At 73.4% G+C, this 82,584-nt stretch carries 79 protein-coding genes, 2 tRNA genes, 2 pseudogenes and 1 riboswitch; of the genes and pseudogenes, 61 read left to right on the top strand and 22 right to left on the bottom strand.

Annotated elements, in window-relative coordinates; translation table 11 throughout:
• The first annotated feature begins 71 nt into the window (after positions 1 to 71).
• From gltX to RB146_07050, 4 genes are all read left to right on the top strand, one after another.
• Positions 72 to 1,535, top strand: a complete 1,464-nt coding sequence (gltX, locus tag RB146_07065) for a glutamate--tRNA ligase (protein MDQ7828737.1) — start codon at positions 72 to 74, stop codon at positions 1,533 to 1,535.
• Between the two features lie 31 nt (positions 1,536 to 1,566).
• Positions 1,567 to 2,790: a hypothetical protein gene (locus RB146_07060; protein ID MDQ7828736.1), complete on the top strand. Its 1,224-nt coding sequence runs from the start codon at positions 1,567 to 1,569 to the stop codon at positions 2,788 to 2,790.
• 9 nt (positions 2,791 to 2,799) lie between these two features.
• Complete coding sequence (locus RB146_07055; GenBank protein ID MDQ7828735.1) at positions 2,800 to 3,957, top strand: hypothetical protein; 1,158 nt, start codon at positions 2,800 to 2,802, stop codon at positions 3,955 to 3,957.
• 65 nt (positions 3,958 to 4,022) lie between these two features.
• Positions 4,023 to 4,096, top strand: a tRNA-Gln gene (locus RB146_07050).
• Between the two features lie 218 nt (positions 4,097 to 4,314).
• Here RB146_07050 and RB146_07045 read toward each other — a convergent pair.
• Positions 4,315 to 5,466 (bottom strand): hypothetical protein, encoded by a 1,152-nt coding sequence (locus tag RB146_07045; GenBank protein MDQ7828734.1) that lies wholly within the window; start codon positions 5,464 to 5,466, stop codon positions 4,315 to 4,317.
• A gap of 194 nt (positions 5,467 to 5,660) precedes the next feature.
• On the opposite strand from RB146_07045, the gene RB146_07040 reads away from it, so the two are divergent.
• From RB146_07040 to RB146_07030, 3 genes are read left to right on the top strand one after another with little or no spacing between them, the layout of a single operon-like run.
• The gene (locus RB146_07040; protein ID MDQ7828733.1) at positions 5,661 to 5,813 is read left to right on the top strand and encodes a DUF1059 domain-containing protein; all 153 of its coding nucleotides are present in this window, start codon (positions 5,661 to 5,663) and stop codon (positions 5,811 to 5,813) included.
• A 9-nt stretch (positions 5,814 to 5,822) separates the two neighbouring features.
• Positions 5,823 to 7,058 (top strand): cytochrome P450, encoded by a 1,236-nt coding sequence (locus tag RB146_07035; protein ID MDQ7828732.1) that lies wholly within the window; start codon positions 5,823 to 5,825, stop codon positions 7,056 to 7,058.
• Positions 7,059 to 7,070: 12 nt separating this feature from the next.
• Positions 7,071 to 7,760 (top strand): N-acetylmuramoyl-L-alanine amidase, encoded by a 690-nt coding sequence (locus RB146_07030; GenBank protein ID MDQ7828731.1) that lies wholly within the window; start codon positions 7,071 to 7,073, stop codon positions 7,758 to 7,760.
• A gap of 18 nt (positions 7,761 to 7,778) precedes the next feature.
• Here the strand turns inward: RB146_07030 and RB146_07025 are convergent, their stop codons facing one another.
• From RB146_07025 to RB146_07015, 3 genes are all read right to left on the bottom strand, one after another.
• Entirely contained in the window at positions 7,779 to 8,129 is a 351-nt protein-coding gene (locus RB146_07025) for a hypothetical protein (GenBank protein MDQ7828730.1), read from the bottom strand.
• 197 nt (positions 8,130 to 8,326) lie between these two features.
• The gene (locus tag RB146_07020; protein MDQ7828729.1) at positions 8,327 to 8,593 is read right to left on the bottom strand and encodes a hypothetical protein; all 267 of its coding nucleotides are present in this window, start codon (positions 8,591 to 8,593) and stop codon (positions 8,327 to 8,329) included.
• Between the two features lie 157 nt (positions 8,594 to 8,750).
• Positions 8,751 to 9,509 (bottom strand): response regulator transcription factor, encoded by a 759-nt coding sequence (locus tag RB146_07015; GenBank protein ID MDQ7828728.1) that lies wholly within the window; start codon positions 9,507 to 9,509, stop codon positions 8,751 to 8,753.
• Positions 9,510 to 9,643: 134 nt separating this feature from the next.
• Between RB146_07015 and RB146_07010 the strand changes: the two genes are divergently transcribed.
• Positions 9,644 to 10,804 carry an ATP-binding protein gene (locus RB146_07010; protein MDQ7828727.1) on the top strand — a complete coding sequence of 387 codons (1,161 nt, stop codon included), beginning with the start codon at positions 9,644 to 9,646 and terminating at the stop codon, positions 10,802 to 10,804.
• Here RB146_07010 and hpt read toward each other — a convergent pair.
• Both hpt and RB146_07000 read right to left on the bottom strand, forming a co-directional pair.
• Positions 10,779 to 11,372, bottom strand: coding sequence for a hypoxanthine phosphoribosyltransferase (hpt, locus tag RB146_07005; protein MDQ7828726.1), 594 nt, complete (start codon positions 11,370 to 11,372; stop codon positions 10,779 to 10,781). The genes RB146_07010 and hpt overlap by 26 nt on opposite strands.
• 18 nt (positions 11,373 to 11,390) lie before the next feature.
• Positions 11,391 to 11,729, bottom strand: coding sequence for a hypothetical protein (locus tag RB146_07000; protein MDQ7828725.1), 339 nt, complete (start codon positions 11,727 to 11,729; stop codon positions 11,391 to 11,393).
• A 203-nt stretch (positions 11,730 to 11,932) separates the two neighbouring features.
• Here RB146_07000 and RB146_06995 point away from each other — a divergent pair, with 203 nt between their 5' ends.
• The 18 genes from RB146_06995 (at position 11,933) to RB146_06910 (ending at position 29,403) form a co-directional block, all read left to right on the top strand.
• A complete protein-coding gene (locus RB146_06995) occupies positions 11,933 to 13,093 on the top strand; it encodes a HEAT repeat domain-containing protein (protein ID MDQ7828724.1) in 1,161 nt (386 codons plus the stop codon).
• A gap of 30 nt (positions 13,094 to 13,123) precedes the next feature.
• Positions 13,124 to 13,657 carry a macro domain-containing protein gene (locus tag RB146_06990; protein ID MDQ7828723.1) on the top strand — a complete coding sequence of 178 codons (534 nt, stop codon included), beginning with the start codon at positions 13,124 to 13,126 and terminating at the stop codon, positions 13,655 to 13,657.
• A 67-nt stretch (positions 13,658 to 13,724) separates the two neighbouring features.
• Positions 13,725 to 14,039, top strand: a complete 315-nt coding sequence (cutA, locus tag RB146_06985) for a divalent-cation tolerance protein CutA (protein ID MDQ7828722.1) — start codon at positions 13,725 to 13,727, stop codon at positions 14,037 to 14,039.
• Entirely contained in the window at positions 14,036 to 14,830 is a 795-nt protein-coding gene (gene surE / locus RB146_06980) for a 5'/3'-nucleotidase SurE (GenBank protein ID MDQ7828721.1), read from the top strand. The genes cutA and surE overlap by 4 nt, the downstream gene beginning before the upstream one ends.
• 241 nt (positions 14,831 to 15,071) lie before the next feature.
• Positions 15,072 to 15,797, top strand: a complete 726-nt coding sequence (ftsE, locus tag RB146_06975; protein ID MDQ7828720.1) for a cell division ATP-binding protein FtsE — start codon at positions 15,072 to 15,074, stop codon at positions 15,795 to 15,797.
• Positions 15,790 to 16,740: a permease-like cell division protein FtsX gene (ftsX, locus tag RB146_06970; protein MDQ7828719.1), complete on the top strand. Its 951-nt coding sequence runs from the start codon at positions 15,790 to 15,792 to the stop codon at positions 16,738 to 16,740. The genes ftsE and ftsX overlap by 8 nt, the downstream gene beginning before the upstream one ends.
• A gap of 10 nt (positions 16,741 to 16,750) precedes the next feature.
• The gene (locus RB146_06965) at positions 16,751 to 17,866 is read left to right on the top strand and encodes a peptidoglycan DD-metalloendopeptidase family protein (GenBank protein MDQ7828718.1); all 1,116 of its coding nucleotides are present in this window, start codon (positions 16,751 to 16,753) and stop codon (positions 17,864 to 17,866) included.
• 112 nt (positions 17,867 to 17,978) lie between these two features.
• A complete protein-coding gene (locus RB146_06960) occupies positions 17,979 to 19,196 on the top strand; it encodes a S41 family peptidase (GenBank protein ID MDQ7828717.1) in 1,218 nt (405 codons plus the stop codon).
• 347 nt (positions 19,197 to 19,543) lie between these two features.
• Positions 19,544 to 20,194 (top strand): divergent polysaccharide deacetylase family protein, encoded by a 651-nt coding sequence (locus tag RB146_06955; protein MDQ7828716.1) that lies wholly within the window; start codon positions 19,544 to 19,546, stop codon positions 20,192 to 20,194.
• Between the two features lie 117 nt (positions 20,195 to 20,311).
• Entirely contained in the window at positions 20,312 to 21,583 is a 1,272-nt protein-coding gene (locus RB146_06950) for a Glu/Leu/Phe/Val dehydrogenase (protein MDQ7828715.1), read from the top strand.
• Between the two features lie 24 nt (positions 21,584 to 21,607).
• Entirely contained in the window at positions 21,608 to 22,564 is a 957-nt protein-coding gene (locus RB146_06945; GenBank protein ID MDQ7828714.1) for a proline dehydrogenase family protein, read from the top strand.
• Between the two features lie 2 nt (positions 22,565 to 22,566).
• Positions 22,567 to 23,568, top strand: a complete 1,002-nt coding sequence (locus RB146_06940; GenBank protein MDQ7828713.1) for an ornithine cyclodeaminase family protein — start codon at positions 22,567 to 22,569, stop codon at positions 23,566 to 23,568.
• Positions 23,569 to 23,585: 17 nt separating this feature from the next.
• On the top strand, positions 23,586 to 23,873 hold the full coding sequence (locus RB146_06935; protein MDQ7828712.1) for a hypothetical protein: 288 nt from the start codon (positions 23,586 to 23,588) through the stop codon (positions 23,871 to 23,873).
• Positions 23,874 to 24,160: 287 nt separating this feature from the next.
• The gene (locus RB146_06930; GenBank protein MDQ7828711.1) at positions 24,161 to 25,366 is read left to right on the top strand and encodes a branched-chain amino acid ABC transporter substrate-binding protein; all 1,206 of its coding nucleotides are present in this window, start codon (positions 24,161 to 24,163) and stop codon (positions 25,364 to 25,366) included.
• Between the two features lie 189 nt (positions 25,367 to 25,555).
• A complete protein-coding gene (locus RB146_06925; GenBank protein ID MDQ7828710.1) occupies positions 25,556 to 26,527 on the top strand; it encodes a branched-chain amino acid ABC transporter permease in 972 nt (323 codons plus the stop codon).
• Between the two features lie 25 nt (positions 26,528 to 26,552).
• Positions 26,553 to 27,899 (top strand): branched-chain amino acid ABC transporter permease, encoded by a 1,347-nt coding sequence (locus tag RB146_06920; protein MDQ7828709.1) that lies wholly within the window; start codon positions 26,553 to 26,555, stop codon positions 27,897 to 27,899.
• On the top strand, positions 27,899 to 28,693 hold the full coding sequence (locus tag RB146_06915; GenBank protein ID MDQ7828708.1) for an ABC transporter ATP-binding protein: 795 nt from the start codon (positions 27,899 to 27,901) through the stop codon (positions 28,691 to 28,693). The genes RB146_06920 and RB146_06915 overlap by 1 nt, the downstream gene beginning before the upstream one ends.
• On the top strand, positions 28,693 to 29,403 hold the full coding sequence (locus tag RB146_06910; GenBank protein ID MDQ7828707.1) for an ABC transporter ATP-binding protein: 711 nt from the start codon (positions 28,693 to 28,695) through the stop codon (positions 29,401 to 29,403). Before RB146_06915 ends, RB146_06910 begins: the two co-directional genes overlap by 1 nt.
• A 55-nt stretch (positions 29,404 to 29,458) precedes the next feature.
• On the opposite strand, the gene RB146_06905 is transcribed toward RB146_06910, so the two are convergent.
• Genes RB146_06905 through RB146_06890 form a run of 4 tightly spaced genes read right to left on the bottom strand, consistent with a single transcriptional unit; the run spans position 29,459 to position 32,851 of the window.
• The gene (locus RB146_06905; GenBank protein MDQ7828706.1) at positions 29,459 to 31,318 is read right to left on the bottom strand and encodes an ATP-binding protein; all 1,860 of its coding nucleotides are present in this window, start codon (positions 31,316 to 31,318) and stop codon (positions 29,459 to 29,461) included.
• Positions 31,315 to 32,013 (bottom strand): response regulator transcription factor, encoded by a 699-nt coding sequence (locus RB146_06900; GenBank protein MDQ7828705.1) that lies wholly within the window; start codon positions 32,011 to 32,013, stop codon positions 31,315 to 31,317. Before RB146_06900 ends, RB146_06905 begins: the two co-directional genes overlap by 4 nt.
• Positions 32,014 to 32,033: 20 nt before the next feature.
• Positions 32,034 to 32,432 carry a DUF2231 domain-containing protein gene (locus RB146_06895; protein ID MDQ7828704.1) on the bottom strand — a complete coding sequence of 133 codons (399 nt, stop codon included), beginning with the start codon at positions 32,430 to 32,432 and terminating at the stop codon, positions 32,034 to 32,036.
• Complete coding sequence (locus RB146_06890; protein ID MDQ7828703.1) at positions 32,432 to 32,851, bottom strand: hypothetical protein; 420 nt, start codon at positions 32,849 to 32,851, stop codon at positions 32,432 to 32,434. Before RB146_06890 ends, RB146_06895 begins: the two co-directional genes overlap by 1 nt.
• Before the next feature lie 165 nt (positions 32,852 to 33,016).
• Here RB146_06890 and tdh point away from each other — a divergent pair, with 165 nt between their 5' ends.
• The 9 genes from tdh (at position 33,017) to RB146_06845 (ending at position 42,266) form a co-directional block, all read left to right on the top strand.
• Positions 33,017 to 34,138 carry an L-threonine 3-dehydrogenase gene (gene tdh / locus RB146_06885; protein ID MDQ7828702.1) on the top strand — a complete coding sequence of 374 codons (1,122 nt, stop codon included), beginning with the start codon at positions 33,017 to 33,019 and terminating at the stop codon, positions 34,136 to 34,138.
• A gap of 3 nt (positions 34,139 to 34,141) precedes the next feature.
• Positions 34,142 to 35,740, top strand: a complete 1,599-nt coding sequence (locus RB146_06880) for a phosphoenolpyruvate carboxykinase (protein MDQ7828701.1) — start codon at positions 34,142 to 34,144, stop codon at positions 35,738 to 35,740.
• A 182-nt stretch (positions 35,741 to 35,922) separates the two neighbouring features.
• Positions 35,923 to 37,119 carry a glycine C-acetyltransferase gene (locus RB146_06875; GenBank protein ID MDQ7828700.1) on the top strand — a complete coding sequence of 399 codons (1,197 nt, stop codon included), beginning with the start codon at positions 35,923 to 35,925 and terminating at the stop codon, positions 37,117 to 37,119.
• 8 nt (positions 37,120 to 37,127) lie between these two features.
• Positions 37,128 to 38,381: a molybdopterin molybdotransferase MoeA gene (locus RB146_06870; protein MDQ7828699.1), complete on the top strand. Its 1,254-nt coding sequence runs from the start codon at positions 37,128 to 37,130 to the stop codon at positions 38,379 to 38,381.
• A complete protein-coding gene (gene moaC / locus RB146_06865) occupies positions 38,374 to 38,889 on the top strand; it encodes a cyclic pyranopterin monophosphate synthase MoaC (protein ID MDQ7828698.1) in 516 nt (171 codons plus the stop codon). Before RB146_06870 ends, moaC begins: the two co-directional genes overlap by 8 nt.
• A 3-nt stretch (positions 38,890 to 38,892) precedes the next feature.
• Positions 38,893 to 39,405 (top strand): MogA/MoaB family molybdenum cofactor biosynthesis protein, encoded by a 513-nt coding sequence (locus RB146_06860; GenBank protein MDQ7828697.1) that lies wholly within the window; start codon positions 38,893 to 38,895, stop codon positions 39,403 to 39,405.
• 84 nt (positions 39,406 to 39,489) lie between these two features.
• The gene (locus tag RB146_06855) at positions 39,490 to 40,803 is read left to right on the top strand and encodes an HD-GYP domain-containing protein (GenBank protein MDQ7828696.1); all 1,314 of its coding nucleotides are present in this window, start codon (positions 39,490 to 39,492) and stop codon (positions 40,801 to 40,803) included.
• Positions 40,804 to 40,842: 39 nt separating this feature from the next.
• Positions 40,843 to 40,918, top strand: a tRNA-Ala gene (locus tag RB146_06850).
• Positions 40,919 to 41,348: 430 nt separating this feature from the next.
• Positions 41,349 to 42,266 carry a ThiF family adenylyltransferase gene (locus RB146_06845; protein ID MDQ7828695.1) on the top strand — a complete coding sequence of 306 codons (918 nt, stop codon included), beginning with the start codon at positions 41,349 to 41,351 and terminating at the stop codon, positions 42,264 to 42,266.
• A 43-nt stretch (positions 42,267 to 42,309) separates the two neighbouring features.
• Here RB146_06845 and RB146_06840 read toward each other — a convergent pair whose 3' ends face one another.
• A complete protein-coding gene (locus RB146_06840; GenBank protein MDQ7828694.1) occupies positions 42,310 to 42,594 on the bottom strand; it encodes a hypothetical protein in 285 nt (94 codons plus the stop codon).
• A 263-nt stretch (positions 42,595 to 42,857) separates the two neighbouring features.
• A complete protein-coding gene (locus RB146_06835) occupies positions 42,858 to 43,862 on the bottom strand; it encodes a hypothetical protein (GenBank protein MDQ7828693.1) in 1,005 nt (334 codons plus the stop codon).
• A gap of 638 nt (positions 43,863 to 44,500) precedes the next feature.
• On the opposite strand from RB146_06835, the gene RB146_06830 reads away from it, so the two are divergent.
• The 9 genes and pseudogenes from RB146_06830 to RB146_06790 all read left to right on the top strand — a co-directional run bounded on the left by RB146_06830 (position 44,501) and on the right by RB146_06790 (position 53,395).
• Positions 44,501 to 45,442, top strand: a complete 942-nt coding sequence (locus tag RB146_06830) for a branched-chain amino acid transaminase (protein MDQ7828692.1) — start codon at positions 44,501 to 44,503, stop codon at positions 45,440 to 45,442.
• Between the two features lie 44 nt (positions 45,443 to 45,486).
• Positions 45,487 to 47,931: pseudogene (leuS, locus tag RB146_06825) on the top strand (leucine--tRNA ligase).
• A 120-nt stretch (positions 47,932 to 48,051) separates the two neighbouring features.
• A pseudogene (locus RB146_06820) lies at positions 48,052 to 48,558 on the top strand (class I tRNA ligase family protein).
• Positions 48,559 to 48,689: 131 nt separating this feature from the next.
• Positions 48,690 to 49,289, top strand: a complete 600-nt coding sequence (locus RB146_06815) for a ComEA family DNA-binding protein (protein MDQ7828691.1) — start codon at positions 48,690 to 48,692, stop codon at positions 49,287 to 49,289.
• Positions 49,290 to 49,406: 117 nt separating this feature from the next.
• A complete protein-coding gene (locus RB146_06810) occupies positions 49,407 to 50,057 on the top strand; it encodes a sigma-70 family RNA polymerase sigma factor (GenBank protein ID MDQ7828690.1) in 651 nt (216 codons plus the stop codon).
• Positions 50,054 to 50,566 carry a zf-HC2 domain-containing protein gene (locus RB146_06805; protein ID MDQ7828689.1) on the top strand — a complete coding sequence of 171 codons (513 nt, stop codon included), beginning with the start codon at positions 50,054 to 50,056 and terminating at the stop codon, positions 50,564 to 50,566. Before RB146_06810 ends, RB146_06805 begins: the two co-directional genes overlap by 4 nt.
• A complete protein-coding gene (locus RB146_06800) occupies positions 50,563 to 51,657 on the top strand; it encodes a hypothetical protein (GenBank protein MDQ7828688.1) in 1,095 nt (364 codons plus the stop codon). The genes RB146_06805 and RB146_06800 overlap by 4 nt, the downstream gene beginning before the upstream one ends.
• Before the next feature lie 2 nt (positions 51,658 to 51,659).
• A complete protein-coding gene (locus RB146_06795; protein ID MDQ7828687.1) occupies positions 51,660 to 52,466 on the top strand; it encodes a DUF5666 domain-containing protein in 807 nt (268 codons plus the stop codon).
• Positions 52,467 to 52,468: 2 nt separating this feature from the next.
• Positions 52,469 to 53,395 (top strand): dipeptidase, encoded by a 927-nt coding sequence (locus tag RB146_06790; protein ID MDQ7828686.1) that lies wholly within the window; start codon positions 52,469 to 52,471, stop codon positions 53,393 to 53,395.
• Here the strand turns inward: RB146_06790 and speB are convergent.
• The 3 genes from speB to RB146_06775 are packed head-to-tail and all read right to left on the bottom strand — an operon-like array spanning position 53,392 to position 55,623.
• Positions 53,392 to 54,279 carry an agmatinase gene (gene speB / locus RB146_06785; protein ID MDQ7828685.1) on the bottom strand — a complete coding sequence of 296 codons (888 nt, stop codon included), beginning with the start codon at positions 54,277 to 54,279 and terminating at the stop codon, positions 53,392 to 53,394. The two genes, RB146_06790 and speB, sit on opposite strands and share 4 nt — an antisense overlap.
• Before the next feature lies 1 nt (position 54,280).
• Positions 54,281 to 55,144, bottom strand: a complete 864-nt coding sequence (gene speE, locus RB146_06780; protein ID MDQ7828684.1) for a polyamine aminopropyltransferase — start codon at positions 55,142 to 55,144, stop codon at positions 54,281 to 54,283.
• Positions 55,141 to 55,623, bottom strand: coding sequence for an arginine decarboxylase, pyruvoyl-dependent (locus RB146_06775; protein ID MDQ7828683.1), 483 nt, complete (start codon positions 55,621 to 55,623; stop codon positions 55,141 to 55,143). The genes speE and RB146_06775 overlap by 4 nt, the downstream gene beginning before the upstream one ends.
• Positions 55,624 to 55,696: 73 nt before the next feature.
• Here RB146_06775 and RB146_06770 point away from each other — a divergent pair, with 73 nt between their 5' ends.
• From RB146_06770 to RB146_06755, 4 genes are all read left to right on the top strand, one after another.
• Positions 55,697 to 56,050 (top strand): VanZ family protein, encoded by a 354-nt coding sequence (locus RB146_06770; GenBank protein ID MDQ7828682.1) that lies wholly within the window; start codon positions 55,697 to 55,699, stop codon positions 56,048 to 56,050.
• The gene (locus RB146_06765) at positions 56,047 to 57,747 is read left to right on the top strand and encodes a hypothetical protein (GenBank protein MDQ7828681.1); all 1,701 of its coding nucleotides are present in this window, start codon (positions 56,047 to 56,049) and stop codon (positions 57,745 to 57,747) included. The genes RB146_06770 and RB146_06765 overlap by 4 nt, the downstream gene beginning before the upstream one ends.
• A 192-nt stretch (positions 57,748 to 57,939) precedes the next feature.
• A complete protein-coding gene (locus RB146_06760; protein ID MDQ7828680.1) occupies positions 57,940 to 59,208 on the top strand; it encodes an ABC transporter substrate-binding protein in 1,269 nt (422 codons plus the stop codon).
• Between the two features lie 80 nt (positions 59,209 to 59,288).
• Positions 59,289 to 60,077, top strand: coding sequence for an ABC transporter ATP-binding protein (locus RB146_06755; protein ID MDQ7828679.1), 789 nt, complete (start codon positions 59,289 to 59,291; stop codon positions 60,075 to 60,077).
• A 5-nt stretch (positions 60,078 to 60,082) separates the two neighbouring features.
• Here the strand turns inward: RB146_06755 and RB146_06750 are convergent, their stop codons facing one another.
• The 7 genes from RB146_06750 to RB146_06720 form a co-directional block, all read right to left on the bottom strand.
• Positions 60,083 to 60,511, bottom strand: coding sequence for a PIN domain-containing protein (locus RB146_06750; protein ID MDQ7828678.1), 429 nt, complete (start codon positions 60,509 to 60,511; stop codon positions 60,083 to 60,085).
• Positions 60,512 to 60,819: 308 nt separating this feature from the next.
• On the bottom strand, positions 60,820 to 62,976 hold the full coding sequence (locus tag RB146_06745; GenBank protein ID MDQ7828677.1) for a glycogen debranching N-terminal domain-containing protein: 2,157 nt from the start codon (positions 62,974 to 62,976) through the stop codon (positions 60,820 to 60,822).
• A 1-nt stretch (position 62,977) separates the two neighbouring features.
• A complete protein-coding gene (locus RB146_06740) occupies positions 62,978 to 64,027 on the bottom strand; it encodes a glycosyltransferase family 4 protein (GenBank protein ID MDQ7828676.1) in 1,050 nt (349 codons plus the stop codon).
• A gap of 79 nt (positions 64,028 to 64,106) precedes the next feature.
• Entirely contained in the window at positions 64,107 to 65,144 is a 1,038-nt protein-coding gene (locus tag RB146_06735; protein ID MDQ7828675.1) for a branched-chain amino acid ABC transporter permease, read from the bottom strand.
• Complete coding sequence (locus RB146_06730) at positions 65,144 to 66,079, bottom strand: branched-chain amino acid ABC transporter permease (protein MDQ7828674.1); 936 nt, start codon at positions 66,077 to 66,079, stop codon at positions 65,144 to 65,146. The genes RB146_06735 and RB146_06730 overlap by 1 nt, the downstream gene beginning before the upstream one ends.
• Positions 66,076 to 68,094 carry an AMP-binding protein gene (locus RB146_06725; protein ID MDQ7828673.1) on the bottom strand — a complete coding sequence of 673 codons (2,019 nt, stop codon included), beginning with the start codon at positions 68,092 to 68,094 and terminating at the stop codon, positions 66,076 to 66,078. The genes RB146_06730 and RB146_06725 overlap by 4 nt, the downstream gene beginning before the upstream one ends.
• Entirely contained in the window at positions 68,091 to 68,918 is an 828-nt protein-coding gene (locus RB146_06720; protein MDQ7828672.1) for an ABC transporter ATP-binding protein, read from the bottom strand. Before RB146_06720 ends, RB146_06725 begins: the two co-directional genes overlap by 4 nt.
• A 129-nt stretch (positions 68,919 to 69,047) precedes the next feature.
• Here RB146_06720 and RB146_06715 point away from each other — a divergent pair, with 129 nt between their 5' ends.
• From RB146_06715 to RB146_06655, 13 genes are all read left to right on the top strand, one after another.
• A complete protein-coding gene (locus RB146_06715) occupies positions 69,048 to 70,268 on the top strand; it encodes a phenylacetate--CoA ligase family protein (protein ID MDQ7828671.1) in 1,221 nt (406 codons plus the stop codon).
• Between the two features lie 156 nt (positions 70,269 to 70,424).
• On the top strand, positions 70,425 to 70,592 hold the full coding sequence (gene rpsU, locus RB146_06710; protein MDQ7828670.1) for a 30S ribosomal protein S21: 168 nt from the start codon (positions 70,425 to 70,427) through the stop codon (positions 70,590 to 70,592).
• Between the two features lie 76 nt (positions 70,593 to 70,668).
• Complete coding sequence (locus RB146_06705) at positions 70,669 to 71,217, top strand: NUDIX hydrolase (GenBank protein MDQ7828669.1); 549 nt, start codon at positions 70,669 to 70,671, stop codon at positions 71,215 to 71,217.
• 14 nt (positions 71,218 to 71,231) lie between these two features.
• Positions 71,232 to 72,512 carry an aspartate aminotransferase family protein gene (locus RB146_06700; GenBank protein MDQ7828668.1) on the top strand — a complete coding sequence of 427 codons (1,281 nt, stop codon included), beginning with the start codon at positions 71,232 to 71,234 and terminating at the stop codon, positions 72,510 to 72,512.
• Positions 72,509 to 75,148, top strand: coding sequence for an alanine--tRNA ligase (alaS, locus tag RB146_06695; protein MDQ7828667.1), 2,640 nt, complete (start codon positions 72,509 to 72,511; stop codon positions 75,146 to 75,148). The genes RB146_06700 and alaS overlap by 4 nt, the downstream gene beginning before the upstream one ends.
• A gap of 42 nt (positions 75,149 to 75,190) precedes the next feature.
• Positions 75,191 to 76,135, top strand: coding sequence for a Holliday junction resolvase RuvX (gene ruvX / locus RB146_06690; GenBank protein MDQ7828666.1), 945 nt, complete (start codon positions 75,191 to 75,193; stop codon positions 76,133 to 76,135).
• A gap of 3 nt (positions 76,136 to 76,138) precedes the next feature.
• Positions 76,139 to 77,131 (top strand): endolytic transglycosylase MltG, encoded by a 993-nt coding sequence (mltG, locus tag RB146_06685; GenBank protein ID MDQ7828665.1) that lies wholly within the window; start codon positions 76,139 to 76,141, stop codon positions 77,129 to 77,131.
• Positions 77,128 to 77,649: a YqeG family HAD IIIA-type phosphatase gene (locus RB146_06680; GenBank protein MDQ7828664.1), complete on the top strand. Its 522-nt coding sequence runs from the start codon at positions 77,128 to 77,130 to the stop codon at positions 77,647 to 77,649. Before mltG ends, RB146_06680 begins: the two co-directional genes overlap by 4 nt.
• A 112-nt stretch (positions 77,650 to 77,761) precedes the next feature.
• Positions 77,762 to 79,387 carry an HD domain-containing protein gene (locus RB146_06675; protein MDQ7828663.1) on the top strand — a complete coding sequence of 542 codons (1,626 nt, stop codon included), beginning with the start codon at positions 77,762 to 77,764 and terminating at the stop codon, positions 79,385 to 79,387.
• A gap of 74 nt (positions 79,388 to 79,461) precedes the next feature.
• On the top strand, positions 79,462 to 79,815 hold the full coding sequence (locus RB146_06670; GenBank protein MDQ7828662.1) for a hypothetical protein: 354 nt from the start codon (positions 79,462 to 79,464) through the stop codon (positions 79,813 to 79,815).
• The gene (locus RB146_06665) at positions 79,812 to 80,912 is read left to right on the top strand and encodes a transglycosylase SLT domain-containing protein (protein MDQ7828661.1); all 1,101 of its coding nucleotides are present in this window, start codon (positions 79,812 to 79,814) and stop codon (positions 80,910 to 80,912) included. The genes RB146_06670 and RB146_06665 overlap by 4 nt, the downstream gene beginning before the upstream one ends.
• A gap of 84 nt (positions 80,913 to 80,996) precedes the next feature.
• A riboswitch (cyclic di-GMP riboswitch) is annotated at positions 80,997 to 81,072 on the top strand.
• 167 nt (positions 81,073 to 81,239) lie between these two features.
• The gene (locus tag RB146_06660) at positions 81,240 to 82,343 is read left to right on the top strand and encodes a penicillin-binding protein activator (protein ID MDQ7828660.1); all 1,104 of its coding nucleotides are present in this window, start codon (positions 81,240 to 81,242) and stop codon (positions 82,341 to 82,343) included.
• Positions 82,344 to 82,399: 56 nt separating this feature from the next.
• On the top strand, positions 82,400 to 82,584 hold a 185-nt coding region (locus RB146_06655), incomplete at its 3' end, for an immunogenic protein (protein ID MDQ7828659.1).

Genomic DNA, 82,584 nt, shown 5'->3' with positions numbered 1-82,584 from the left:
CTAGTGTACACTACTGGCGAGGCGGCGCCGCGGCGGCGCCGCCTGCGCGTGCAGGGCAGGAGCGTGATGGCGTGAGCGTGCGCACCCGGTATGCCGGCAGTCCGACCGGCTACCTCCACATCGGCGGCGCCTGGATGGTCTTCTTCAACTGGCTCTTCGCCCGCCACCACGGCGGGGCGTTCGTCCTGCGCGTGGAGGACACCGACCGCACCCGCTCCACCGAAGCCTACGAGCGGGCCATCCTGGAGGACATCCGCTGGCTGGGCCTCGACTGGGACGAAGGGCCCGACGTGGGCGGCCCCTACGGGCCCTACCGCCAGTCGGAGCGCCTCGCCCTCTACCGGCGGTACGCGCAGGCGCTGCTCGACCGCGGCGCCGCCTACCCCTGCTACTGCACGCCGGAGGAGCTGGCCGCCGAGCGGGAGCGCGCGCGGGCCCAGGGCGTCCCCTACCGCTACTCGGGGCGCTGCCGCGACCTCACCCCCGAGGCGCGGGCGGCCTTCGAGGCGGCGGGGCGCCGCCCGGCCCTGCGGCTGCGCGTCGCCGACCGCGCCCATCCCATCGTCGTTCACGACCTGATCCGCGGGACGGTGCGCTTCCCCCCCGAGCACCTCGACGACCAGATCATCGTCCGCAGCGACGGGTGGCCGCTCTACAACTTCGCCAACGTCGTGGACGACCACCTCATGGCCATCACCCACACCATCCGGGGCGCCCAGCACCTGAGCAACGCCCCCAAGCAGCTCGTCATGTACGAGGCGCTGGGGTGGACGCCGCCGACCATGGCCCACCTGCCGGAGATCCTGGGCCCCGACCGCAAGAAGCTGAGCAAGCGCACCGGGGCGGTGGCCGTGCGCGAGCTGGCCGCGCAGGGCTACCTCCCGGAGGCGGTGCTGAACTTCCTCGCCCTCATGGGGTGGCATCCCGAGGCGGACCGGGAGGTTTACGAGCTGGAGGAGCTCGTCCGCACCTTCGACATCGCGGCGGTGGGGCGCTCCCCCGCCGTCTTCGACCCGGCGAAGCTGACCTGGCTCAACGGCGTGCACATGCGCCGGGCCCTGGCGGACCATCCGGAGCGGGTGGTCGACATCTGCCTGCGGGTGCTGCAGGACGCCGGGCTGGTGCCGCGCCCGGCCAGTGCCGCCGACCGCGCCTACGTCGCCCGGGTGGTGGAGGTCCTGGGGGACCGCCTGAAGGTGGGGGCCGACGTGCTGGCCTACGGGGACTTCTTCTTCACCGACACGGTGCGGGTGGACCCGCAGGCGGCCGCCCAGCACCTCGCCCGGCCGGAGACGCGCGAGCTGCTGCGCGCCCTGGCTGACCGGGTGGCCGCGCAGGGAGACGGGTGGGACCGGGCGAAGGCGGAGGAGGCGGTGCGGGGGCTGGCGGCGGAGCGGGGAGTGAGCAGCCGCGCCATCATCCACCCGGCGCGCGTGGCCCTCACGGGCAAGACGGTGGGTCCGGGGCTCTTCGAGCTGATGGAGGTCCTGGGCCGGGAGCGGGTGGTGCAGCGGTTGCGCGCGGCAGCGGCCTGAGGCGCGGCCGCGGAACGAGGGGAGGAGGACGATGCTCGGAGGTCGGGGTGCAACGCGGTCGCAGGGTCTTCTCGCGGCGGTCCTGGCGGTGACGCTGGCGCTGTGGCTCGTCCTGGCCGGAGGCCTTCGCGCCGCCCGCGCCCTCGAGACGCTGGCGCCCATCGTCCTCTGGCCCCCGGATGAATACCACACCGGGGGGGCCTATACCGCGATCCAGGCGGCTCCCGACGGCAGCCTCTACCTTGGCACGACCTACTACGACGGGTTCGGGCGCCTGCTGGTCCTCCCGCCCGGCGGGCGCGAGTGGCGCGTCATCACCGATACCGGCACGGCGACAGGCGACCGGACCACCGGCCCGTACTCCCAGGCGAAGATCCACACCAAGCCGGTCATCGCTCCCGACGGCAAGGTCTACTTCGGAACGAAGGTCGGCCAGACGGTGTCCAAGGCCCCGGGGAGCTATCGGGGTGGCTACCTCCTGGTCTACGACCCCGCGACGGGTCGGGTAACCAACCTGGGGATGCCCCGCCCGCACCAGAGCATCATTGCCGTCGGTCTGGACGTGCGTCGCGGTGTGGTCTACGCGCTGTCCGACCCCGAAGGGCACCTGGTCGCCTACGACCTGCGGACCCGACGCTTCGACGACAAGGGCGAGCTGAAGGGACCGGAGAAGGTGACGCGCTACCTGGTGGTGCTGGCAAACGGCGACGTCTTCCACAGCGCAGGGGAGGAGGCCGTGATGCGCTACCGGGCGGCCGCCGACCGCATCGAGCGGCTCCCGTTGCGCTTCACCGGCCAGGGGCGCTATGAGCCTCCCTACGCGCTGGCAGCCAACCCCGATGGGATGCGCTTTCACGGCGTGGGCATGTCATCGGGGCAGGTCTACACCTACGTGCCCGGCGAGCGGGAGGTCGTCGTGCAGCTCCACGGCGCGCGCGTCCCCGAGGGAGAATCCCCGCCGGGAACCCACTACACCATGACCGCGGCACCCGACGGCACCATCTACTACACGGGCGTCTTTGGCCCGTCGCTGTACCTCCTGCGGCTCGATCCGCGTGCCGGCCGGCCGGAGGTGGTCGGGCGCGTCGAACCGCTGCCGGCGACCCCCGGGCGGCCCTTCGCGCGGCACATCATCGAGCCCGCCAAGCACATCATCGTGCAGGGCTCAACGGCCGCCCCCGACGGGACGCTCTACGTGATGACGGCCTATCCGCTGCGCGTCCTGGTCTTCCCCCGCCTGGCGGCGCGCCGGTAGGTCACGGCGGTGCTCCGCCGCGCCCTCCTCCTGCTGCTGGGCGCGTTCCTCATCGGCCAGGCGCCGGGGGCAGGGGCGCCGGCCGCGCCGGCGGCGCGCAAGCGCGTGGCCATCCTGACCGACAGCTGGTACCCCTGGTCGCACGCCGACGTCATCGGGATGCGGCTGCTGGAGGGCTACCGGCTGGACGGGCGGTACCATCCCTCGCCCGTGACGGTCGACCGCGTGTACCTGGCCTCCCCCCGGCCCGACGACCGGGCGACCGCGCTGGCGGCCCGGCACCGCTTTCGGGTGGTGGGGTCGGTGCGCGAGGCGCTGGTCGAGGGGCAGCCGCCCCGGCTGGCGGTGGACGGCATCCTCGTGACCACCCGGATCAACCCGGCCGAAGACGGCCCGCCGCCATCGCCCGGGCCGCGCCGTCGGTTGATGGAGGAGGTCGTGCGGATCCTCGATGAGGTGGGTGGCCGGCCCCCCATCTTCATCGACAAGCTCATCGCCGAGAACTGGGAGGACAGCCGCGCGATCGTCGCCGCCGCCGCGCGCCGGCGGATTCCCCTCATGGGCGGGTCGGTGCTGGGGTACGTCGGTCCGGACCGGCCCCTTCCGTCTCCGCGAGGCCTGGAAGTGGCCCTCGCGGCCGCGTCCTCGCCGTACTGGGCCTTTGCCTTCCACGCCCTGGAACTGCTGCAGGCCTACGTGGAGGCCCGTGCCCCCCAGGAGCGCGGCGTGCGGGCGGTGCGTGTGCTCGCCGGGGCGCCCGATCGCGCCTGGGGAGGAGATCTCCTGGAGGGACTGCTGGCCGGCGCCCGTACACGTCGGGGATTGGGGAGGGTCGAGAGCACACTGCTGGTGCAGTACGCGGACGAGACACGGGGCGCCGTTGCGCTGGTGCACGATGCCTTCGACGACAGCGAATTCCTGCTGGGGGCTCGCCTGAGCGCGCGCTCCGCCCTGGGGGGCCTGGTCCTCCCCGGGGAGCCCTACGACCACTTCGGCGCCCTCGCCCATGCGGTGGTGGCTTTCATCACCTCGGAGCGGCCACCGGTACCGATCGAGCGAACCCTGCTCACCACCGGGCTGGTCCTGCGCTGGGCTCAGGCCCGTACCGTCCAGGGGTGGCTCGACACCCCCGACCTGCTCATCACCTATCCCGCACCGCGGCGGTGACGGCCACGCACCATCACCGGAGCCCAACCGGGTAGACGGAATGCCCTATAATGACAGGAGAGCGCTGGGGGATCGTCTAGCGGTAGGACGACGGGCTCTGGACCCGTTAGCGGGGGTTCGAATCCTCCTCCCCCAGCCACCGCTCATACCGCCGTCGTGATACCGTCCTGATCCACCCTTAGGCCCGAGTTGAGCGCATCTGGGGTGGGGGGCAACCCGTCAAGGGACGCAAACCGCGTGCTCGCCTACCTGAGAGCGACACGCACCGCGCTTCCGGGAAGCGTTCTCACCGTCCGCCGGTGCCACGTGGTAGGTTAAATGGGCGGGTTTCCCGTGCGGGAGGGGAGCGTTGTGTGCTCACGTCGCCGGGACCTGCGCCAGCACCTCCTCCTCGACAGCCGCGGCGGTCTCGGGCGCCAGCCCCAGCTTGGCCCGCAGCCTGGCCAGGAAGGTGCGCTCGCGCTGGTCGATCAACCCCGTCTCCGCCGCCGTCTCCACGGCCGCCTTGTAGACTTCGAGCTTCCGGTAGGCCAGGTACTCGGCGGGTGGCCCCGTGCCCGGGCCCGGCACCGTGGCTTCGGCGACCCGGTCGGCCAGCTTGTTGAGGCGGGGCGCGGCGAAGAGGAGGACGCCGGCAGCCAGCGCGCCCGCATACCAGCCCGCTGCCTGGCTCAGGTAGGCCTCGACCAGCTTCGAGGCCACGAAGAAGACCACCACGAAAGCCGAGACGAGCGCCCCACGACGGATCCCCACCCGGAGCTGCAGGTCGATGTCGAAGAGCTGTGTATGCAGGATCCCGTAGGCCAGCAGCGGCATGGCCACGATGGTCGCCAGGCGGACGATGACCTCGCCCACCAGCACGAGGGGCGCCGGCTCGCGGCCGATCATCACCCCACCCTGCGCCGCGCCGACGATCATCAGCACCAGCCCGAGCGCGCCCAGCCCGTCCCGCAGGCCGAAGGAGAGGACGAAGGCCCGGGCGCGCGGGCGGAGGGACGAGGTGGGCGGCGCCCGTCGCAGGGCGTCCACCGCGGCCACCAGGGCGAAGAGCACCACCATGACGATGACGGCGTAGACGCCGTTCACGATCAGGAAGGCCCAGCGGGGGAACTGCTCGGCGAGCCGGTCGCCGGGCGGGCCGGAGGCCCGGATCGCCAGGACGCTGGCGCTGCCCACCGCGACGCCCAGGCCGGCCAGCAGCGCCCGGGTGGCGGGCCGGCGGAGCCAGCGCACCAGCGGGGTCTGGAGGACGGCGAGCAGCAGGAGGTACCCGAAGGGGAAGAGGCCTACCGCAAAGGGCGTGGCGGCCCAGAAGACGCTGGCGGCGGCCGGGGGCAGGGCGAAGACCAGCCGCCCGCCGCTCTGGGCCACGCCCTCGGTGATCAGGGCGGCGGCCAGGATCCGGTTCGTCCGCCGCTCCCAACCCACGCGCAGCACGAAGGCGGCTAGCAGCAGGGCCAGGAGGCCGGCCGCCACGCCGAGGACCACCGACAGGGTGAACGCCTCCATCGGTACCGGGACCTCAGTATCGCCGTTCGCCCACACGGCTGGCAACACGTCTGGCGGGCGTGGACGGGGCGACGAGGACCCGGGGGGGGCGGGCGAGGCCGCCCGGCGCGATGGCCTACAATCGGAGGGACACCGCGGCGCGGCCGGAAACCGTCCGGTGGGGTTTCCTGCGGGACGGCCTGGGAGGGAGGAGGATGCCGAAGCGCTGGACCTGCAGCCTGGGGCACCGCATCGAGGCCGACGACGAGGAGGAGCTCGTGCGATTGGTCCAGGAGCACATGCGGCGGGAGCACGGGCTGGAGCTCTCCCGCGACCGGGTGCTGCGGCAGATCCGCGAGGAAGAGTAGCGCGTGGGCGTGGCCGCGTTGCCCGAGGACCACCTGGACCTCAACGACCCCGCGTTCGTCTTCGACCCCTACCCCAGGCTTGCCCGCCTGCGCGAGACCCGACCGGTCTTCTACGACCCCGTCTGGCGCAAGGTCTTCGTCTTCCGCTACGACGACATCGCCCGGCTGCTGCGCGACCGGCGGCTGGGCCGGTCGATCCTCCACCGCTACTCGCGGGACGAGCTGGGGTGGCCGCCGCCCGACCCGCTCACGCCGGACTTCGACCACTTCCAGTCCCACCACATGCTCGACAACGAACCCCCCAAGCACACGCGCCTCAAGACGCTCATGCTGAAGGCCTTCACCCCGACGCGCGCGGAAGGGCTGCGGCCGACGGTGCAGCGCCTGGTGGACGGCCTCATCGACCGCGTCCAGGACCGCGGGGAGATGGACCTGCTGCGCGACTTCGCCGAGCCCCTGCCGGTTGCGGTCATCGCCGAGCTGCTCGGCGTGCCCGAGGCCGACCGCCACCTCCTGCGCCCCTGGTCGGCCAGGATCGTGAAGCTCTACGAGCTGGGCTACACCGCGCAGCAGGCCCGCGAGGCCAACCAGGCCGTGGTGGAGTTCTCCGCCTATATCCGCGCGCTGGCCGCCGAGCGCCGGCGTGCCCCGCGTGACGACCTGCTCTCCGCGCTCGTCCGGGTGGAGGAGCAGGGGGAAGGCCTCACCGAGGAGGAGCTGGTGGCCAACTCCATCCTCCTCCTCAATGCCGGGCACGAGGCCACGGTGAACGGCACCACGCTGGGGATGCTCGCGCTGCACACCCACCCCGACCAGCTGGCCCTGGCGCGCGCGGCGGCGCGGGCCGGGGACCTGGAGTTCTTCAAGACCGCGGTGGAGGAGCTGCTGCGCTTCGACACCCCGCTGCCCATGTTCGAGCGCTGGGTGCTGGAGCCGGTCGAGGTGGGCGGCGTGACGCTGCCGCCCGGCACGGAGGTGGGCCTCCTCTACGCCGCGGGCAACCGCGACCCGCGCCGCTTCCACGACCCGGACCGGCTCGACCTGCGCCGGCGGGACAACCCGCACCTGACCTTCGGCCTGGGGATCCACTACTGCATCGGCGCGCCGCTCGCCCGCGTGGAGCTGCAGACCGCCTTCATGACGCTGCTGCGGCGCCTGCCGCGCATCCGCATCGCCCGCGAGCCGGTCGAGTACGCCGGCGGGTTCGTCATCCGGGGCCACCGGGCCATGCCCGTGGTGTTCTGAGGCGCCTCCGGCGTGTCAGCGCCGCGCCCGGAGGCGCCACCCGCACCGTCCACCATCTGCCTGGACCCGGGCCACGGCGGCCGCGATCCGGGCGCGCGGGCCGACGGGCTCGTCGAGGCGGAGGTCACCCTCGACCTGGCCCGCCGGGCGGCAGCGCTGCTGCGGGGGCGTCACCGCGTCGTCCTCACCCGCGAGGGGGACCGGACGGTGGCGCTGCGGGACCGCGTGGCCGCCGCGGAGGCGGCAGGAGCGGACCTCTTCCTCTCGATCCACGTGAACGCCGCGCCGACGCCCCGTGCGGCCGGCTACGAGGTGTACGTCCGGCCGCAGGCGCCGGCCGGCGCGCACGTGCTGGCGGCCGCGCTCCTCCTCCAGTTCGAGCGGCGGTGGCCGGACCGCCCGAACCGCGGCGTGCGCACCGCCCGTTTCGCCGTCCTGCGCCAGGCGCGCCCGGCCTGCCTGGTGGAGTGCTTCTTCCTCACCAACCCCGAGGACCGCCGCCTCCTGGCCGATCCCGTCACACGCGCGCAGCTGGGCGAAGCCCTGGCCTGGGGGTGCGGCAATGCGTTGCGCCAGCTGCTCTCCGCACCACCCGCTGCGGCGCCCCTCTCGCCCGCGTCTCCTGAGGCCGGCCCTCCGGCTGGTCGCGGGACCCCGGCCGCCCCCCGTTCCGGTCCCGTCCTGCGCCGACGGCAGGGGTAGGGCCAGGACCGGCACCCGTCAGCGCTTCCGCCGCAGCCACCCCACGAGCGCCGGGAGGTCCCAGGTGTTGAGCACCCGTGCGGGCGGGACGCCCGCCCGTACCAGGTGGGCGACGGCGATGTCCACCCAGGCGAGGTGGTGCGGGGCGTGGGCGTCGCTGCCCACGGCGAACAGGCACCCGGCCCGGGCGGCCTCGGGAATGAGCGTGGCGTCGAGGTCCTGCCGGTCGGGGTAGGCGTTCACCTCCACCGCCGTCCCGTGCTCGGCCGCGGCCGCGAACACGTCCGTCCAGCGGGCCTCGATGCCGGGGCGCCGGCCGGCCACCCGGCCCCGGGGGTGGGCCAGGACGTGGACGAGCGGGTGGGTCACCCCGGCGAGGAGGCGCGGCGTCTGGTCGACGCCCGGCCGCCGCAGCGCGGCGTGGGCGCCGACGGCGAGGAGCTCCGTGACGCGCAGGTCTTCCGGGGGGAGGTCGAGCGTGCGCCCACCGGGCCAGTGCCAGCAGGAGGTCGGTGTTGGTCCGGACCGGCCCGCCGCTCAGTGCCGGTGCGGGGCGGCCCCCGAGCTCAGCGCCAGCGGCGCCGCCGCATCAGGAGCGCGTTCACCACGATCACGATCCCGGCCAGGTAGGCGAGCAGCCGCAGCGCCGCCTTCCGCGTGGAGGGCTGCTGCAGCGTCGGGTCGGCGCGCACCTGCCGGACCGCCTCGCTCACCTTTCCGGCTACCCCGGCGGCCATCCCCTTGCCTGTGTGGACCACGCGCTGCCCCCGGTCTGCCAGGGTCTCCGTGGGCGTCTGCGCCATCGCCGTCCCCTGCACCTGCTCCTCGTCCATCACCCAGCCCCTCCCGTCACGACGGTCGGCTCGGGGCCACCGGCCCTCTTCCATTCTCCCCCGGCCGGTCGCCGGCAAACACCCGCGCTCGGGCGCCGGCCACCGGGACCCCCGGGGCTCAGGTGCTCCCCCCGCGCCCGCCGGCCTCCCCGGGGGCTCAGGCGGTGGTGGTGTCCGTGGTCAGGGGCGCGGATTCCTTGCCACCCGCGCGCGGGCGCTCGTCCTCGCCCGGCAGGACGAAGCGGTAGCCCACGCGCGGCTCGGTGACGATGACCTGGGGGCGGTCGGGGTCGCGCTCGATCTTGCGGCGCAGGCGGCGGATGTAGACCCGCAGGTACTGCGCCTCGTTCTGGTACTCCTGTCCCCACACCCGGGTGAGCAGGGTGGCGTGGCTGAGGATCTTCCCCGGGTGCGAGGCGAACTCCTCGAGCAGGCGGCGCTCCGTCGGCGTCAGGTGGATGGGCTGGCCGCGCACGCGCACCAGGCTGCGCGGGAAGTCAATCTCCAGGTCCCCGGCCCGCACCACGGCGCGGGGTGGCTGCGGACGCCCCCGGGCGCGGCGCAGCACCGCGTGCACCCGGGCCAGCAGCTCCTCCACGCTGAAGGGCTTGGTCATGTAGTCGTCGGCGCCCAGCTCCAAGGCACGGACCTTGGTGACGTCCTGCTGCAGGGCGCTCAGCACGATGATGGGGACCGTGGAGCGCTCGCGCAGCGCCCGCGTCACCTCCATCCCGTCCACGTCCGGCATCAGGAGGTCCAGGATGACCAGGTCGGGGTCGTCCAGGGCCGCGGCGGACAGGGCTTCCGGGCCCGACGTGGCCGTCAGGATACGGTAGCCGCGGGCCTGCAGGTTGGTCTTGATGAAGGCGAGGATCCCGGGGTCGTCGTCGACGACCAGGATGGTCTCCCGCTGCATGGTCCTCCCTGGGTGGCCGCGCGTCGTCACCGACTCGCGTCGTCACCGACTGCGGGGGTTTGACCTGTCCGCCGGGCAGGTCAACATTAACATCGCACGGGGAGGATTTCCATCGGACGGAGGACGGCTCACCCATGGACGAGCGGCGGCCCCCGCCCCGCCCCCAGCCCCGCGCCCCTCAGGGCGGCGAAGCGGTCCTGCGGGCCATCCTCGACGCCGTCCCGGCGGCCATCTGCCTGGTGGAGGCCCCCTCCTGGCGGGTGGGGTTCGTGAACGCCGCGATGCGGCGCCTGTTGGGCGAGGCCATCCAGGTGGGGATGACCTACGTCGAGCTCACCGGCCTCTTCGACCAGATCACCCCCGGTGGCGCGCCGGCCCGCTTCGAGGACCGCCCCCTCTACCGGACTCTCGTGCAGGGGGAGCCGGTGGCCGGGGTCGAGGTCTTCGTCGATCTGGCCGGGGAGCGGGTGCCGCTGCTCATGTCCACCACGCCCATCCGCGCCGAGCGGGGGGAGCCGGTGGCGGCGGTGGTCACCCTGGAGGACCTCCGGCCCCTGCGCGTCGTCGACCGGGCCAAGGAGGAGTTCCTCATGCTGGTCTCCCACGAGCTGCGCACGCCGCTCACCCTGATCCTGGGCCAGGCCACCAGCCTGCTGATGGAGGACGTGGAGTGGGCGCCGGAGCAGCGCCGCGCCTTCCTGGAGGACATCCGCCGGCACGCCGAGCGCCTCTCGGCCATGGTGGGCGAGCTGCTCGACCTCACCGCCATCAGCGCCGGGCGGTTCCGCGTCGAGCCGGAGTGGGTGGACCTGGCCCCGCTGCTGCGCGCGGTCGTCCGCGCCCACTCCCCCCGCCTGGCCGGCCGGCCGGTCACCGTGCGCGTCCCGCGCCGCCTCCCGCCCGTGCTGGCCGACCCCCGGCGCATCGAGCAGGTGGTGGCCAACCTGCTGGAGAACGTGGCCCGGCACACCCCGGCGGGGACGGGGGTAGAGGTGGCGGCGGCGGTCCGGGACGGGCGGCTGGTCGTCACCGTGGCGGACGACGGCCCGGGCATCCCGGCCGAGCTGCTGGACGCCGTCTTCGAGCCGTTCCGCCAGGGGCCGGGCCGGCGGGGCGGGGCCGGGCTGGGGCTGGCCGTGGCCCGGGCTATCGTGCGCGAGCACGGCGGAACGATCGCGGCCCGGCCGCGCGACGGAGGCGGGACAGTCGTCGAGGTCAGCCTGCCGCTCCCCCCGCCGGAGTCGGCGCCACCCCCGCGGCCCCGGAGGCTCAGGGCTGGAGGAGCGCCTCGTTGAGGACGCCGATGTAGGGCAGCGTCCGGTACCACTGGCGGAAGTCCAGCCCGTACCCCACGACGAAGACGTCGGGGATGGTGAAGCCGCGGTACCGGATGGGCAGGGTGTCCACGATGCGGTGGGCGGTGCGCTCGAGCAGGGTACAGATGTGCAGGGAGGCGGGGTCGCGGGCGCTGAGGGTCCGCAGCAGGTAGGCGGCCGTGAGCCCCGTGTCGATGATGTCCTCGACGAGGATGACGTGGCGGCCGGTGATCTCCTCGTCCAGGTCCTTGATCAGCCGCACCACGCCGGAAGCGGGGCGGGCGGCGTAGCTGGTGATGGCCATGAAGTCGAGTGCCACCGGGATGGTCAGCGCCCGACTCAGGTCGGCCAGGAAGTACAGGCCCCCCTTCAGCACCGTCACCAGGATGGGGGCGAGCCCGGCGTAGTCCCGGCTGATCTCCTGGCCGAGCTCCCGGACCCGCTGCTGGATCTGGGCTTCGGTCAGGAGGACCTCCCGGACGGCCTGCTCCGGGGGGAGGGGGATCAGGGCGGACGGAGCCCGGTCGGGGGCGGGGCGGGCGGCCATGCGGCGCTCCCCGCGGCGCTACCTCCCGCCGCCCCGGGCGCCGGCCGGGGAGAGCCCGTACTTGGCCAGGAGGCTGCGGTAGTTCCGGCCGTAGAAGATCTTCAGGCGGATGTGGGGGTAGCGTTCCCGGAAGCGCCGGATCTTGCGGTTCTTGCGCGTCACCAGGCTCTGCTTGAGGGTGGTCAGCTCGATGTACAGGTCGAAGTCCGGGAGGTAGAAATCGGGGCTGAAGCTCTCCAGGACCCGCCCGTCCGGCTCCACCTCCAGGGGGAAGGCGCGGGGCTCGTACTCCCAGCGGATCCCGTAGAAGTCCAGGATCCGGGCGAACTCCCGTTCACTCTCGTGGGCGAACTTCACGGGGTCCTTGGGGGCGGGACGCGAAACCGGATTGGGAGCAGGCGGGCGGGGTGCGTCGGAACGATGATGGCCCACCGTGGCGCTCTCACCTCCGTCGGAATGCTGGGTCGGGCGCCGACCCGCGGCCGCCACATTGGCGGCGTCGCAGGATTGCCGGTAGTATAACAGGATAAGGGTTTTCCCGTCCAGAATCGGAGGTCACGATGGCCACGAGCGCGCCGAGCGACGAGCTCCAGCGCTACATCCGCCAGCTGAAGAGCCAGGACGTCACCCTCCGCAGCGACGCCGCCCACCACCTGGGCCGGCTGCAGGACCCGGCGGGCGTCCCGGCCCTGGCCGAGGCGCTCCAGGACGCGGACGAGTACGTCCGCAAGAGCGCCGTGGCCGCCCTGCGCCGCATCGGCGGCCCGGAGGCCATGGCGGCCCTGCGCACCGCCCTGACCGACCGCTCGGAGCAGGTGGTCCTCCAGGCGGTGAACGGCCTGCGCGACATGCGCGACAAGGGGGCGGTGGAGGGGCTCATCCGGGTCCTCACCCGCCGGGAGCGGTCGCTGGTGAACGCCGCCACCGAGGCCCTGGCGCGCATCGGGCCGGACGCGGTCAAGCCGCTCATGACCGCCTTCGAGGACAAGGCGCTGCGCCGGCGCATCGGCACCCAGGTGTGGAAGATCCTGGTGGAGATGGGCCCGCGCGCGGTGGAGCCGCTCCTGGAGGTCCTGGGGCAGGAGAACCAGTTCGTGCGCCTGACCGCCATCTCGGTGCTGGGGCGCGTGGGGGACCGGCGGGTGGTGGAACCGCTCGTAGACCTCTTCCTGCGCGACCCCTCCATGCAGGACGCCGTCGTCACGACGCTGAGCCGGCTGGAGGAGCGGGGGGTCATCGAACACCCCGACCCCCACCACGGCGACCGGGAGATCTTCCTGCCCCGGGCGGTGGTGGACGCCTTCGTGGGGCGGCCGCGGGAGGAGCTCGTCGAGCAGCTGCGCACGGCCCTGGAGAACCCCAGCCCCAAGGTGCGCCGCTTCGCCCTCAAGGCGCTCTTCACCCTCTTCGGGGAGGGGGCGCTCGACCAGCTCATCACCTCGCTGGACGACGAGGATCTGGACGTGAAGCGGCTGGCCGTGAAGATCCTGGGCCGGATGCGCGACAAGCGCGTCATCGAGCCGCTCGTCCAGCTGCTCCTGAAGGACGGGGAGCAGATCGCCGATGCCGTGTGGAACACCCTCAAGGTCCTCACCGACCTGCGGGAGTACGAGGCGCTGCGCGCCCGCGTGGCCAAGGAGCGCGCCGGGGGGGCGCCGCCGGTGCGGAAGTTCCGGCGCGAGCGCGACGTCTCGCCCGACTGGTGGCGCGAGCAGGATTGAGGGGCGGCCCGCGGCGCCGCCCGAGCGACTGTGGAGGTCCTCCGCCACACCACCCGCATCCGCGTGGAGCCGGCCGACCTGACCACGCTGGCCGTCGACGCCATCGTGAACGCGGCCAACGCCACGTTGCGCATGGGCGGCGGCGTGGCGGGGGCGATCCGCCGCGCCGGAGGGCCGGAGATCGAGCAGGAGGCGGTGGCCCGGGGGCCCATCCGCCCCGGGGAGGCGGTACTCACCGGGGCGGGGCGGCTGCCGGCCCGCCACGTCATCCACGCCGCCACCATGGGCCCGGACCTGCGGACGGACCTGGAGACGGTGCAGCGGGCCACCCGCGCCGCCCTGGAGCTGGCGGAGGCGCACGGGCTGCGCTCCATCGCCTTCCCGGCCCTGGGGACGGGGGTGGGGGGCCTGCCCTTCGACCAGGTGGCCCAGGCCATGCTCGAGGTCATCGCCGCGCACGTCGACCGGGGGACGGCGCTGCGGGAGATCATCCTGGCGGTGCGCGGCCGGGAGGCCGAGGAGGCCTTCACCCTGGCCGCGCGGCGCTTCGCCACGCCGGTGTAACGATGCACGGGCCGCTTCGCCACGCTGGTCTCGTGATGCGCGCGGCCGCCTCCGTCCCGGTCGCGCCGTGAGCGCGGTGGTCGTCCTCATCACCGTCCCGTCCGCCGAGGAGGCGGAGCGCCTGGGGCGCGCCCTGCTCGACGAGCGCCTGGCCGCCTGCGTGAACACCGCGCCGGTGCGCTCCGCCTACTGGTGGCAGGGGGGCGTCGAGGAGGCGGCGGAGGTCCTCCTGGTCGTCAAGACGCTCGACCGGCTGGTCGAGCCCCTGGTCGCGCGCGTGCGAACGCTCCATGCGTACACCGTGCCCGAGGTGGTGGCGCTGCCGGTCCTGGCGGGCAACCCCGACTACCTGCGCTGGATCGAGGACTCGGTCCGGCGGTGAGGATCCTGCTCACCAACGACGACGGGATCCACAGCCCGGGGGTGCTGGCCCTGGCGCGGGCCCTCGCCCGGAGCGGCGAGGTGGCCGTCGTGGCCCCGGAGCACGAGCGCAGCGCCACCGGGCACGCCATCACCCTGCACAAGCCGCTGCGCGCCACCCCGACGGCGCTGCCGGGGCTCGACGTGCGCGCCTGGGCCACCAACGGCACCCCAGCCGACTGCGTCGTCCTGGGGGTGCTGGCGCTGCTGCCCTGGCGTCCCGACCTGGTGATCTCGGGGATCAACGGGGAAGCCAACATCGGCAGCGACCTGACCTACTCGGGCACCGTCTCCGGCGCCATGGAGGGGGCCATCATGGGGTTCCCCAGTCTCGCTGTCTCCGTGGCCGTCTTCCGGCGCGCCGGCGAGGTCCGCGAGGTCCACTACGACGTGGCTGCCGACGTGGCGGCCCGTCTGGTGGCCCGGCTGGGGCAGCAGCGGCTGCCCGACGAGGTGGTGCTGAACGTGAACGTCCCCAACCTGCCGCGCGGCGCCCTGCGCGGCCTGGCCGTCACGCGTCAGGGGCAGCGGCGCTACGTCAGCCGGCTGGAGGAGCGGCGCGACCCGCGCGGGCGGGTCTACTACTGGCTCACCGGAGACCGCGCTCCCGAACCCGACGAGGAGGGCACCGACGGGTGGGCCCTGCGCCAGGGGCTGGTCTCGGTGACACCGTTGCGGATGGACATGACCGCCGGCGAGCCGGTGACCTCGCACGTGGCGCAGCTGGTGGCCGGGATCTCGCTGGCGGACTGACAGGAGCGACCGAAGGGACGTCGGTGGCCGAGGCCGGGGCCTGCGTCCGCCCGGCTGAAGCCCACCGAAAGCGGGCATAGGAGGGAGGAGGGGAGGAGGGCCGCCTCCCCCGGCGGCCTGGCAGGCTCTCCGCGTGGCTTCGGCGGGGCCTCGCGCGGCGAGAGGAAAATCTCGCCGCGTGCCGAAGACCCGCCAGGGACGCACAGACAGGCTGTCGTCGCCCTTTCCGTCGCTCTTGTCGATGATCCGATTCCGCGGCGTCTCCAAGTGCTACCCCAACGGCGTCACCGCCCTCCGGGACGTCTCCCTCTCCATCGAGCCGGGCGAGTTCGTCTTCATCATCGGGGCCACGGGGTCCGGCAAGTCCACCCTGCTCAAGCTCATCTACCGGGCTGAAGTGCCCACCCGGGGGCAGGTGATTGTGGGCGGCCGGGACATCACCCGGCTGCCGCGCCGCCACGTCCCGGCGCTGCGCCGGAGTATGGGCATCGTCTTCCAGGACTACAAGCTCCTGCCGCACAAGACCGCCTACGAGAACGTGGCCTTCGCCCTGCACGTGACCGGCGCCGCCCCGCACGAGATCCGGCCGCGCACCCTGCGGGCGCTCGGCGTGGTGGGGCTGGAGGAGCGGGCCGACGCCTACCCGCACCAGCTCTCCGGCGGGGAGCAGCAGCGGGTCTCCATCGCGCGCGCCCTGGTCCACCAGCCCCCGCTGCTGCTGGCCGACGAGCCTACCGGCAACCTCGACCCGCGCACCTCCTGGGAGATCATCCAGCTCCTCAGCCGCATCAACCTGCACGGCACGACGGTGGTCGTCACCACCCACAACAAGACGATCGTGGACATCCTGCGCAAGCGCGTCGTCGAACTGGCCGGGGGCACGGTGGTCCGCGACGAGGACTACGGCCTCTACACCCCCCGTGCCGCCGTGGACGTGCCGCATCTGGTGGTGGGGCGGCGTGGCTGAACGGCGTCCGGTCGGAGGCCGTCCGGCCGTACCTCCCCCCGTGGCGGTGGCGGCAGCCCGGGTGCGGGCGGCGGTGGCCTACACCGTCCGCGAGGCGGCCCTGGCCTTCCGCCGCAACGGGCTGATGAGCCTGGCCGCGGTCACCACCATCCTGGTGACGCTGCTGCTCGTCGGCTGCGGCCTCATCCTCAGTGCCAACCTCCACCACCTGGCCCGCGTGGTCGAGGGGCAGGTGGGCGTGGTGGCCTACCTGCGCGACGGGCTCACGCCGGCGGAGCGGGACCGCCTGGTGGCGGAGGCGCGTCGGGTGCCGGGCGTGCGCGCGGTGACCTTCGTCGGCCGCGACGTCGCCCTGCGGCGGCTCCAGGCCACGCTCGGCGACCGGGTGGCGCTGCGCGACGTGGTCCAGACCAACCCGCTGCCCGACTCGCTGGAGATCGCCGTCACCGAGGGCCGCCAGGTCCGGCGGGTGGCCGAGGCGGTGCGCCGCCTGCGCGGCGTGGAGGAGGTGGCCTTCGGGGGCGAGGTCGTGGACCGCCTCCTCGCCGTCACCGGGGTGGTGCGCGCCGTCGGGCTGGGGCTGGCCCTCCTGCTGGGGCTCGTGGCCCTGATCATCATCATGAACACGGTGCGCCTCACCATCCTGGCGCGGCGTCAGGAGATCGAGATCATGCAGCTCGTGGGCGCCGGCGGGTGGTACATGCGCTCCCCCTTCCTCATGGAGGGGGCCGTGGAAGGCGCGCTGGCCATCCTGCTGGCCGCCGGCGTGCTCGTCCCCGCCTACGCCTTCCTGGTGGAGCGGGCGCGCGGCGCCCTGCCCTTCCTCCCCCTGCTGGGGCCTGCCGACCTCCTCCCCGGGCTGCTCGGGACGATCGGTGCAGGGGGGCTGGTGGTGGGGATGAGCGGGAGCCTGCTGGCCCTGCGCCGCTTCCTCCAGACCTGAGGCGCCGTCAGTGCGTCGCGCCCTCCCGCTCCTCCTGATGCTGGTGCTGGCCGTCCCGGCCGCCGCCGCGCCCTCGCTCCAGCAGAAGCGCACCGAGCTGCGGCAGGTGCGCCGCCAGCTGGAGGAGCAGCGCACCCGCCTGCGTGCGGTGAAGCGCGCGGAGCGCCGGACGCTGCGGGACCTGGAGGCGATGGACCAGCGCCTGGAGGCGGAGGAGGCGCGGCTGCGCGTGCTGGCCCGGGAGCTGGCCCAGACGCGCGCGCGGGCCCAGGCCACGGGGCGCGAGCTGGCCCTGGTGCGGCAGCGCCTGGCCCGGCAGCGGGCGCTGGTGGGCGGGCGGTTGCGGGACATCTACAAGTACGGCCGCCGCGGCTACGTGGACGTCCTGCTGGACGTCACCGACTTCGCCGAGTTCGTCGCCCGGGCGCACTTCCTGACGACGATCATGCGGGCGGACGCCCGGCTCATCGCCGAGTACGACCAGGACGCGGAGCGCTACGCCCGCCTGCACGAGGCGCTCGTGGCCGACCAGGCGCGCATCGCCGAGCTCATCGCCGAGACGCGCGCCCGGCGGGAGGCGGTGGCGGCCCAGGCCCGGGCGAAGCAGGCGCTGCTGGTCCGCATCCAGCGGGAGCGCGCCCTCTACGAGGAGGTCGTGGAGGAGCTGGAACGCACCGACCGGGAGCTCGTCCAGCTCATCCAGCGGATGCAGGCCGCCGCCCCCGGCGTGATCCCGCCCGGCCGCTTCCGCAACTTCCTCTGGCCCGCCCGCGGGGCCTTCACCTCAGGGTTCGGCCTGCGGGTCCACCCCATCTTCCGCGTGCAGCGCATGCACAGCGGCGTCGACATCGCCGCCCCCTGGGGGGCGCCGGTGGTGGCGGCCTGGGACGGCACCGTCATCTACGCCGGGTGGTTCGGGGGCTACGGGAAGATCGTCATCCTCGACCACGGCGAGGGCCTCTCCACCCTCTACGCCCACCTCTCCGCCATCCTCACGCGTCCGGGGGAGCGGGTGCGCCGGGGCGAGGTGATCGGCCGCGTGGGCAGCACCGGCTACAGCACCGGCCCGCACGTCCACTTCGAGATCCGCGTGAACGGTCAGCCGGTCGACCCGCAGGGGCGGTGACCGCCCTCCGCCACACCGCCGGGCCTCCTCCGCTATGCTGAGGGCGTGGGCACGTCGCTGACCACGGCCGCAGTCGGCCTGTCCGGGCGCCCGGCCCGGCCCTGAGCGGTCCATGCCGCGGTCCCGTCCCGCCATCGCCGCCGTCCTCCTCCTCGTCCTCATTGGCGCAGGGTTCCTGGCGGGGTACGGTGTCGGGCGCAGCCAGGCGGCTCTCGGCGGGGACGCCGAGAGCCAGGGCTTCGCCCTGCTGCGCGAGCTCCTCCACCACGTCCGCACCACCTACCTTGAGCGCCAGGTGGACACCCGGTCCCTCTTCTACGGGGCCGCCCGCGGGATGCTCGAGGCCCTGGGCGACCCCTACACCCGCTTCCTCGACCCCGAGGCGTACCGCGAGTACCGGGAGCACCTCGGCGGGGTCTTTCACGGTGTGGGGCTCTTCGTCGAGCTGCAGGGCGACCGCCCGGTGGTCGTCACGCCCATCCCGCGCACCCCGGCCTACCGCGCCGGCATCCGCGCGGGAGACCGCATCCTGGCCGTGGACGGGGTGGACACCCGGGGGATGTCGCTCGAGGAGGTGGTCACCCGCATCCGCGGGCCGGCGGGTTCTGCGGTGACGCTGCGGTTGGGCCGCGGCGAGCGCGTTTTCACGGTGCGGCTGGTGCGCGCGCGCATCGCCAATGTCAGCGTCCAGGGGGACGAGAACCTCCCGCCGGCGCAGCGCGCCGCGCTGCGGGCGACGCGCGTGGCCTACGTGCGCATCCTGCTCTTCAACGAGACCACGGCCCGCGAGTTCGCGCGAGCGGTGGAGGCGGCCCGGGCGGCGGGCGCGCGCGGGCTGCTGCTCGACCTGCGCAACAACGGCGGGGGATTGCTCGATGTCGCCGTCGAGGTGGCCGACCGCTTCGTGCCGGCCGGGCAGCCCATCGTCCACACCGTGGACCGGCAGGGGCGGCGACAGACCCAGCGGGCCACCCGCGGGCCCAAGGTCACCCTGCCGGCGGTCGTCCTGGTGAACGAGTTCACCGCCAGCGCCGGCGAGATCCTGGCCGGCGCCCTGCGGGACCACGACGTGGCCCCGCTCGTGGGCCTGCGCACCTTCGGCAAGGGGGTCATCCAGAGCGTGGTCTCCCTGCCGGGGGGAGCAGGGGCCACCATCACGAGCGGCAAGTACCTGACGCCGGACGGCCACGACATCCACGGGACGGGGATCACGCCGACCCTGGTGGCGGGCGCGCGGCAGGAAGGGCGCAGCGAGGCCGAGGTGGCCCGCATTGAGGCGGAGCAGTTCGCCCGCGCCTTCGAGGTCCTGCGCCGGCGTCTGTCGCCGTGAGGGCCGGCCCCCGGTCCGGAAGGGCCGACCGGCCGCATGCCCTCCCACACGCCGGCAGCGCCGCCTGGGCCGTGGCGGTGCTGGCGTCGCTCCTGCTGGTGGTCGGCGGGGCGGTGGGTTACTGGCTGGGGCTGGGGGCGGGCGCCCTGCCGCCCTACCCGCCGGGCGGCACCCGGCCTGCCGCGCTGTCGCCTTCGCCCCGCCCGTCGCCCCGGGTGCCCGGGGCCGGACCCTCCGCTGGGTCCCGACGGCCCGAGCGGCCGCGGCCTACGCCCGCCCGGCTCCGGCCCGGCCGCGCCCCTGCCCTCCCGGACACCGCGCCCACGGGATCTCCGCCGCAGGCGCGCGTGGCCATCGTCTTCGACGACGCCGGAGGGCAGCTCGCCCAGCTCGACCCCATCCTGGCCCTGGGGCGCCCGGTGACGGTGGCGGTCCTGCCGGGCCTGCCCGCCTCCAGGGCCGTGGCCGAGCGGGCGCGGGCGGCGGGCCTGGAGGTGCTGCTGCACCTGCCCCTGGAAGCCGAGGACCCCGCGCGTCGGCTGGGCCCACACGGCGTGACCACCGCCATGGGTGAGGAGGCCATCGTCCGGGAGGTCGAGTCGGCGCTGGCCAGCGTCCCGGGCGCGGTGGGGATCAGCGGGCACATGGGGTCGCGGGCGACGGCGGACCCGCGGGTCATGCGCGCGGTGCTCCACGTGGCGCGCTCGCGGGGGCTGTTCTTCGTGGACAGCCGCACCACCCCGGCCTCGGTGGCGGTCCCGCTGGCCCGGGCCGCCGGCGTCCCCGCGGCGGAGCGGACCGTCTTCCTCGACAACGCGGAGGACCCGGAGGCGATCGCCGCCCAGGTGCGCCACCTGCTCGACGTGGCCCTGGCGCGCGGGGAGGCCATCGGCATCGGCCACGTCCAGCGCGTCACCGCGGACGTGGTGCGCACCCTGCTCCCCGCCTTCGACGCGGCGGGGGTGGTGCTGGTGCCGGTCTCGTGGCTGGTGCGGTAGGGCGGCGTGCGGGGTGGCGCGCAGGGGGCGGGCGGCAGCGGGCCGAAGGGTCTGAACACACCCATTCCCTACCCCGGGTTGCCGTCCCGTCCGGCGGGCGGCGCGAGGAGGAGGCCTATGAGCGCACAGGCGGTCGTGATCGCCCCGAAAGAGGATCCCTGGCAGATGGCGCTGCGCCAGTTCAACGAGGCGGCAGACCACCTCCCCCTCAAGCGAGGCATCCGCGACTTCCTGGCCTACCCCAAGCGGGAGCTCACTGTGAACTTCCCGGTGAAGATGGACGACGGCTCCGTGCGCGTCTTCACCGGACACCGCGTCCACCACAGCACGGTGCTCGGGCCCACCAAGGGCGGCATCCGCTACCACCCGGACGTCACCCTCAACGAGATCCGCGCGCTGGCCATGTGGATGACCTGGAAGTGCGCGGTGGTCGGCCTGCCCTACGGCGGCGCCAAGGGCGGGGTGGTCGTCGACCCCAAGGCCCTCTCCCAGGACGAGCTGGAGCACCTGACGCGGCGCTACGCCACAGAGATCAGCGTGCTCATGAGCCCGGAGGGGGACATCCCCGCCCCCGACGTGGGCACCAACCCCCAGGTGATGGCCTGGATCATGGACACCTACAGCATGCACCGCGGCTACTCCGCCCCCTCGGTGGTCACCGGCAAGCCCATCGAGATCGGCGGCTCCTACGGGCGCGTGGAGGCCACGGGGCGCGGGGTGACCATCTGCGTGCGCGAGACGGCGCGGCGCCTGGGCATGCCCCTGGAGGGGGCGACGGTGGTGGTCCAGGGCTACGGCAACGTGGGCTCCATCGCCGCCTACCTGCTGCACGACATCGGCTGCCGCGTCATCGCCGTCAGCGACAGCCGCGGGGGGATCTTCAACCCGAAGGGCCTGGACCCGCGCGCGGTGCTGCGCCACAAGGAGGCCACGGGGTCGGTGGTGGGCTTCCCCGGCGCCGACCGCGTGACCAACGAGGAGTTGCTGGAGTTGCCCTGCGACATCCTCATCCCCAGCGCCCTGGAGGCGCAGGTCCACGGGGAGAACGCCCCGCGGATCCGCACGCGCATGATCGTCGAGGGGGCCAACGGGCCGCTGACGCCGGACGCGGACCAGGTCTTCGCCGAGCGGGGGATTCCGGTCATCCCCGACATCCTGGCCAACGCCGGCGGGGTGATCGTCTCCTACTTCGAGTGGGTGCAGGGGCTGCAGCAGTTCTTCTGGACCGAGGAGGAGGTCAACCAGAACCTCGAGCGCACGCTGGTGCGGGCCTTCCACCGCGTCTGGCAGACCGCGGAGGAGTACCGGGTGCGCCTGCGCGTGGGAGCGCTCATCCGGGCCATCGGGCGGGTCGCCGACGCGCTCTACCTGCGCGGCATCTACCCCTGAGGCGCGGACGGCGGCAGGGACCCGATGGGGTGGCTGCGGCGCGCCTTCATCGCCCTCTCCGAGAGTGCCCGGGCCCAGGACCTCGTCCTGCACCACCCCTGGGCGCGCCGCGCCGCCCGCCGCTTCGTGGCCGGGGAGACGCTGGCGGAGGCGGTGGCGGCGGTGCGGGAACTCAACCTCGCCGGCCTGCACGCCAGCCTGAACTACCTGGGCGAGAAGACCACCAGCGCGGCGGAGGCCGAGCACGCCGCCGACATGTACGTCACCATCCTGGAGACGATCCGGCGGGAGGGGCTCGACTGCAACCTGTCGGTGAAGCTCTCCCAGCTCGGGGCGACGATGGACGAGGGCGCGGCGGAGGAGCGGCTCCGCCGCGTGGTGGACGCGGCGCGGCGGCAGGAGACCTTCGTGCGCATCGACATGGAGGAGTCCCCGCTGGTGGAGCCGACGCTGCGCCTCTGGCGGCACCTGTGGGACGCCGGCTACCGCAACGTGGGCGTGGTCATCCAGGCCTACCTGTACCGCAGCGCCGCCGACGTCCAGCGGCTCATCGACCTGGGGGCGCGGGTGCGCCTGGTGAAGGGGGCCTACCTGGAGCCCCCCAGCGTGGCCTACCCGCGCAAGGCCGACGTGGACGAGAACTACCGGCGCCTCATGGAGGCGCTGCTGCGCGGCGGCCACTACCCGGCCATCGCCACCCACGACGAGCGCCTGATCGCCCACGCCAAGGCGCTGGCCGCGCGCGAGGGGATCGGGCGGGACCGCTTCGAGTTCCAGATGGTCTACGGGGTGCGGCGCGACCTGCAGCGGCGCCTGGCCCAGGAGGGCTACCACGTGCGGGTCTACGTCCCCTTCGGCGAGCAGTGGTACCCCTACTTCATGCGCCGCCTGGCGGAGCGGCCGGCGAACGTCCTCTTCCTGCTGCGGGCGCTGGTGGCCGAGCGCGGCCCCCGCCCCCGGGCGGCGGCGCCGGGCGGGTAGGGGTGCGCCTCCTCACGGCTGCGGACCTGCGGCGTCTGGTGCCCATGGCGGACGCCATCGAGCTCGTCCGGGAGGCCCTCATCCACCTCTCGGCCGGGCGGGCGCTCGTGCCGCCCCGGCTCCACCTGGCCGCGGACGGCGGGACGGCCCTCTACATGCCCGCCCTGGTCCCGCCGCTGGGCGCTCTGGGTGTGAAAGCCGTGACGGTCTTCCCGGAGAACCCCTCCCGGGGGCTGCCCACGATCACCGCGCTGGTCCTCATCCAGGACGCCGCCACTGGGCGGCCGCTCGGCCTCCTGGAGGGGGCGAGCCTCACCGCGTTGCGGACCGGCGCAGCGGGGGGCCTGGCCGCACGCCTGCTGGCCCGGCCCGACAGTCACATCGCCGCCCTCTTCGGCACCGGCGCCCAGGCGCGCACGCAGCTGGAGGCGGCCTTCGCCGTCCGCCCGCTCACCCAGGTGCGCGTGGTCGGCCGTAACCCCGAGCGCACGGCGGCCTTCGTCCGCTGGGCGGCCGCCCAGCCCTGGACCGGCGGGGCGACCATCCTGGCCGCGGCGTCCCCCGAGCTGGCGGTGCGCGGCGCCGACCTGGTCATCACCGCCACCACCAGCCCCACGCCGGTCGTCCCCACCGGGGCGGTGGCGCCCGGGTGCCACGTGACAGCGGTGGGCGCCTTCACCCCCCAGACCCGCGAGGTGGACGGAGCGCTGGTGGCGCGGGCTGCGGTGGTCGTGGAGTCGCGCGCAGCCGCCCTGGCCGAGGCGGGAGACCTGCTCCTGGCCATCGCCGAGGGGCACTTCGCCCCGGAGCGCATCCACGCCGAGCTCGGTGAGGTCGCCACGGGGGTGCGGCCCGGGCGCACCCGGCCGGAGGAGATCACGCTCTTCAAATCGGTGGGAACGGCCGTCCTGGACGTGGTGGTGGGGGCGGAAGCCCTTCGGCGCGCCGCCTCCGATGCCGTAGGGTGGGAGGTGGAGCTCGAGGGCTCCGGGGGTGAGTCCTGATGGATCCCAGAAAGCCGATGGCAGGGGGGCTGGTCGTGGCCTTCCTGCTGGGGATGGCGGTGGGGCGGGGGATCACGCCTGGGCGCCCGGGGACTCCCGGGGCCACCCCCAGCCTGGCCGGCATCGTGGAGGAGCTGGAGTTCGCCACCCGGCGGACAGCCGCCGTTGTCGAGATCCTCGACGACATGGCGCACGGCCGCGTGGCCAGCGACCGTCCGGCCCTGGCGACCCTGCGGGACTCCATGCAGGAGATCACGGAGGAGCTGGGGGACATCCGGAGCCAGCTCCAGGCCCTGCGTTCCTGACGCCCCGGCCGGCACGCCCCGCAGCAGTGCGAGGCGTCGGCGAGAGCAGGGAAGCTCTGGAGACCCGGCGAACACTTTCAGTTGCGCGTTCTGCGTATCCCTGGATTTTTGCTATGGTAGGGCACGCAGGGGGCCGGGCCGAGGGTCTGGCCCCTGGACGAGGAGGTGAGGGAGGCCCGTGAGGCCGGGGCTGGGGCGGCCCACACCACGGTGGTTGGTCGGAGCCTCTGCAGGGAGCCTCACGTGTTGACGACGTCGTGATGAGGAGAGAGGAGGGGAGAGGCTGCATGCGGATCAGACGAGTCCCGGTTGTGCTGGCGACCGTCCTGACGATGCTGGTGCTCCTGGTGGCCGGACAGGGACCCGTGGGGGCCCAGCAGAACGTCATCAAGATTGCCACCCAGAGCCCCCTGTCGGGCGGGCAGTCCGTGCTGGGGACGGCCATCAAGAACGGCGCGCAGCTCTGCATCGAGCAGCAGGCCGCCAAGATCCTGCCCGGGTGGCGGGTGCAGCTCGTGCCCTTCGACGACCAGGCCAAGCCGGACGTGGGCGTGGCCAACGCCAAGAACCTGGTCACCGACCCCGACATCCTGCTCGTGGTGGGCCATCTGAACTCCGGCGTGGCCATCCCGTCCAGCGAGGTCTACAAAGACAACGACCTGGCCATGATCTCGCCGGCCAACACCAACCCGGTGGTGACCGACCGCGGGTACCGCAACGTGACCCGGGTGGTGGGCCGTGACGACGTCCAGGGCCGCGTGGGCGCGGAGTTCGCCGGCAAGGACCTGAAGGTCAAGAGCGCCTACGTCATCCACGACAAGACCGCCTACGGCCAGGGCGTGGCGGAGTTCTTCCGCCAGTTCGCCCCCCAGAACGGGATCCGCATCCTGGGCTTCGAAGGGACGGAGGAGACGGCCAACTTCGACCCGATCCTCACGCCCATCGCCGCCCGCCGGCCGGAGCTGATCTACTTCGGCGGGATCTACAACCAGGCGGGAGTCTTCTTCAAGCAGGCCCGCGCCAAGGGTATCACCGCCAAGTTCCTGGGGCCCGACGGCATGGACTCCTCCGACCTGGCGCGGATCGCCGGTCAGGCCATCGTCGGTATGCACTACACGACGGTGGCGGGCCCGGCTTCCTTCTACCCGGGGGCGGCCAAGTTTGCGGCCGACTACAAGAAGCGCTTCGGGGCGGACCCCGAGCCCTTCGCCGTCCAGGCCTACGAGTCGTGCTGGATCGGCCTGACGGCCATCGCCAACGCTGTCAAGGCCGCCGGCGGGAAGAAGCCCACGCGGCTGCAGGTCACCAACGAGGTGCGCAAGATCCGGGGCTTCAAGGGCCTCACCCAGACCTACACCTTTGACGAGAAGGGCGACCCGACTCCGGCGACCTACTTCGTCATCCGCATCGAGTCGGCCGACCCGGCGAAGTGGGGGCAGAACCGGCTGGTCAAGACGCTCCGGATCAACCCGCCGCCGCTGAAGAAGAAGTAAAGGAGGGCGGCGCGGATCGGTCCCGGGCATGCCGTGGTGAGGAGACGGGGAGCGGGCACGTCCCGCTCCCCGTTTTGTCGCCCGGCCCCTCCGACCACCCCGGCCTCTGGTGCCCGGGGCGATCTTCGCTACCATGAGGACGTAGGACCATGAGGACGTAGGCCGACACCGCGAGCGGGGCGACGGGACATGGAATGGGATATCCTCATCGGTATCTTCCCCCAGGTCCTCGTAGACGGGCTCACGCTGGGGTTCGTCTACGCCCTGATCGCCCTGGGCTACACCATGGTCTACGGCGTCCTGCAGATGATCAACTTCGCCCACAGCGAGATCTTCGTCACCGGCGCCTTCGTGGGAGCGGAGGTCCTCTTGAGTCTGCAGGCGGTCGGGGCCTTGACGGCCATCCCGCCCGTGATGCTCCTCCTGCTGGTCATCGCCATGGCCATGGTCATCAGCGGCGGGCTGGCGGTGGTGGTGGAGCGGGCGGCCTACCGCCCCCTGCGCGGCGCTCCCCGGCTGGTCCCACTGATCTCGGCCATCGGCGTCTCATTCTTCCTCCAGGACTTCATCCGCCTGATCGAGTCCCTCTGGCACAACGCCTTCTACCGCACCTACCCGACCATCGCCTTCTTCGACCTGCGGGTGGGGCTGACGGGTGGCGTCGAGATCTCGGTGAAGTCGCTCGTCATCATCCTGGCCTCGCTCCTCATGCTGGTCGGCCTGAACCTCTTCGTTACCCGGACAAAGCTGGGGACGGCCATCCGGGCCGTGGCGGAGGACCAGGCCACTGCGGAGCTGATGGGCATCAACGTAAACCGCATGATCTCCCTGACCTTCCTGATCGGCGGCATGATGGGCGGGGCGGCGGGAGCGCTGTTCGGCGTGCAGTTCGGCACCATCAACCCCTACACGGGCTTCATCCCCGGCATCAAGGCCTTCACCGCCGCCGTGCTGGGCGGCATCGGGAACCTGCCCGGGGCCATGCTGGGCGGAGTCGTCCTGGGCCTGCTGGAGACCTTCGCCGCCTCCTACATGTCGTTGCTCACGGGCGGAGCCTTCGGGGCCGAGTATAAGGACATCTTCGCGTTCAGCGTGCTGATCCTGATCCTCGTCTTCCGCCCGCGGGGCCTGCTGGGCGAGGTCGTGCGGGAGAAGGCCTGAGGGTGACCGTGGGCGCGTGCCGACCATGAGGAACGAGGCCCTCTCCGCCGCCCCCACCGGGCTGCGCGCCCTCCTGCAGCGGCCGCCGCTGGCCATGGGCCTGCTCACGGGCTACATCCTGGGCACGAGCCTGCTGGTGGCCAACACGCCGCGCTCGCTGCTCTTCTTCCTGCTCTTCCTCGTCTCGCTGCTGCTCATCTTCGCCGCCGAGGTGCCGCGCTGGTTTAAGGGGGCCGCCGTGCTGGTCACTCTGGGGCTCCTGATGCCGCTGCTGGGGTTGCGCAACGGCTTCTACCTGGAGGTGGCCACGCAGGTGGGCATCTTCGTGGCCCTGGCGCTGGGCCTGAACATCGTCGTCGGGCTGGCCGGTCTCCTGGACCTGGGATATGTGGCCTTCTACGCCGTGGGGGCCTACTCCTGGGCCATCCTGGGGTCGCCACAGCTGCTGAAGACCTGGCCGGCCCTGGACGCCATCCTGCCGTTGGGCGGGTGGTGGTTCTTCGTCTTCCTCCTCCTCGCCGTCGTGCTCGCCGCGATCACGGGGGTCCTGCTGGGCCTGCCCGTCCTGCGGCTCCGCGGCGACTACCTGGCCATCGTCACGCTAGGCTTCGGCGAGGTCATCCGCGTGCTGGCCAACAACCTGGACAAGCCCATCAACCTGACCAACGGGCCCATCGGGATCACCCCCATCACCCGTCCGGCCATCGAACCGGTGATGTGGGTCCTGCGGCTGGCGGGGGTGCAGGCCTCCCCGGCAGCGGTCTACCCCGTTTACTTCTACTTCCTCGTCCTGGTAGTGGTGCTGCTGGTCATCCTGGTCACGCAGCGGTTCAAGGACTCCCACATCGGCCGGGCCTGGGAGGCCATCCGGGAGGACGAGGAGGCCGCCATCGCCATGGGCGTGCCGCTGGTGCGGATGAAGCTGCTGGCCTTCGCCGCCGGCGCCTCCTTTGCCGGGGCCATGGGCGTGATCTTCGCCTCCAAGCAGTACTTCATCAACCCCGAGTCCTTCACGTTCCTGGAGTCCATCGGGGTGCTGGCCATGGTGATCCTGGGCGGCATGGGCAGCATCCCGGGCGCCATCCTGGGCGCCACGACGGTCACCATTCTGAACCTGCAGGTGCTCAAGCAGTTCTCGCTGACGCTCAACGCCTGGAAGAACGCGGGCGTGACCATCCTGGGCTACAACCTGGCCAACCTCCCGCCGCAGCTGGAACCGGCCAAGTACGAGCGCATGGTCTTCGGGATCATCCTCATCCTGATGATGATCTTCCGCCCGCAGGGCATCATCCCGTCTCGGCGACGGCGAATGGAACTGGAGGAGGCTCAGCGGCGCGCCGCCGAGACGACCGTGGAGGCTGGAGTGGGCTGATGGGCGTCATCCTGGAGTGCCGCGGGGTGACGAAACGCTTTGGCGGCCTCGTGGCCCTCAACGAGGTGGACTTCGTCCTGGAGGAAGGCCGGATCGTCTCCATCATCGGGCCCAACGGGGCAGGGAAGACGACGCTGTTCAACGTCTTCACCGGCGTCTACCGGCCGGAAGAGGGGTCGGTCCGCTTCCGGGGCCGGGAGCTCGTGGGCCTGCGCCCGGACCAGATCACCCGGCTGGGGATGTGTCGGACGTTCCAGAACATCCGCCTCTTCGGGAACATGACGGTGCTGGAGAACATCCTGGTGGGGATGCACAGCCGGCTCCACCTCTCCACGGTGGACGTGCTCCTGCGCACGCCCCGCTTCCATCGCGTAGAGGCCCAGGCGCTGGCCCGGGCGCAGGAGCTCCTGGGGCTCGTGGGGCTGCAGGGCCGGGGGGATGAGCTGGCCAAGAACCTCCCCTACGGGGACCAGCGGCGGCTGGAGATCGGGCGGGCGTTGGCCTCCGAGCCCCGCCTGCTGCTGCTCGACGAGCCCACGGCGGGGATGAACCCGGCCGAAGCCCAGGGGCTGATGACGTTCCTCCGCACCCTGCGCCGGGAGCTGGGCCTGACCATCCTCCTCATCGAGCACAACATGCGGGTGGTGATGGGCATCTCCGAGCGGGTCACGGTGCTGGACTACGGCCAGAAGATCGCCGAAGGATCCCCCGAGCAGGTGCAGCGTGACCCCCGGGTGATCGAGGCCTACCTGGGGACGCGGCAACGGCTGGCGGAGCGGCCGGCGGTGGGCTGATGGCCTTGCTGGAGCTGCAGGACCTGCATGTCTACTACGGCCACATTCATGCCCTGAAGGGGGTCTCCCTGAGCGTGGACGCGGGCGAGATCGTCGCACTGCTCGGCAGCAACGGGGCCGGGAAGACCACGACGTTGCGGACGATCTCGGGGTTGTTGCGGCCGCGGCGGGGGCGGGTGCTGCTGGAAGGGAAAGGCATCGACTACCTGCCCCCGCACGAGATCGTCTACCGGGGCGTGGCCCACGCGCCCGAGGGGCGGCGCATCTTCGCCCGGCTGACGGTGCGGGAGAACCTGGAGATGGGCGCCTACGCTCGCGCCAACGGGGCGGCCATCCGGGAGGACATGGAACGCGTCTTCGCCCTCTTCCCGCGCCTGCGGGAGCGGATCAACCAGGTCGCCGGCACCCTCTCGGGGGGCGAGCAGCAGATGCTGGCCATTGGCCGCGCCCTGATGGCCCGGCCGCGCATCCTCCTCCTCGACGAACCCTCCATGGGGCTCGCGCCGATCCTCGTGGAGCAAATCTTCGAAACGATCCGGGACATCAACGCCCAGGGGACCACGATCCTCCTGGTGGAGCAGAACGCCTTCATGGCCCTGACCATCGCCCACCGCGGCTACGTGCTGCAGACGGGAGAGATCGTCCTGGCCGGGGAGGCCCGTGCCCTGCAGGAAAACGAGGACGTGCGCCGGGCCTACCTGGGCGGGTAGGGGGGAGTCCCGCGCCGCCGCCCCACCACGAGCCGTGCCGCCGACCGGGCGGCCGTCAGGTGGGACGCGTCCGTTGTTCCTCGGCCGCTGCCCGCTCCTCCTCCGGCACGCGGGGGAGAACGACGGTGAAGGTGGTTCCGGCGCCCTCGCGACTCTGCACGGTGATGCGGCCGCCGTGCGCCTCCACAATGTGGCGCGCGATGGCCAGCCCCAACCCGCTGCCGGTGGCGGCGCTCCGCGAGCGGTTGGCCTTGTAGAAGCGCTCGAAGATGTGGGGGAGGTCGGCGGGGGGAATGCCCTGGCCGGTGTCCCGCACCGTCAGGACGACGGTCCCGTCCTGCCGCCGCCAGGCCACCTCCACCCGACCCGGCTCCGGTGTGAACTTGATGGCGTTGTCGATCAGGTTGGTCAGCACTTGCGCCAGGCGGTCGCGGTCGCCCAGCACCGTGACCGACCCGGTGCCGGGGTGGACCTCCAGGCGCCGCGACCCGGCCAGCGGCCGCAGGCGGGTGACCGTCTCCTCCACGAGCGCGGGGAGGTCTACCGGCGCGAGTTCGAGGGCCGCCCCCCTGGCCTCCAGGCGGCTGAGGTCCATCAGGTCGTCGACCAGCTTGACCAGCCGGTTGGCCTCGGCATCAATGATCTCCAGGAAGCGCCGGGCGGTGGCCTCGTCGCGCATCGCCCCGGCCAGCAGGGTCTCGGCGAACCCCTTGATGGAGGTGAGCGGCGTGCGCAGCTCGTGAGAGACGTTGGCCGTGAGCTCGCGGCGCAGCCGCTCGCTGCGCCGCAGCTCGGTGACGTCGCGCACCACGGCCACGGCGCCCGTGACCGCCTCCGCCGTGGCCGCCTCCGCTCCCGTGCGCCCGCCGGCGGTCCCGGCCCCGGGGGACCCGCTGGCGGCCTCCCCGGTGCCGCCATCCCCCCGCCAGATGGGCGCGCAGTGGACCTCCATCACCCGGTCCTCGCGCTGCAGCTCCGTCGCGCCCACCCGCGCCGCCGTGGCCGCCTCGGCCAGCATGGCCACCAGCGGCGCGGGCAGCAGGTCGGCCGCCGCCGCACCCACCGCCGCGCCGGACGGCAGGCCCAGCAGCTCCTCGGCGGCGCGGTTCACCAGGAGCAGCCGCCCCTGGCGGTCGGTGGCGATCACCCCGTCCTGCATGCTGGTGAGGATGGCCGCCAGCGTCGTCCGCTCCGCCCGCAGCCCCTCGATGGTCTCCCGCAGGCGGGCCGCCATGGCCGAGAAGGCCCGGCCCAGCCGGCCGATCTCGTCGTCGCTGTCGATGGCCACCTGGGCGTCGAGGTCCCCCTCGCGCAGGCGCTCGGCGGCGCGGGTGAGGCGCTCGATGGGGTCGGTCAGGCTGCGGGCCAGCCGCGCCCCCACCACCCACGCCGCCCCGAGCCCCAAGAGCAGCGCCCCACCGAACGCCGGCAGCAGGCGCCGCAGCTGGCGCTGGACCCATACCGCCGGCGCGGAGACGTGGACGACCCCGGTGGGGCGGGCGCGCGGACCGATGGCCGCCGCGGCAAAGACGCGGCGCTGCCCGGTGCGCGGGTCGTCCCGTACCGCGTACGCCGGCTGGTCGGGGCGGGCCAGGGCCTGGCCGACCTCGGGGGGAGGCGGTGCCCCCGGCGGGACGGTGGGCCCGCGGCCGTGGGCGTCCAGCAGGGCGATGACCACGTCGGGGCGCCAGCGGAACTGCTGCGCCAGCGCCTCCTGCTGGTCGGGGGGGATGGCCCCGGCCCCCTCGGTGAGCATGGTGGCGATGAGGCGGGCCTGGGTGGAGACGACGTAGGCGTAGGTCTCCAGGTAGCGGCGCTGCAGGACGGCGAGCACCACTACCAGGACCAGGGCCAGCGTCACCGCCGCCAGCCCCACGTAGGTGGCGATGAGCTTGAAGCGGATGGCGCGCCTCACCGGCCGGGACGCACGGGCGCCTTGAACTTGTAGCCGACCCCGCGCACCGTCTGGATGAAGGTGGGGGCGGCGGGGTCGTCCTCGATCTTCTCCCGCAGCCGGCTGATGTGCATGTCCACCGTGCGGGTGCTGCCGAAGTAATCGTGCCCCCAGAGGTGCTCCAGGAGGAAGTCGCGGGTGAAGACGCGGTTGGGGTGGCGCATCAGCAGCGCCAGCAGGTCGAACTCCTTGGCGGTCAGCTCCACCGGGCGCCCGTGCAGGGAGACCTCCCGCGTGGCCGGGTCCAGGCGCAGCCCGTCGGCCTGCAGCGGCGCCTGCGCTCCCAGCAGCTCACGCCCGGCCCGGCGCAGGATGGCGCGCACCCGGGCCACCAGCTCGCGCGGACTGAAGGGTTTGGTGACGTAGTCGTCCGCCCCCAGCTCGAACCCGGCGATGCGGTCGAGTTCCCGCCCCCGGGCGGTGAGCATCAGGATGGGGACAGCGGAGGTGCCCCGGATCTGGCGGCACACCTCGAAGCCGTCGACCTCCGGCAGCATCAGGTCGAGGATGACGAGGTCGGGGGCGCCCTCGCCCACCTGGCGGAGGGCCTCGCGGCCGTCCCCGGCGGTGAGGACCTCGAAGCCCTCCCGCTCCAGGTTGTAGCGGACGAGCTCGACGATGTGCGGCTCGTCGTCGACGACCAGGATCCTGGCCACGCCCGGCCCCCCAGCCCGGTCTACATGACACGCCGCAGCTCGCCGCCGACGAAGCCGGCGATGCCGACCAGCACCGCCCCCAGGACGGTGAGCAGGACCGTCCAGCGGGCCCGCCCCGGACGGCGCCACCGGACCAGGAAGGCGACGAGGTAGGCGGCGGTGGCGCCGTAGGCCAGGGCCTGGTGGAGGGCGTGCTGCTGCCGCAGGGCGGTGCCCACCCCCGAGGCCTCGGCGGCGAGCAGGTCCCGCCAGCCGGAGAGCACGCTCAGGACCGCCCCCACCAGCCCCAGCCCGATCAGCCAGAAAGCCATCGCCGGGAAGAGGTCGCGCCGGCTCCGCAGGGCCACCAGGTCGAAGACCGTGGCCACGACCCACAGGGCGATGGGGAAGTGGACGACCTGCGGGTGGACGAAGACCATCACCGCAGGAGCTTCATCGCCTCCTCCAGCGTGGCCGCCACCGCTCGGGCCCCGGCCTGCCCGGTGGCCACGTCGATCCGCCCCGTCACCAGGTCGACGGCGAGCTCGTTGGCGTGGCGGGCGAGCAGCACCGCGCCGGGCTTGTCCCGGGCGTCAGTGAGGAAGCCGTTGCCCATCCCCTGGCAGGGATGGCCCGCGGCCGCCTTGAAGTTGCGCCCGCCGCTGCCCTCCAGGCAGTTGACGACGTGCTGCAGGTGGGTCTGGATCCCCGAGAGCGCCGCCGCCCCCGCGGCCAGCTCCTTGGAGTGCTGGATGGCGGTGCGCAGCTGGGCCTCCGCGCCCCCGCCTGCCGGGGCGCCCCCGGTGTGGTAATCTGCGGAGGCGGCGGGAACGAGCCACAGGAGGCCTGCGACGGCCACCAGAAGCATCACGATACGCATCTTGACACCCCTTTCCCGGGCCCCCATAGTGCAGTTGGCGCCCGTAGCATTAGCATCCTGCCGCCGCGTCGCGTGTCCGTCACGAGGAGGTAACGGCCGCGTAACACCCCGCCGGCCTACGCCGCGGCCTGGGGGAGGGTGCCCGTGATCCGCTCCGCGGCACGTCCCACGATGCCGCTGCAGCCGGAGCCGCGCGCCGGGACCACCGTCTCCGCTGCCCTGCCCACGAGCATGCGCGCCCTGGTCAAGGAAGCCCCCGAGCCCGGGCTGGCTCTGCGCACGGTCCCGGTCCCTCCGGTCGGCCCGGGGGAGGTACTGGTACGGGTGGCGGCCGGGGGAATCTGCGGGACCGACCTGCACATCTACACCTGGGACGCCTGGGCGGCGGGGCGGCTGCGCCCCCCGGTCATCGTCGGGCACGAGTTCTGCGGCACGGTCGTCGCCACGGGGGAAGGGGTGACGTCCCCGGCCGTGGGCGACTTCATCGCCGGAGAGTCCCACCTGGCCTGCGGCGCCTGCCGGGAGTGCCGGGGCGGGAGGGAGCACATCTGCGAGCGCCTCCAGGTGCTGGGGGTGGACCGGGACGGGGCTTTCGCCGAGTACGTGGTCCTGCCCGCCCGGAACGCCTGGCGGCTCGACCCGCAGCGCGTGCCGGTGGAGGTGGCGGCGGTGATGGACCCGCTGGGAAACGCCGTGCATAGCGCGCTGGCGGCGGATCCCGTGGGGCGCGCCGTGGCGGTAATCGGGTGCGGGCCGATCGGCCTCATGGCCATCGCCGTGTTGCGCCTGGCCGGTGCCGCCCTTGTGGCGGCCTCCGACGTCCGACCGGAGCGGCGGGCGCTGGCCCGGCAGCTGGGGGCCGATCTGGTGCTGGACCCGGCGGCCGACGACGTCCCCGCACGGCTGCGCGCCGCCACAGGCGGCCACGGCGTCGACATCGTCCTGGAGATGTCGGGACACCCGGCCGGGCTGCGCGACGGCCTGCACGCTCTGCGGCCGGGCGGGTTCGTCGCCCTCCTGGGCCTGCCCGCCGGCCCCGTGGAAGTCGACCTGGCCAGGGACGTCATCGCCAAGGCGGCACGGCTGCACGGCATCTACGGGCGCCGGATCTGGGAGACGTGGGAGCAGGCCACCGCCCTGCTGGCCCGCGGCCTGGAGATCCGCCCGGTGGTCACCCACCGCCTGCCGCTGGCGCGCTTCGCCGAGGCCTTCGCCCTCCTGGCCGAGGGGCGCGCCGGCAAGGTGATCCTGACCGTGGAGGGATAGGGAATGGAGACGCTGGGCGCCCGCCGCAGCGCCTACGGGCTGGAGCGGCACGGCATCCGCAACGCCAACGTCTACTGGAACCTCACCACCCCGCTGCTCTACGAGGAGGCGATTCGCCGCCGCGAGGGGCGGCTGGCCCAGGGGGGCCCGCTGGTGGTGCGCACCGGCCACCACACCGGCCGCTCCCCCAACGACCGCTTCATCGTCCGCGAGCCCACCAGCGAGGCGCACATCTGGTGGGGGAAGGTGAACCGGCCGCTGGAGGTGGCGCACTTCGACAGCCTGCACCGGCGCATGCGGGCCTACCTGGAGGGGCGGGATCTCTTCGTCCAGGACTGCTTCGTCGGGGCCGACGCCGAGTACCGCCTGCCCATCCGCGTGATCAGCGAGAGCGCCTGGCACGCCCTCTTCGCCCGGACCATGTTCATCCGCCCGCAGCCGGAGGAGCTCCCCGGGCACGTGCCGGCCTTCACCGTCCTCCACGCCCCGCGCTGCCACGCCGTCCCCGAGGAGGACGGGACGCGCTCGGAGGTCTTCATCGTGATGAACTTCCAGGAGCGCCTCGTCCTCATCGGCGGGACCGAGTACGCGGGCGAGATCAAGAAGTCCATCTTCAGCGTGCTCAACTACCTGCTGCCGCGCCAGGGGGTCCTCTCCATGCACTGCTCGGCCAACGAGGGCCCGGCGGGTGACGTGGCCATCTTCTTCGGCCTGTCCGGCACCGGCAAGACCACGCTCTCCGCGGACCCGGAGCGGCGGCTGATTGGCGACGACGAGCACGGCTGGAGCGAGCGCGGCGTCTTCAACTTCGAAGGCGGCGTCTACGCCAAGGTCATCCACCTCTCCGCCGAGGCGGAGCCGCAGATCTACGCGGCCACCCACAGCTTCGGGACGATCCTGGAGAACGTCGGGTACGACAGCCTCACCGGGGCCGTGGACCTGGACGACGACTCGCTCACGGAGAACACCCGCGCCGCCTTCCCGCTCGGGCACATCCCCGGAGCGAAGCTCGACGGGGTGGGCGGCCACCCCCGGACCATCGTCATGCTCACCGCCGACGCCTTCGGCGTGCTCCCCCCCATCGCCCGGCTCGCCCCGGCCCAGGCGATGTACCACTTCCTCTCGGGGTACACGGCCAAGGTGGCGGGGACGGAGAAGGGGGTGACCGAGCCGGAGGCCACCTTCAGCACCTGCTTCGGGGCGCCCTTCATGGTGCTCTCGCCCACGGTCTACGCGACCATGCTCGGCGAGCGCATGGTCCGGCACCGCGCTACCGCCTGGCTGGTGAACACGGGGTGGACCGGCGGCCCCTACGGGCAGGGGCGGCGCATACCCATCGCCTACACGCGGGCGATGGTGCGGGCAGCCCTCACCGGGGCCCTCGAGGGCGTGGCGTTCCGGACCGACCCGGTCTTCGGGCTGGCGGTGCCGCAGACGTGCCCGGGGGTCCCGCCGGAGGTACTCGACCCCCGCAGCACCTGGCCGGACCCGGAGGCCTACGACCACCAGGCGCGGCGCCTGGCGGGGATGTTCCGGGAGAACTTCGCCGCCTTCCGCGACCAGGTCCCGGCGGAGGTGGCCGCGGCCGGGCCCGAGCTGTAGCCCTTCGACCCGATCGGGCACGTCCCGGGCCGGTCGGGGCGTACGTGCCCGGGTTCACCAGGCAGCCCTTGACCGCGTGCGCCAGGTCCGAGAGCCTCGTGAGGGGGCGACCCCTGCGGCGCCTGAGACCCCCGGGGGGCGTGCGGTGCCCGCGTCGCACACCGGCAGGAGGCGATGACACCATGGCCACCCAGGTGACCAATCCGCTGGCCTTCCTCGACGACGAGCTGGAGGCGCTGCGCCGCCAGGGGCTCTTCCGCTGGCCGCGCGTGCTCAGCGGCCCGCAGGAGCCGGTGGCGACCTACGACGGGCGCCAGGTCATCAACCTCTGCTCCAACAACTACCTGGCCCTGGCCAACCACCCCCGCCTGAAGGCGGCGGCGGTGCGGGCCGTGGAGGCGCTGGGGGTGGGGCCCGGCGCGGTGCGCACCATCGCCGGCAACCTGGAGATCCACCGCCTCCTGGAGGCGGAACTGGCCGCCTTCAAGCACACCGAGGCCACCCTGCTCTACCAGTCGGGCTTCACCGCCAACGCCGGCACGGTGGCGGCCCTGCTGGGCCGGGAGGACGTCATCGTCAGCGACGAGCTGAACCACGCCAGCATCATCGACGGCGCGCGCCTGAGCGGCGCCACCAAGAAGATCTACCCGCACGGGGACGTGGAGGCGGCGCGCCGGCTGCTGGCCGAGTCCCGCGGCGCCCGGCGCGTGCTCCTCATCACCGACGGCGTCTTCAGCATGGACGGGGACATCGCCCCGCTGCCGGCGCTGGTGGAGGCCGCCGAGGCCCACGGGGCCATCATGATGGTCGACGACGCCCACGCCAGCGGCGTCGTCGGGCGGCAGGGGCGCGGCACGGTCGACCACTTCGGGCTGCACGGCCGGGTGCACATCCAGGTGGGGACGCTCTCCAAGGCCTTTGGCGGGCTGGGCGGCTACGTCGCGGGGAGCCGGGCGCTCATCGACTTCCTCGTGCACCGGGCGCGGCCGCTGCTCTTCTCCACGTCGCATCCGCCGGCGGTGGCGGCGGCGGCGCTGGAGGCGGTGCGCTACGTCCAGGAGCCGGAGGGGGAGGAGCGCATCGCCCGCCTGTGGGAGCACACGCGCCTCTTCAAAGAGGGGCTGCGCCAGCTGGGCTTCGACACCGGGCGCAGCGAGACGCCGATCACGCCCATCCTCGTGGGCGAGGAAACCCTGGCGATGCGCCTCTCCGACCGCCTCTTCGAGCTGGGGGTCTTCGCGCTGGGGATCGCCTACCCCACGGTGCCGCGGGGCAAGGCCCGCGTGCGCACCATCGTGACGGCAGGGCACACGCCCGAGCTGCTGCGCCGCGCGCTGGACGCCTTCGAGCGGGCGGGGCGGGAGCTCGGGTTGATCTGAGCCGCGGCATGCGCGTCTTCACCCGGCTCCTCACGCCCGACGACGCCCGGGCGCGCTACCGGGCGCAGTGGCACCCGAGGCCCACCCCGGCGGAGACGGTGCCGCTCACCTCGGCCCTGGGGCGCGTCCTGGCCGACGACGTAACCGCTGCCGAGGACCTCCCGCCGTTCGACCGGTCGACCGTGGACGGCTACGCGCTGCGCACGGACACCGTCGCCGCGGCAGCGCCGCTCCCGGCGGGCGACGCAGCCTCTGGTGGAGGCGTCCGGCTGCGCCTCGTCGGCGCGGTGCGCATGGGCGAGGCGGCGGCTGTCCCGGTGGGCGTGGGTGAGGCCGTCCAGGTCCCCACCGGGGGGATGCTCCCGCCGGGGGCCGACGCGGTGGTGATGCAGGAGGAGGTGGTGCGCGAGGGCGACCTCCTGGTGCTCTCGCGCCTCCCCGCCCCCGGGGAGAACGTCCTGCGCCGCGGCGCCGACGTGCGCGCGGGCCAGGTGGTGCTCCCCGCCGGCCGTCGCCTCCGTCCCGCCGACCTGGGCATCCTGGCCGGTCTTGGAATCACCCGGGTGGCGGTACGCCGGCCCCCGCGCGTGGCCATCTTCTCCAGCGGCGACGAGGTGGTGCCGCCCGAGGCGGTGCCGGCTCCAGGGCAGGTGCGCGACATGAACGCCCCGACCCTCGCCGCGCTCGTGCGCGAGGCCGGCGGCGAGCCCGCAGTCGAGGAGATCCTGCCCGACGACCGCCCGGTGGTCGAGGCCCGCCTGCGCCAGGCCGTGGCCGCCTGTGACCTGGTGCTGGTCTCGGGGGGGAGCTCGGTGGGTGAGCGAGACGTGGTCGTGGACGCCATCGCGGCGCTGGGCCCGCCCGGCATCGTGGTGCACGGGATCGCCATCAAGCCCGGCAAGCCCACGGTGCTGGCCCTGGCCGGCGCCACGCCGGTGGTGGGGCTGCCCGGCAACCCGGTCTCGGCGATGGTGATCTTCGCCCGTTTCGTCCGGCCGCTGCTGGCCGCGCTGCTCGGGACGGCGGAGGAGCCGGCGCGCTACACCACCGCCCGTCTGGCCCGCACCCTGCGCGCGCCGGCCGAGCGGGAGGAGCACGTGCGGGTGCGGCTGGAGGTGCGGGGAGGGGAACACTGGGCCGTGCCGCTGCCGGCGGCCTCGGGGGTGCTCACCTCGATGGTCCGCGCAGACGGCTTCGTCGTCCTGCCCCCTGGCCGGGAGGCGGCGGAGGGGTCGGTTGTGGAGGTGGAGCTCCTTGGCTAAGGCGCGGGCGAAGGGCGGCGCGGCCCCGCGTCTCAGCCACGTCGACGGGACGGGTCGGGCGCGCATGGTGGACGTGGCCGCCAAACCCGAGACCCGGCGCGAGGCGGTGGCGCGCGGCGAGGTGGTGATGCAGCCCGCCACGCTGCAGCTCATCGCGGCCGGGGGCGTAGCCAAGGGTGACGTCCTGACGCTGGCCGAGACCGCCGGGGTGATGGCGGCCAAGCGCACCGACGAGTGGATTCCCCTCGCCCACACTCTGCCGCTCACCGAGGTGCGGGTGACCTGCCGCCCCGCGCCGCCGGACCGCGTGGCCATCGAGGCGGTGGCGCGCACGGTCGGGCGCACCGGCGTGGAGATGGAGGCGCTCGTGGCCGTGGCGGCCGCGGCGTTGACCGTCTACGACATGTGCAAGGCGGCGGACCGGGGGATGACCATCGACCGCATCCGGCTAGTGCGCAAGCGCGGCGGCCGCAGCGGCGACTACCGGCGACCGGGGGAGGCGGGATAGGCCGTGGCCGGCCTGGCCGGGCGGCGCGTCGCCGTCCTCACCGTGAGCGACACAGTGGCCGCCGGGCGCGGGCCGGATACCAGCGGCGACCGCATCATGGCGTGGGCCACGCACCACGGCGCCGAGGTAGTGGCGCGCGAGGCGGTGGCGGACGACCGGGCGGCGGTGGCCGCGCGCCTGCGCCACCTGGCCGACGAGGTGGGCGCCGCCCTCGTGCTGACGACCGGGGGGAGCGGCGTGGCGCCGCGCGACGTCACCCCGGAGGCGACGCTCGACGTCGTCGAGCGCCTGGTCCCCGGACTGCCCGAGTGGGCCCGCGCCCGCACCGCCGCCGCGACCCCGCTGGCCGTCCTCTCCCGCGGCGTGGCTGGCGTGCGGGGGCGCACCCTCATCGTGAACCTCCCGGGGAGCCCGCGCGGCGTGGAGGAGTGGCTCGCGGTCCTGGAAGGAGTCCTGCCCCACGCCCTCGACCTGCTGGCCGGGGAGGGCCCGCCGTGGGGCCGCCCCCACGCCTGAACCCAGGCCGCGCGCGACAGGTGCGCCGTGGCGGCGTGATCGGCGGGTATAGACGCCTTCCCGCACGGGCAAGAAGGCAACAGGATGCTCCGCCTCTGGGCCCGGCTGACGCTGCTCCAGCGCTTCACCCTGGCCAGCGCCCTCATCGCCGTGGCGCTGGCCGTGGGACTCTCCGTCGCCACCACCCGGCTGGTGACCGCGATCCTGGTCGACCGGGAGGCGCACGTCGCCGCGGAGAGCATCGTGCGCGCCTTCGGGCCGACGCTGACCCCCGAGGACCTGCGCGGGCCGCTGGCAGCTGACCGCCAGGCCGTCCTCGACGCTCTCTTCCGCACCAGCACCCACTCCCCTGACCTGCTGCGCGTGCGCCTGTGGCGGGCCGACGGGCTGCTCCTCTACAGCAACGCCGACGAGCCGGTCGGCGTGGCGCCGGTGGCCGCGGACTTGCGCACACCCGAGGGCTTCCGCCGCTTCGTCCGCGACCGGCAGCGCCTGGAGCGCCTCTCCCCGGACGCGGCACTGGTCTTCGTGCCCGTGCAGGCGCGGGCGGCCTCGCCGCCGCTGGGAGCCTACGAGATCTCCTACGACCTGACGCCGCTGTACGAGCGGTTTGCCGTGCTCCGCCGCATCATCTGGAACGCCGTAACCGGCGGTCTGCTGCTCCTCTACCTCTCCGTCTTCGTGCTGGTGCGGCGCGCCTCGCGCCAGCTGCTGCAGCAGCAGGCCGACCTGATCGCCGCCCACCTGGGGACCTACCAGGCACTGGCCAGTGCCATCGACGCGCGCGACGCCTACACCGGCGATCATTCCAGCCGCGTGGCTCGCCTGGCTGAGGCCCTGGCGCGGGCCATGGAGCTGGATCCTGGCACGGTTGAGGAGATCGTCATGGCCGCGCGCCTGCACGACGTGGGGAAGATCGCCGTGCCCGACGCCGTCCTGGGCAAGCCCGGACGCCTCACGCCCGAGGAGCACCGGTTGATCCGCCGCCACGCCGAGGCCGGCTACCAGATCCTCCAGTCGGCGCCGCTGCCGGAAGGGGTGAAGCGGGCGGTGCTGCACAGCCACGAGCGGTGGGACGGCCGCGGCTACCCGCGCGGGCTGGCCGGCGAGGCCATCCCGGTGGGCGCGCGCGTGCTGGCGGTGGCCGACGCCTATGAGGCCATGACCCACGACCGCCCCTACCGTCGCGCCCTCACCCCGGCGGAGGCCCGGGCGCGCATCGCCGCCGGCTCGGGCTCGCAGTTCGACCCGGCGGTGGTGGAGGCCTTCGGGCGGATCATCGACGCCTTCGACCGGGAGGCCGCGGAGGCTCGACCGCCGCAGCGCGCGGCAACCCTGCGCGACGCGGTCAGCCTCACGGCGCTCGAGCGCCGCGCCACGCCGGCCCGCGTTCGTTGACGCTCCTGCACGTGCACACCTATAATCGAAGAGGATTCCGGGCCGGTGGCGCAGTTGGGAGCGCGCCTCAATGGCATTGAGGAGGTCGGGGGTTCGAATCCCCTCCGGTCCACCACACACACCACCCGTCTTTTCCGCTTCCCCGGAAGGGTGTAGCTCCATAGCACATCCAGAACCCGAGTCCGATCGGGACGATTGGATTGACCATCGTCAGCGGATGCGCGGTGAACCACAGTGCACCGCTGCCGTTGGGCAGGTGGGCCCACGCGGTGATCACCGCCATCTGACGCGCGGTGTCCTACCAGCCCCAAACCGACGGTCGACCTCCGCTGCGGGAGCCTCGACCCCGCGACCCGTGGCCTCGGACGGGCGACGGAAGGCTTGCCGCACGGCCCGGATCCTCCTCCCGCACCCGAAGGCGGCGGTGGGGACTTTACCCCGCTGCGTGGGGAGCTCAGAGGCTAGGGCCACAGGGGGGACTTGGCCTGCCGTCCATCTGCTTCCGCGGCCAGTCGTGCAGGTGGCTGCCATCGAAGGGAGGAGCCATGAGTACGGCAGCGTCATCGCTGGCTGACTATTATTCGCAAGCCTTCTCGCGCAACATCGGACTCGTCACCCCGGCGGAACAGGAGCGGTTGCGGCACGTCTGCGTCGCCATCCCGGGGATGGGAGGAATGGGCGGGGTGGCCGCGGCCACGCTCGCCCGTACGGGCATCGGCCGCTTCCGCATCGCTGACGCCGACGTGTTCGAGGTCGTGAACATGAACCGGCAGTACGGCGCAACTGTTCACACGTTGAGGCAGAACAAAGCGGAGGTCATGGCGGAGATCATCCGCACCATCAACCCTGAGGCGGACGTGACGGTGTTCACGGAGCCCATCGGCAAGCACAACGTGGACGAGTTCCTCGCCGGGGCCGACGTGGTGCAGGACGCCCTGGACTACTTCGCCCTCGAAGCCCGCCGGCTGATCTGTTCCCGGGCGCGCGACAGAGGACTGTACGTGGTCTCCGCGGGCCCGCTCGGGTTCAGCGGCGTCCTGCTCGTATTCTCGCCCACCGGGATGAGCTTCGAGGAGTACTATGATCTCCGAGACGGGTTGAGTCTGGAAGAGCAGCTGATCGCCTTCGCGGTCGGGACAGCACCCGCCGGGATCCATCTGAGGTACATGGACCCCAAGAGCGTAGACTTCCAGAGAGGATACGGCCCGTCGCTCGGCGTGGCCTGCCAGATTGCGAGCGGCATGGCGGCGGCGGAGATCGTGAAGATCCTGCTGGGGCGCGGGCCCGTCAGACCCGTACCCTACTTCTCGCAGTTCGACGCCTACACCATGCAGTACCAACGCGGGCGGCTGTGGTGGGGCAACCGCCACCCCCTCCAGCGGCTCAAGCGCTGGTACGTCAAGCGGTTCCTGCTGAAGGGGGCCAGGCTCCGCAGCCGGCCTGCGCCGCAGGGAGGCTCGTAGTTCGGCTTCAACGCGTTCAGGCGGGGCATGGCAGATGGCGCCTTCACTTCGCCTCCACGAAGACGGGATCCACTCCTACGGGCAGGGCGGCTGGGCTGGCGGCCAGGTAGCTGTCCATATCGCCGGGCAAGGTAAAGCCCCCGCGCCTCTCAGGCAGGTCGGGGTCGCCCCTACCGCCGGCGCCAACCGCCTCCGACCTGGCGTTGGGCATGAGATGGACGTAGACGTCCAGCCCGCCCGTCCGCTCCTTGACCAGGTTGACCAGTTGGCTCGCCTGATGCCCGTTGAACCGGCCGCCGGGGGCCGGGTACAGCCAGAGGGTGGTCACCCTGGCCCGAGCGAGCGGATGAGCGCGGCGTCCGGCGTCGCATTCCGTGCGAAGACGACGTGCACGCCAAAGATGGGCGACACGGCCGCAGGCGCGATCGTGGGCGGAATGCCGGTCGGCGCAGCGGAAGAGGACACCACCGATGCAGCCGGAGTAGATACCAGCACAACGAAGGGGAGCAGGCGGAGCGGAAAGCGTTTCACGGGACCCTCGCTGACGATGTGCCCTGCGCCAGGGGATGGCGGGCTGACAGGCAGCCGTGGCTATTTGAAATGCTCGTCAATGAAGCGCTTGAATGCTTCGCCGGTGGGTCGCAGTGTGCCGTCAGCATTGACCAATCCCCGTGCTTTCGGCCCATCCAGGCCGAACCACACCGCGATGGGCACCCCCAGCTCCACGATCTTGCCCATGACGGCTGTCGTCTGGTTGGGGTCGTCGGTGAGCTGGCCGACTTCGTTGGTGATGACGGGCAGACCCGTCTGCGCCCTCAGATAAGCCACAGCTTCCTCCAGCGCGCGAGTATCGGCGATGTACCAGTGGAAGTTCACCTGGTCCACCCCGGCAGCGCGGTAGGCCGAGAGGAGCGCTTTGCCCCTGCGGAGTTGCTCCTGAGCCTGGGGCGAGTGCCACTGCCGTTGCACATCCGCCGTCAAGGCCCTGGCGGCGAAGTCTCGGGCCATGGCTGATCGCCCGCTGGCCTGGTAGTGGTCATAGACCAGGAGGGCCACCAGCGTGCTGACCAGCCCGCCGTTGGTGCAGAGGATCCCCTGTCGGTGCGCCACCTGGCAGGCGGCTCGCAGTTGAGCGCTGTAGTCTTCGGGCGTTCCCGTGTAAAACAGGGCCGAGTTCTCCTCGTTCTCCACCGCCAGGGCCACCGGGCGATACCTGTCGAGGACCTGGGAGAGTCTGCGTTGATAAGCGGCCAAGTCGCCGGGCGGGGCGGTGGGCAGCGGGCCGCTGTTTCGCACAGTGAGCACCAGTTTCAACCCAGTTCTCAGGGCGATGTCGCACTCCTGGCAGGTCCCGTGCCATCGGTTCAGGAAGACTGAGGAGGGCCGGAAATAGACGGCCCCCAGGGCTTGGGCGATCCGCATCCCCTGAGGCGAGCGGACCAGCTGAGACGGCAGCATCAGCCCGAAGGGGTTCCGGCCTGTGGGCAGGGGCGCAGTGATCTGCGCCGACGTGGCGGCAGCCCGTGCCAGCGAAACGCCTCCGGCGGCCACCACGACGCCCACGACAACCATGAACGGCATGGCGATCCTTCCCATCAGCCTGCTCCTCTTGCGGCCCCGCGAACAGGTCGTGTGAAAATGGCGGCCGCCCCTCCCCTGGGGCCGATGGGCAGAGGGCGCTCTATCTGTCCCATCAAACCGTGCGGGTCAGCAGCAGGTTTATCGGACAGTTCCGGGGCAGGGGGGAACGGCCGCACGCGCTCGCCGCCTCGCCCACCACGCGCCGGGGGGAGGCTCGCCGAGCTCCGGGAGGACCGGGTGTCGCCGACACGGCTCGCCAGTGATCGACCCAGGCCTCGCCGGGCGCCCGTGGCGGCCCGGCCCGCGCGGACGGCCAACGCGGCGTGATCTTGACCGTTGGGAAGGCGGGGCGGATACTAGAGGCTGAACGCAAGGCGAGGACCGGGAGCAGTAGGTTCACGGCCGCGTCAGAGAGCCGGACGGCAGGTTGCGAGTCCGGTCGCGCCGGGGCCGAACTCGCCCGGGAGCCGCACAGGCGAGGCGACGCCGAGCCTGTGCCGTCCACCCGACGTGACCGGGGTTGAGCGGGTGGTGCCCTCGGGCGCCGCCAAGCAGGGTGGTACCGCGGAGGCCGCCTTCGTCCCTGACGGAGGCGGCTGTGCTGTTTTCAGAGGCGATGCCGGGTGCGGCGGCCCGGCCGGGAGGGAAGAGGGGTGCAGACGGCAGAGGTGATCTGGTTCAACGGACGCATCGTCCCCTGGGAGGAGGCGCGGGTGCACGTGCTGGCCCACGCGCTCCACTACGGCAGCAGCGTCTTCGAGGGGATCCGGGCCTACGCCACGCCGGAGGGGCCGGCGGTCTTCTGCCTGGACGCGCACCTGCAGCGCCTGATCGACTCCTGCCGGATCGCCCGCATGGAGCTGCCCTACACCCGGGCGGAGCTGGCCGAGGCCATCGCCACCCTCATCCGCCGGAACGGGCACCAGAGCTGCTACATCCGGCCCGTGGTCTTCCGCGGCGTGGGGTCGCTCAGCCTGGACGCGCGCAAGGCGTCCCTGGAGGTGGCCATCGCCACCTTCGAGTGGGGTCGCTACCTGGGGGAGGAGGCGCTCGAGCAGGGGGTGGACGTGATGGTCTCCTCCTGGCGGCGGGTCGCCACCGACACCGTGGCGACGATGGCGAAGATGGGCGGGAACTACGTGAACTCCTCCTTCGTGGCCATGGAGGCGGCGGACCACGGCTTCGCCGAGGGGATCGCCCTGGACGTGCATGGCTACGTCAGCGAGGGGAGCGGGGAGAACATCTTCGTCGTGCGCCAGGGCGTCGTGCACACCCCGCCGCTCAGCAGCGGGATCCTGCCGGGCGTCACCCGCCAGGTGGTGATGACCCTGTGCGCCGACCTGGGCATCCCGGTGCGGGAGAGCCTCATCCCGCGGGAGATGCTCTACGTCGCCGACGAGGTCTTCTTCACGGGGACGGCGGCGGAGATCACCCCGGTGCGCTCGGTGGACCGGGTCCCCGTCGGCACGGGCCGCCGCGGGCCGATCACCGAGCGGCTGATGGCGGAGTTCTTCGGGATCGCCGAGGGCCACCTGCCCGACCGCCACGGGTGGCGGACGCCCGTGGCGGCCGCCCACCGGGCCGCCGCCACGTGAGCCGCGGGCGCGAGACCGGTATGCAGAGGGCGAGGATGCCAACCATGACGGACCGCTACGATCCGCGGGCCATCGAGATGCGCTGGCAGGCCAGGTGGGAGCAGGACCGCCTCTACCACGCTCCCGACTTCGACCCGCGCCCCAAGTGGTACTTCCTGACCATGTACCCCTACCCGTCGGGCGACCTGCACATCGGGCACTGGTACGCCATGGCCCCGTCCGACGCGGCCGCCCGCTTCAAGCGCATGCAGGGGTACAACGTGATGTTCCCCATCGGCTTCGACGCCTTCGGGCTGCCGGCGGAGAACGCCGCCATCCAGCACAACATCCACCCCTACACCTGGACCATGGCCAACATCGAGCGCATGCGCCGCCAGCTGCGCTCCATGGGGGCGATGTGGGACTGGGAGCGGGAGATCGTCACCTGCGACCCGTCCTACTACAAGTGGAACCAGTGGTTCTTCCTGCGCATGTACGAGCGCGGGCTGGCCTACCGGAAGCTGGCCCCGGTGGACTGGTGCCCCCGCGACCACACCGTGCTGGCGCGCGAGCAGGTGGTGGGCGAGGAGCGGGTGTGCGAACGGTGCGGCACGCCGGTGGTGAAGAAGAACCTGGAGCAGTGGTTCCTGCGCATCACCGCCTACGCCGAGGAGCTACTGGACTTCAGCGGCCTGGAGTGGCCCGAGCGGGTGCGCACGCTGCAGGAGCACTGGATCGGGCGCAGCCGGGGGGTGGAGTTCCGGATCCCGGTCCAGGGGCACCCGGGGGTGAGCTTCGAGGTCTTCACGACGCGGCCGGATACGGTGTACGGGATGACCTTTGCGGTGCTCGCGCCCGAGCACCCCCTGGTGGACCGGATCGCCACCCCGGACCGCCGAGCCGAGGTGGAGGCCTACAAGTTCAAGGCGGCGCGGGCCAGCGACATCGAGCGCCTCTCCACCGAGAAAGCGCGCGACGGCGTCTTCACCGGCGCCTACGCCGTCAACCCGATGAACGGCGCTCCGGTGCCCATCTACATCGCCGACTACGTCCTGCTCTCCTACGGGACCGGCGCCATCATGGGGGTGCCGGCCCACGACGAGCGGGACTTCGACTTCGCCCGGCGCTACGGGCTGCCTATTCCCGTCGTCATCGCCCCGCCCGGGTGGGACGGCCAGCCCCTCCCGCAGGCCCATCTGGGCGAGGGAACGATGGTCAACTCCGGCCCCTTCGACGGCCTGCCGAGCCCCGAGGGATGGGAGCGCATCGCGGACTACATGGAGCGGGAGGGGATCGGGCGGCGCGCCGTGCACTACCGCCTGCACGACTGGCTGATCAGCCGGCAGCGCTACTGGGGGACCCCCATCCCCATCGTCTACTGCCCGGCCTGCGGCACCGTCCCGGTGCCCGACGAGGACCTGCCGGTGGTGCTGCCCCACGACGCCGAATTCCTGCCCACCGGCGAGTCCCCCCTCCGCTACCATGAGGCCTTCCGCCGCACGCGCTGCCCGCGCTGCGGGGGCGAGGCGGAGCGGGAGACCGACACCATGGACACCTTCGTCGACTCCTCCTGGTACCAGTACCGCTACGTCAGCCCCGACTACCAGGCGGGCCCCTTCGACCCGGAGCGCGGCCGCTACTGGCTGCCGGTGGACCAGTACACCGGCGGGATCGAACACGCCGTCATGCACCTGCTCTACACGCGCTTCTGGACCAAGGTCATGGCCGACCTGGGGCTGGTGCCCTTCCGCGAGCCGATGCGCCGCCTCTTTAACCAGGGGGTGATCCTGGGGGAGGACGGGGAGAAGATGAGCAAGTCGCGGGGCAATGTCGTCAACCCCGACGAGTTCGTGGCTACGCTGGGCGCCGACACGGTGCGGGCCTACCTGATGTTCATCGGGCCGTGGGAGAACGGCGGCCCCTGGAGCAGCCGGGGCATCGAGGGGGTGCACCGCTTCCTGCACCGCGTCTGGGGCCTGGTGGTGGAGCCCGCCGCGCCCGGACCGGACGCACCGGCGGGCCCCGGCGAGCGGGAGGTGCGCCACCGGACGCACGCCACCATCAAGCGGGTCACGGAGGACCTGGAGCAGTTCCGCTTCAACACGGCCATCGCCGCGCTCATGGAGTTCGTGAACTTCCTGCAGGACGTGCGCGGCACGCGGGCGGCCGCCGGGGCGGCCTGGACGGAGGCGCTGCGGTCGCTGGTCCTGATGCTGGCCCCGCTCACCCCGCACATCGCCGAGGAGCTGTGGGAGCGCCTGGGCCAGCCCTACTCCGTGCACCAGCAGGTCTGGCCGGCCTACGACCCCGAGCTGGCGCGGGCGGAGACGGTCACGCTGGTGGTGCAGGTCGACGGCCGGGTGCGGGACCGCCTCCGGGTGCCGGCCGACCTGCCGGCGGAGGAGGCGCGCCGGCTGGCCCTGGCCAGCCCCCGCGTCCGCAAGTTCGTGGACGGGCACGAGGTGGCCGACGTGATCGTCGTGCCGGGCCGCCTGGTGAACATCGTCCTCGACCGGTCCCGGGGGGAGGACCGTCCTGCGGGCGCAGTCGCCACCCGAAAGGCTTCCCCATCTGAAGGGGGTGGGTGAGGTGGGGCTCGCCGCGTCCTAGCCGTCCCGACCGCCCAGCGCATCCCGCCCTACGACGCCCACACCATCGAGGCCCGCTGGCGAGCCCGGTGGGAGGCCGAAGGGCTCGATCGGGCCTCGGAGGGCGATCCCGGCCCCAAGCGCTACATCCTGACGATGTTCCCCTATCCCTCAGGGGAGCTGCTGCACGTGGGCCGCTGGTTCGCCTACGTCCCGGCGGACGCACGGGCGCGCTACGAGCGCATGCGCGGTGCCAGGGTCCTCTTCCCCGTCGGCTTCGACGCCGTCGGGCTGCCGGCGGAGAACGCCGCGATCCGCCACGGCCTCCACCCCTCCACCTGGACGATGCGGAACATCGAGGCCATGCGCCGGCAGTTCCGCACCATGGGGGCGATGTGGGACTGGTCGCGCGAGGGGGTGACCTGCGAGCCGCGCTACTACCGCTGGACGCAGTGGTTCTTCCTGCAGATGTTCGCGCGGGGTCTGGCGTACCGGGCGCCGGGGCCCGTGGACTGGTGCCCGCGCTGCCGCACCTCGCTGGCCCGGGAACATGGCGGGACGGCGGGTGCGGCGCCTGATCCACCCTCGCCCCGGCTTGGTGAACATCGTGACCGGGGGGTAAAGCGCCGGCCCCGCGCCGATCAAGGAGATGGGAGATCGGGGGAGGCGGGGCGAATCCCTTGGAAAGCGATGCGCAGCCACGCGCCACGCGGGCCGGCCAGGCGGCGCTCCTCCTCGTGGGTGCGGCCGGCCTCCTCCTGGTGGGGCGGGCGATGGTGGCCAGGCCCGCAGGTGAGCCGGTCGTGCTGGGCACCCCCGCGCCGGCGCCGCACGTGCTGGTGCACGTGGCCGGGGAGGTGGTCCTGCCCGGCGTGTACCGCCTGCCGCCGGGGGCGCGCTGGAGCGATGCGATCCGGGCGGCCCGCGGTCCCACGTTCCGCGCCGACCTCGACGCCGTGAACCTGGCGCAGCCAGTGCGCGACGGAGAGCGGGTCTACGTCCCGTCGCGCCCCGACCCGGCGCCGCCTGCGGCAGAAGCCGGGGCGGCGAGGCGTGGGGGGCCCCAAGATCCCGCGGGGGGCGGGACCCCGGTCTCCCTGAACCAGGCCACGGCCGCCCAGCTCGAGGCCCTTCCCGGGATCGGCCCGGTCCTGGCGGCGCGCATCATCGAACACCGCCGCACGCGCGGCCCGTTCCAAACCCTGGAAGACCTCCTGGAGGTCCCCGGGGTGGGTCCGCGCCTCCTGGCGCGCCTGCGTCCGCACCTGCGCGTGCCGTGAAACCTCGACGAGTGGCCGTTGCGTATACCAAAGACGAACGACGACCGCGGGCGCCCTGACGCCCCTGGGGGGAGGAGCGGGCCCTATACGCCTGAGGAGCTGGCGGCGTACGAGGCGTTGGTCGAGCGGTACGGCCGCCTCGTCTACAACATCGCCTACCGCATGACCGGCAGCGAGGCGGACGCGAAGGACCTGGCCCAGGAGGCCTTCATCCGGGTCTTCCGGGCCTTCCGGCGCATCGACCCGGAACAGCCGCTGGAGGGCTGGCTCTACCGCATCGTCAGCAACCTCCACATCGACCTCCTGCGCAAGCGGCCGCGGGTGCGCGTCGAGTCGCTGGACGCCCCGGCGCTCACCCCGCAGGGGGAGGAGGTCGCCCGCGAGCTCCCCGACCCCTGGGGGGACGTCCCGGACGCGGTGATCGACCGGACGCTGGACGCGCGCATCCAGGCGGCGCTGCTGGCGCTGCCGGTCGAGCTACGCATGGTGGTCATCCTGAGCGACATCGAGGGGCACGCCTACGAGGAGATCGCCACGATGCTGCGGTTGCCGCTCGGGACGGTGAAGTCGCGGCTGCACCGCGCGCGGAAGATCCTCCAGGCGCGCCTCCGTCCGGTGATGGAGGAGCGGCGGCGGGGTGTGGCGCCGCCAGGGCGTCCCGACCCCGCGGAGCCAGGAGGCCGCGCGCCGGGCACCGGGGGCGTCCAGAACGACCGCGGGCGGACGGACGACCGCGGGCGGACGGAGGAGGGGTCGAGGAGGGAATGACCCACGATCGCATCGGCCGACAGCTCTCGGCCTACCTCGACCGGGAGCTCACCCCGGAGGAGGCCAGGGCCGTGGAGCGCCACCTGGACGGCTGCCCTGCCTGCCGGGAGGAGCTGGAGGCGTTGCGCCAGACCAGGGCCTTGCTGCGCGCTCTCCCCGAGCGGCCGCTGCCGGAGGACTTCTGGCCGGAGCTGCGGCGGACGCTCCAGCGGGAGGCCGCACCCCGGACCCGGGGCCTGCCGGCGGTGCGGGCGTGGCTCGACGCCATCCGCGCGCGCCCGGCCCCGGCGCTGGCCGTGGTCGCCGTCGTGCTGCTGCTCGCGGTGACGCTGGTGCGCGGGCAGCTCGACCGCCTGCGGGCCGCCGAGTTCGGGCTCGACCTGCTGGTGCGCGAGCACGCGATCACCGTGGCCGCGGACGACCCGCTGGCCGACCCGGCCTACCTGGGCTTCGTCGTCACCCAGGCCAACCTGGCCCTGGTGGGCGCGACGGAGGAGGCCCGCCGGTGAGCGGCGGCGTCCGGAGGCGATGCCGGGTGGCGGGCGAAGCCCTGAGGGGTCGCGTCGGCCTGGCGGCGGTGACGGCGGCCGCGCTGACGGTCCTGGTCCTCGCGGCAGCGGCGGGCGTCGCGGCAGTGCAGGGGCGAGAGGCGCCGCTGTCGGCCGAGGCCATCGTCCGCAGCGTCATCCTGGCGCCCAGCGTGATCGACTACGAGGGGACGAAGGTCATCTCCACGTCACGAGGCGGTGTGGCGGAGACGATCACCCTCCAGGAGCTGCACAAGCGGCCGAACAAGCTGCGGCTGCAGTTCCTCACCCCGGACGAGGCTGCCGGGCGGCTGGTGGTGGACAACGGCGTCGAAGCCTGGCACTACGAACCGGCGCTGCACACCGCCTTCCAGGGCCCCAGCCTGACCCGGCAGCCGCACGACCCCGAGCGGGCCCTGCGCGACCTGCGCGCCGGCTACAGGATGACCGTCGAGGGGACGGAGGAGGTGCTCGGCCGTCCGACCTTCGTCGTGGCGCTGGCCCACCGGCGCGGCGGGATGGTGCGACGGCTGTGGGTCGACCAGGCCACCGGGACGCCCCTGCGCGTCGAGGAGCGCCGCGCCGGCGAGGTCGTCTACCTGGCCTACTTCACGCGTATCTCCTTCAGCCTCAACCTGCCCGAGGCGCTCTTCCGCTTCCGGGCGCCCGCCGGCGCGCGCATCTTCCCGCTCTTCCCTGAAGAGGAGCGGCTGGCGCCGCTGGGCGTGGTCGAGCGGCAGGCCGGATTCGCCATCCTGCGCCCCGGGCCGCCGCCGGCGGGCTGGCGCCTGCGCGGCGCCGCGCTGGTGCGCTACGGCTCGGTGAGCGGCGTCCACCTGCGCTACGAGGGCGGGGCGGGACCGGTCTCGCTCTTCCAGGTGCCCGCCCGCCGCCTGGCCGCGCACGACTTCCAGGCCGGCCGGGCGGTCGTACACGGCGCCCGGACCTACCGGGTGCTGGAGGTGGGGCCGTTCCTGCTGGTCACCTGGGAAGCGCGCGGGGTGCGGCTGGTCGTGGCCGGGAGCGCCCCGCTGGGGATCCTCCTCGACCTGGCCGCGCGGGTGGGCGGATGAGGATGCGCCCGGGTGCCCCGGCCCTGGCTCTGGTACTGGTGGTCCTGCTCGCGGCGGGGACGGTGCCAGCGCTCTCCCTGCACGCGGCGCCCCACCGGGGGAAGGGGCGCGGGGCGGAGGAACCGCTGGGGCTCGTGCGTCTGCGCGGCGTGGTGGTGGCGGTCAGCCCGTCGGTCCTCACCCTCCGCCTGGCCGAGGGGGGGACCGTGACCTGCCGCCTCGTGGAGGGGACGCGCATCGGCGGGCGGACGCGGCTGGTCCCGGGGCTGGTCGTGGAGGTGCGGGCGGTGCGGGTCGCCGGAGGCCTGGTGGCCCTCGTCGTGGGAGTTCCCGAGGCACGCGGTCCGGCCCGCACCGCCCGTCTTTTCAGTGCGACGGGCGCCGTCGAGGGCGTGGCCATCGCCGTAGGGGAGCGGACGCTCTCGGTGCTGCGGGCCGACAACACGCTGCTCACCGTCCTCCTCACCGGGACCACGCAGCTCCGGGGGGCGCCGTCGGTCCCCCGGCTGGCCGTCGTGGAGGTGGTGGGGACGGCGAACGCCGACGGCTCCGTCAGCGCGCGCACCGTGACGGTGCGCTTCGACCCCCGCCGCGCCACCCAGGTGAGCGGCCGCGTGGCCGTGGCCTGGGACGGCACGGGGTTCGTCCTCTCCGGCGGGGCGATCGTCACCGTGGACGAGGAGACCTGGGTATTGTGGGGCGCGGCGCTGCGCCCCATGGCGTTCATCGCGCCGGGGATGCGGGCGACGGTGTGGGGGGAGGGGCGTCCGCCCGTGGTCGCCGCGCGGGTCGTCCAGCTGGCCCCCTGATCGTGGTCGACCTGCACGCCGACACGCTGCTCGACCTGGCCGCCGGGCGGCGCGACCTGGCGGGCGGCGGCCTGGGACACGTCGACCTCCCGCGGCTGCACCAGGGGGGCGTGACCGTGCAGGTCTTCGCCGCATTCGTCCACCCCCGCGAGGCCCTCCACGGCCCCGCCCGCCTGGCCGAGCTCCTCACAGCCTTCCAGGCAGCGCTGCGCCGTCACGCCCCAGCGGTGGCGCACGTGCGCACGATGGCGGACCTGGAGGCGGCGGTGGGTGCCGGTCGGGTGGCGGCGGTGGTGAGCGTGGAGAACCTCGGCGACGCGCTGGCGGGCCGGGAGGAGGCAGTGGCGGACCTGGTGCGCGCGGGCGTGCGCATGGCCGGCCTCACCTGGAACTTCCCGAACCCGCTCGCCGACGGGGCGCTCGAGCAGCGCCACGGCGGCCTCACGGCGCTGGGCCGTCGGGTGGTCCGCCGCCTGGAGCGCGAGGGGATCGTCGTCGACGTCTCCCACCTCTCCGAGGCGGCCTTCTGGCAGGTGCTGGAGGTGACGACGGGGCCGGTCGTGGCCAGCCACTCCAATGCCGCGGCCGTCCACCCCCACCGCCGCAACCTCACCGACGCGCAGCTGCGGGCCATCGCCGCGCGGGACGGGGTGGTGGGCGTGAACTTCTACCCGCCCTTCCTGGGGGCGCCCACTCTGGAGCGCGTCGTGGCGCACATCGACCACATGGCGGAGGTGATGGGGGTGCGCCACGTCGCCCTGGGCTCAGATTTCGACGGGATCACGCAGGTCCCGGCAGGGCTGGAGGAGGTGAGCCGCCTGCCCAACCTGACCAGGGCGCTGGTGGACCGGGGCTACGCGGGCGAGGCGGTGGCGCGGATCCTGGGGCAAAACGCCCTCCGCGTCTTCCGGAGGGTGTGGGGCCGTTAGGCCCGGCCGGCCCAGGTGAGGACCGCCTCCCGCACGATCGAGGCCGCGACTACCGCCGTCCGAGCCGACGGATCATAGGCGGGCGCGACCTCCACCACGTCCAACCCCACCACGCGGAGCGGGGCCATCACCCGGAGGAGGTCCAGCAATGCCTGCGTGCGCGGGCCCGCGGGTTCGGGGTTGGCCGTCCCCGGGGCGTCGGCAGGGTCGAGCACGTCGATGTCGACGGAGAGGTAGAGGGGATGCCCCTCCAGACGTGCCCACGCCCCCGGGGGCAGGTGCAGCCGCCGCTCTGCGAACGCCAGCCCCGCCGCGTCCGCGAACTCCTGCCGGGTCCCCGCGCGCACGCCCAGCACCCCCAGGCGGCTCCACCCCACCGTCTCCGCCAGCCGGCGCACCGTGGTGGCGTGGGACCAGCGCTCCCCCTCGTAGGCGTCGCGCAGGTCCAGGTGGGCGTCCAGGACCACCACGCCCAGGTCCGGGTGGCGGGCGGCCAGGGCCCGGACCGCCCCCACGCTCACCGTGTGGTCGCCGCCCAGCAGCACCGGCAGCCCCTGCGCCGCCGCCACCGCCGCAGCCACCGCCTCCACCATGGCCTCAGGGGAGCGCAGCGCCACGTCGAGGTCTCCGGCGTCGAGAAGCGCCAGCTCCTCGAGGTCGCGTCCCAGCACGGGACTGTACGACTCGATGGACTGTGACGCCCACCGCACCGCGGCGGGGCCGTCGCGGGCCCCACGGCGGAAGCTGGCGGTGCGGTCGTACGGGACGCCGAGCAGCGTCGCCGCAGGCGGGCGTGCGTGGTCTGAGGCGCCGGTCGGCCCTGTCGGGGCGAGCCCGGGGCGAGGCGTGTCGGGCTGCCCTGCCGGTCGGGCCGCCAGGAACACCTCAGGCGGACGGCCCCTCCTGCGGAATGCCGAGGTCCCGGGCCAGAAAGGGGGGCAGGCGGAAGGCGGCGGCGTGGCCGTGGGGCGTGTAGTACTGCAGGCCAAAGCCGGCCGTGCGGCGGGCCACGGTCTCCGCGGGGACGGCGGCCGGGTCGCCGGCGCGCGAGCCCATGGTGAAGGTCCACAGCACGCCCGGGTAGGTGGGGACGGGGGCCAGGTAGGTGGCCACCGTGGGGAAGAGGGCGGCCAGGTGCGTCCGCACGTCCCGGATCACCTGCTGCTGGTAGAGCGGGGAGCCGCTCTGCACGGCGATGATCCCCCGCGGGGTGAGCGCCCGCGCCGCGTCGGCGTAGAAGGCGCGGCTGAAGAGCCCCACCGCCGGGCCCTTGGGGTCGGTGGAGTCCACCAGGATGACGTCGAAGCGCTCCTCGGTCTCCCGCAGGAAGGCCACCCCGTCGCCGATCACTACGCGCGTGCGCGGGTCGTCGAAGGCGCCCCCCGGGATGGCCGGCAGGAAGCGGCGCGTGACCTCGACGACCTCCCGGTCGATCTCCACCATCACCGCCGCCTCCAGCGGGTGTTTCAGCGCCTCCTCCAGCAGCCCCCCGTCCCCGCCGCCGATGATGAGCAGGCGGCGCGGGGCGGGGTGGGTCACGAGCGGCGGGTGGGCCAGCATCTCGTGGTAGATGAACTCGTCCCGCTCGGTGGTCTGCACCGCCTCGTCCAGGATGAGCATGCGGCCGAAGTCGGCGTTCTGGACGACGCGGATCTCCTGGTAGGGCGAGCGGCCCCGGTAGAGCTCGGCGTCGATGCGGTAGGTGTGGGCGAAGCTCTCGCCCCCGGGGTCGGTGAGCCAGGCGGTCACGGCGCCGGTCCGGTGGGCGTGGGCCAGAAGAGCGCCAGGGCCACCACGCAGCCCACCCGCTCCACGGTGTGCTCGCTCGCGGCGACGGCCACCTCTTCGAGCTCCAGCCCGCGCTGGTGGAAGGCTTCCCGCACCATGCGGCGCACCACCGCCTCAGCGTTCTCGGCGGTACCGGTGTGGGAGTGCTCCATGATGACGCCGTGCCCGTCCCCCCGGCTGATGCCCACCCCGATAGCGGCGGCGATGCGCTCGCCGGCCGTGTGGCTGATGATGCGCGCGTAGACCGCCGGGACGAGCAGCCCCGGCGGGAACGGCGGGGTGGTGATGAGGCGCGCGCCCGCGGGGAGAATGCTGGTGACGCGGATGAAGTTCAGGTCGGCCACGCCGGCGGCGGCCAGGGCCTGGTCGAAGGCATTCAGCGCAGTGATGCCCTCACCGGCACCGGCGGCCAGACTGACGGCTCGGGGCAGCTGCCACACGCCCCCCAGTCAAGCGGATGGGTCTGTGTGCCGTCAAGGGCAGCGGGGCGGGCAGGGCGAAGCAGGGAAGGGGATGCGTCGTGTGGGCTGGGCGCCCGCCCTGGTGTGGGCAGCCGGGATCTTCCTGATGTCGGTGCGACCGCGGCCGCCGGAGCTGGGGGCGCTCAGCGACAAGTGGCTCCACGCGCTGGCCTACGCGGTCCTGGCGTGGCTCCTGCGGCCGCCCCTGGGGCGCACTCGGCGCGCAGGCCTGGTGGCGCTGCTCCTGGCGGTGCTCTACGGGGCCGGCCTCGAGCTGCTGCAGGGGTTCCTCCCCTGGCGGACGGCGGAGTGGACCGATCTCGTCGCCAACACCGCCGGGGCGGGCGTGGCCACCGTGGTCGCCTCACCGCTCACCCGCACCGGCCGCGGGGAGGGCGGGCCGTGACCCGGCCGGCGCGGCGGCAGTCGACCCAGGTCCGCCTCCTAGCGGCGTGCTTCGCCGCCGGACTCCTCGCGCTCGGGTTCCCCCACCGGCCGCTCGCGGGCCAGGCGGCGGGCCCGGCGGGGTTCGCGCTGGGCCTCACCGAGCTCCCGCGGGAAGGACTCCCGCCGGCGGTGCGCCGGGCGGTGCGGTCGGTGAAGGTGCTCGCCGACTGGAGCGCCGTCGAGCCGGTGCAGGGCCGGTTTGAGTGGGGCGCCCTCGACCGCGCCGTGGCCGCCGCGCGCGAGCAGGGGCTGAGTCCCGTGGGGGTGCTGGCCTTCACCCCGCGCTGGGCCACACTAGCCACCGGGGCCGACCTCCAGCAGCCCGCCGTCTACACGCGCATGCCGCCCCGGCGCCTGGCCGACTGGGAACGCTTCGTGCGCGCCGCCGCCACCCGCTACCGCGCCGCGGTCTCGTCCTGGCAGGTCTGGACGGTCCCGAACCTCCCGCACTTCCGCGGGACGGCGGGGGAGTACGTGGCCCTCGTGCGCGCCGCCTGGCGGGTGCTGGCGGCCGTGGACCGGCAACACCGTCTCGTCCTGCCGTCCCCCGGGGGCATCGACCTGGTCCACGCTCGCCGGCTGGTGCAGGAGGCGGGGGAGGCTGTGGGCGTGGTGGAGGTGCGCGGCGACGGACGTGCGCCGGAGACGTGGCTGCGGCCGCTGGCCACCCTGCGCACTCGGGTCCTGCAGGGCAGGCCCCGTCCGCTATGGCTGGAGTGGTCGGGCGCGCCGGCGGCGGGGGCGTTCCTGCGCGCCGTCGCCGTGCTCCGGGCCTCCGGCGTGGAGCGCCTCTTCCTGCCCCCCGATCGGCTGCAGCGGCTGGAGCCCGCGGAGGCGGAGGCCGCGGCGTCGCTGGAGGCCCTGCCGTTTGCCGGCTACCTCGTGCGCGACCCCGGGACCTTCCTGCTGGTGTTTGGATCGGGCGACCGGTCGGTGCTGGTGGCGTGGCGGTCCCAGGGCGAGGCGGCGGTGGAGGTCCCGCTCCTCCCGTCCGCCCGCCTCCTCTCCCCTGCCGGCCCGCTGCCGCCGGCCTACGAGGGCCGCACGCGCCTGGGGCTCTCCGCGCGTCCCCTCGTGGTGGACGGGCTCGACCCCGCCCTGGTGCAGGAGGCGCAGGCCACGCTGGCGCAGCGCGGACCGCTCCTGCCGCCGCCCGCCGGCGGGCGCGACTACAGTGCGGCCGGGGAGGTGCGCATTCGCCTCGGCCCCCGGCCGGTCGAGGAGGGGCTCCTGCTGGTCCCGCCGCGGCGTCCCGAGACCGCCCTCGAGCCGGTGGAGGTGCTCGGGGAGGCGGCGCTGCGCACCAACGGGCGGCGTGAGGCCGTCTTCCTCTACCTCGACGTGGACGACACCTTCCTCTTCTTCAACGACGGCCACTTCGTCGTGGAGGTGACCGTGGAGGTCCTGGGGGCGCGGCGCGACCGCACCGTCGGGTTCAACCTCCTCTACGACTCCGACAGCGGCTACCGCTTCACCCCCTGGCAGTGGGTGGAGGCCCGCGACGGCTGGGTCGCCTACACCCTCCGGCTGACCGACGCCGCCTTCGCCAACACGGCTGGATGGGACCTGGCGGTGAACGGGGGCGGCAACCGGATGGAAGAGCTGACGCTGCGCAGCGTCGTGGTACGGAAGGTGCCGGGCGGCACCGGCCGCTGAGACGCGCGGCCGCCCCGTCCCGCCGCGGGACCGCTGCTCGCGGACTCCGGCAGGGAGGTCCCCGCCACCCGTCGAAGCCGGAGGTGCCCGGCCGGCGGCCGCTCACGAGGGAGGAGTTTGGGCTCCCTTGGACGCGCGTCGATGACGGCCGAGGGGGCGCGTGCTGGCCGCGCCGACGAGGGGGGAGAGGGCATGAGCCGAGCGCGTCTGGGGACGGCCGTCCTGGCTGTCCTGCTGGCCGGCTGGATCCTGCCGGTCGCCGCCCAGGTTCCCGCGATTCCCGCGACCATCAAGGTGGGAGCGCTCTTCGACACCACCGGCCCCACCTCCGACGTGGGGGTGGACTACTCCAAGGGCGTCCTCGACCACGTCCGCTACATCAACGAGGTCCTGGGGGGCATCCGCGGGCGGGTGAAGATCGACCTGGTCTGGTCCGACTACGGCTACCGCACGGCGGACGGCATCGCCCTGTACCGGAAGTACCGGGACGTGGACCGGGTCCAGGCGATCATCGGTTGGGGGACCAACGACACCGAGGCCCTCAAGGAGCAGGTGGCCGCCGACCAGATCCCCTTCATCTCCGCCTCCTACTCCTCGCACCTGAACGACCCGTCCAAGACGCCCTACAACTTCTACCCGGTCTCCTCCTACTCCGACCAGCTGCGCGCCGTCCTGAAGTTCGCCCGCGAGCTGGCTCGCCGGGAGGGCCTCGCCCGGCCGAAGTTCGTCTTCGTCTACCCCGACCACCCCTACGGGCGCGCCCCCATCCCCGCGGGCAAGGACTACGCGCGGGAGCTGGGCTTCGAGGTGCTGCCGGACCAGATCGTCGCCCTCACGGCGCTGGAGGCCCGGGCCCAGGTGAGCGCCATCCGCGCCGCCGGGGCGGACTTCGCCTGGTTCGGCGGCACGACCAACTCCGCCTCGGTCACCGTGCGCGACGCGAAGCAGGCGGGGCTGCGCACGCGGTGGTTCGTGAACGTCTGGGGCTTCGACGAGAACATGATCAAGCTCATCGGGCCCGCCGCCGAGGGCACCTACGGGAGCACGCCGCACGTCTACTTCGGGGAGCCCGCCGCGGGGATGCGCACCATCTTCGACGCCTACCGCCGCTTCCAGGGCCGGGAGGTGCCGCGCTTCGAGTGGGGCACCACCCAGACGCCCTACATCGCCTCCTACATCCGAGGCTGGCTGAACGTCTACCTGCTGCGGCGCGGCCTGGAGATCATCGTCGACAACTGGGCCACCTACGCGCGCCTGGGCGGCTTCGACGGCCCGGCCATCCGCTCGGCCATGGAGACCCTGACCAACTGGGACCCCGACGGCCTGGCGCCGCCCATCACCCTCAAGCGGGACGACCACCGGCCGTCCACCACCACGCGCATCGTCCAGGTGCAGCAGGGGCGTATCCGGGTGGTGGAGACGGTCACCGTGGAGCGCCGCAAGGACTGGCTGGGCTACTGACCGCGTCGGCGTCGGGCGCGGCGTCGCGATCCGCCGCGGCGTGGCGGCTGACCGGTGCCGTGCCCGACCCACCCTCCGCCATGCTCGCGGTGAACAACATCGAGGTCGTCTACTGGGGGACCATCCTCGTCCTCAAGGGGGTCTCCCTGACCGTCCCCGCCGGCCGGATCACCGCCCTCATCGGGGCGAACGGCGCCGGCAAGACCACGACCCTCAAGGCCATCTCGGGGCTCGTCCGGCTGGAGCGGGGTGAGGTGACCCGCGGGGCGATCGAGTTCGAGGGGCGGCGCATCGAGAACCGCCTGCCCGAGGAGGTGGCCCGCCTGGGCATCGTCATGGTGCGCGAGGGGCGCCGCCTCTTCGAGGAGCTGAGCGCGGAGGAGAACCTGCTGGTGGGCGCGGCCCTGCACCGCGGCGCGCGGGCACGCGAGGGCCTCGAGCTCGTCTACACGTACTTCCCGCGCCTGCGCGAGCGCCGGCGCGTGCGCGCGGGCTACCTCTCCGGCGGGGAGCAGCAGATGCTGGCCATCGGCTGCGCCATGATGGCCCGCCCGCGCCTGCTCCTCCTCGACGAGCCCAGCCTGGGTCTGGCGCCCATCGTGGCCCGGGAGATCTTCGAGCTGGTGCGCCGCCTCAACGCGCAGGAAGGCGTGACGATCCTCCTGGTCGAGCAGAACGCCCACATGGCCCTGCAGCTCGCCACCTACGGCTACGTGATGGAGAACGGCAAGATCGTGCTGGACGGGGCGGCCGAGCGGCTGCGCGAGGACGCCGACGTCAAGGAGTTCTACCTGGGGATGAGCCACGCCGGCCGGCGCCGCTACACGGAGGTGAAGAGCTACAAGCGGCGGAAGCGCTGGCTGGCTTGAGGCCCTCAGGGCGTCAGGTGGAGGAAGGCCAGCCCCGGGTAGCGGTGGAAGTCGGCGTCAAAGGCCACCAGGCGATGGCCCCCCGCGGCGGCGAAGGCCGCCAGGTAGGCGTCCGTCCACTGCCCTCCGCGCACATCCAGGGATCCGCTCCACTCGGCCAGCCAGACGTCCACCTGGGCGGGCTCCGGGAGGAAGGTCACCCGGGGGAGGGCCAGCAGTGTGGTCAGCGCCTGCCAGGCCGTCGCACCGTCCAGGGCTGCGTCTCCCAGGAGTCGAGCGTTCGTGAGCAGTCGGAGCAGCGCGAGGGCGGTCGAGCGGCAGAAGGCAACCTGATCGGCCGCCTCCACCTCCCAATAGCGCCTGGCCCGGGCGTGGTGGACATGGTCGGGGGCCGTCAGCGGGAGCCAGACGCTAACGTCCAGCAAATCGGCCATGACGCTCTTCGTCTTCCTCTTCCTCCAGCCGGTGGAGCTTGGCTCGAGGCAGTGCGGGGATGGGAACGCCCCGAGGAGGGATGATCACCGGAGGCGGCCCGTGTCTGACTGAGGTCTCGTCCACAGAAGCCTGGCGTAGCCCCTGCTCGATCAACCGCCTGACGAGCTCCCGTACCGTCAATCCCTGGATGGCGGCCCTGGCCTTCAGCGTCCTGTAGAGGTCTTCGGGCAGGTCCATGGTGGTTCTCATCGTGAAGGCATCTTCTCATATGAGCATCTTGATGTCAAGATGCCTAAGTGCAGAAGCATCAAACTTCCTCTGGCGACCAGGGCACCTCCACCGCCTCCACGGTGCCTTCGTGGACCTCCAGGGCCCAGCGCGTCGCCTCCCCGTCCCGCCAGGCCTCCAGGTCGAAGCGCGCCCGCCCCAGGCGCAGGCGGGTCAGGCGCAGGCGCGGCAGCCAGGGGGGCAGGGTGGGGTGGAGGAGGAGGCGCTGGCGCGGGGCGTCGGCGCGCAGCCCCAGGATCATCCGCAGCAGCAGGAAGACCGACCCCGCCGCCCACCCCTGCGGGATGTTCGCCTCCAGGTACTGCACGGGGAAGGAGCGCGGGCCGCGCGGCAGCCCGGCGAACAGCTCGGGCAGCTGGTGCGACTGGAAGAACGCAGCGGCGTCGAAGATCCCCTGCGCCACCTGCAGCGCCTCAGCGACGAACCCATACCGCTTGAACCCCAGGGCGATCAGGCTGTTGTCGTGCGGCCAGATGGCCCCCACCTGGTAGGCGAAGGGGTTGAAGGCGGGGTGGAGGGCGCTGAGGGTGCGGAGTCCCCAACCGCTGAACATGTCCGGGGCCATCAGCCGCCGCACCACCCCGCGGGCGTGGTCGGGGCGGGCGATGGCCGACCAGAGCGCGTGCCCGGCGTTGCTCACCACGCTGCGCACGGGGCGCTTCTCCCCGTCCAGGGCGAAGTAGAAGGTCTCCTCCTCCGGCCACCAGTAGAACTTGGCGAAGCGCTCGCGCAGCGCCGCCGCCTCCTGCCGCAGCCGCTCGGCGTCGTCCGGGCGCTCCAGGGCCTCGTACAGCTCCGCCATCCGCCGCTTGGCGTCGTAGACGTAGCCCTGCAGCTCCACGAGCGCCACCGGCGGCTCGACGTTGCTCCCGTCGGCGTGGACCACCCCCTGCCCGGAGTCCTTCCACCCCTGGTGGCGGATGCCGCGCGGGGAGCGCCGTTTGTACTCCTGGAACCCGTCGCCGTCCAGGTCGCCGTAGCGGTCCACCCAGGCCAGCGCCCGCTCCGCCACCGGCAGCAGCTCCCGGACCAGGTCGAGGTCGCCGAGCCAGCGGTAGGTCTCGTGCAGAGTGATCAGGTACAGCGGCGTGGCGTCGGCCGTGCCGTAGTAGGGGGTGTGGGGGATCTCGTGGAAGTGGGCCAGCTCCCCGTGGCGCACCTCGTGCAGGATCTTGCCGGGCTGGGCGTCGCGCCAGTCGTCCACCGTGGTGGCCTGGAGCGCCCCGAGCTGCCGCAGCACCGCCGGCGCGAACTGGCGGGTGACCGGCAGGGTCTGCAGGCTGATGATCAGGCTGTCCCGGCCAAACAGCGTGGCGAACCAGGGGATGCCGGCCGCCACCACGGAGTGCTCCACCGGGGAGTCGGCCGCGGTCAGGCGCAGGACGGTGATGTCGTCCACCGCCTGCCGGTAGGCGTGGCGCACGTCGTCGTTGGGGGTCTCGCAGCCCGCCACCGAGCGGTACCAGCGGGAGCGGCGCTCCTCCAGCTCGTCCAGCAGCGTGCCGTGGCAGGTCTCCGGGCCGGGGATGGCCTCCGTCCCCAGGACGGGGATGAGGTGGAGGCAGGCCTGCCACCGCTCCCGGGGGGCCAGGGTCACCTCCCAGGCCAGGCGCCCCGGCGCGGGGCGGGGCGGGGTGTCGCTGCGCGCCACCACCAGGCGCAGCCCCCGGCGGAAGTCCTCCCGCTCGTAGGTCCAGCGCAGCTCGGGGCGGCCGCCGTCGGCGGCCACGGTGGCGTGCACCGTCCGCCGGTAGGGGACGTGCAGCCCGCGCACCTCGAAGAGGTCGGCGAAGTCGCAGGCCGCCTCCACGGCGAAGGGGATCGTCACCGGCCGGGCCCCGTAGTTCAGCAGCTCCAGGTCCTCGTGCACGCCGCCGCGCAGGGTCCGCTCCACGGTGAGGGCCAGCGTCTGCTGTCGGACGATGCCCTGCGGCGTCTCCAGCCCCGGGTTCACGAAGAAGAGCTGGGCCGAGTAGTGGGTGACGGGGGCCGAGGAGACGAGGAGCCAGTTGCGCCGGCCGATGCGGAGCCGGTAGCGGGAGAGCAGGCGGGTGTCCTGGACGAAGAAGCCCTGCTCCTTGCCCGGCTCGATGGAGCCGTCGGGGGCGGTGACGAAGAGGCTGCTCCCTTCCGCCAGCGCGATGTGCGGCGGGCCGAGCTGGATGCGGACCGGCATCTCAGGCGATCAGCCGCGGCTCCACAGGGGTCTCCACCAGCGCGCGGTAGACGGCCTCGTACCCGTCGGCCATGTGGCGGACGGTGAAATGCTCCTCCACGTGGCGGCGGCAGGCCTCCCGGGAGAGCTCCGGGACGCGCCGCACCGCGGCGACCATCTCGTCGATGCTCCGGCAGACGAAGCCGGTCACCCCGTGCGCCACCACCTCGGGCACCGAGCCGCAGGCCATGGCGATGACCGGGGTACCCGTGGCCATCGCCTCGATCATGGTGATGCCGAACGGCTCGGGCCAGTCGATGGGGAAGAGGTAGGCGTAGGCGTTGCCGAGGAAGTCGTCCTTCTGCACCTCGTCGATTTCCCCGATGAACTCCACCAGCGGGTGGCGGAGCAGGGGCTTGATGGCGTACTCGTAGTACTCCCGGTCGGCCGGGTCGATCTTGGCCGCTACCTTGAGCGGCATGTCCACGGCGCGGGCGATCTCGATGGCCCGGTCCAGCCGCTTCTCCAGGCTCACCCGCCCCAGGAAGGCCAGGTAGGTCCCCGGCTCCCGGCGCAGGGTGAAGTGCTCCGGGGTGATGCCGTTGTAGACGTTGGCCACCCAGCGCGCCCGCGGCAGGTGCACGCGCTGGGCGTAGCTGATGGAGACCATGGGAAGGTCGGGGAAGTGGGCGTGCACGCGCTCCACCTCCGGCAGGTCCAGCCGGCCGTGGAGCGTCGTCACCGTGGGGACGCGGGTGAGCCGGGTGAAGGGGAAGGCGAAGTAGTCCACGTGGTTGTGGATGAGGTCGAACGCCTCCGCCCGCTCGTAGACCATGCCGAGCTGGATCATGGTGTAGGCGTGGTAGTCTCGCACCGTGCCGTCCAGGCGCAGTCCGCGATCGGCGCAGGGGACGAGGGTGGCCGAGGTCTGGCTGTCCCCCGAGGCGAAGAGGACGACCTCGTGCCCGCGACGGACCAGCTCCTCGGTCAGGCCGTAGACGACGCGCTCCGTTCCGCCGTACATCCTCGGCGGGACGCTCTCGTACAACGGGGCGATCTGGGCGATGCGCATGGATGCTCCCCTACCTTGGGCTTCGGATACTGTGATTCTACGGGTCGGGCCCGGCAGACTCCGGGACCGTTATGAAACGTTAATACGGGAAGGGCCAGAGGTCGAGGTAGCGCTTGAGCTTGCGGCAGAGCATGGCCAGGCCTCCCGGCTCCCAGATGAGCAGCCCGATGAGGAGCGCCCCGAAGACCACCTCGCGCAGCGGCGTGGCCACACGCCCGAAGGCCGGGAGGAGGTTCACCAGCGCCGGGGTGAGGATCTTCAGGACCTGGGTGAGGGAGATGACCAGCGCCGCCCCCAGGTGCGGCCCCCAGACGCTCCCCAGGCCCCCCAGGACGACCATGGCGATGTAGTCGATGGACTGGCCGATGGTGAAGTGCTCGTTGGTGATGACCCGGTTGTAGTGGGCGAAGAGGCTGCCGGCCACGCCGGCGTAGAAGGCGGCCAGCGCAAACGCCAGCGTCTTATAGTAGAGTAGCGGCACCCCCAGGACCTGGGCGGCGTAGTCGCGGTCGCGGATGGCCATGAGGGCCAGCCCCACGCGGCCGCGCACCAGGTTGGCGGCGAAGATCCCCGCCCCCAGCCACAGCGGCAGGAGCAGGTAGTAGAACTGGCGCTCGGTGCGGACCGCGTAGCCGAAGAGGCTCGGGCCGATGACGACGTTGCCCCCGCCGGCTCCCCAGGCGTGCACGATGACGTAGTCAAGGACGAACTGGAAGGCCAGCGTGGCGATGGCCAGGTAGAGCCCCTTGATGCGCAGCGAGGGCAGCCCCACCACCGCCCCGAAGGCGAAGGCGGTTCCCCCGGCCAGGGGCAGGGCCAGGAGGAAGGGGATCCCGTGCTGGGTGAGCAGCCAGGAGGTGTAGGCCCCCACCGCCATGAAGGCGGCGTGCCCCAGCGAGATCTGCCCGCCGAAGCCCGTGAGCAGCGACAGCCCCACCGCCCCGATGGCGAAGATGCCGATGGCGTTCAACAGGAAGAGGTAGCGCCCCAGCCACCAGGGCGCCAGCAGCAGCGCCAGGAGGAGCAGGGCGAAGCCCACCTGGTCGAAGCGCGTGTCCAGCAGGGCCATGTCGGCCGCATAGGTGGTCTTGAAGGTGCCGGCCGGCCGGACCGCCATCAGAGCCGCTCCACGTGCTCGGTGCCAAACAGGCCGTAGGGGCGGACCAGCAGCACCAGCAGGATGATCAGGAAAGGCGTGATCTCCTTGAAGCCGTGCAGCGGCACGCCGAAGAGCCGGACGCGGGCGTCGATGTAGGCGCCGAGCAGGTTCTCGGTCACGCCGATGATGACCCCGCCCAGGATGGCGCCGGCGATGCTGTCCAGCCCGCCCAGGATGACCGCGGCCAGGGCCTTGAGCCCGACGAAGCCGAGCGCGAAGTTCACCCCCAGCCACAGGCCCAGCAGGATGCCGCCCACGGAGGCCGCGGCGGCGGCGAAGGCCCAGGCCACGGCGAAGACCCGCTTCAGGCTCACGCCCAGGGCGGAGGCGGTGAGCTGCTCGTTGGCCGCCGCCCGCATGGCGATCCCCCACAGGGAGTAGCGGAAGAAGAGCGAGAAGACCACGAGCAGCACCGCGGCCACCAGCGCCGCCCACACGCCCACCTGGGGGACGGCCAGCGCCTCGAGGCGCGGCAGGGGGAGGCGGAAGACGCCGGTGGGCACCACGGGTGGGAAGAGGCGGGTGTCCCCGCCCCACAGCCCCACCATGACGCCGCGCACGACGTAGCCCAGGGCCAGGGTGACGATGATGACCGAGAGGAGCGGCTGCCCGAACAGCGGGCGCATCACCGCCCGCTCCACGGCGAAGCCGAGCAGCGCCGCGGCGGCCAGCGTGGCCAGCACGGCCAGGACGAAGGCCAGGACGGGCGGGCCGGGCAGGGCCGTGCTCAGCGCGATGGCCAGGTAGCCGCCGAAGAGGACGAGCTCCCCGTGAGCCAGGTTGAGGATCTTCGTGGACTTGTACAGGAGAGCGAAGCCCAGCGCGATGAGGGCGTAGATGGCCCCGACGGCCAGCCCGATGAGGGTGCCTTCGGCGATGAAGTGCCAGGTCATGGGGAGGAGGGCGGGGCGCCGGCCGGTGGCGCGCCTGACGAAGCCGCCGGTGGCGCAGCCACCGGCGACAACTCCACCCGACGGATCGCCATGACCGGGCGCAGCTCGGCCACGCGGCCGTCCTCGTAGCGCACCGTCACCACCGTCTGGAAATGGTCCGCCCCAGCGTAGATGGCCTCGACCAGGTCGCGGTAGCGTGCCAGGATGTGGCGGCGGCGCAGCTTGCGCGTGCGGGTGAGCTCGTCGTCGTCGGGGTGGAACTCCTTGTAGAGGGAGACGAAGGCGGCCAGGCGCCACTCCGGCTGCAGTCGGGCGTTGGTCTCCCGCACCAGCCCCTCCAGGAGGTCCAGGACCTCGGGGCGCTGGGAGAGGTCGGCGTAGGAGGTGTAGGCCAGCCCGCGGTCCTCCGCCCACTTGCCCACGTTCCCCAGGTCGATGTTCAGGATGGCGGCCAGGTAGGGGCGGCCGTCTCCCACGACCATGGCCTGCTGGATGTAGGGGGTGAACTTCAGCATGTCCTCGATGACCCGCGGGGCCACGCGGGTGCCGTCCGCGGTGACGATGACGTCGCCCATGCGGTCGAAGAGGATGATGTCGCCGCTGGGGTCGAGGGTCCCGTAGTCCCCGGAGTGGAGCCACCCGTCGCGCAGGGCGCGGCGGGTGTCCTCGGGGTTCTTGAAGTAGCCCAGGAAGACCGAGGGGCTGCGGCTGAGGATCTCCCCCTCCTCGGAGAGGCGCACTTCCGTGTGGGCGATGGGCGCCCCCATGGTCCAGAAGCGCACCTGCCCGTCGCGGTGGACGCAGGAGATCCCGGCGATCTCCGTCTGCCCGTAGATCTGCTTCAGGTTGAGCCCGAGCGCCCGGAAGAAGCGGAAGTAGTCCGGGCCCAGCGAGGCCCCGCCGTTCCAGGCCACGCGCATGCGCGTCATCCCCAGCTTGTCCAGCACCGGGCGGTGCACCAGCCAGTAGGCGGCCACGCGCAGCAGACGCAGCCACCACGGCACGGGGCGGCCGGCGGCCTCCAGGTCGACGATGCGGCTGCCCACCCCCATCCCCCAGGCGTAGAGGGTGCGGCGCAGCCACCCGGCGTCGAGCATGCGCACCGTCACCATCGAGTGCAGCCCCTCGTAGATGCGGGCCGGGGCGAAGGTGAAGTGCGGGGCGATCTCCCGGAAGTCCCGCTGGCTGGTGTGGGGTTCCTCGGGGAAGTTCACCGTGAAGCCCACCAGCTGGTGCAGCGTGAAGGAGATCATCTGCTCCCCGATCCAGGCGAACGGCAGGTAGCTGACGAACTCGTCGCTGGGGGAGATGTGCGGCTCCACTGCCAGGAAGTTCTCCCCCTGGCTGAGCAGGTTGCGGTGGGAGAGCATGGCCAGCTTGGGCAGCGTGGTCGTGCCCGAGGTCAGGCAGAAGATGGCCACGTCGTCCGCCCGGCCCTCGGCCACCAGGGCGTCGAAGGCGGCGGGGTCTGCCCGGGCCGCCTCGCGGCCGAGCCGTTCCAGCTCGGTGAAGGCCAGCAGCTTGGGGTGGCGGTAGCGCCACATGCCCCGCCAGTCCTCCACGATGATGCGCTCGACGCGCGGCAGGCGCGCCTCCATGGCCAGGACCTTGTCGGTCTGCTCCTGGTCCTCGCAGAAGACCACGCGGGCCTCGGCGAAGTCGACCAGCTCGGCCAGCTGCTCGGCCAGGCTGTCCTGGTACATCCCGCAGGAGATGGCCCCCAGGGCCTGCGCCCCCATAGCCAGGTAGTACAGCTCCGGGCGGTTGTCGCCGACCAGGGCCACGACGTCGCCCCGCCGCAGGCCCAGCGCCCGCAGCCCCAGGGCGCAGGCGCAGGCGTGCTCCAGGTACTCCCGCCACGTGATCTCCCGCCAGACGCCGAAGGCCTTCTCCCGGAAGGCGACGCGGTCGCCGAAACGGGCGGCGTTGTGGACCAGGCGGCGCGGGAAGGTGTCTGGAACCAGCGCCGCCGGCGCCGCCGCCGGGGCCACCCGCTCCAGGACGGCCTGACTCATCCGACCACCGCTTCGCCGAGGTAGGCGCGCAGGACCTCGGGGTGGTGCTGCACGTCGGCGGGGAGCCCTTCGGCGATCTTGCGCCCGTAGTCCATGGCGATGAGGCGGTCGCAGAGGTCCATGACCACCCCCATGTCGTGCTCGATGAGGATCATGGGCAGGCCGCCCACCTCCCGCAGCTCCAGGATGTAGCGGGCCATGTCCGCCTTCTCGTCGGCGCTCATCCCGGCCATGGGCTCGTCGAGCAGCAGGACGCGCGGCTCCATGGCCAGCGCCCGTCCCAGCTCCACCTTCTTCTGGATGCCGTAGGGCAGGTCGGCGACGCGGTGGTCGCGGTGCTCTTCGAGCTCGAGGAAGTCGATGATCTCCTCCACCCGCGCCCGGTGCGCCAGCAGCTCGCGCTCCCCCGGCCCCCAGTGGAGGCCGCCGGCCAGCAGCGAGGCGCGCATGTGGGCCAGGCGGCCGGAGAGGATGTTGGCCAGCACGCTCATCCCGGGGTAGAGGGCGATGTTCTGGAAGGTGCGGGCGATCCCCCGCCGCGCCCGCAGGTGGGGCGCCAGGTGGGTGATCTCCTCGAGCGGCCCCGGGGCCGCGCCGGGGGCGGCCGGCGGGGCGGCCAGGAGGATGCGCCCGGTCTCGGGCCGGTAGAAGCCGTTGATGCAGTTGAGCACGCTGGTCTTGCCGGCGCCGTTCGGGCCGATGATCCCCAAGAGCTCCCCCGTGTGCAGGACGAAGGAGAGGTCGTCGATGGCGGCCACCCCGGCGAAGCGCAGGCTGAGGCGCTCTACAGCCAGCACCGGCTCGACGAGCGGTGCCGCGGTCACCGCGGGTTGGCGGGGCTCGGGGAGGCCCACGGGCACAAGATACGGCCCCCGGCGGAGGTGCTCCTCCCGCCCGACGCGGAGGGCGGCGGCGCGTAGGGCCGCGGCGGCGTGGCGCGAATAGGTGCTGGCGTGGAGGAGCGGTACGACGCCTGGGAGGCGCTCTCCCCCGAGGCCTGGGCCCGCTGGGCGGCGGCGCGCGTGGAGGAGACGGTGCGGCGCGCCTGGGAGGCCACGCCGGCCGGGCGGGCGGCGGTGGAGGCTGCGGGGGGGCTGGCGGGACGCCGCTGGCCGGAGGACCTGGCCCGCCTCCCGCTGCTGCGCAAGGAGGCGCTGCCCACCCTGCAGGCCGACCGCCCGCCCTTCGGCGGCTGGACGGCGGTGCCGCTGGCGGCGTTGCGCCGCGTCTTCGTCTCCCCCGGGCCCATCTACGATCCCCAGCCCCACGGACCGGATGCCTGGGGGTTCGCCCGGGCGCTGCACGCCGCCGGGTTCCGCCGCGGGGACGTGGTCCTCAACACCTTCGCCTACCACCTGACGCCCGCCGGCCACATGGTCGACGAGGGGCTGGAGGCGCTCGGGTGCGTGGTCGTCCCCGGAGGGGGCGGCCAGAGCGAGCTGCAGGCGCAGGTGGCCGCCCGGCTGGGGGCGCGGGGCTATGTCGGCACACCCTCTTTCCTGGCGACACTGCTGGCGCAGCGCCACCGTCCGCCCTTCCGCGTGGCCCTGGTCTCGGGCGAGGTGCTGGCAGACGGGCTGCGGCGGGAGCTCGGCGGGCAGGGGGTGCGGGTGAGCCAGGCCTACGCCACCGCCGACGTGGGCCTGATCGCCTACGAGTGCGAAGCCGCCCGGGGCCTGCACCTCTCCCCGCGGGTCTACGTCGAAGTCGTCGACCCGCACACGGGGACGCCGCTGCCGGCCGGCAGCGCCGGCGAGGTGGTCGTGACCTTCCTCAGCGAGACCTACCCGTTGCTGCGGTTGGCCACGGGCGACCTCTCCGTCCTGGAGCCCGCACCGTGTCCTTGCGGGCGGGGCAGCCCGCGGCTGCGGGGCGTGCTGGGACGGGTGGGTGAGGCGGTGAAGGTGCGCGGTATGTTCGTCCACCCCAACGACGTGCGGCGGGCGCTCGAGCGCCTGCCCGAGGTGGCCCGCCTGCAGCTGCGCGTCACGCGGGAAGGGCACCAGGACCGGCTCACCGCGCGCGTGGAACCCGCGGGGACGCCGGTGGACCCCGGGCGGGTCGCCGCTGTGCTGCGCGAGGCGGTCCGCCTGCGCGTCGAGGTGGAGGTGCTGCCCCCGCGCTCGCTGCCGGCGGACGCCCCGCTGGTGGCGGACGAGCGTCGCTGGGAGTAGTCGTGTATCATGAGGACAGGCACGGCGCCCGGCAGGGGCTGCCGACGCCCGCCGGCGCCGCGACGCCGGCGGCATCGACCCGGGCCGGCCGGGCGTCATCAGGACCGCTGCGATGCCTGCGCGGCCGGGCGGGGTGCTGGAAAGGGGGTGGACAGGATGGCGGAAGTGCGCGTGGGCAAGGATGAGACCCTGGACAGCGCCCTCCGGCGGTTCAAGCGGCAGGTCAAGCGGTCGGGCATCCTCACCGAGGCGAAGCGGCACGAACACTACGAGAAGCCCAGCCAGAAGCGCCGGCGGAAGCTGGCCCGGCGGAAGCGGCGCTAGAGCCGCCGGGAGCGCCGCCCGGGCCCGCTGAGCGGCCATCGCCCCCACCGCGGCGACGAGGAGCGCCGACCCGACCATGGCGTCGCGCCAGGGCCGACCCTCCGAGGGCGCAGGGCCGGAGGGACGTCCGCGGGGGCGGCCGGCCCGCCCCTCCGCACCCTCCCGGCCGCCGGGCCGCGGCCGGCCGGTCAAGTACGCCCGCAGCGCCGGCGGTGTCGTCTTCCGTCGCGGTCCCGCCGGTCCCGAGGTCCTGCTCCTGCGCCACGAGAGCGGCAAGTGGATGCTCCCCAAGGGGACCATCGAGCGGGGGGAGACCCCGGAGGCGGTGGCGCTGCGGGAGGTGCGCGAGGAGACTGGCCTGGGGAACGTGCGCGTGGCTGCGGACCTGGGCGAAGAGCGCTATACCTTCTACTGGCGGGCCGAAGGGGTCCTCTACCAGAAGACCGTGCACTACTACCTGCTCGAGTTCCTCGGCGGGGAGGAGCCGCGCCCGCAGCGCGAGGAGGGGTTCGTGGCCGCGGAGTGGGTGCCGGTCGACGAGGCGATGGCGCGCATCCGCTACAAGGAGACGCGGGAGATCGTGCGGCGGGCCCGCGACCGCCTGGCGGCCGGGCAGGTGGCCTGAAGGGAGTGGGAGCGGTGACCGACCCGCGTGAGGCCGAGGTCCTGCGGGCCTTCGAGCGCTACGAGCGCTACATCCACCCCAGTTTCGCCCGGCTGATCCGCCTGGCCGGCCTGGAGACGTTGGCCGTGGAGGCCGACGGGGCGGTGGTGCGCGACATCTACGGCCGCGAGTACCTGGACTTCGCCGCAGGCATCGCCGTCTTCGTCCTGGGGCACCGCCACCCCGCGGTGGTGGCGGCCGTGGAGCGGGAGCTGCACCGCCTGCCGCTGTCGCCGCGCGTCCCGCTGGACGGCCTCGCCGGAGAGCTGGCCGAACTGCTGGCCCAGGTCACCCCGGGCGACCTGCAGTACACCTTCTTCTGTCACAGCGGCACCGAGGCCAACGAGGGGGCGCTCAAGCTGGCGCGCCTGGCCACCGGCCGGCCGGGCTTCGTGGCCGCCGAAGGCGCCTTCCACGGGAAGACCTTCGGCTCGCTCAGTGTCTCCGGCCGCGACGTCTTCCGCGACCCGTTCCGGCCGCTGCTGCCCGAGGTGCGGCACGTCCCCTTCGGAGACCTGGCGGCGCTGGAGGCGGCGGTGGACGACACCACGGCCGCGGTCATCCTGGAACCCATCCAGGGGGAGAATGGCATCGTGGTGCCGCCGGACGGCTACCTGCGCGGCGCCCGCGCGGCGTGTGACCGGCACGGGGCCCTCCTCATCCTGGACGAGGTCCAGACGGGGATGGGGCACACCGGGCGGCTGTGGGCGTGCGAGTGGGAGGGGGTGACGCCGGACATCCTCACCGCGGCCAAGGGCCTCGGCGGCGGCGTGGCGCCACTGGGGGCCTTCATCGCGCGGCCCCGGGCCTTCGACGCGCTGGCCCGCCACCCCAACCCGGTACTGCACTCCACGACGATCATGAACCGCCTGGCCTGGGCGGCGGCCATCGCCACCATCCGCACCATCCAGGCGGAGGGGTTGCTGGAGCGGGCGCTGGCCATCGGGGAGCGGTTGCTCGGCGGGCTGCGTGAGGTGCAGCACCGCCACCCCCGGCTCATCCGCGAGGTGCGCGGGCGCGGGGCGCTCGTGGGGGTGGAGTTCGTCCACAGCGACGTCGGGTTGCTGGTGAACATGGGGCTGGTGGAGCGGCAGGTGCTGGGCGTCTTCGCCCTCAACCGCCAGGAGGTGATCCGCTTCGCCCCGCCGCTCATCGTCACCGACGCCCAGGTGGACCGGGCCGTGGAGGCCATGGGCGAGGCGTGCGCGGCGGCGGAGGGGCTGCTCGGCGAGGTGCTGGAGGGCGCGGCGTCATGAGGTGGACAGAGGTCGCCCGCACCTTCCTCGACTTCTTCGCCGCCCGCGGGCACACCGTGGTCCCGAGCTCGTCGCTGGTCCCGGCGGAGGACCCCACGCTGCTCTTCACCAACGCCGGGATGGTGCAGTTCAAGAACGTCTTCCTGGGGCTGGAGCGCCGTCCGTACGACCGGGCGGTGACCCTGCAGAAGGTCCTGCGCGTCTCCGGCCACCACAACGACCTGGAGACGGTCGGGCCCTCCCCGCGCCACCACACCTTCTTCCAGATGCTCGGCAACTTCGCCTTTGGCGCCTACTTCAAGCGGGAGGCGATCCGCTACGCCTGGGAGCTGATGACCGAGGGGTACGGGGTGAGCCCCGACCGCCTGGTCTTCACCGTCTTCGCCACCGACGAGGAGGCCTACCAGGCCTGGCGGGCGCTCGGCGTGCCGCCGGAGCGCGTCCTGCGCATGGGGGAGAAGACCAACTTCTGGATGATGGGCCCGGTCGGCCCGGTGGGCCCCACCTCCGAGGTCCACTACGACTGGGGGCCCCAGGCCTGCACCTGCCGGCGCCCCGACTGCAGCGTGGCCCTGGACAACGACTGCGGCCGCTGGCTGGAGATCTGGAACCTGGTCTTCATGCAGTACGACCAGGCCGCTGACGGCACCCGGACGCCCCTGCCCCGGCCCGGGGTGGATACGGGCATGGGGCTGGAGCGCATGGTGGCGGTGCTGCAGCAGGCCCCCACCAACTTCGACACCGACCTCTTCACCCCGCTCATGGCCCGCATCCAGGCGCTGCTGGGCCACGACGACGCCGCCCGCGCCCGGGAGATCGTGGCCTACCGGGTCATCGCCGACCACGCCCGCGCCGCGGCCTTCCTCATCGCCGACGGGGTGATGCCGGGGAACGAGGGCCGCCCCTATGTGCTGCGGATGATCATGCGCCGGGCCATCCGCTTCGGGCGGCGCGCGGGGCTCGAGCGGCCCTTCCTGCACGAGGTCGCCGACACCGTGGTGGAGGCCATGGGCGAGGTCTACCCCGAGCTGGTCGAGCGGCGCGCCCTCATCCGCCGCACCATCCTGGCCGAGGAGGAGCGCTTCGGGCAGACGCTGGCGGCGGGGCTGGCCCGGCTGGCGGAGACGATGGCCGAGGTGCGCCGCCGCGGCGAGCGGGTCATCCCCGGCGAGGCGGCCTTCCGCCTCTACGACACCTTCGGCTTCCCCCTGGAGATGACGCGCGACGTGGCCCGCGAGCACGGCCTCCAGGTGGACGAGGCCGGCTTCCAGGCGGCGATGGCGCGCCAGCGGGAGCGGGCTCGCGCCGCGGCCGGCACCGCCGCCGGGGAGGAGGTGCGGGCCGCGGACCTGGCCGACCTGCCGCCCACCACCTTCACCGGGTACGCCCGGCTGGTCGGCCGGGCCACCGTCCTCGCCGTCCTGCAGGAGGGGCGGCGGGTCGAGGCGGCCGGCGAGGGCGCGGCGGTGGACGTGGTCCTGGACCGCACGCCTTTCTACCCCGAGGGTGGCGGCCAGGTGGGGGACCGTGGCCGCCTGCAGGCGCAGGGGGTGGAGGTCGTCCTCGAGGACACCCAGCGGGTCGGCAGCGTCATCCTCCACCGCGGCCGGGTGGGGCGGGGGACGGTGCGCGTGGGGCAGCAGGTGCGCGCGGCGGTCGACGCCGTGGCCCGCCGCGACACCATGCGCAACCACACCGCCACCCATCTGCTCCACCGTGCCCTCCACGAGATCGTGGGGGAGCACGCCCGCCAGGCCGGCTCCCTGGTGGCTCCCGACCGCCTGCGCTTCGACTTCACCCACCTGGCCGCCCTGACCCCGGAGGAGCGGGCGGCGGTGGAGCGGCGCGTGAACGAGAAGATCCTGGAGGCCCTTCCCGTGCGGGCGCGCTGGCTGCCCTATGACGAGGCCCTGGCGCGCGGGGCGATGGCGCTCTTCGGGGAGAAGTACGGCGAGCGCGTCCGCATGGTGGAGATCGCCGGGTACAGCCGCGAGCTGTGCGGCGGCACCCACGTCCCGCTGACGAGCGACATCGGGCTCTTCAAGATCGTGGCCGAGGGGAGTGCCGCTGCGGGGATCCGACGCATCGAGGCGGTCACCGGGCGCGGTGCGCACGCCTACGTGGAGCGGCTGGAGGCGCAGCTGCGCGAGGCCGCCGAGGCGCTGCGGGTGGCGCCGGCCGAAGTCCCCGCCCGGGTGCGCCGGCTGCTGGAGCAGGTCCGCCAGCTCGAGCAGGAACGGGGCGCGCGCCCGGCCGCCGACGTGGAGCGGCTGCTCGGGGCGGTGCGGGAGGTGGAGGGCGTGCGCGTCCTGACCGCACGCGTGGACGGGTTGGGGCACGACGCCCTGCGCCGCGTCGGCGACGAGGTGCGGGCCCGGTTGGGGTCGGGGGTGGTCGTGCTGGCCTCGGTGGTGAACGAGAAGGTGGCCATGGTGGCCATGGTCACGCCGGACCTGGTGGCCCGCGGGCTGCAGGCGGACGCGCTGGCCCGCCACGCCGCGGCAGTCCTCGGCGGGAGCGGCGGCGGCCGGGCCGAGCTGGCCCAGGCCGGCGGGCGGGACGTGGCGCGGGTGGAGGCGGCGCTCGGGAGCGTTCCCGACGCGGTGCGCGCCGCCCTCGCCCCGGCGGGGCGGTAGGCGCCCGTGGGGCGTGGGCAGCGGGAGGCGCCGACCGGCCGTGTGCTCGCGCTGGACCTGGGGACGCGCCGCATCGGCGTCGCCCTCAGCGACCCCGGCGGCGTGATTGCGCAACCGCACGGGGTCATCGAGCGGCGCGGGCTGCGGGAGACGCTGGAGCACGTGGCCGCCCTGGTGGCCGCCCACGGGGTGGCGCGCGTGGTGGTCGGCGAGCCGCGGACGCTGGCGGGACGCGCCGGCCGGCAGGCCGCAGCAGCCGCACGCTTCGTGCGCGCGCTGCAGGCCCGGGTGCCGGTGCCGGTGGAGCGGGTGGACGAGCGCCTCAGCACCGCCGCGGCGGAGCGCGCCCTCCTGGCCGGCGGGGCGTCGCGCGCCCGCCGCCGGGCCACGCGCGACGCGGTGGCGGCGGCCCTCATCCTGCAGACCTACCTGGACCGCCGCCGCGCCGCGGGGGCGCCGGGGGCCGACCCGCCCGGCCCGGCCACGCGGTCGTCCCCGGGGCGTTCCTCGTCGGTGGGCCCCAGCGCCTTCCTTGTCGGTGGGAAAGAAACTGTGCTAGACTCCGTTGGCCGTGCGAGGCCGGAGGTGGCGGGAGTGGGCACGAAGCGGGAGACGATCAGCCTGGTCGACGACCAGGGCAACGAGCACGAGTTCAACGTCGTGGACGTCATCGAGGTCGAGTCGCGTCGCTACGCGGTCCTCCAGCCCACCGAGGGGGGCGACGAGGCGGTGATCTTCCGGGTGGAGGACGACGAGACCCTCTCCGTCCTCGAGGACGAGGAGGAGTTCAACCGCGTGGCCGCCGCCCTCGAGGACCTCGAAGAGGACGAGGACATCGTCGACCTCGAGGACGAAGACGACGAAGACCTCGAGGACGAGGAAGACCTCGAGGACGAGGACCTGGAGGACGACCTGGAAGACCTCGAAGACGAAGACGAGGAGGCGTTCGACGAGGAGGACGAGGACCCGGAGGACGAGGAGGAGTAGCCGCTGCGGCTGGTCGCAGCGGTCCTGATCCTGGGGGCCCTGGCCGGTGCGGCCGGGGCCTTTGCCGTGGGCGCGGCGGCGGTCGCTCCGCGCGACCCCGCCGGCCCCGTCCGGGTGGTGCAGATCCCCCCCGGAGCCACCGTCCGCCAGATCGCCCGTCGGCTGGCCCAGGCCGGGCTCCTGCGCTCACCCGCCGCGTTCGAGGTGGCGGCCCGGGTGCGGCGGCTGGAGGGCCGGCTGCAGTCCGGGGAGTACGCGCTCTCCCCGGCCATGTCCACGCTCGAGATCCTCGACCGCCTGGCCCGGGGTCAGGTGCTCCTCCACCCGCTCACGATCCCCGAGGGGTCCACCCTGGTGCAGATCGCCGACCTGCTGGCCGCCCGGGGGCTGGGGGACCGGACGGCCTTCCTGCGCGTGGCCACGGAGGAGGGGGCGACCTTCCCCCACCCGTTCCTCCCGGGCCGCCCTAATCTGGAAGGCTACCTCTTCCCCGACACCTACCACCTGCCGCGGGGGCTGCCCGCGCGGCAGGTGGTCGCCCGCATGCTCGACCGCTTCGGGGAGCGGGTGCCCCAGGCGTGGCGCGCCCTCGCCCGCGCCCAGGGCGTCTCCTTCCACGAGGCCGTCATCATCGCCTCGCTGGTGGAGCGGGAGGCCCGGATCCCCGACGAGCAGCCGGTGATCGCCGGGGTCATCTACAACCGGCTGCGCCGGGGGATGCGCCTGGAGATCGACGCCACCGTCCTCTACGCCCTGGGCCAGCACCGGCCGGTGGTCACCGAACGCGACCTGCAGGTGGACTCGCCCTACAACACCTACCGGCATGCCGGGCTCCCCCCGGGGCCGATCGCCAACCCGGGGTGGGGGGCGCTGCGGGCCGCGCTCGCGCCGGCGCGCGTGCCCTACCTCTTCTACGTCCTCCGCCCCGACGGCCGCCACGCCTTCAGCCGCACCTTCGAGGAGCACCTGGCCAACGTGCGGCGCTACCGACGGTGAGGCTGCTCGACCTCTTCCGGCCCCGGCTGCGCCGGCGCTCGGTCTTCGACATCGACCTCGAAGCGCTGCGCGCCCAGGGCATCCGCGGCCTCATCCTCGACCTGGACAACACCCTCCTGCCCCACGGCAGCCGCGAGGTCACCGACGCGGTCCTGGTCTGGATGCGCCGGGTGCGCGAGGCGGGCTTGGGCGCCGTGCTGGTGACGAACAGCCGCGCCCGCCGCGTGACCACGGTGGCCGAGCGCCTCGGCATCCCGGTGGCGCGGGGCTTCATCAAGCCGGCGGTCTCGATGCTGCGCCAGGCGATGGCGCTCATGGGGACGGGCCCCGCGGAGACCGCCATGATCGGCGACCAGCTCCTCACCGACATGCTGGCCGGCAACCGCCTGGGGCTCTACACCATCCTGGTGACCCCGCTCAGCCCCCGCGAGCTGCCCACGACCCGCTACCTGAGCCGCCGCGTCGAGCGGTGGCTGCTCCGCCTGCTGGACCTGCCCCCCGCCGAATCGGAGCGCTAGGGACCCCGCACGGGCGGTCTCAGCACGTCGACGCGCGGGCATATCTCCTCCTGTCACGGCCCGGCGCAGCACCCGGTCACGGTCGGACGCAGGAGGCGCGGAGGCGCGGCAGGTGCGGCTCACCGACAACACCCGGAGCGTGCTCATCCTGCGGCTCGCCGCCGTCGCGGTGGGCGTCCTCTTCGTCCTCGTCGACCCTTCGGCCGGCCTGGCCGGCGCCCTGCCCCACCGCTCTCCGCTCGGGCCCCTCCTCCTGTTGGGGCTGCTGGCGGTCAGCACTGTGCTCGGGCCCCTCCTGCTCGCCCGCACCCGGCACCGCGCCCGGGCGGAGGCCGCCTGGCTGGCCACCGACCTGCTCCTCGTCGGCGGGCTCACCCGCCTGACCGCGGGGGCGGACAGCGTCTTCTACCTGTACTTCCCGGTCGTCCTGGCCTGGTCGGCGGTCGGGACCGGCCCGCTCAGCGGGGCGCTGGCCGGGCTGGCCGCGGCGGCCGTCTTCGGCCTGCTGGCCGGTGCGCAGAGCGGCCTGCGGGCGGTCGTGCAGACCGCCGTCCTCCTCCCCCTCCTCGGCGGCGTGCTGGGCTCGGCCCGCCTCCTCCACCGCCGCAGCCTCCTCGCCCGGCTGGAGGCGGCCCGCGCCGCGCGGGCGCAGTGGCAGCGGCTCGACCGCGCCGCCTCGACGATGCGCCAGATGGCGGCCCTCCCCCTGGAGACGCGGGTGGAGCGCTTCCTCACGGACCTCCTGGAGGTGGGGCGCGCCGACGTCGGCCTGGTGGCCCTGCTGGACGAGGACGGGGTGCCGACGGTGGCCGGCGTGCGCAACCTGGAGCTGCGGGAGTGGCGCGGCCGGCGGGTGCTGCCGGACAGCGGGGTCGTGGCGCGGGTGCTGGGGGCGGGTGAGGTGGCGGTGACGGAGCGGATGGACCTCGACCCGGAGTGGACCGAGTCCTTCGCCGGGTTGGAGGCGGCGGCCGCGCTGGCGGTGCCCCTCCAGATCGAGGGGCGGACCCTCGGCTTCGCCCTGGCCGGGCGCTCCAACGGGCGGCGCTTCTCCCGGAACGAGGTGGAAGCGCTGCGCGTGCTGGCCGACCAGGCCACTGTGGTCATCCACGACGCGCGCGTGCAGGAGCAGCTGCGCGACCTCCTCTACAGCGCCGTGAACACGCTCACCGCCGCGCTGGAGGCGAAGGATCCCTACACCCGCGGCCACTCCCAGCGGGTGGCCACCAGCGCGGCGGCCATCGCCGCGGAGATGGGCCTGCCGCCCGAGCAGGTGGAGCAGATCCGCCTGGCCAGCCTGTTGCACGACATCGGGAAGATCGCCACCCCCGAGCACATCCTGCGCAAGCGCGGGAGCCTCTCGGCCGAGGAGCGGCTGATCGTGAACCAGCACGCCGAGCGCGGCGCGGCCATCCTGCGGGAGATGCGGCCCTTCCGGCCCCTCGTCGACCTGGTCCTCCACCACCAGGAGAGCTACGACGGCACCGGCTACCCCGACGGGCTGGCCGGGGAGGCGATCCCGCTCGGCGCGCGCATCATCCGCGTGGCCGACACCTTCGACGCCCTCATCTCCGACCGCCCCTACCGGCGCGGGAAGAGCCTGACCGAGGCGGTGGAGGAGGTGCGGCGGATGGCGGGCACCACCCTCGACCCGGCGGTCGTGGAGACCTTCCTGCGCGTCCTGGCCACCAAACCGCCCTTCGACATCCAGCTGCGCATGTGGCGGGAGGGCTCGTGAGCGTGCTGGTGCGGCAGGACCGGCCCGCCGCCCGTCGAACCCAGGGGACGGCTGTGCGCTCCACCGACTAGTCCATGGGCCTCCGCCCCCTCCTGCAGGAACTCATCCTCGACGACGCCCGCGCCGCCGCGGTGGGCGGGATGGACGGCACCGTCGTGGAGGTCGTGGTGAAGGAGGGCGGGGTGGACCTGGGGCGGATGGCCGCCGACCTGGCCACTCTGATGAAACTGGGGGCATTCTGCGCCCGCAAGCTCGACGGCGGCGACCTCGACGCGGTCTCCGTCACCATGGACCGCCTGGCCCTGCTGGTCATGGCCCTCACCCCGGAGCACTTCGTGGCCGTCGTGTTGCGGGCCGGCGGCAACGTGGCCCGGGCGCGGCTGGCCATCAAGAGGCGTCGCAGCGAACTGGTGGAGCAGTTGACGTGACCCGCCGGGCGGCCGTGCTCCTGCTGCTCGCGGGGGCGGTGGTGGCGACGTCCGTCGGCCCGGCCGCCCCGGCCGCCGCCGCGTCTGCCGCCCCGGCCGCCGCCGCGTCCGCCGGCCCGCCCGCTCCCGCCGCCGCGGTGCCAGCCCGGGCCGAGCCGCCCTCCGCCCTGACGCACGGGGTAGCGCTCTATCGCCGCGGGCACCTGCGCGCCGCCGAGGCGGCCTTCCGCCGCGCGGTGGTCTTGCGGCCGCGCGACCCGCAGGCTCACCAGTGGCTGGCCGCCGTCCTCTACCACCGGCGCCGTCTCGCCGACGCGCGCGCCGTGCTGCGGCGGGCCCTCGCCCTGGCCCCCCACAGCCCCGACCTGTGGCTGTGGTTCGGGTACGTGCAGGCGCAGCGGGGTGATGTGGCCGGAGCCCGCCACGCCTTCCGGCAGGTCCTGCGGCTGCGCCCCGCCGGCCCGGCCGCCGAGCTGGCGCGGCGCGGCCTGTGGGCCCTCCAGCCGCTGACCTCGCCGGCGGCGCGCCGCGCTCCGGCCGCGGCGCCGGCGGTGCTCGACCCGCGCACCTACCACCGCCTCGCCCGCGCCTACAACCCGGCGTTGAGCGAGGTGGAGGCCTCGCTCATCGCCGCCGCCATCCTAGGCTACGGCCACCACTACAACCTCGACCCGCGCCTGATTGTCTCGGTGATCGCCATCGAGTCCGGGTTCGCGCCGCGGGCCCGGTCGCCCAAGGGGGCCATGGGGCTGGGGCAGCTGATGCCGGCCACCGCCGCCGCCCTGGGAGTGGACGCCGACGACCCGGTGCAGAACGTCTACGGGACGGTGCGGGTGTTGCGGGGCCACCTGGACCGGTACGGCTGGACCAACCTCCACCTGGCGCTGGCGGCCTACAACGCGGGCAAGGGCGCGGTGGCGCGGTACGGGGGCGTCCCGCCCTACGCGGAGACCCGCTGGTACGTCTACAACGTCATGACACTCTACCGCCGGCTGCTGGCCCGCTATCCGGCGTCGCCGACCGAAGGCGACCGCCGCCCGTCGCCCGAAGGAAGCCCGCGGTCGGTGCCGGGGAGCCGCCGGGTCGGGGGCGGCTGAGGGAAGTCTAAGTCCGAAACGACGTGGGCACGGAGGGGATGAGCGGCAAGGACGCGGCAGAGTTGGCAGTGATTTAGGGAAGCAAGGCGACAAGGGCAAACCCGCCGCGAGGCGGGGACGCAAAGCCACGGAGCCCACCCGGGCCCGCCGGGTTGCCGCCGGGGTGCGCGGCGCGCGTGTGCAGGCGCTGTCACGACGGCGCCCACCGGGGTCCCTGGGGGCGCCGTCGGTGTGTCGTCGGGGCGTCCTGCCGATGCGCGCATGAGCCCAGAGACCTCCGGACACCGTCGACACCTTCCGCCAGCCCCGGCGCGAAGGGTGCGCCCCGTGCGGGCGCTGGCCCTGCTGGCGCTGGCGCTGACCGCCGCCGCCTGTGCGGGGCGCGGGAGCGCCGGGACGACGGTGCGCGTCGGCGTGATCGTGCCGCTCACGAGCGGCGTGCCGGGCGCCGCCCGCTCGGCGGTGCAGGGGGCGCAGCTCGCCGCGGACGAGGTGAACGCCGACCGGGGTGCGGGCGGGCGCCGTCTGGTCCTCACGGTCGTGGACGACCGCGGGGTGCCCGAGGAAGCCACGCGGCTGTTCGCGGCGTTCGCGGCCCAGGAGGTCGTGGCGGTGGTGGGCCCGCTTACCGACCCGACCACCATCGCCGCGGCCCCGGCGGCCGAGCGCCACCGCCTCGTCCTGATCTCCCCCGGGGCCACCGGACAGCTCCCCTACGGCGGTCACTACGTCTTCCGCACCGCGCTCCCCGCGCGCACCCAGGCGCAGGCCGTGGCTGCCCACCTGGTGGAGCGGCTGGGCCTGCGGCGCATCGCCGTCGTGCACGACAGCAACGACTACGGCACCACGGTGGCCATGGCCTTCGCCGAGGCAGTGCGGCGGCGGGGCGGGCAGATCACCAGCCTGCGCCTCTACCGCGACGGGGACCGCGACTTCACCCGGCACGCCCGCGGCCCGGGGGAGGAGGGGGCGCAGGCCGTCTTCCTGGCCGGCTATCCCGACGAGGGGGCGCAGGTGCTGCGGGCCCTGCGCGCGGCGGCGCCGCGCCTGGTGGTGGCGGGCTCGGATGCGCTCTACTCTCCCGACACCCTGGCCTGGGCGGGCGAGGCGGCGGCGGGGCTCTACGTGCCGGCTGGCTTCGCGCCGGACGTGCCGCTGCCGCTGGTGCGCGACTTCGTGGCGCGCTACCGGGAGCGGTACGGGCAGACCCCCGACCAGTTCGCCGCGCAGGCCTACGACGCCGTGCGCCTGGTGGCCTTCGCGGTGCGCCGCGGCGGTCCCGACCGCACGCGCGTCCGCGAGGCCGTCGCCGGCGTCCGGCGGTTCCCCGGTGTGACAGGCGAGCTCGCCTTCGACCGCTGGGGCGACCCGGTGCGGGACGTCGTCATCACGCGGGTGGAGGGCGGACGGTTCAGCACGGTCGGACCCTGAAGACCACGGCCCCGTCCTCACGGGCGGGGCGTCGCCGAGGGAGGGAACAGAGCGCCATGGCAGTCGTCACATCCCGTCGCCGCGCCATCCGGCGCATCGGGCTCGCACTCCTGCTGGTCGCCGCGGTGGGCTGGCCGGCGGCGGCGCAGCCCCGCACCTTCATCGCCGTCGCCACCGGCGGGACGGCCGGGGTCTACTTCCCGCTGGGCGCGGCGCTGGCCGAGATCTGGTCGAGCCGCGT

This window comes from Armatimonadota bacterium (assembly GCA_031081585.1).
In the GTDB taxonomy this organism is placed as follows: domain Bacteria; phylum Sysuimicrobiota; class Sysuimicrobiia; order Sysuimicrobiales; family Humicultoraceae; genus Geohabitans; species Geohabitans tengchongensis.
Note: the sequence above shows the minus strand (reverse complement) of the source record. Positions and strands in the feature narration are given on the sequence as shown.

Coding starts and splice junctions, on each gene's coding strand:
- RB146_07060 (MDQ7828736.1), top strand. CDS start 1,567: ATGCTCGGAGGTCGGGGTGCAACGCGGTCGCAGGGTCTTCTCGCGGCG.
- RB146_07045 (MDQ7828734.1), bottom strand. CDS start 5,466: ATGGAGGCGTTCACCCTGTCGGTGGTCCTCGGCGTGGCGGCCGGCCTC.
- RB146_07040 (MDQ7828733.1), top strand. CDS start 5,661: ATGCCGAAGCGCTGGACCTGCAGCCTGGGGCACCGCATCGAGGCCGAC.
- RB146_07020 (MDQ7828729.1), bottom strand. CDS start 8,593: ATGGACGAGGAGCAGGTGCAGGGGACGGCGATGGCGCAGACGCCCACG.
- RB146_07015 (MDQ7828728.1), bottom strand. CDS start 9,509: ATGCAGCGGGAGACCATCCTGGTCGTCGACGACGACCCCGGGATCCTC.
- RB146_07010 (MDQ7828727.1), top strand. CDS start 9,644: ATGGACGAGCGGCGGCCCCCGCCCCGCCCCCAGCCCCGCGCCCCTCAG.
- hpt (MDQ7828726.1), bottom strand. CDS start 11,372: ATGGCCGCCCGCCCCGCCCCCGACCGGGCTCCGTCCGCCCTGATCCCC.
- RB146_06995 (MDQ7828724.1), top strand. CDS start 11,933: ATGGCCACGAGCGCGCCGAGCGACGAGCTCCAGCGCTACATCCGCCAG.
- ftsE (MDQ7828720.1), top strand. CDS start 15,072: ATGATCCGATTCCGCGGCGTCTCCAAGTGCTACCCCAACGGCGTCACC.
- RB146_06960 (MDQ7828717.1), top strand. CDS start 17,979: ATGCCGCGGTCCCGTCCCGCCATCGCCGCCGTCCTCCTCCTCGTCCTC.
- RB146_06950 (MDQ7828715.1), top strand. CDS start 20,312: ATGAGCGCACAGGCGGTCGTGATCGCCCCGAAAGAGGATCCCTGGCAG.
- RB146_06945 (MDQ7828714.1), top strand. CDS start 21,608: ATGGGGTGGCTGCGGCGCGCCTTCATCGCCCTCTCCGAGAGTGCCCGG.
- RB146_06935 (MDQ7828712.1), top strand. CDS start 23,586: ATGGCAGGGGGGCTGGTCGTGGCCTTCCTGCTGGGGATGGCGGTGGGG.
- RB146_06930 (MDQ7828711.1), top strand. CDS start 24,161: ATGCGGATCAGACGAGTCCCGGTTGTGCTGGCGACCGTCCTGACGATG.
- RB146_06925 (MDQ7828710.1), top strand. CDS start 25,556: ATGGAATGGGATATCCTCATCGGTATCTTCCCCCAGGTCCTCGTAGAC.
- RB146_06920 (MDQ7828709.1), top strand. CDS start 26,553: ATGAGGAACGAGGCCCTCTCCGCCGCCCCCACCGGGCTGCGCGCCCTC.
- RB146_06915 (MDQ7828708.1), top strand. CDS start 27,899: ATGGGCGTCATCCTGGAGTGCCGCGGGGTGACGAAACGCTTTGGCGGC.
- RB146_06910 (MDQ7828707.1), top strand. CDS start 28,693: ATGGCCTTGCTGGAGCTGCAGGACCTGCATGTCTACTACGGCCACATT.
- RB146_06895 (MDQ7828704.1), bottom strand. CDS start 32,432: ATGGTCTTCGTCCACCCGCAGGTCGTCCACTTCCCCATCGCCCTGTGG.
- RB146_06880 (MDQ7828701.1), top strand. CDS start 34,142: ATGGAGACGCTGGGCGCCCGCCGCAGCGCCTACGGGCTGGAGCGGCAC.
- RB146_06875 (MDQ7828700.1), top strand. CDS start 35,923: ATGGCCACCCAGGTGACCAATCCGCTGGCCTTCCTCGACGACGAGCTG.
- RB146_06870 (MDQ7828699.1), top strand. CDS start 37,128: ATGCGCGTCTTCACCCGGCTCCTCACGCCCGACGACGCCCGGGCGCGC.
- RB146_06855 (MDQ7828696.1), top strand. CDS start 39,490: ATGCTCCGCCTCTGGGCCCGGCTGACGCTGCTCCAGCGCTTCACCCTG.
- RB146_06845 (MDQ7828695.1), top strand. CDS start 41,349: ATGAGTACGGCAGCGTCATCGCTGGCTGACTATTATTCGCAAGCCTTC.
- RB146_06835 (MDQ7828693.1), bottom strand. CDS start 43,862: ATGGGAAGGATCGCCATGCCGTTCATGGTTGTCGTGGGCGTCGTGGTG.
- RB146_06805 (MDQ7828689.1), top strand. CDS start 50,054: ATGACCCACGATCGCATCGGCCGACAGCTCTCGGCCTACCTCGACCGG.
- RB146_06795 (MDQ7828687.1), top strand. CDS start 51,660: ATGCGCCCGGGTGCCCCGGCCCTGGCTCTGGTACTGGTGGTCCTGCTC.
- RB146_06770 (MDQ7828682.1), top strand. CDS start 55,697: ATGCGTCGTGTGGGCTGGGCGCCCGCCCTGGTGTGGGCAGCCGGGATC.
- RB146_06760 (MDQ7828680.1), top strand. CDS start 57,940: ATGAGCCGAGCGCGTCTGGGGACGGCCGTCCTGGCTGTCCTGCTGGCC.
- RB146_06755 (MDQ7828679.1), top strand. CDS start 59,289: ATGCTCGCGGTGAACAACATCGAGGTCGTCTACTGGGGGACCATCCTC.
- RB146_06750 (MDQ7828678.1), bottom strand. CDS start 60,511: ATGGCCGATTTGCTGGACGTTAGCGTCTGGCTCCCGCTGACGGCCCCC.
- RB146_06745 (MDQ7828677.1), bottom strand. CDS start 62,976: ATGCCGGTCCGCATCCAGCTCGGCCCGCCGCACATCGCGCTGGCGGAA.
- RB146_06740 (MDQ7828676.1), bottom strand. CDS start 64,027: ATGCGCATCGCCCAGATCGCCCCGTTGTACGAGAGCGTCCCGCCGAGG.
- RB146_06735 (MDQ7828675.1), bottom strand. CDS start 65,144: ATGGCGGTCCGGCCGGCCGGCACCTTCAAGACCACCTATGCGGCCGAC.
- RB146_06730 (MDQ7828674.1), bottom strand. CDS start 66,079: ATGACCTGGCACTTCATCGCCGAAGGCACCCTCATCGGGCTGGCCGTC.
- RB146_06725 (MDQ7828673.1), bottom strand. CDS start 68,094: ATGAGTCAGGCCGTCCTGGAGCGGGTGGCCCCGGCGGCGGCGCCGGCG.
- rpsU (MDQ7828670.1), top strand. CDS start 70,425: ATGGCGGAAGTGCGCGTGGGCAAGGATGAGACCCTGGACAGCGCCCTC.
- RB146_06705 (MDQ7828669.1), top strand. CDS start 70,669: ATGGCGTCGCGCCAGGGCCGACCCTCCGAGGGCGCAGGGCCGGAGGGA.
- alaS (MDQ7828667.1), top strand. CDS start 72,509: ATGAGGTGGACAGAGGTCGCCCGCACCTTCCTCGACTTCTTCGCCGCC.
- RB146_06670 (MDQ7828662.1), top strand. CDS start 79,462: ATGGGCCTCCGCCCCCTCCTGCAGGAACTCATCCTCGACGACGCCCGC.